Origin of the sequence: Paraburkholderia nemoris (assembly GCF_905221015.1) — a bacterium.
GTDB lineage: Bacteria > Pseudomonadota > Gammaproteobacteria > Burkholderiales > Burkholderiaceae > Paraburkholderia > Paraburkholderia nemoris.
Genome location: NZ_CAJNBO010000032.1, coordinates 1 through 103,670, shown reverse-complemented (window position 1 = coordinate 103,670; position 103,670 = coordinate 1). Strand labels below are relative to the sequence as shown.

General features: G+C 61.5%; 99 protein-coding genes. 66 read left to right on the top strand and 33 right to left on the bottom strand.

All coding sequences use genetic code 11. The annotated features are described in order from the left end of the window. Positions 1 to 111 precede the first annotated feature (111 nt). From KHO33_RS35055 to KHO33_RS35035, 5 genes are all read right to left on the bottom strand, one after another. Positions 112 to 1,452 carry an MFS transporter gene (locus tag KHO33_RS35055; RefSeq protein ID WP_200566851.1) on the bottom strand — a complete coding sequence of 447 codons (1,341 nt, stop codon included), beginning with the start codon at positions 1,450 to 1,452 and terminating at the stop codon, positions 112 to 114. A 52-nt stretch (positions 1,453 to 1,504) separates the two neighbouring features. After that, entirely contained in the window at positions 1,505 to 2,068 is a 564-nt protein-coding gene (locus KHO33_RS35050; protein ID WP_200566852.1) for an isochorismatase family protein, read from the bottom strand. A gap of 16 nt (positions 2,069 to 2,084) precedes the next feature. Next, positions 2,085 to 2,552 (bottom strand): MarR family winged helix-turn-helix transcriptional regulator, encoded by a 468-nt coding sequence (locus tag KHO33_RS35045; RefSeq protein WP_054039136.1) that lies wholly within the window; start codon positions 2,550 to 2,552, stop codon positions 2,085 to 2,087. A 144-nt stretch (positions 2,553 to 2,696) separates the two neighbouring features. Next, a complete protein-coding gene (locus KHO33_RS35040; protein ID WP_200566853.1) occupies positions 2,697 to 3,842 on the bottom strand; it encodes a porin in 1,146 nt (381 codons plus the stop codon). 601 nt (positions 3,843 to 4,443) lie between these two features. Further along, positions 4,444 to 5,358 (bottom strand): LysR substrate-binding domain-containing protein, encoded by a 915-nt coding sequence (locus KHO33_RS35035; protein WP_054039140.1) that lies wholly within the window; start codon positions 5,356 to 5,358, stop codon positions 4,444 to 4,446. A 121-nt stretch (positions 5,359 to 5,479) separates the two neighbouring features. On the opposite strand from KHO33_RS35035, the gene KHO33_RS35030 reads away from it, so the two are divergent. From KHO33_RS35030 to KHO33_RS35010, 5 genes are all read left to right on the top strand, one after another. After that, a complete protein-coding gene (locus KHO33_RS35030) occupies positions 5,480 to 6,364 on the top strand; it encodes a HalD/BesD family halogenase (protein ID WP_054039143.1) in 885 nt (294 codons plus the stop codon). A 40-nt stretch (positions 6,365 to 6,404) separates the two neighbouring features. Further along, complete coding sequence (locus KHO33_RS35025; protein WP_200566854.1) at positions 6,405 to 7,631, top strand: M24 family metallopeptidase; 1,227 nt, start codon at positions 6,405 to 6,407, stop codon at positions 7,629 to 7,631. A 94-nt stretch (positions 7,632 to 7,725) separates the two neighbouring features. Continuing rightward, the gene (locus KHO33_RS35020; protein ID WP_200566855.1) at positions 7,726 to 8,763 is read left to right on the top strand and encodes an ABC transporter substrate-binding protein; all 1,038 of its coding nucleotides are present in this window, start codon (positions 7,726 to 7,728) and stop codon (positions 8,761 to 8,763) included. 91 nt (positions 8,764 to 8,854) lie between these two features. Continuing rightward, positions 8,855 to 9,823, top strand: coding sequence for an ABC transporter permease (locus KHO33_RS35015; protein ID WP_200566856.1), 969 nt, complete (start codon positions 8,855 to 8,857; stop codon positions 9,821 to 9,823). A gap of 34 nt (positions 9,824 to 9,857) precedes the next feature. After that, positions 9,858 to 10,691: a quaternary amine ABC transporter ATP-binding protein gene (locus KHO33_RS35010; RefSeq protein ID WP_200566857.1), complete on the top strand. Its 834-nt coding sequence runs from the start codon at positions 9,858 to 9,860 to the stop codon at positions 10,689 to 10,691. 50 nt (positions 10,692 to 10,741) lie between these two features. Here the strand turns inward: KHO33_RS35010 and KHO33_RS35005 are convergent, their stop codons facing one another. Both KHO33_RS35005 and KHO33_RS35000 read right to left on the bottom strand, forming a co-directional pair. After that, positions 10,742 to 12,343 carry a tetratricopeptide repeat protein gene (locus tag KHO33_RS35005; RefSeq protein ID WP_200566858.1) on the bottom strand — a complete coding sequence of 534 codons (1,602 nt, stop codon included), beginning with the start codon at positions 12,341 to 12,343 and terminating at the stop codon, positions 10,742 to 10,744. 88 nt (positions 12,344 to 12,431) lie between these two features. Beyond that, a complete protein-coding gene (locus KHO33_RS35000) occupies positions 12,432 to 13,136 on the bottom strand; it encodes an ArsR/SmtB family transcription factor (protein ID WP_200566859.1) in 705 nt (234 codons plus the stop codon). A 148-nt stretch (positions 13,137 to 13,284) separates the two neighbouring features. On the opposite strand from KHO33_RS35000, the gene KHO33_RS34995 reads away from it, so the two are divergent. Then, entirely contained in the window at positions 13,285 to 14,664 is a 1,380-nt protein-coding gene (locus KHO33_RS34995) for an MFS transporter (protein WP_234480729.1), read from the top strand. Positions 14,665 to 14,704: 40 nt separating this feature from the next. Here KHO33_RS34995 and KHO33_RS34990 read toward each other — a convergent pair whose 3' ends face one another. Continuing rightward, entirely contained in the window at positions 14,705 to 14,965 is a 261-nt protein-coding gene (locus KHO33_RS34990; RefSeq protein ID WP_200566860.1) for a 3-phosphoglycerate dehydrogenase, read from the bottom strand. A gap of 275 nt (positions 14,966 to 15,240) precedes the next feature. Between KHO33_RS34990 and KHO33_RS34985 the strand changes: the two genes are divergently transcribed. Beyond that, the gene (locus KHO33_RS34985; RefSeq protein WP_200566861.1) at positions 15,241 to 16,152 is read left to right on the top strand and encodes an NAD(P)-dependent oxidoreductase; all 912 of its coding nucleotides are present in this window, start codon (positions 15,241 to 15,243) and stop codon (positions 16,150 to 16,152) included. 73 nt (positions 16,153 to 16,225) lie between these two features. Here KHO33_RS34985 and KHO33_RS34980 read toward each other — a convergent pair whose 3' ends face one another. Genes KHO33_RS34980 through KHO33_RS34970 form a run of 3 tightly spaced genes read right to left on the bottom strand, consistent with a single transcriptional unit; the run spans position 16,226 to position 19,400 of the window. After that, positions 16,226 to 17,275, bottom strand: coding sequence for an alpha/beta fold hydrolase (locus tag KHO33_RS34980; protein WP_200566862.1), 1,050 nt, complete (start codon positions 17,273 to 17,275; stop codon positions 16,226 to 16,228). Positions 17,276 to 17,316: 41 nt separating this feature from the next. Continuing rightward, positions 17,317 to 18,060: an SDR family oxidoreductase gene (locus tag KHO33_RS34975; protein WP_200566863.1), complete on the bottom strand. Its 744-nt coding sequence runs from the start codon at positions 18,058 to 18,060 to the stop codon at positions 17,317 to 17,319. A gap of 50 nt (positions 18,061 to 18,110) precedes the next feature. Next, entirely contained in the window at positions 18,111 to 19,400 is a 1,290-nt protein-coding gene (locus tag KHO33_RS34970; protein WP_200566864.1) for an epoxide hydrolase family protein, read from the bottom strand. Between the two features lie 222 nt (positions 19,401 to 19,622). On the opposite strand from KHO33_RS34970, the gene KHO33_RS34965 reads away from it, so the two are divergent. From KHO33_RS34965 to KHO33_RS34945, 5 genes are all read left to right on the top strand, one after another. Continuing rightward, the gene (locus tag KHO33_RS34965) at positions 19,623 to 20,573 is read left to right on the top strand and encodes a GlxA family transcriptional regulator (RefSeq protein WP_054039265.1); all 951 of its coding nucleotides are present in this window, start codon (positions 19,623 to 19,625) and stop codon (positions 20,571 to 20,573) included. 48 nt (positions 20,574 to 20,621) lie between these two features. Then, positions 20,622 to 22,373: an IlvD/Edd family dehydratase gene (locus KHO33_RS34960; RefSeq protein ID WP_200566866.1), complete on the top strand. Its 1,752-nt coding sequence runs from the start codon at positions 20,622 to 20,624 to the stop codon at positions 22,371 to 22,373. A 136-nt stretch (positions 22,374 to 22,509) separates the two neighbouring features. After that, positions 22,510 to 22,971, top strand: coding sequence for a VOC family protein (locus KHO33_RS34955; protein ID WP_200566867.1), 462 nt, complete (start codon positions 22,510 to 22,512; stop codon positions 22,969 to 22,971). A 3-nt stretch (positions 22,972 to 22,974) separates the two neighbouring features. Continuing rightward, positions 22,975 to 23,313, top strand: coding sequence for an ArsR/SmtB family transcription factor (locus KHO33_RS34950; RefSeq protein WP_054039157.1), 339 nt, complete (start codon positions 22,975 to 22,977; stop codon positions 23,311 to 23,313). After that, positions 23,310 to 23,816 (top strand): SRPBCC domain-containing protein, encoded by a 507-nt coding sequence (locus KHO33_RS34945; protein ID WP_054039159.1) that lies wholly within the window; start codon positions 23,310 to 23,312, stop codon positions 23,814 to 23,816. Before KHO33_RS34950 ends, KHO33_RS34945 begins: the two co-directional genes overlap by 4 nt. A gap of 28 nt (positions 23,817 to 23,844) precedes the next feature. Here the strand turns inward: KHO33_RS34945 and KHO33_RS34940 are convergent, their stop codons facing one another. Together KHO33_RS34940 and KHO33_RS34935 are read right to left on the bottom strand one after the other, a co-directional pair. Beyond that, the gene (locus KHO33_RS34940; RefSeq protein ID WP_200566868.1) at positions 23,845 to 24,456 is read right to left on the bottom strand and encodes a LysE family translocator; all 612 of its coding nucleotides are present in this window, start codon (positions 24,454 to 24,456) and stop codon (positions 23,845 to 23,847) included. Between the two features lie 64 nt (positions 24,457 to 24,520). Further along, entirely contained in the window at positions 24,521 to 25,168 is a 648-nt protein-coding gene (locus tag KHO33_RS34935; RefSeq protein WP_200566869.1) for a VTT domain-containing protein, read from the bottom strand. Between the two features lie 135 nt (positions 25,169 to 25,303). Here KHO33_RS34935 and KHO33_RS34930 point away from each other — a divergent pair, with 135 nt between their 5' ends. Next, the gene (locus tag KHO33_RS34930; protein ID WP_054039166.1) at positions 25,304 to 25,831 is read left to right on the top strand and encodes a GNAT family N-acetyltransferase; all 528 of its coding nucleotides are present in this window, start codon (positions 25,304 to 25,306) and stop codon (positions 25,829 to 25,831) included. Positions 25,832 to 25,851: 20 nt separating this feature from the next. On the opposite strand, the gene KHO33_RS34925 is transcribed toward KHO33_RS34930, so the two are convergent. Together KHO33_RS34925 and KHO33_RS34920 are read right to left on the bottom strand one after the other, a co-directional pair. After that, positions 25,852 to 26,913 (bottom strand): alkene reductase, encoded by a 1,062-nt coding sequence (locus KHO33_RS34925; protein WP_054039167.1) that lies wholly within the window; start codon positions 26,911 to 26,913, stop codon positions 25,852 to 25,854. Between the two features lie 94 nt (positions 26,914 to 27,007). Further along, the gene (locus KHO33_RS34920; RefSeq protein WP_093632833.1) at positions 27,008 to 27,310 is read right to left on the bottom strand and encodes an ArsR/SmtB family transcription factor; all 303 of its coding nucleotides are present in this window, start codon (positions 27,308 to 27,310) and stop codon (positions 27,008 to 27,010) included. Positions 27,311 to 27,834: 524 nt separating this feature from the next. Here KHO33_RS34920 and katG point away from each other — a divergent pair. The 4 genes from katG (at position 27,835) to KHO33_RS34900 (ending at position 34,482) form a co-directional block, all read left to right on the top strand. After that, the gene (gene katG, locus KHO33_RS34915) at positions 27,835 to 30,084 is read left to right on the top strand and encodes a catalase/peroxidase HPI (protein WP_200566870.1); all 2,250 of its coding nucleotides are present in this window, start codon (positions 27,835 to 27,837) and stop codon (positions 30,082 to 30,084) included. 432 nt (positions 30,085 to 30,516) lie between these two features. After that, the gene (locus KHO33_RS34910) at positions 30,517 to 31,488 is read left to right on the top strand and encodes an amidohydrolase family protein (RefSeq protein WP_200566871.1); all 972 of its coding nucleotides are present in this window, start codon (positions 30,517 to 30,519) and stop codon (positions 31,486 to 31,488) included. Beyond that, a complete protein-coding gene (locus KHO33_RS34905) occupies positions 31,448 to 32,989 on the top strand; it encodes a benzaldehyde dehydrogenase (protein ID WP_328822820.1) in 1,542 nt (513 codons plus the stop codon). Before KHO33_RS34910 ends, KHO33_RS34905 begins: the two co-directional genes overlap by 41 nt. 119 nt (positions 32,990 to 33,108) lie before the next feature. Next, positions 33,109 to 34,482, top strand: a complete 1,374-nt coding sequence (locus KHO33_RS34900) for an MFS transporter (RefSeq protein WP_236074754.1) — start codon at positions 33,109 to 33,111, stop codon at positions 34,480 to 34,482. A 149-nt stretch (positions 34,483 to 34,631) separates the two neighbouring features. On the opposite strand, the gene KHO33_RS34895 is transcribed toward KHO33_RS34900, so the two are convergent. After that, entirely contained in the window at positions 34,632 to 35,399 is a 768-nt protein-coding gene (locus KHO33_RS34895) for a Crp/Fnr family transcriptional regulator (protein WP_211629253.1), read from the bottom strand. A 300-nt stretch (positions 35,400 to 35,699) separates the two neighbouring features. On the opposite strand from KHO33_RS34895, the gene KHO33_RS34890 reads away from it, so the two are divergent. Together KHO33_RS34890 and KHO33_RS34885 are read left to right on the top strand one after the other, a co-directional pair. Further along, positions 35,700 to 37,346: an FAD-dependent oxidoreductase gene (locus tag KHO33_RS34890; RefSeq protein ID WP_200566874.1), complete on the top strand. Its 1,647-nt coding sequence runs from the start codon at positions 35,700 to 35,702 to the stop codon at positions 37,344 to 37,346. Beyond that, positions 37,343 to 37,672 (top strand): 4Fe-4S dicluster domain-containing protein, encoded by a 330-nt coding sequence (locus KHO33_RS34885; RefSeq protein WP_200566875.1) that lies wholly within the window; start codon positions 37,343 to 37,345, stop codon positions 37,670 to 37,672. Before KHO33_RS34890 ends, KHO33_RS34885 begins: the two co-directional genes overlap by 4 nt. Before the next feature lie 70 nt (positions 37,673 to 37,742). On the opposite strand, the gene KHO33_RS34880 is transcribed toward KHO33_RS34885, so the two are convergent. The 3 genes from KHO33_RS34880 to KHO33_RS34870 form a co-directional block, all read right to left on the bottom strand. Next, positions 37,743 to 38,588, bottom strand: a complete 846-nt coding sequence (locus KHO33_RS34880; RefSeq protein ID WP_054039181.1) for an SDR family NAD(P)-dependent oxidoreductase — start codon at positions 38,586 to 38,588, stop codon at positions 37,743 to 37,745. Between the two features lie 58 nt (positions 38,589 to 38,646). After that, positions 38,647 to 39,204 (bottom strand): TetR/AcrR family transcriptional regulator, encoded by a 558-nt coding sequence (locus tag KHO33_RS34875; protein WP_234480731.1) that lies wholly within the window; start codon positions 39,202 to 39,204, stop codon positions 38,647 to 38,649. Positions 39,205 to 39,330: 126 nt separating this feature from the next. Further along, on the bottom strand, positions 39,331 to 39,789 hold the full coding sequence (locus tag KHO33_RS34870) for a MarR family winged helix-turn-helix transcriptional regulator (protein WP_200566877.1): 459 nt from the start codon (positions 39,787 to 39,789) through the stop codon (positions 39,331 to 39,333). A gap of 294 nt (positions 39,790 to 40,083) precedes the next feature. On the opposite strand from KHO33_RS34870, the gene KHO33_RS34865 reads away from it, so the two are divergent. The 3 genes from KHO33_RS34865 (at position 40,084) to KHO33_RS34855 (ending at position 43,630) form a co-directional block, all read left to right on the top strand. After that, the gene (locus tag KHO33_RS34865; protein WP_200566878.1) at positions 40,084 to 41,733 is read left to right on the top strand and encodes an FAD-dependent monooxygenase; all 1,650 of its coding nucleotides are present in this window, start codon (positions 40,084 to 40,086) and stop codon (positions 41,731 to 41,733) included. Positions 41,734 to 41,850: 117 nt separating this feature from the next. After that, positions 41,851 to 43,002: a porin gene (locus KHO33_RS34860; protein WP_054039187.1), complete on the top strand. Its 1,152-nt coding sequence runs from the start codon at positions 41,851 to 41,853 to the stop codon at positions 43,000 to 43,002. A 43-nt stretch (positions 43,003 to 43,045) separates the two neighbouring features. Further along, complete coding sequence (locus KHO33_RS34855; RefSeq protein WP_200566879.1) at positions 43,046 to 43,630, top strand: YceI family protein; 585 nt, start codon at positions 43,046 to 43,048, stop codon at positions 43,628 to 43,630. Between the two features lie 105 nt (positions 43,631 to 43,735). On the opposite strand, the gene KHO33_RS34850 is transcribed toward KHO33_RS34855, so the two are convergent. Further along, positions 43,736 to 44,299: a lipid-binding SYLF domain-containing protein gene (locus tag KHO33_RS34850; protein WP_054039190.1), complete on the bottom strand. Its 564-nt coding sequence runs from the start codon at positions 44,297 to 44,299 to the stop codon at positions 43,736 to 43,738. Between the two features lie 241 nt (positions 44,300 to 44,540). Between KHO33_RS34850 and KHO33_RS34845 the strand changes: the two genes are divergently transcribed. Then, complete coding sequence (locus KHO33_RS34845; RefSeq protein WP_054039193.1) at positions 44,541 to 45,302, top strand: bestrophin-like domain; 762 nt, start codon at positions 44,541 to 44,543, stop codon at positions 45,300 to 45,302. Positions 45,303 to 45,408: 106 nt separating this feature from the next. Here the strand turns inward: KHO33_RS34845 and KHO33_RS34840 are convergent, their stop codons facing one another. Then, entirely contained in the window at positions 45,409 to 46,272 is an 864-nt protein-coding gene (locus KHO33_RS34840; protein ID WP_234480732.1) for a transporter, read from the bottom strand. A gap of 318 nt (positions 46,273 to 46,590) precedes the next feature. Here KHO33_RS34840 and KHO33_RS34835 point away from each other — a divergent pair, with 318 nt between their 5' ends. From KHO33_RS34835 to KHO33_RS34780, 12 genes are all read left to right on the top strand, one after another. Next, positions 46,591 to 46,875 (top strand): hypothetical protein, encoded by a 285-nt coding sequence (locus tag KHO33_RS34835; RefSeq protein WP_054039195.1) that lies wholly within the window; start codon positions 46,591 to 46,593, stop codon positions 46,873 to 46,875. A 689-nt stretch (positions 46,876 to 47,564) separates the two neighbouring features. Further along, positions 47,565 to 48,773 carry a PAS domain-containing sensor histidine kinase gene (locus tag KHO33_RS34830; RefSeq protein ID WP_200566880.1) on the top strand — a complete coding sequence of 403 codons (1,209 nt, stop codon included), beginning with the start codon at positions 47,565 to 47,567 and terminating at the stop codon, positions 48,771 to 48,773. Between the two features lie 5 nt (positions 48,774 to 48,778). Then, complete coding sequence (locus KHO33_RS34825) at positions 48,779 to 49,414, top strand: response regulator transcription factor (protein ID WP_200566881.1); 636 nt, start codon at positions 48,779 to 48,781, stop codon at positions 49,412 to 49,414. 242 nt (positions 49,415 to 49,656) lie between these two features. After that, positions 49,657 to 50,043, top strand: coding sequence for a response regulator transcription factor (locus tag KHO33_RS34820; protein ID WP_054039200.1), 387 nt, complete (start codon positions 49,657 to 49,659; stop codon positions 50,041 to 50,043). A gap of 203 nt (positions 50,044 to 50,246) precedes the next feature. Further along, positions 50,247 to 50,720 (top strand): YMGG-like glycine zipper-containing protein, encoded by a 474-nt coding sequence (locus tag KHO33_RS34815; RefSeq protein ID WP_200566882.1) that lies wholly within the window; start codon positions 50,247 to 50,249, stop codon positions 50,718 to 50,720. A 27-nt stretch (positions 50,721 to 50,747) separates the two neighbouring features. After that, positions 50,748 to 51,956, top strand: coding sequence for an efflux RND transporter periplasmic adaptor subunit (locus tag KHO33_RS34810; RefSeq protein ID WP_200566883.1), 1,209 nt, complete (start codon positions 50,748 to 50,750; stop codon positions 51,954 to 51,956). Positions 51,957 to 51,969: 13 nt separating this feature from the next. Then, positions 51,970 to 55,206 carry an efflux RND transporter permease subunit gene (locus KHO33_RS34805; RefSeq protein WP_200566884.1) on the top strand — a complete coding sequence of 1,079 codons (3,237 nt, stop codon included), beginning with the start codon at positions 51,970 to 51,972 and terminating at the stop codon, positions 55,204 to 55,206. Between the two features lies 1 nt (position 55,207). Further along, a complete protein-coding gene (locus KHO33_RS34800) occupies positions 55,208 to 56,770 on the top strand; it encodes an efflux transporter outer membrane subunit (protein WP_200566885.1) in 1,563 nt (520 codons plus the stop codon). Then, positions 56,767 to 58,065 (top strand): paraquat-inducible protein A, encoded by a 1,299-nt coding sequence (locus KHO33_RS34795; protein ID WP_200566886.1) that lies wholly within the window; start codon positions 56,767 to 56,769, stop codon positions 58,063 to 58,065. The genes KHO33_RS34800 and KHO33_RS34795 overlap by 4 nt, the downstream gene beginning before the upstream one ends. Next, complete coding sequence (locus KHO33_RS34790; RefSeq protein WP_054039206.1) at positions 58,058 to 59,674, top strand: PqiB family protein; 1,617 nt, start codon at positions 58,058 to 58,060, stop codon at positions 59,672 to 59,674. Before KHO33_RS34795 ends, KHO33_RS34790 begins: the two co-directional genes overlap by 8 nt. Further along, positions 59,671 to 60,258, top strand: a complete 588-nt coding sequence (locus KHO33_RS34785) for a PqiC family protein (protein WP_200566887.1) — start codon at positions 59,671 to 59,673, stop codon at positions 60,256 to 60,258. Before KHO33_RS34790 ends, KHO33_RS34785 begins: the two co-directional genes overlap by 4 nt. A gap of 138 nt (positions 60,259 to 60,396) precedes the next feature. Continuing rightward, complete coding sequence (locus KHO33_RS34780) at positions 60,397 to 60,681, top strand: c-type cytochrome (RefSeq protein ID WP_200566918.1); 285 nt, start codon at positions 60,397 to 60,399, stop codon at positions 60,679 to 60,681. A 189-nt stretch (positions 60,682 to 60,870) separates the two neighbouring features. On the opposite strand, the gene KHO33_RS34775 is transcribed toward KHO33_RS34780, so the two are convergent. Beyond that, positions 60,871 to 62,877, bottom strand: a complete 2,007-nt coding sequence (locus KHO33_RS34775) for a bifunctional DedA family/phosphatase PAP2 family protein (protein ID WP_200566888.1) — start codon at positions 62,875 to 62,877, stop codon at positions 60,871 to 60,873. A gap of 163 nt (positions 62,878 to 63,040) precedes the next feature. Beyond that, a complete protein-coding gene (locus KHO33_RS34770; protein WP_054039210.1) occupies positions 63,041 to 63,748 on the bottom strand; it encodes a glycine zipper 2TM domain-containing protein in 708 nt (235 codons plus the stop codon). A gap of 346 nt (positions 63,749 to 64,094) precedes the next feature. Here KHO33_RS34770 and KHO33_RS34765 point away from each other — a divergent pair, with 346 nt between their 5' ends. Beyond that, positions 64,095 to 64,433: a hypothetical protein gene (locus KHO33_RS34765; RefSeq protein ID WP_200566889.1), complete on the top strand. Its 339-nt coding sequence runs from the start codon at positions 64,095 to 64,097 to the stop codon at positions 64,431 to 64,433. Between the two features lie 3 nt (positions 64,434 to 64,436). On the opposite strand, the gene KHO33_RS34760 is transcribed toward KHO33_RS34765, so the two are convergent. Then, on the bottom strand, positions 64,437 to 65,078 hold the full coding sequence (locus KHO33_RS34760; RefSeq protein ID WP_054039212.1) for a GntR family transcriptional regulator: 642 nt from the start codon (positions 65,076 to 65,078) through the stop codon (positions 64,437 to 64,439). A 107-nt stretch (positions 65,079 to 65,185) separates the two neighbouring features. Between KHO33_RS34760 and KHO33_RS34755 the strand changes: the two genes are divergently transcribed. The 10 genes from KHO33_RS34755 (at position 65,186) to dhaK (ending at position 74,265) form a co-directional block, all read left to right on the top strand. Next, positions 65,186 to 65,662, top strand: a complete 477-nt coding sequence (locus KHO33_RS34755) for an OsmC family protein (protein WP_054039214.1) — start codon at positions 65,186 to 65,188, stop codon at positions 65,660 to 65,662. Between the two features lie 193 nt (positions 65,663 to 65,855). Further along, positions 65,856 to 66,875, top strand: a complete 1,020-nt coding sequence (locus KHO33_RS34750; protein WP_200566890.1) for a LacI family DNA-binding transcriptional regulator — start codon at positions 65,856 to 65,858, stop codon at positions 66,873 to 66,875. A gap of 114 nt (positions 66,876 to 66,989) precedes the next feature. Continuing rightward, a complete protein-coding gene (locus KHO33_RS34745) occupies positions 66,990 to 68,321 on the top strand; it encodes an ABC transporter substrate-binding protein (RefSeq protein ID WP_200566891.1) in 1,332 nt (443 codons plus the stop codon). A 66-nt stretch (positions 68,322 to 68,387) separates the two neighbouring features. Beyond that, positions 68,388 to 69,344, top strand: a complete 957-nt coding sequence (locus KHO33_RS34740; protein ID WP_054039218.1) for a carbohydrate ABC transporter permease — start codon at positions 68,388 to 68,390, stop codon at positions 69,342 to 69,344. Then, entirely contained in the window at positions 69,341 to 70,294 is a 954-nt protein-coding gene (locus KHO33_RS34735; RefSeq protein ID WP_054039220.1) for a carbohydrate ABC transporter permease, read from the top strand. The genes KHO33_RS34740 and KHO33_RS34735 overlap by 4 nt, the downstream gene beginning before the upstream one ends. Beyond that, positions 70,291 to 70,485, top strand: a complete 195-nt coding sequence (locus KHO33_RS34730) for a hypothetical protein (RefSeq protein ID WP_200566892.1) — start codon at positions 70,291 to 70,293, stop codon at positions 70,483 to 70,485. The genes KHO33_RS34735 and KHO33_RS34730 overlap by 4 nt, the downstream gene beginning before the upstream one ends. 4 nt (positions 70,486 to 70,489) lie before the next feature. Then, on the top strand, positions 70,490 to 71,593 hold the full coding sequence (locus tag KHO33_RS34725; RefSeq protein ID WP_200566893.1) for an ABC transporter ATP-binding protein: 1,104 nt from the start codon (positions 70,490 to 70,492) through the stop codon (positions 71,591 to 71,593). Beyond that, complete coding sequence (locus KHO33_RS34720) at positions 71,586 to 72,632, top strand: ABC transporter ATP-binding protein (RefSeq protein ID WP_200566894.1); 1,047 nt, start codon at positions 71,586 to 71,588, stop codon at positions 72,630 to 72,632. Before KHO33_RS34725 ends, KHO33_RS34720 begins: the two co-directional genes overlap by 8 nt. Continuing rightward, on the top strand, positions 72,629 to 73,261 hold the full coding sequence (dhaL, locus tag KHO33_RS34715) for a dihydroxyacetone kinase subunit DhaL (protein ID WP_054039228.1): 633 nt from the start codon (positions 72,629 to 72,631) through the stop codon (positions 73,259 to 73,261). The genes KHO33_RS34720 and dhaL overlap by 4 nt, the downstream gene beginning before the upstream one ends. 14 nt (positions 73,262 to 73,275) lie before the next feature. Continuing rightward, complete coding sequence (dhaK, locus tag KHO33_RS34710) at positions 73,276 to 74,265, top strand: dihydroxyacetone kinase subunit DhaK (protein WP_200566895.1); 990 nt, start codon at positions 73,276 to 73,278, stop codon at positions 74,263 to 74,265. A gap of 65 nt (positions 74,266 to 74,330) precedes the next feature. On the opposite strand, the gene KHO33_RS34705 is transcribed toward dhaK, so the two are convergent. Both KHO33_RS34705 and KHO33_RS34700 read right to left on the bottom strand, forming a co-directional pair. Continuing rightward, positions 74,331 to 76,007, bottom strand: a complete 1,677-nt coding sequence (locus KHO33_RS34705; RefSeq protein WP_200566896.1) for an NRAMP family divalent metal transporter — start codon at positions 76,005 to 76,007, stop codon at positions 74,331 to 74,333. A gap of 132 nt (positions 76,008 to 76,139) precedes the next feature. Further along, complete coding sequence (locus KHO33_RS34700) at positions 76,140 to 76,283, bottom strand: hypothetical protein (protein WP_200566897.1); 144 nt, start codon at positions 76,281 to 76,283, stop codon at positions 76,140 to 76,142. Between the two features lie 380 nt (positions 76,284 to 76,663). On the opposite strand from KHO33_RS34700, the gene KHO33_RS34695 reads away from it, so the two are divergent. Both KHO33_RS34695 and KHO33_RS34690 read left to right on the top strand, forming a co-directional pair. Next, on the top strand, positions 76,664 to 76,858 hold the full coding sequence (locus tag KHO33_RS34695) for a hypothetical protein (RefSeq protein ID WP_200566898.1): 195 nt from the start codon (positions 76,664 to 76,666) through the stop codon (positions 76,856 to 76,858). 643 nt (positions 76,859 to 77,501) lie between these two features. Continuing rightward, complete coding sequence (locus KHO33_RS34690) at positions 77,502 to 78,920, top strand: carbohydrate porin (protein WP_234480736.1); 1,419 nt, start codon at positions 77,502 to 77,504, stop codon at positions 78,918 to 78,920. A gap of 237 nt (positions 78,921 to 79,157) precedes the next feature. Here KHO33_RS34690 and KHO33_RS34685 read toward each other — a convergent pair whose 3' ends face one another. Beyond that, positions 79,158 to 79,391: a hypothetical protein gene (locus KHO33_RS34685; protein WP_054039234.1), complete on the bottom strand. Its 234-nt coding sequence runs from the start codon at positions 79,389 to 79,391 to the stop codon at positions 79,158 to 79,160. A gap of 65 nt (positions 79,392 to 79,456) precedes the next feature. Beyond that, on the bottom strand, positions 79,457 to 79,924 hold the full coding sequence (locus tag KHO33_RS34680; RefSeq protein ID WP_054039235.1) for an Lrp/AsnC family transcriptional regulator: 468 nt from the start codon (positions 79,922 to 79,924) through the stop codon (positions 79,457 to 79,459). Positions 79,925 to 80,078: 154 nt separating this feature from the next. On the opposite strand from KHO33_RS34680, the gene KHO33_RS34675 reads away from it, so the two are divergent. Then, positions 80,079 to 80,708 (top strand): LysE family translocator, encoded by a 630-nt coding sequence (locus tag KHO33_RS34675; protein WP_200566899.1) that lies wholly within the window; start codon positions 80,079 to 80,081, stop codon positions 80,706 to 80,708. Positions 80,709 to 80,902: 194 nt separating this feature from the next. Then, positions 80,903 to 81,223 carry a YnfA family protein gene (locus KHO33_RS34670; protein WP_200566900.1) on the top strand — a complete coding sequence of 107 codons (321 nt, stop codon included), beginning with the start codon at positions 80,903 to 80,905 and terminating at the stop codon, positions 81,221 to 81,223. Between the two features lie 108 nt (positions 81,224 to 81,331). Here KHO33_RS34670 and KHO33_RS34665 read toward each other — a convergent pair whose 3' ends face one another. Next, complete coding sequence (locus KHO33_RS34665) at positions 81,332 to 81,841, bottom strand: DUF1993 domain-containing protein (RefSeq protein ID WP_054039276.1); 510 nt, start codon at positions 81,839 to 81,841, stop codon at positions 81,332 to 81,334. 306 nt (positions 81,842 to 82,147) lie between these two features. On the opposite strand from KHO33_RS34665, the gene KHO33_RS34660 reads away from it, so the two are divergent. The 6 genes from KHO33_RS34660 (at position 82,148) to KHO33_RS34635 (ending at position 87,666) form a co-directional block, all read left to right on the top strand. After that, complete coding sequence (locus tag KHO33_RS34660) at positions 82,148 to 83,704, top strand: S53 family peptidase (RefSeq protein WP_200566901.1); 1,557 nt, start codon at positions 82,148 to 82,150, stop codon at positions 83,702 to 83,704. A 234-nt stretch (positions 83,705 to 83,938) separates the two neighbouring features. After that, positions 83,939 to 85,603: a S10 family peptidase gene (locus KHO33_RS34655; RefSeq protein WP_200566902.1), complete on the top strand. Its 1,665-nt coding sequence runs from the start codon at positions 83,939 to 83,941 to the stop codon at positions 85,601 to 85,603. A 253-nt stretch (positions 85,604 to 85,856) separates the two neighbouring features. Next, the gene (locus KHO33_RS34650) at positions 85,857 to 86,510 is read left to right on the top strand and encodes a hypothetical protein (protein WP_200566903.1); all 654 of its coding nucleotides are present in this window, start codon (positions 85,857 to 85,859) and stop codon (positions 86,508 to 86,510) included. Between the two features lie 97 nt (positions 86,511 to 86,607). Beyond that, on the top strand, positions 86,608 to 86,958 hold the full coding sequence (locus KHO33_RS34645; protein WP_054039244.1) for a hypothetical protein: 351 nt from the start codon (positions 86,608 to 86,610) through the stop codon (positions 86,956 to 86,958). 289 nt (positions 86,959 to 87,247) lie between these two features. Beyond that, positions 87,248 to 87,394, top strand: coding sequence for a hypothetical protein (locus tag KHO33_RS34640; protein ID WP_172737774.1), 147 nt, complete (start codon positions 87,248 to 87,250; stop codon positions 87,392 to 87,394). 5 nt (positions 87,395 to 87,399) lie between these two features. Further along, the gene (locus KHO33_RS34635) at positions 87,400 to 87,666 is read left to right on the top strand and encodes an RNA-binding protein (RefSeq protein WP_054039246.1); all 267 of its coding nucleotides are present in this window, start codon (positions 87,400 to 87,402) and stop codon (positions 87,664 to 87,666) included. Between the two features lie 121 nt (positions 87,667 to 87,787). On the opposite strand, the gene nadE is transcribed toward KHO33_RS34635, so the two are convergent. Beyond that, positions 87,788 to 88,648 (bottom strand): ammonia-dependent NAD(+) synthetase, encoded by an 861-nt coding sequence (gene nadE, locus KHO33_RS34630; protein ID WP_200566904.1) that lies wholly within the window; start codon positions 88,646 to 88,648, stop codon positions 87,788 to 87,790. A gap of 416 nt (positions 88,649 to 89,064) precedes the next feature. On the opposite strand from nadE, the gene KHO33_RS34625 reads away from it, so the two are divergent. Further along, the gene (locus tag KHO33_RS34625) at positions 89,065 to 90,090 is read left to right on the top strand and encodes a L,D-transpeptidase (protein ID WP_234480733.1); all 1,026 of its coding nucleotides are present in this window, start codon (positions 89,065 to 89,067) and stop codon (positions 90,088 to 90,090) included. A gap of 139 nt (positions 90,091 to 90,229) precedes the next feature. Here KHO33_RS34625 and KHO33_RS34620 read toward each other — a convergent pair whose 3' ends face one another. Together KHO33_RS34620 and KHO33_RS34615 are read right to left on the bottom strand one after the other, a co-directional pair. After that, on the bottom strand, positions 90,230 to 91,102 hold the full coding sequence (locus KHO33_RS34620; protein WP_200566906.1) for a DMT family transporter: 873 nt from the start codon (positions 91,100 to 91,102) through the stop codon (positions 90,230 to 90,232). A gap of 73 nt (positions 91,103 to 91,175) precedes the next feature. Continuing rightward, a complete protein-coding gene (locus KHO33_RS34615; RefSeq protein WP_200566907.1) occupies positions 91,176 to 92,735 on the bottom strand; it encodes an ABC1 kinase family protein in 1,560 nt (519 codons plus the stop codon). A 175-nt stretch (positions 92,736 to 92,910) separates the two neighbouring features. Between KHO33_RS34615 and KHO33_RS34610 the strand changes: the two genes are divergently transcribed. Next, entirely contained in the window at positions 92,911 to 93,666 is a 756-nt protein-coding gene (locus KHO33_RS34610) for a DeoR/GlpR family DNA-binding transcription regulator (RefSeq protein WP_093632798.1), read from the top strand. A 111-nt stretch (positions 93,667 to 93,777) separates the two neighbouring features. On the opposite strand, the gene KHO33_RS34605 is transcribed toward KHO33_RS34610, so the two are convergent. Further along, the gene (locus tag KHO33_RS34605; protein ID WP_200566920.1) at positions 93,778 to 94,887 is read right to left on the bottom strand and encodes a 2-aminoethylphosphonate--pyruvate transaminase; all 1,110 of its coding nucleotides are present in this window, start codon (positions 94,885 to 94,887) and stop codon (positions 93,778 to 93,780) included. Between the two features lie 375 nt (positions 94,888 to 95,262). On the opposite strand from KHO33_RS34605, the gene phnS reads away from it, so the two are divergent. The 8 genes from phnS to KHO33_RS34565 all read left to right on the top strand — a co-directional run bounded on the left by phnS (position 95,263) and on the right by KHO33_RS34565 (position 103,471). Then, positions 95,263 to 96,354, top strand: a complete 1,092-nt coding sequence (gene phnS, locus KHO33_RS34600) for a 2-aminoethylphosphonate ABC transporter substrate-binding protein (protein WP_093632797.1) — start codon at positions 95,263 to 95,265, stop codon at positions 96,352 to 96,354. An 86-nt stretch (positions 96,355 to 96,440) separates the two neighbouring features. Continuing rightward, the gene (phnT, locus tag KHO33_RS34595; protein WP_054039278.1) at positions 96,441 to 97,541 is read left to right on the top strand and encodes a 2-aminoethylphosphonate ABC transport system ATP-binding subunit PhnT; all 1,101 of its coding nucleotides are present in this window, start codon (positions 96,441 to 96,443) and stop codon (positions 97,539 to 97,541) included. Beyond that, positions 97,519 to 98,463, top strand: a complete 945-nt coding sequence (locus KHO33_RS34590) for a 2-aminoethylphosphonate ABC transporter permease subunit (RefSeq protein WP_200566908.1) — start codon at positions 97,519 to 97,521, stop codon at positions 98,461 to 98,463. Before phnT ends, KHO33_RS34590 begins: the two co-directional genes overlap by 23 nt. Continuing rightward, entirely contained in the window at positions 98,453 to 99,316 is an 864-nt protein-coding gene (gene phnV / locus KHO33_RS34585; RefSeq protein ID WP_200566909.1) for a 2-aminoethylphosphonate ABC transport system, membrane component PhnV, read from the top strand. The genes KHO33_RS34590 and phnV overlap by 11 nt, the downstream gene beginning before the upstream one ends. A 93-nt stretch (positions 99,317 to 99,409) precedes the next feature. Beyond that, positions 99,410 to 100,144 carry a phosphonate utilization associated transcriptional regulator gene (locus KHO33_RS34580; RefSeq protein WP_054039280.1) on the top strand — a complete coding sequence of 245 codons (735 nt, stop codon included), beginning with the start codon at positions 99,410 to 99,412 and terminating at the stop codon, positions 100,142 to 100,144. Between the two features lie 57 nt (positions 100,145 to 100,201). Continuing rightward, positions 100,202 to 101,458 (top strand): phosphonoacetate hydrolase, encoded by a 1,257-nt coding sequence (phnA, locus tag KHO33_RS34575; RefSeq protein WP_200566910.1) that lies wholly within the window; start codon positions 100,202 to 100,204, stop codon positions 101,456 to 101,458. Then, complete coding sequence (gene phnY / locus KHO33_RS34570; RefSeq protein ID WP_200566911.1) at positions 101,455 to 102,906, top strand: phosphonoacetaldehyde dehydrogenase; 1,452 nt, start codon at positions 101,455 to 101,457, stop codon at positions 102,904 to 102,906. The genes phnA and phnY overlap by 4 nt, the downstream gene beginning before the upstream one ends. Before the next feature lie 4 nt (positions 102,907 to 102,910). After that, positions 102,911 to 103,471, top strand: a complete 561-nt coding sequence (locus KHO33_RS34565; RefSeq protein ID WP_200566912.1) for a phosphonate degradation HD-domain oxygenase — start codon at positions 102,911 to 102,913, stop codon at positions 103,469 to 103,471. The last annotated feature ends 199 nt before the right edge of the window (positions 103,472 to 103,670 follow it).

The window sequence follows — 103,670 nt, the reverse complement described above, 5'->3', positions numbered from 1 at the left end:
GTGAACGTGTCGGTGCCGCGCATGATCTCCTTGGGGGGCGGGTGAGCTTCTTACATCAACGCTTTGGCTATCGGCTGCGATGACTTCAGTGCGAGGTATTTCCGCGGCCTGCTAAGCCCCAGCGGATGTATCCTCTTCCGCTTCATGCAACACGGCATTCTGTACCGCCGTAACAGGACTGACATAAGCCGGCGCCTGGCGCGGATCATCGATGCTGTAACGCAAACGCCCCGCCTCGACATACACGCGCAACTGACGATACTTCACCAGATACATCAAGCCGACGACCGCCGCGGCGAAGCCCGATGCAGCGCCGACGCCGAGTGCCCAACGCGGGCCGAAGCGATCCGCGACCCAACCCACCACCGGCGCACCGAGCGGCGTGCCGCCTAGCGCGATGGCCAGCAGGATCGCGATCACCCGGCCACGCATGGCCGGCTCAGTGGAGATTTGCACGAGGCTGTTCGTCGACGTGTTGAACGTCTGCGTCGCCACGCCAACCACGACGAGTGCCAGGCCGAACAATACGTAGTTCGGCATGAGCGAGGCGATTGTGCAGCCCACGCCGAAGACCGCCGCTGCGCCGAGCAGAAGAGCCATGCGAGGCTTCGCTCTGCGTGCGGAGAGCAGCGCACCGGTTACCGAACCGATTGCCATGGTCGAGCTCAGCACCCCATATTGACTCGCACCCGCATGAAAGGCGGTGACCGACATGGTCGAGATGAAGATCGGGAAGTTCAGCCCGAACGTACCGATCAGAAACATCATCAACAGCGCGGCTTTCAGATCGGGACGGCTCCACACATACTTGAAACCTTCCACGAAACTGCCGCGCGTGCGTGTTGCACGTGGTTTCACATTCAGTTCGCTGATGCGAAGCATGCGCAGCGAACCGAGCACGGCGACGAAGGAGAGCCCGTTGATCAGAAACACCCAGCCCGTGCCTACTGAGGCGATCAATAGCCCTGCGACGGCAGGCCCGATCATGCGCGCCGCGTTGAACGAGGTGGAGTTCAGCGCGACCGCGTTTGACAGATCGGCTTCTCCCACCAGATCGGAGACAAAGGTTTGACGTGCCGGTGAATCGAACGCGGTGACGCAGCCGAGCAAGCCCGCGAACACATAGACCTGCCATAACTGCACGAGGCCGGTCACAGTGAGAATCCCGAGGCATAACGCCAACGTGCCCATCGCCCCCTGGGTGGCGAACAGCAGCTTGCGGCGATCGAAATGATCGGCCGCATAGCCGGTTAGGGGCAGCAGGAGCATTTGCGGCCCGAACTGCAGCGACATCACAATGCCCACGGAGGTGGCATTGTGATGCGTGAGCTCAGTGAGCACGAGCCAGTCTTGCGCCGTGCGCTGCATCCATGTCCCGACGTTGGAGACGATCGCACCGCTGGCCCAGACCCGGTAGTTGAACGTACGCAGCGAACGGAATGTGCCGCTCACCGGGACATCCCCGTGTGGACGATTCGCGCCGCGCAGCGGTTCAGACTCATGATCATGCGCGCGATGTCTCGAGCAGATCGAGGACGTCCTGCGTCGTGCCGGTTTCGCCGAGGCGCGGGAAGATTCGCGTGATGCTGTTGGTGTGAGCGTCCGGGTTCATGTCCGTCATTGCGTCCACCGCGAACGTCACGTTGAAGCCGAGTTCCTGTGCGAAGCGCGCGGTTGACTCGACGCCGATGCTGGTTGCTACGCCAACCAATACCACCTGCGTGACGCCTTGTTTGCGCAGATACGCTTCAAGGTCGGTGTTCGTGAACGCGCCCCAGGTGCGCTTGGTCACCAGATGATCCGACGGCTGCTGATTCAGTTCGGGAACGAGGTCCGCAAAGCCGGCGGGGAAGTCACCGGCAGGACGCGACTGTTCCGCGCGGCAGGGCGCGCCGCCCGCCACGTTGACGAGCACCACCGGCAGACCATGGCGGCGAAATGCATCGATCAGACCAACGGAGCGCTTCACGACCTCTGCGGTGGGATGGGCGGTGGGCAGCGCGACGATGCCTTGCTGCAAATCGATGACGACCAATGCGGTCTTTGCGTCGAGCGTAGTGAGGGCCATGATGTTTTCCTGGAAGTTACGAGTCGATGAGGCGTTTGAGCAAGTCGACGCCAATCGCGAGTTGTTTCTGTTCGGCGGCGGAGAAGCGGGTCTGGATCGTACGGAATAGCCAGTCTTCGCGTGCCGCGCGGCTTGCCTTGATTTTCTTGCGGAAGGCGGGTGTGAGGGAGAGAACGGTTTGCCGCCCGTCGTTCGGGTCTGGGGCGCCACTCACGAGCCCGGCCGCTTTCAGAACTGAAAGCGTCTCGCCCATGGATTGCGGCCGCATACCCTGGATGCGCGCGAGCGTGGTGACAGTTGCCGGACCTTCGCGTTCCAGCAGACTGAGAACCTGCACCTGCGAGGGCGTGAAATCGCCCACATGTGCTTCTTCGCGCAACCGGCGGCGCAATTTGCCGACAAGTACGCGCAAATCTTCCGCCGTTGCGTGCAACGCGTCGGGATCGGAGAGGGGCCGTGTGGGCTGAGTGTCGTTGCTGGACATACCGGCAGATGTGAAGGTTACCTACGAAGGTTACCTTCGTATCTGCCGGGAGTCAAGTTGACTGAATTGACAGCGGAATGCAAGGAAAGCCACGCATTCCGTGTTGGGCTTGAGTAATCGAGTTGGCGCGCGGCGACGCGCCTTTTAGAACTTGTGGCGAAGTGCTACGCGTGCCACGACCTGATTCTGCGTTGACGAGGGAGACTGCGTGCCTGGGACGAATGCGTCGTCGAGAATCGAGTTGGTCGAACTGCCGGCGACCTTCTGATATTCGCCTTGAACGTAGACGTCCGTGCGTTTGGACAGGTTGTAGTCCGCCATCAGTCCGACGGAGTGGATTTTGGGTTTCACGCTGCCTGTCGAGGCGTCGTATGTCTCCATCGTGTAGACATACTGCGCGCCGACAAAGAACGCCGGTGTGATCTGGTATTTGCCGTTCACTTCGAAGTTCTGGTATTTGAGCGTGTTCAGCAGGACGCCGGTGGCGGCGAGCGGGATGCCGATATAGCCGTTACCTGTGGGGTCCTTGTAGTTCGAGTTGGTATACGCGAAGCCGACGGTTGCTGAGCCGAACGTGTAATTGATCCCGCCGCCGAACACGCGCATGCGACCGGCGATGAAGCTTGCATCGTTGGCGGTAATTGCCCCGTTCGAACCCACGCCGGGATTATTCGCCTGCAAATAGGCTGCCGCGACCAGCAGCCCGCCATTTGCGTATTGAGCGCCGAAGCTGTACTGACGATTGTTAGCGAAATTCGTATCGTTGCTGAAGCTATACGTGCCACCGAACTGGAACCCTGAGAAATCCGGGCTGGCGTACTTGATGGTGTTATCGACGCGGAACGAGTTATCGGTATTGTCGTTGTCGTAGGGGTGCGCAAACAGATAGCCGGCCCAATTGCCGTTGGCGGTGGTTTGCGCGAGATAGTCGACGACCGAATCGTATTGACGGCCAAGCGTAACGGAGCCGAAGCGATCGCTGCTCAGCCCCACATAGGCTTGCCGCCCGAACATGCGCCCACCTTGATTGAGCCGCCCTGAATTCAGATCGAAGCCATTTTCGAGTTGAAAGATTGCTTTGAGACCACCCCCGAGATCTTCCGAGCCTTTCAGGCCCCAGCGACTGCCTTGAGCGTAACCGCTGGCGAGTTCCACGACGCTACCGTGCCCGACGTTATTCGTGTAGTCGATACCTTCGTCGATGACTCCATACAGCGTCACGCTGCTTTGCGCGAAGGCGGGGGAGGCGACGACGCCGACCAGGGCGACAGCGAGGACTTTCTTTTTCATAAGATCTCCGGAATGGTTTGGCAAGTGGCCGACGCATGATTTTCCGGACAATACTTTTTGCAAAGCGAGGAATTCTGATGGCACCAATCGGAAACCCCGATGGAGCAACCGGGGGGAGGCGAAAACCGAACCGAAAACCCTTTGCGATCCGAATTAATCAGTTGAAGAGCGCGCGAACAACACGCGAGGGAAGCCAGAGCAAGACGAGGTAGGCACGACCGAACGAGACGCAGGACGCAGGACGCAGGACGAAGCGAGAAGGGTGACAAACCAAACGTTGTTAAGAACAACGCTTCGGCGCGCGCAGCGCCGCCGGAAGAATGACACCCTTGTCACGAGAGCATGTAGTGGCACGAACACAGATTCCAGTCGCACCACTACCGTGAGCGCGCTGCGGGACCCGCTTAGCAGGGGCATCTAGCCGCTTTCTTTTGCCTACTTTTCTTTGCGGCGGCAAAGAAAAGTAGGTGCCGCCCCGCACAGGGGCAACACTAATAGACCACTACCAATTCAAGGAAAGGCACGAAAGCCAGAACAAGGAAAGGCCAAAGCCCCAAGAACACTGACAACAAGCGCCGCGAAGGCAAAAAACCAGCAAAACCTAAGCAGCAACCCCCACAACAACGTTGCGCCTCTCCTCCACCATCTCCTCAATCAACCCGGCAAGCACATCCACAGCAGGATCCCGATTAACAGAAGCCCGATGCAACTCAAGGTCAGCCGGAGGCAAAACCGGCAACCCATCCTGAACCCCCAAAACCCGCCAATTCTCCGGCAAAGTACACCGATCAATAATAGTCACAGCAGCCCCATGATTAACAGCAACCTTAATCCCAGTAGGACTCTGACTCGTATAAACAACCTGATACTGCCGCTCAAGCGCGGCAAGCGCTTCAAGCCCCCGTTGCCGATAACAACAAGTCTCAGGAAACAGCGCCAACGGCACAGGAACCCCAGGCTCAAGAACAAAATCCCGATGCGCCGCCCACACCACTTCCTCACGCCCGAGATGCCGCCCACTGGTCTGAGACCCATGCCGCACCACTAGCGCCAGATCCAACTCCCCAGCCTGCAACCGTTCCAGCAATTCCAACGACATCCGGCAATGAATATGCGGCCGCGCGCCTGGCCTCAGCGCATAAAACTTCTTGAGCAACTCAGGCAGCCATAACTCCGCATAGTCTTCAGGCAGCCCAAACCGGATCACACCATCACTATTACTCCGGTTCAGCGCAGCAATCGCCTCGTTCTGCACCTGAATAATCCGCCGGGCGTGAATCAAAAAATTCTCGCCATCGCGCGACAAAGCCAACCGCCGGCTGTTCCGCAGAAACATGTGCGTTTCCAACCGGTCCTCCAGCGTGCGTATCCGCAGACTGATGGTCGACTGTGTGCGGTGCAGCAATTTAGCCGCCGCGGTAAACCCGCCGCTATCGACCACGGCAACGAACGCCCGCACCAGTTCGGGGTCCAGAGAACTCAGTTTCGACCAATCGGGTCCGCTGATGGAAGCCATCGGAATTACTCGCTTTCCAAAGAAATTTGGCGATCAAAACATGGGGGCGTCAGTGAGGTGATTGTTGTCGAAAACAATTCGCGTCACAAATCAGTCTGAACCCCTAATCTGGAGTCCCGCCGTGTCAGTCCTTCCTCTTGCCGATGCCGAATGTAACGATTTGAGCGACATCGTCGATACCGGGCGCTATCCGTTGCACGATCCGGACCACCCTCGCATGCGCGAGCTGATCGCAAGCTGCCGCGCCCACCTGGCGGGCAATGGCAGCGCGGTGCTGCACGGTTTTCTGCGGCCCGAGGCGCTCGCCCAGGCGCGGGCCGAGGGTGTGGCGCTGGCGGCCAAGACCTATTTTTCGACTCGTAAGGTCAACGCCTACTTCACGGCGGACGACCCGTCGCTGCCCGCCGACGATCCGCGCCGCGTCTTCATGGACCGCACCAGCGGCTTCGTCACCCGCGATGTGATTCCCGCCGACGCGATCGTGCATCGCATCTATGTGGCCCAGGCGATGAAGCGTTTCGTTGCGGCCTGCCTCGGCGAAGCGCGTGTCTGGGAATACGCGGACCCTTATGCCGGACTGGTTCAGAACGTCATGCCGCCCGGTACCGAACAGCCGTGGCATTACGACACCAACGAATTCATCGTCTCGATGATGACGCAACAGCCGGAAGCGGGCGGCGATTTCGAGTATTGCCCGAATATCCGTTCGCCCCAGGGCGAGAACTATGGCGACGTGGGCAGCGTGGTGCGCGGCGAGACCCGCGCACCGATCAACGTGATCACGTTGCAACCCGGCGATCTGCAGCTGTTCAAAGGACGCTTTTCACTGCACCGCGTCACCAAAGTGCAGGGCGGTATCGACCGGCATACGGCGATCTTCGCGTACTCGCAGAAGCCCGGTGTGATCGGCAGGCTCGAACGCACGCGTCAACTGTATGGACGGGTGTCCGAAATGCATCTGGAAGCCGAGCAGCGGCTCGTGCGCGCTGACAACCTCGTCGATTGAAGCTGTTTTTCTAAAACCATCCCACGTCCCCTTCGAAAACATGACGATTATTCGCCCGACTCACCGCCCGGAAGATTGCGAACCGACCGCGGAGGAAATCGCGCAGATCCAGCGTGACCGGCTTGCCGCCGTGCGCCGCGAACTGAAAAAACGCGATCTGACCGCCGCGATCCTGTTCGACCCCACGCATATGCGCTATGCGACCGGCTCGCGCAACATGCAGGTCTATTCGATGCGCAATCCCGCGCGCTATCTGTTCGTACCGGCCGAAGGCAAGGTCGTGCTGTTCGAATACGCCGGCTGTGATTTTCTTGCGGACGGACTCGATACCGTCGACGAAGTGCGGCCGGCTACCGCGATTTCCTATTACTTCTGCGACGACATGCTGGGCCGCGTTACCGAACGCTGGGCCGACGAAATCGACGAACTGGTCAAGCAGAGCGGCGGCGGTAAACGCATCGCCATCGAAAGCGCGACGTCGGCGGCGGCTTTCGCGTTGCAAGCACGCGGCTATCAGATCAGCGACGCACAGGAACCACTCGAACGGGCCCGCTCGATCAAAGTGCCTAACGAGATCAAGATGATCCGTTCATCGTTGCGCGCCGCCGAGGAGGGCGTCCGTAAGCTGGAGGCCGCGCTCGTGCCCGGCATCAGCGAAAACGAACTCTGGTCGCATCTGCACAAGCACATCATCGAAACGGACGGCGACTACGTGGAAACACGTTTGATCAGCTCGGGTCCGCGCACCAATCCGTGGTTCCAGGAAAGCAGCCCGCGCAAGATCCAGACAGGCGAGCTCGTTGGCCTCGATACGGATGTAGTGGGGCGCTTCGGCTATTACGCGGACTTCTCGCGCACGTTCTTGTGCGGCGACGCTCCCGCCACGACAGCACAGAAAACGCTCTACACACTCGCTTACGAACAGGTGCATTCGAACATGGAGAACGTGCGCGCCGGCACGACCTTCCAGGAGTTCATCGCGAAGGCCTGGAAGATTCCCGGGCCCTACCAGGCGCGCCGCTATTTCGCGCTTGCGCATGGCGTCGGCATGACCGGCGAGTATCCGTACATCGTCCATCGAGAGGACAACGACGCCAAGGGCTATGACGGCGTGATCGAGCCCGGCATGACGCTGTGCATCGAAAGCTATATCGGCCATGAAGATGGCGGCGAAGGCGTCAAGCTGGAAGAGCAGGTGTATGTGCGCGACGACGGCCGTGTGGAACTGCTGTCCGACTATCCGTTCGAGAAGCGCCTGCTCGCTTGAGCGCATGGCGTGTCCTCACCGGCATGTGAGACAGAGGCCAAGGCCCTCGCGCATGCCGGCCCAATGCAATTCAACGCTCCAAGGGTGATCGACAATGCAATTCAGACAACTTCGGACGGTGCTGTGCGCCGCCGCCATGGCTTTGACCGGCGTCACCGCGCATGCTGCGGATAGCTGGTGCGCGCAGGGCAAGACGGTGCATTTCGCCGGCATTACGTGGGAAAGCGGCTCTTTCGCGACCGAAGTGCTGCGGCAGATTCTGGAGAAGGGCTACGGCTGCAAGACCGATGTCGTACCCGGCAGCACGGCCGCCACCGAAACCGCGCTCGCGCACAACGACGTGCAGGTGTGGGCCGAACAGTGGACCGGGCGCAGCGAGATCACCGCGAAGGCCGTGGCCTCGGGCAGTGTCAAGCTGGTGGGCGACACCTTGCCTGGCGGCACGAAGGAAGGTTGGTTCGTGCCGGAATACGTGGTGAAGGGCGATCCCAAACGCGGTATCAAGCCGCTCGCAGCAGGTCTTGTTTCAGTGACCGACCTGCCTAAGTACAAAAGCGTATTCGCCGACGACGAGGAACCGGACAAGGGCCGCTTTCTCAACTGTCCGACGGGTTGGGATTGCGAACGGGTCAACACGCGCTTGCTGAAAGTGCTGAATCTCGATGCGAGCTACACCAATTTCCACCCGGGCACCGGCGCCGCGCTCGATGCCGCTATCGCTTCCGCGTACCAGCGTGGCGCGCCGATTGTGTTTTATTACTGGGGCCCGGCCGCGTTGATGGCGAAGTATAAGTTCGTCGAATTGAAGATGCCTGCCTATAACGACGCGTGCTGGAAGACCTTGCGCGACGAAAGCAGCACCTCGCAATGCGCCTCCTCGTACATGGTCTCGCATGTCACGGTGGGCGTATCCACGCCGTTCTACGACGCCGATCCGCAACTCGTGTCGATGCTCGGCAAGGTCAAGTTTCCGATGGACTTCCTCAACAGCACGATCCTCGAAATGAGCACGAAGAAACTCGACGGCTCGGCCATGGCCACGCAATTCCTGCGCGAGCATCCGGAGATGTGGAAGCAATGGGTGCCTGCCGACGTCGCGTCGAAAGTGCAGGCCGGACTTGCTGGTGCCTGACAAGCGGTAACGTCAGGCGGATTTCGACGGCACGAGGTCTTGCGGTTTCGTGCCGGACCGCAGGTGGTGTACGTGTAGTGGAGGAGGGGTCATGCATTCGTTTTTTCTGCATCTTTCGATTGCCGACTGGGTGAACGACGCCGTGCAGTCGTTCGTTACCCGCTACGGCGACAGCTTTCACCAGTTCAGCATTGCGCTCCTGCGCTACGTGCTCGTGCCGCTCGAAGGCGCGTTGCGCGCGTTGCCGCCGTGGCTGATTCTGCTGGCAGTCGGCGCTGTGACGTGGAATGCAACCCGGCGCCTGAGCGTTGCCGGTTTCTTCATGCTGCTGCTCTATGCGATCGGTTGCTTCGGTCTGTGGGAAAAGCTGATGCAGACCCTCGCGTTGATGCTGGTGGCGACCGTGCTGTCGGTCTCGCTAGGTGTGCCGCTCGGCATTCTCACCTCGCGCAGCGCATGGCTGCGGCGCGTGCTGTTACCCACGCTCGACGTCATGCAAACGCTGCCCAGCTTCGTCTATCTGATTCCTGTGCTGATGCTGTTCGGCCTCGGCAAGGTGCCGGCGATCCTCGCCACGATCATCTATGCGCTGCCGCCGCTGATCCGCCTGACCGATCTCGGCATCCGCCATGTGGATGGCGAGGTGGTCGAAGCGGCGCGCGCCTTCGGCACGACGCGCTGGCAGTTGCTGGTGAACGTGCAGATGCCGCTGGCGCGGCCCAGCATCATGGCCGGCATCAACCAGACCACGATGATGGCGCTCTCCATGGTGGTGATCGCCTCGATGATCGGCTCGCGCGGCCTCGGCGAAGATGTGCTCGCCGGGATTCAGACGCTCGACGTGGGCAAGGGGACGCAAGCCGGCATTGCCATCGTGATCCTCGCCATCGTGATCGACCGCATCAGCCAGGGCTATGGGCAGGATCGCCGCGCGCGGCGGGTGCTAGCGCAGCGCAGAAAGGCCCGGGCGGCTTCGCGCATTCCTTATCGTGTGAGCAGCGCGAATACGGATGAAACATCGGCGGCTGAAGGCGGACTCGAAACCCGCACAGCCAAATAACACGGAAAAAGCAGAAAAAAGCGAGGAGAGCGGCATGGCAGCGATTGAAGTCAACCACGTGTACAAGCTTTTCGGACCGCCGGCCAGTCATGCGCGCGTGCTCGACCTGTTGCGAAGCGGCAAGGGCAAAGCCGATGTGCTGGCCCTGACCGGTTGCAATATCGGCTTGAATGACGTCAGCCTGAATATCGGCGCGGGCGAAATCTTCGTGATCATGGGATTGTCCGGGTCAGGAAAGTCGACCCTGGTGCGCCATTTCAACCGGCTGATCGAGCCGACCGCGGGCGAGATCGTGATCGACGGGTCGGACGTTATCAAGCTCGGCGCGCAAGGCCTGCGTGATCTGCGCCGTTATAAGGTCAGCATGGTGTTCCAGAATTTCGGACTGTTGCCGCATCAGACCGTGCTCGACAATACGGCGTATGCATTGCGTGTGCGTGGCGAAAGCAAGTCAGAAGCCAACGAGAAAGCCCGTGTCTGGCTCGGCAAGGTGGGTCTGAGCGGTTACGACGAACACTATCCGGACGAGTTATCCGGCGGCATGCGTCAGCGGGTCGGCTTGGCCCGCGCGCTTGCCGCGGATACGGACGTGCTGCTGATGGATGAAGCATTTTCCGCGCTCGACCCGCTGATTCGCACGGAAATGCAGGACCAGTTGCTGCAATTGCAGGCGACGCTAAAGAAGACCATCGTATTTATCACGCACGATCTCGACGAAGCACTGCGGATCGGCAATCGCATCGCGATTCTGCGCGACGGCAAACTCGTGCAGGAGGGTACACCTAACGAGATTCTGACGCGCCCCGCGGATGACTACGTGAGGCGTTTTGTCGAGCGCCGCTCGGATCGCGGCACAGCCAGCCATTGATATGGTGCTTGCATGCGCGGGGATGTTGAGCCCGAAAGTTGAGCCTCGATTCACGGCGTAATCTCCGGAAAGCCTGGCAAGCCATCTTCGGGCCCGAGTCTGTCGTCGACCGCGAGGCCGCGGCAGTCGGGTGCCGGAGCCGCGGTCGCCGCAACGGTCTCGATTCCAGCTTCACTTCCTGTGTTGACGACCCGCGTTGTTTCGGCTTGTATGGCGACGCTGCAACCTTGCGCCTCGAGCAGCGAGGTCGAGTTACTCGCGCGGCATTCCTTGTGCAAGTTGTCGGCCCAGCTCGCAAAGCCGAGGAGCTTGCTCCGCTCTTTCTGATCCCCGACCAGCTCGGCATACATGGCATAGGCGAGACCTGCGTGTGTCGGATCCATCTTGATGGCGCTCACGTATTCGCGGCGCGCGCCGTTGTCATCGCCGAGCAGCTTGAGCGACTCGGCCAGATTAACGTGCGCTTCCTGGTAGTCCGGTTTCAGATAAACGGCTATGCGGAAATCGTCGCGCGCATTCTGCAGCTTGGACTTCGCTTCAGTGGAATAACGGTCCGGTGCCTGTTTGGCCAGTGCCAGCCAGGCGCGGCCGATCGCATTGAATGCAGCCTCCCGTGACGAATGCAAGGCAATGGATCGTTCGAACGCGCCGATCGCCAGCTTGTGGCAGCCGAGCTCGCTGAGCGCGACGCCCCAGTTATAAAAGCTCCAGGACGACGGGTATTCGGCGGACAGGCGGCTGACCGCGTTGATTTCGCCTTTGTAATCGTGATACGCCTCGTCGATCTTCGAGAGTCCGAGCAGAGCCCATTTGTAGTTCGGCTGTTCGTCGCCGGCGTCGACGATGCTCGAAAATATCCGTTCAGCCTCGGAGAAATTGCAGGCTCCCTTGCCGGCGTAGCAGCGCGTTTGGGCTTCGGCCGACTGGTACGAGGCGTAGATATAGGGACTGTGCTTCTTCAGCACATCGAGGGCGAGATCGGAGAGATTTTTATCCAGATCGGCGATTGCGCCTTCGGGCGTGTTGAAACGATAAACCTGGCCGCGTTCCGCGAGGACCAGATGCAGGACGTAGTGGTCCGGGGTGCCGGTTACGCTGCCCGAGATGGTTGAAACCGGCAGCGGCAGCGCCTCGCGCACGTACTGCAGGATGGTCTTCGCGGAAATGGACGTGCCGGGCACGGAGAAATCCGGCATGTCGGAATCGAGCCTGATTTCTTCTTTGGCGGAGGCGGGTATCACGTCTGCCGCGCGCTCTTCGAGGGCGATCAGATGGCCCGCGACGAATGACTGGAATGCGTCGCCGGAGTAGCCGATTTTGGCGAACGCCTCGGGCACGTAGATATTTTCGATGACCGTCTCGCGTGCGGATACCAACTTCCACAGCACGGCGCCGGCAAGGCATGCGCCGACCAGAAGCAGCAGGTTCAGCGACACCATGCGCAGGTTGGTCGTGAAGCTTGCGAGCTTCGCAAGGCGGTCTTCGTGCGGGGTTCGCGTTTTGCTGGGCGTCGGCCCCGGCTTCTGTCCTGACTTCTGCCCGGAGTTCTGTTCCGGTTCGAGCCTCTGTCCCGGATGCGGCGGATCGGTTGGCTTGACCGCTTTCAGATGCGAGGGGCGATGAGCTCCGCGATGATGTCTCTGTGCGTGCATGTTGCCTCCCCTCGATGAGCCGGCTTCAACAAAACGAAGCTGCGAGGCGAGGATTTAACAATTGGGCGGTCTGCGTGACCTGGCGCTTTTAATCAGGTTCGACTGTTTCGCGCCCGATGCCGAAGTGTGTCGTGAGTCCATCCCACCCGCGCGGCGTGACGGTCACCGATCGCGTGGTGGAGGACTTGCGCACCCAGCCCCATGCAAGAAACGCATCCATCAGCCGGGCGCCCAACGGCCCCGCGACGTGAAACTGCCGCTCGGTCCAATCGAGACATTGGCGGGCCTGTTCCGTTTGGCCGGCCGGATGATCGCCGATATCGATGCCGAGTTGCTGCAGCCACACGCGGCCGGGCGTGGTGAGTGCGTAGCGGCGCTCGCTCGCCTCGACGATGAAGCCCCGTGTGAGCATGCTTTGCGTCACCGCGATGCTGATCTGCCCCGCCAGATGGTCATAGCAGCAGCGCGCGAAACGCAGCGCCTGCGCCGAGCGATTTGGCGTATTGCGCCAGGCCGGGGTGACCGGGCCAACCGACGCGAGACTTTCAAGCACGTGCGAAACGTGCGCGCCGGCGAGCCGGTAGTAGCGATGCCGGCCCTTGCTTTCCACACTCAGCAAGCCGCCGTCGAGCAGCTTGGCGAGGTGCGAACTGGCGGTCTGGGCCGTCACGCCCGCCGCTGCTGCCAGCGCACCGGCCGACATGGTGCTGCCGTCGGCGAGCGTGATCAGCATCACCGAACGAACCGGTTCGGCGATCAGGTGAGCAACGCTCGAAATATTGTGCTGGCCCATTTATGTGCAATGTCCGTCATTGATGCGTGAGCGACGCCTGCTGGCAGGTGAGAAATCGTCCGCCCGAACACTTCGATACAGCCCGAAGCATTCTCTGTGCGGGCCGCCGTATAGTCAACGGCGAAGCAGAAAATAGGGGCTGAAACTCTTGAACGATGAACGTGAATATCAGAAGCGGGTATTGATCGCGACGAGCCTCAGCTACGTCATTGTCATACTGGATACGTCGATCGTAAACGTTGCGCTGGAGCCGGTCGCGGCCAGTCTGGGCTCGGATATTTCCGGCCTGCAATGGGTGGTCAATGCTTACACGCTGACGTTTGCCAGCCTGCTGCTGAGCGGCGGCGCGCTAGGCGACCGGATCGGCGCGAAAACGGTCTATCTCGCCGGACTGCTGGTCTTCGCTTGCGCATCGGCGCTATGCGGACTGGCGCCGGATTTGCAGATTCTGGTGGTCGCGCGGGTACTGCAAGGTGTCGGCGCGGCGCTATTGGTGCCGTGTTCGTTGACCCTGATCAATCATGCTTTTCCGGTTGCCCGGCAGCGCGCCAACGCGATCGGCGTGTGGGCCGGATGCGGCGGTATCGCGATGGCGGCAGGGCCGCTCGCCGGTGGTCTGCTGATTCATCTGCTCGGCTGGCGCAGCATTTTTCTGGTGAACGTGCCGATTGCGCTAATCGGCGCGTGGCTGACTACGCGTGTCGATTCGGTGCGGCCGGCCAGCTCGGACAGGCCGATGGATGTCGCCGGGCAACTGCTCGCCATCGTTGCGCTCGGCGCGTCGGTAGCCGTGCTGATCGAGGGGGCGAAGCTCGGATGGCAGGCGGGTGAGATACGTGTGGGCGCAGCCATTGCGCTTGCCGCCTGGCTTGCATTCGTGCTGGTCGAGGCCAGGCGCAAACAACCGATGCTGCCGTTGGGCTTCTTTCGTAGTCCCGTGTTTTCTGCCTCGGCATTCGTTTCGCTGATCTCCGGCCTGATTTTCTATGGCTTGTTTTTTCTGTTGAGTTTGTACTTCCAGTCTGCTCGCGGATGGTCGCCGCTGCGGACCGGCCTCGCATTCCTGCCGTTGACCGTGATGGTGACCATCGGCAGCTTCGTGTCCGGCGCGTTGAACCGGACGTATGGCGCGCACCGGCTCGTTTGTGCTGGCTTCCTGCTGTATGCACTGGGTTTCGCCGGGCTCGTCGCGCTCGCGGACGACGCGCCGTACTGGCGTATTGCGCTTTGCTTTCCCGCAGTCGGTTTTGCGGCAGGGGTGATTTCGCCGGCGGCGACCGCCGCGTTGATGTCGGCGGTGGACAAGGCGCGTGCCGGCGTCGGCGCGGGTGTGCTCAACGCGAGCCGGCAGACGGGGTCCGCTTTTGGCGTCGCGATCTTCGGCGCGCTGATGAGTGCGATCCAGCCGCTCGACGTGGGGATTCGCGTGGCGGTCTATCTGGCGATCGGACTGGCGCTGCTCGCCGCGCTGGTGTGGAGTGTCGCGTTGGCCGTGGTGACGCGCTATGCGGGCAGCGACGTCTGGTAGGCGGGGCGGACCATACAAAGGACGCTGTTCGCGACGCTCGTTAACCGGATGCCGGCGCCGCCGCCCATGGCATGCCGCGGCTCGCGCACAAATAGGCGGCGCCGGCCGCGCTGAGCGCCACTTCGGCCACGCCGCCGGGTAAATGGGTGCGCGTGAGATAGCCGCGCGCGAAGGCATCCTCCCAGATCGGCAACCGCGGGCAGGAGGTGCGCCAGACTTCGATCGCTTCGCTGTAGGGCCGGGCGCTTGGTCCAATCCATTCCAGCAGGTCGAGAATCAGGGGTTCGATGGGATCGTGCATGTCGGCTCCGTCTCCTTGCTGTGCCCTCATCCTGAGCGTCGTGCTACAAACAGTAAAATGAAAATATTTGCGGCATTGCTGCATTTTTCTTATGAAAATCGCCAGCCTCGGTGTACGGGCGTGATGGCGGCAATTTAGATAGACTGAGCGACGTCGCTCGGCTCGATCGATTCTGTTCCGGGAGAGCGTCGCGGCGGCAACGCCGCCGCCTCATTGTCGTGCGTGCATACCTGCACCCGATCCACCGAACCGTGGCCACGAGCGACGGATAAGACATGGAGACACCCATGAATGTAGGATTCATCGGCCTTGGCGTGATGGGGCAGCCGATGGCGCTCAACCTCGCGCGCGCCGGCACCCCGCTAGTTGTGTGGAACCGCACACCGGACCGTTGCGCTGCGTTGCGCGACGCAGGCGCGCAGATAGCGGACAGCGCCGCCGACGTTTTCCAGCAGGCCCGCATCGTCATCCTGATGATGGCGACCGATACGGCGCTCGACGCGGTGCTCGGCCGCCATACCGCGGATTTCGCAACGAACGTCGCACAGCACATCATCGTGCACATGGGCACGACATCGGCCGACTATTCGCGCGGCCTCGAAGCCGACATCCGCGCGGCAGGCGGGCGGTACGTCGAGGCGCCCGTCTCGGGCTCACGCAAGCCGGCCGAAGCGGGGCAACTGGTGGCGATGCTGGCGGGCGAGGCGGCGGCCGTCGAAGAAGTGCGTCCGCTCCTCAAGCCGATGTGCCACGAAACGGTGATCTGCGGTGCAGTGCCAACGGGGCTGCTGATGAAGCTGTCGGTCAACACGTTCCTGATTCCGATGGTGACCGCGCTTGCCGAGGCGGCGCATCTTGCGCGACGCTATGGGCTCGACATGAAGCAATTTCAGGCCGTGCTCGACGCCGGCCCGATGGCGAGCAATGTATCGCGCGTGAAGGTCGACAAGCTCGTGAACGAGGATTTCACGGTGCAGGCCTCGATTGTCGACGTGCTGAAGAACAACCGGCTCGCGGCCGAAGCGGCGCGCGATGCGAATCTCGCGTCGCCGCTGCTGGATGTCTGCTTTGATCTGTACACCGAGACCGTTGAGTTGGGTCACGGTCAAGCCGACATGGCAGCCGTCGTGCACGCGATCGAAGCGCGCACCGAGGCGAGGGGGAGCGCAAAGGGCGCGCCTCAATAGGACCCAATCGGAGCCTGCCACGGGCGTCAAATACGTCGAGCGGCCTGGCGCTTGGCGATGCCGTCCACCACGTTCAATAGCTGGCAACCTCGATCACCGCGTCCGCAAAGCCCTTGGGGGCTTCCTGCGGCAAATTGTGACCGATTCCACCTGTGATGGTGCGGTGCGCATATCTGCTGACAAACTTCTTCGCATAAGCGGCGGGCTCCGGATGAGGCGCGCCGTTCGCGTCGCCTTCAAGGGTAATCGTCGGCACGGTGATGATTGGCGCGGCCGCAAGACGCCTTTCCAGATCGGCGTATTGCGGCTCCCCATCTGAGAGACTCAATCGCCACCGGTAGTTGTCGATCACGATCGCAACGTGGTCCGGGTTCTGGAAGGCATTTGCGGATCGCCCGAACGTCGCGTCGTCGAAGCGCCACTTCGGCGACGCAAGTTGCCAGATAAGCTTCGCGAAGCCTTCCCGATTGGCTTCGTAGCCCTGCCTACCTCGCTCCGTGGCGAAGTAGAACTGGTACCACCAAGCGAGTTCCGCCTTCGGCGGCAAGGGCGCCTTGTTGCCCGCCTGGCTGCCGATCAGATAGCCGCTGACTGAGACCAATGCCTTGCAGCGCTCCGGCCACAGCGCTGCGACGACATTGGCCGTACGCGCGCCCCAGTCGAATCCACCGATGATTGCCTGCTGAATCTTCAGCGCATCCATCAGCGCGATGACGTCGACGGCGAGCACCGACTGCTGGCCATTGCGGACCGTTTCGCTGGCAAGAAACCGCGTCGTCCCATAGCCGCGCAGGTACGGGACGATCACCCTATAGCCCACTGACGCGAGCCGCTGCGCGACATCGGTGAAGCTGTGGATGTCATAAGGCCAACCGTGGAGCAGGATCACGACTGGCCCGTTGCCAGGGCCGACTTCCGCATAGCCGACGTTCAGGACGCCGGCATCGATCTGCTTGATCCCGGCAAACGATGCCGTCGACGCTGCGGCGTTTGCACGTGGATTTGCGTCTCCATTTGCGGACTGCGGGTGCGCCAACCCGCTCAAGGACAGCTCTATGGCGCCGACGCTGACGGCAGCCGTCCTAAGAAAGCGTCGGCGACGGCTGTTGATCTCGTTCGACACCAGTACTCTCCTGTCAATGATCGGGGTTCTCGAACAGAGAATCAGCTTTTGAACTTGTCGTTGAACTGCGTGACGAACGCCGATTCATTCGGACCGACGTTGTTGCGCATCGGTCGCGCTACCTCGACGAGTGCCTCGATTGCATCGGTGCTGAGTTCGCGCATGGTCTGCTCGATATACGGGGCAAGCGGCATGGCTCGTGGTTCGTTCCTGCTGTTCAGCAAGTCGGTCTGAACCCAGGGTGGCGCGATTTCAACCACGCTCACGGACGTCTCTTTGAGCACATAACGTAGCGATTGCGTGTAGGAATGAATGGCCGCCTTGGTCGACGAATAGACACCGGCCATTGCCATCGGCACGAAACCCAGAACTGACGAGACATTGACGATCGTCGCATCGTCCTGCTGTTTCAGGTGTTCGACAAGCGCGCCCGTCATCCGTATCGGACCCATCAGATTGGTGCTCAGCGTCGACGTCAGCAGCGTTTCGTCAACCGGCGCGCCGAGATCGTCGACCTGCATCACACCTGCATTGTTGATCAGCACGTTCAGCGACGGCCATCCGGCGACGAGCTCCTCGGCAACCGAAATGATGTTCTCCGGGTCGGTGATGTCGAGCTCGATTGCCTGCATGCCGGGGTTGGCCGCGATCGTCTCGTCGAGATTCGCGCGGCGCCGTCCGGAAATGATGACCTGATTGCCGAGCCGATGGAATGCTTCGGCGAGACCGCGGCCAATGCCGGAGCCGCCGCCGGTAATGAAAATGGTGTTGCCAGTTGTCTTCATCGATTGCTCTTGAGATAAATGGTTTTCATGCGTGAATTGATTCGCGTCATTCAACGCAAGGACTTGAAAGACGCCCTGAGTTCTTCCGAGAAAAGTTGCGGCTGTTCCCAGGCCGCGAAGTGGCCGCCCTTGTTCACTTCATTGAAGTAGATGAGCTTGTGGTAGCTGCGTTCGGTCCAGCTACGAGGCGCCTGATAGATCTCGCCGGGGAAGACCGTCACCGCCGCAGGGATTGAGATATCGACGGCGTTGAAGTTGTTGGCATTGTTTTCCCAGTAGAGCTGCGCCGCGGACGTAGACGTGTTGGTCAGCCAGTACAGCGTGATGTCATCGAGCATCTCGTCCTTGGTCAGCGAGCGTTCGGGATCGCCGCCGCTGTAGGTCCAGTCCGCAAATTTGTCGTACATCCATGCTGCCTGGCCAACTGGAGAATCCGCGAGCGCGTAGCCCACCGTCTGTGGACGCGTGACCATCATCGCGGCGTAACCGCCGCCGCGTGTATAGAGGTTATCAAGCGACTTGTATGCGGCTTTCTCCTTGTCGGAGAGACCGGCTGGCGGCGGGTCGCCCGCCTTCAGCGATTTCGCGACGTCCGGCGGTACTGTTGCCGGCATGTTGACGTGAATGCCGAGCAGTCCGGGTGGTTTCTGGGCCGCCATTTTGTCGGCGATCACGGAACCCCAGTCGCCGCCCTGCGCGACGTAGTGCTGGTAGCCGAGGCGGCGCATTAGTTCCTCCCAGGCGCGGGCGATATGGTCAGGCGTCCACCCAGTGCCCTTGGGCTTGCCTGAGAACCCGTATCCGGGCATCGAAGGCAGGACCAGGTCGAAGGAATCTTCCGCGCGCCCGCCATAGGCGACTGGATCGGTGAGAGGCCCGATGACTTTCAGTTCCTCGAACACCGAGCCGGGCCAGCCATGGGTCATGATCATCGGCAGCGCGTTCGGATTGCGTGAGCGCACCCAGATGAAGTGAATATCGACTCCATCGATGGTGGTGACGTATTGCGGCAGCGCATTGAGCTTCGTCTCGGCCTTGCGCCAGTCGTAGCCCGTGCGCCAGTAGTTCACGAGGTCTTTCAGCTTCGCTAGTTGCGCGCCTTGAGACCGGTCGTCAACTGTCTCCTTGTCCGGCCAGCGCGTCGCCGCGATGCGTTTGCGCAGATCGGCGAGTTGGGCATCGGAAAAATGGGCGTGGAAAGGGCGGATCGCCGTATCGCCGGTCGATGCCGGTACGGGCAATTCGTCAGCAGCAAAGACAGGTGGTGCAAAAGCGGCCGCAGTAAGAAAGCTGAGGCTAAACGCGCGCGCCCTCAACGAGCCGAACGCCAGTCGACGCATGGATGAAATCGAAACCATATATACGTATGCCTAATTAAATGGAAGATATAAATCTGATCAAATGGAAGGCCAGCGAGATCGTGTCGCAACCGGCGCGGTGTGCGCACAGCGCGTCCGCGTAACGCGATCCGTGCTCCTCACCGATATTTATACGGTCAATTGTTGATGGCTCAAAGGACGTATAAACTACGTTTTCAGGACGTGCACGTTCAGGAGGCAGCCGTGCCGACAGTTGCGTTTGTGGTGTTCGACGGCTTCTATTCCATGGCGCTCGTTGCGGAATCCGTATTCGAGTTCGCAAACGTGGCGGCCGGTGAACCGTTCTATCAGACACTCAACGTTTCCGAAGCAGGTGGTCTCGTGCGCGCTTCAAGCGGTCTGACGGTCTTGACCGAGGCGATCGACGATCGCGTATTCGACACGGTCATCTTCGCCGGAAGCAACCCCATCACCGTCGTACCGCCGCCAGGTGTGCTCGCGTACGTGCGTCGCAGCGCCGAGACCGCGCGGCGCACCGCCTCGATGTGCACGGGCGCATTCGTGCTCGCGGAGGCTGGCTTGCTCGATGGCCGCCGCGCAACTACGCACTGGCACTATGCGCACGATTTACGCACCCGCTTTCCCTCTGTTACGGTGGACGAAGATCGGATTTTCATTGCGGACGGGCCGATCTGGACCTCGGCCGGCATGACGGCGGGCATCGATCTCGCACTCGCGTTGGTGGAGAAGGACCTTGGCCCCAAGGTCGCGCGGTCGGTCGCGCGAAAGCTTGTTGTCTATCATTGGCGTAGCGGCGGACAGTCGCAGCACTCAGCGCTGCTCGAACTCGAGCCAAAGTCCGATCGCATTCAATCCGCGCTGACGTATGCGAAAAAGAATCTCAACGAGCCTCTTTCGGTCGAGCAATTGGCGGATGTCGCGCGTTTGAGTCCGCGTCAATTTAGCCGCGCGTTTCGTGCGGAGACAGGACAGACTCCTGCAAAGGCCGTCGAGCGACTGCGCATTGAAACCGCGCGCTTGATGCTCGAGGAAAGCCGGCACACGATCGATCAGGTTGCCAGCGCGACCGGGTTCTCCGATCCAAGGCGGATGCGGGAAGTGTTCCTGCGCGTATTCGGGCAACCGCCGCAAGCATTTCGTCGCAACGCACGCACGGCGACGGGCGCGCCGTAAGACCGTCTCCTCCCTACGTTCACCTGTCACCTTATGCCGGGTTTCTCAATGTCCAAGACCGAACCAGAAGACTCGCTCGACGCACCGGCGACCGGGATCCGCAAAGGTCTCACCAACTATGGTGACAGCGACTTCTCCCTGTTTTTGCGCAAAGCATTTATCAAAGGGGCGGGCTATACCGATGAGGCACTGGATCGACCGGTAGTCGGCATCTGCAACACCGGCAGCGCTTACAACCCGTGCCACGGCAACGCGCCGCAATTGATCGAGGCGGTCAAGCGCGGCGTGATGCTGGCCGGCGGCTTGCCGATGGATTTCCCGACCATTTCCATCCATGAGAGTTTTTCGCAGCCGACCAGCATGTACCTGCGCAACCTGATGTCGATGGATACCGAGGAGATGATCCGTGCCCAGCCGATGGACGCGGTCGTGCTGATCGGCGGCTGCGACAAGACTGTGCCGGCGCAGTTGATGGGCGCGGCATCGGCGAATATTCCCGCCATCCAGTTGATCACGGGCTCCATGCTGACCGGCTCGCACCGAGGCGAGCGCGTGGGTGCGTGCACCGATTGCCGCCGCTACTGGGGCAAATTCCGCGCCGACGAGATCGATAGCGCGGAAATTGCCGCCGTGAACAACCAACTGGTGGCCAGCGTCGGCACCTGTTCGGTGATGGGCACGGCCAGCACCATGGCTTGTGTAGCCGAAGCACTGGGGATGACCGTGCCGGGCGGCGCATCGCCGCCGGCGGTGACGGCCGATCGTATCCGCATCGCGGAGGAGACCGGCGCCCAGGCCGTGCGCATGGCACGCAGCGGCCTGACGATCGACAAGATCCTGACCGCTGATGCATTCGAGAACGCCATCCGCGTGTTACTGGCGATCGGTGGCTCGACCAATGGCATCGTGCACCTGACCGCGATTGCGGGACGCATGGGGCTGGATGTCGATCTGAAGGCGCTGGATCGCATGGGTCGCGAGACGCCGGTGTTGCTCGACCTGAAACCGTCCGGCCAGCACTACATGGAAGACTTCCATCACGCCGGCGGCATGGCTACGTTGTTGCGCGAACTCAAGCCGCTGCTGAAACTCGATGCGCTGACCGTCACCGGGCGGACCTTGGGCGAGGAGATCGAACTGGCCGGTCCCGGCTTCGAACAGGACGTGGTGCGCACCATCGCCGATCCGATCTATCCGCAAGGCGGCATTGCCGTCTTGCACGGCAACCTCGCACCTGGCGGCGCGATCATCAAGCAATCCGCTGCCGATGCCAGACTCATGCAGCACGAAGGGCGTGCTGTGGTGTTCGAGAACGGTCAGGACATGGCCGAGCGCATCGACTCGGACGACCTCGACGTCACGGCCGACGATATTCTGGTGCTGAAAAACATCGGTCCGAAAGGCGCGCCGGGAATGCCTGAGGCCGGTTATATTCCGATTCCGAAAAAGCTGGCGCGTGCCGGCGTCAAGGACATGGTGCGCATTTCCGACGGGCGCATGAGTGGCACGGCCTTCGGCACCATCGTGTTGCACGTGACGCCTGAGGCGGCCGTGGGTGGCCCGTTAGCCTATGTTCAAAACGGCGATCGTATCCGGCTCAGCGTCGTTGCCCGTGAAATCACGTTGCTCGTGTCGGACTCCGAACTGGCGCGCCGCACGGCCGCTGCACCCGTCGACGTTCCGACAGCCGAACGCGGGTATCGGAAACTGTTCCTCGATACGGTGCTGCAGGCCGACAAGGGCGTCGATTTCGATTTCTTGCGCGCGGCGAGGATTCACGACACGACGCCGAAGGGCTAGGGCGGCTGCGTGCCGCGCCGCGATCCAGATTTCGCTTGGGGAGGAACCACTAATACGAATACGCCGTCCTTGCCTTTTCGATTTGTTTAACTATAATGTTAAATATCAACCGAAAGGTTTACAAAAGGAGACAATCATGAGCGAACCGTTTCATCGTCCTTCGCTGGGTGCGTCGGTGTACTACAAGGACCCGTTTGCCGCGCTCGACTGGCTCGAGAAAGCGTTTGGCTTCGAGCGTCAACTGGTGGTCACGGATAGCGACGGCCAGTTGAGCCACTCGGAAATGCGTTTCGGCGACAGCTACGTGATGATCTGTCGCGAATGGTCGGAAGACGCGGCGAGTCCGGCTTCGATCGGTGGCAAGAATACGCAATCAGTGCACGTGCAACTGCGCGAGGGGATCGATGAACATTGCGTCCGCGCGCGTGCCGCGGGTGCTGTCATTACCCGCGAACCGGCGGATCAGTTCTATGGCGACCGCGTCTATGCGGCGCGCGATCCGGAAGGGCACGTCTGGAGCTTTGGCCAGACGGTTCGCGAGGTGTCGCGCGAGGAAGCAGAGCGTGTGAGCGGCCTGAAAATCGAAGGGTGGGTATAAGCGATGGGACTGCCTGCCAGCGTCTCGCTCGACCGCACTCTGGCCGCACTGGCCGATCCGAACCGGCGTCAGGTGGTCGATCTGCTCAGCCAGCAACCGATGCGCGCGGGTGAACTCGCGCAAGCCACCGGTCTGTCGCCGCAGGCGATGAGCCGGCATTTGCGTGTGCTGCGCTCGAGCGAACTGATCGAGGAATCGCACGACGGCGTCGACGCGCGCGTGCGTCTCTACGTGCTGAGGTCGGCGCCGATGAGCGAGTTGAAGGCATGGCTCGAACAGACCGAAGCGTTGTGGTCCGAGCAACTGCTGTCCTTCAAGGCGCATCTGGAGCAGCAGGAATGAGTTCGCGCGTGCAGGTGTCGCTGCGGGTTGCGGCAACGCCGCGTCGCGCATTCGACGTGTTCACGCGTGAGATCGGCAGATGGTGGCGGCCGAACGGGCTATTTCAGTTCACGCCGCAAGGCGCGGGCGTGCTGTCGTTTGAGCAGGCTGCGGCGCCTCACACGTCCGGAGCGTACGTCCGCCTGATCGAAACGCAGCCGGACGGCAGCGTGTTCGAGATTGGCCGCGTGACGGTCTGGGAGCCGGGCGAGCGTTTGGCATTCGGCTGGCGCCAGGCCAGTTTCACTGACGCGCAGCACACGCAGGTCGAAGTGCGTTTCGAAGCGGTGGGCGACGAAACACGCGTGACGGTAGAGCATCGCGGCTGGGATACGGTGCCGCAGGAGCATGTCGCGCGCCATCATTTCCCCGAGCGCGTGTTTCTGTTGCGGCACGGCGAATGGTGGCAGGTATTGCTGGCTTCGCTACGGACTGAAGTGCAATCGGCTGCGCCGCCGGGCTGAATGGCGGCGCGTGCGTCGTACGTTTTCGTCAACGCGTGGCGATCGCAGCGGCAACACCGGCCATGACCGTAGCGCTGGCGCGGTTGGTGAACTTCACCGCGCGGCGCGTGTTCAGCAGCTTGCGCGCTCGTGAGGCGAGCAGCGCCCAGCCGAAGTCGACGGCCATCAGTACGATCAGCATGGTGAGCGTGAGTTCGAACCACGCGACGGTGCCGATACGCGACAGATCGATGATGGTCGGCAGCAACGCGAGGTAGAACATCATGATCTTCGGATTGCCGAGCGTCACCAGCAGGCCGGCGACGAACATGCGCCACGGCGACTGGCCGCTCGGCAGGTCGCTGCCTTGCACGTCGGCCGGTGCGCGCCACATCTTCCAGGCAAGGAACAGCAGATAGGCGACGCCGGCAAATTTCAGCGCGATAAACACCATGCCGAAGCTGCGTGCGATCACGGCAAGACCGGCTACCGCGCAGGTGAGCCACAATGCTTCGCCGAGCCACATCGCGGCGAGAAACGGCAAGACGTCGCGAAAGCCGTTGGTCAGCACGCGCGCGACCAGCGCGGCAATGCTAGGGCCGGGCGTGCCGGCGGCGATGATCAGCGCCAGCGCGAAGACGAGCAAAGCAGATAGCGACATCACGGTTCTCCACGAAATTCAGTGCGCGCGCAACCATCGGCTTAGTGAGCGCGCAACCTCCGGTTTAGTGCGCACGCAACCGCCGGTTGACGAAACGCCACACGGCGCTTACTAGAAGCGATCCGACACCGAGCGAGACGCCCAGCAGCACGATCGAACTCATATGATCGCGCACCAGCGGCACGTTGCCGAACAGATAACCGGCCGCCACCAGCGACACGATCCACAGCGCTGCGCCGGCTGCAACGAACGACACGAAACGTGCAAACGTCATGCGCGAAACACCGGCTACAAACGGTGCGAACGTGCGCACGACGGCAATGAACGGCGACAGCAGAAAGGTCAGGCCGCCGCGTGCTTCGTAAAACGCGTGCGCTTTGCGCAATGCGTTCTTGTCGAGCCAGCGGTAGTCGGCGGTATAGACTTTTTCGCCGATGGCGCGGCCGATCGCATAGTCGACGATGCTGCCGGCCAGGGTGGCGGCGAACAGCACGGGGATCACGAGCCAGACGTTCAGCGCGCCGGTGGCGGCGAGACCGCCACAGATGAAGATCAGCGGATCGCCAGGCAAAAAGAATAGCGGCAGGAAACCGATTTCGACGAACACGACGAGAAACAGCATCGCGTAGACGGCGGTGCCGTATTGCACGATCAAACCGCTCAGATGCTGGTCGAAGTGCAGGGCGACCTGCAGCACATGCATGAGATCCATCGTGGTTCGAAAGGGATTTGGGTGTTCGGGATTTTAGTCCCGTCGCGGCGCGGGCACTTGTTTATTTCTCGGTGCTAATGTCAATATCGGGGCGTGCCGTTCAGAATCGCGCCCGAAAAAATTTAAGAAACCCCTATGCAACACGCTTCCAGTCTCACGTTCCGCCTTGCCGCACCGCACGATGCGGACACTATCCGTACGATCGAATTCGAGGCCGGGCAGCGCTTTGTCAGCGTTGGCATGACTGGTATCGCCGATGCTCCGCCGATGGAGTTGGAACTCGTCCGTGGCAAGATCGACGCGCAGCAGATCATCGTCGCCGTGGATACTGATGAGACGTGTGTGGGATTTGTGATGTTCGAGCCGCAGCCCGCGCGCTTCTATGTTCAGGAGCTGGACGTGCTGAGTTCGCATGCCGGGCAACGCATCGGCGCGGCGCTGATCGAGCAGGTCGCGCAACTCGCGCGTGCGCAGCAGATAACGCAACTTATATTGTCGACGTTTCGCGAGGTACCGTGGAACGCGCCGTACTATCGGCGGCTCGGCTTTCGCGATATCGAGGAGGCCGATCTGGATGCGGCACTGATCGCGCGGCGCGATGCGCACATCGCGCGCGGACTCGACGAATCAAAACGCGTGTTCATGCGGCGTGACCTTGCGTAACGCCGCATGAACCGAACGTCTTATTCCACTGTTTCCAGCGTCGGATAGTCGACGTAGCCTGTTTCGCCACGTGCATAGTAGGTTGCCGGATTGGGCTTGTTCAGCGGCGCATTCGTCTCGAAGCGGCGCACCAGATCAGGATTCGCGATGAACAGTTGACCCCAGGCCACCGCGTCCGCTTCACCCGCGTCGAGCACGTGCTGGGCGGTTTCCTTGGTGAACTTTTCGTTCGCGATGTACGGGCCGCCGAATGCCTTCTTCAGTTGCGGGCCGAGGCGGTCGTCGCCGAGTGCTTCGCGAGCGGCGATGAACGCGATCTTGCGCTTGCCGAGTTCGCGTGCCACGTAACCGAATGTCGCTGCCGGATCCGAATCGCCCATGTTGTGCGAGTCGCGGCGCGGTGCGAGGTGCACGCCGACACGGTTCGCACCCCAGACGTCGATACAGGCGTCAGTGATGTCGAGCAGCAGGCGGGCGCGGTTTTCGACCGGGCCGCCGTAGGCGTCGGTACGCTTGTTGGTGCTGTCTTGCAGGAACTGGTCGAGCAGATAGCCGTTCGCGCCGTGCACTTCCACACCGTCGAAACCTGCTGCCTTCGCGTTTTCGGCGCCCTTGCGGAACGCTTCGACCACGCCCGCGATTTCGTCGAGTTCGAGTGCGCGCGGCGTCACGTACGGACGCTCCGGACGCACCAGGCTCACGTGGCCTTGCGCCGGGATGGCGCTCGGCGCGACCGGCAGTTCGCCATTGAGGAACAGCGGGTCCGAAATACGGCCGACGTGCCACAGTTGCAGGAAAATCTTGCCGCCGGCTGCGTGCACGGCGTTCGTGACGATCTTCCAGCCTTCCACCTGCTCCTGCGACCAGATACCCGGGGTGTCGGCGTAACCGACACCTTGCGGCGTGACGGACGTGGCTTCGCTGATGATCAGGCCTGCCGTGGCGCGTTCGGCATAGTACTTCGCCATCAGCGCGTTCGGTACGCGGATTTCTTCAGCGCGTTGGCGCGTGAGCGGCGCCATGATGATGCGGTTCGACAACGTGATGTCGCCAATCTGGAGCGGGTCAAAAAGAGTCGGCATATGAGTTCACCTTAGGTGGCGGGCGCGTGGCCCCGGCCTTAAAAAAACTGCATGATGAAATAAGCGAAAAAACGCGGCGATGCGGATGAAGCGCTCAGAGCTGGCTGTTCATGTGCTCGAGAAAGGCTTGAATGACTGCCTCGTTGCGTTTGAAAAACACCCATTGACCGACCCGCTTCGACGTAACGAGACCGGCGCGCTGCAACGCGGCAAGGTGCGCCGACACGGTGGACTGCGACAGGCCGCAGTGCGCGTCGATCTTGCCCGCGCACACGCCGTGATCGAGCGGGAGCTCCTGGTCGGAGAAATGCGCATATGGCTCGCGCAGCCAGCCGAGAATCTCCCGCCGTACAGGGTTGGCAAGCGCTTTGTGAATCGCGTCGATATCGAGCGTCATGTGGGTCGGTTCAGGGCGTCAACTTCAGATCATCAACAACAGGCAGGCGTGGCACATGCTAGCGGCCATGCATCTGCATCGCTACAAGACGAATCATATATCGTAATTTGACGATATGCTTGAAGCCACTACTCGCTATGGGGTCGATAGATGTGGGCGCACAAATAAGCCTGCACTTCCCACGGCGCGGGACGGTGCACATGACGGCAAATATGAAAGGCATCTGTCACGTTATAGTTACGATCTATCAATAGCATTGCGAAAATCGCATTCTGTTGATGGCCGCTCTCACATATATTTTTATGTGCAGTAGGCCTGCCGACGCGGACCAATCCTAGTCCAATACACGCCACGACGTCCGTTATCGGACGAGGCTATGCGCGACGGGTGAAAGTGCCAATACATCAAAAAGAGTCCATCATGTGATTCCCCGACCGCCCGCTGGCGCTGGTTCGGCGATGCACCGTAGAAGCCAGACGCCGTGGAAGAACTGGTAGTGGGTATATTCCCCAAGGAGATAGTGCATGTCTAACGATGCAAAGTGCCCGTTCAATCATGCTGCCGGAGGTGGCACGACCAACCGTGACTGGTGGCCAAAGCAGCTGCGGGTGGATCTGCTTAGCCAACACTCCAGCAAGTCGGACCCGCTGGACAGCGGCTTCAACTATGCCGAGGCGTTCAAGAGCCTCGATCTCGCCGCGGTGAAGAAGGATCTTGCGGCACTGATGACCGACTCGCAGGAATGGTGGCCGGCGGACTTCGGCCACTATGGTCCGTTCTTCATCCGCATGGCCTGGCACAGTGCCGGCACGTACCGCATCGGCGACGGCCGCGGTGGCGCCGGGCGAGGCCAGCAGCGTTTCGCGCCGCTCAACAGCTGGCCGGACAACGTCAGCCTCGATAAAGCTCGCCGCCTGCTGTGGCCGATCAAGCAGAAGTACGGCCAGAAAATTTCCTGGGCCGATCTGCTGATCCTGACCGGCAACGTCGCGCTCGAAACCATGGGCTTCAAGACCTTCGGCTTCGGCGGCGGTCGCGCCGACACCTGGGAGCCGGACCTGGACGTCTACTGGGGCAACGAAAAGACCTGGCTGGGCGGCGATGTCCGCTATGGCAAGGGCGCCGCCGGCAATGAGGACGAAGGCGTGATCGTGGCCGATCCGGCACTGCACGGCAGCGAAGTCAGCCGCGACGACAACGGACGCAACCTGGAAAACCCGCTGGGCGCCGTGCAGATGGGCCTGATCTATGTGAACCCGGAAGGTCCGGACGGCAATCCTGACCCGTTGGCCGCGGCCCATGACATCCGCGAAACGTTCGCGCGGATGGCCATGAACGACGAGGAAACGGTCGCGCTGATCGCCGGTGGCCACAGCTTCGGCAAGACGCACGGCGCCGGTCCTGCTGACAATGTGGGTCCGGTACCCGAGGCCGCCGACCTCGAGAATCAGGGGCTGGGCTGGAAGAGCAGCTTCGGCACCGGCAAAGGCGCCGACGCGATCTCCAGCGGACTGGAAGTCACCTGGACCACCACGCCGACGAAGTGGGGCAACGGCTTCTTCGAGAACCTGTTCAAGTACGAATGGGAACTGACCAAGAGCCCCGCCGGCGCCAACCAGTGGGTCGCCAAGGATGCCGGCGAAACGATTCCGCACGCTTTCGATGCCTCGAAGAAGCAGCGGCCGACGATGCTCACCACCGACCTCTCGCTGCGCTTCGACCCCGTCTACGAGAAGATTTCGCGGCGCTTCCTCGCGAACCCCGACCAACTCGCCGATGCCTTCGCTCGTGCATGGTTCAAGCTCACTCACCGCGACATGGGACCGCGCGTCCGCTATCTTGGACCGGAAGTGCCCGCTGAAGAACTGATCTGGCAAGACCCCATTCCGGCGGTCGACCACGCACTGGTCAACGATCAGGACGTCGCCTCGCTCAAGCAGAAGATTCTGGCGTCAGGGCTGTCCGTTTCGCAGCTGGTGTCGACGGCCTGGGCGTCGGCATCCACCTTCCGCGGCTCGGACAAGCGCGGTGGCGCCAATGGCGCACGCATTCGCCTCGCTCCGCAAAAGGACTGGGCGGTCAACCAGCCCGAGCAACTGGCGAAGGTACTCAAGGTCCTCGAAGGGATCCAGAGCGAGTTCAATGGCGCACAGTCCGGCAAGAAGGTGTCGCTTGCCGACCTGATCGTGCTGGCCGGTAGCGCAGGCATCGAGCAGGCCGCAAAAAGCGCAGGCCATCAGGTGACAGTACCGTTTGCGCCGGGACGCGCGGATGCGTCGCAGGATCAGACCGATGTGGAATCCGTTGGCGCCCTTGAACCCGTTGCCGATGGTTTCCGAAACTATCTGAAGGGCAAGTACAGTGTCCCGGCTGAGGCGTTGCTGATCGACAAGGCGCAATTGTTGACGCTAACCGCACCGGAGATGACGGCGCTCATCGGCGGCTTGCGCGCCCTGAAGGTCCAGAGCGGGCAGGATTCGCATGGTGTCTTCACCAAGCGGCCAGAAACGCTGACCAACGACTTTTTCGTCAACCTGCTCGACATGGGTACGGAATGGAAGCCGGTCTCCCGGGACGTGTTCGAGGGGCGTGACCGCAAGACCGGTGAGGTGAAGTGGACCGGTAGCCGTGTCGATCTGGTGTTCGGTTCGCATGCCCAGTTGCGGGCGCTTTCCGAAGTCTATGCAAGCGAGGACGGGCAGGCGAAATTCGTTCGCGACTTTGTCGCCGCGTGGGTCAAGGTGATGAACCTCGACCGCTTCGACCTCGCCTGAGCGGGTGTGAGGGTTCCGTCAGGCTTGCAACCCTGACGGCACTTTGTGTCAGCTTGCGAAGGTAACTCTGCATGTCGCGGTGCGACTCCGGTTATATCGGAGTCGCACCGTTTTTTTTCCGCGTTCGATCCATACCGTGCAGCCTGAGTGACTCGAACATTCGCGTCATTGCCTCAGCCTGCATGATTGTATTTCCCTCCCTTAGGCTTCGCAGCGGTCCATGTTGTCCTGCGGCTCGACCGTTGGATTGCTTGCGGGTGTCAGTCAGTCGATTCAGGGTTTACGCGGTGCACATATATTTGAAAAATCAAGTACACTCGGTCCCAACATGTTTGAAAAATCAAATAAATTAGCCTCTGGGACAAACCCATGTGATGCACCTCATCTCTCCTTTGCAGATGAGGTTGCGATGCCTTGAATTGGAGCAGATCAATGAGAAACAAGATTGCACTTGAGGAACACTTTGCGATAGACCTCACTATCGAGCAGTCGAAAATTTATGCGCCTGCGCCCGTTTGGGACATGCTGAAGTCCAATCTGATGGACATCGAGCAGCAGCGACTCGAGCGGATGGAACAGGGCGGAACCGAGTATTCAATCTTGTCGCTCAACTCGCCGGGCATTCAGGGTATCCCGGACATCAAGCAGGCGATCGATGTCGCGCGCCGGGCTAACGATGTCCTCGCAGAACATGTTGGCCGCCATCCAACCCGTTTGGGTGGATTTGCCGCGTTGCCTATGCAGGACCCCGAAGCGGCGGCACGTGAACTCGAGCGAAGCGTGAAGGATCTCGGATTCCATGGCTTCATGGTGAATGGCTTTTCCCAGGTGGGCGATGCGGAAAATGTCGTGTACTACGATGCCCCGCAGTACACCGACTTCTGGACAAATGCGGCGGCGCTCGGCAAGCCTTTCTATATGCATCCTCGCGATCCGTTGCCGTCCCGTGAGCCGATCTACGATGGCTTTCCGTGGCTGACCGCCGCGACCTGGGCGTTCGCGGTTGAGACGAGCACTCACGCACTGCGACTGATGACGTCAGGTCTTTTCGACCGCAATCCTGAGTTGCAGATGATTCTTGGCCATCTCGGCGAGGGGATTCCGTTCAACATCTGGCGTGTCGACCACATCCTTCAAAAGGCGCCACGAGGATTGCCCTGCAAGCGCAGCGTGGGCGAATACCTCAGGGAGAATGTCTACGTCACGACGAGCGGAAATTTCAGAACCCAGACGCTGCTGTCCACGATGCTGGAAATGGGCAGCGACCGGATCATGTATTCGGTCGACTATCCGTTCGAAACACATGACGAGGCGTCCCAGTGGTTCGACACATGCTCGATCAGCGAAACGGATCGCGTGAAGATTGGACGGGAAAACGCACAGCGTTTGTTCGGTCTTGAATGATGCGAGGAACAGGAGAAATCGAATGTCCGCGACTCAATTGACTCAATTGGCACCAGCAGATGTGTGGCGTAACAAAATCTATAGCGGCGGATGGAAGACCGGAGGCGCGGGTACGATCCCGTTGACCGAGAAGGCGACCGGCGCGGAAATGGGCTCGATTGGTTGTGCATCGGCTGCCGATGTGTCCGCCGCTGCCGCGATCGCGACCGACGCGCAACGCGCCTGGGCCGCGACACCCGGGCCTCAGCGAGGGGACGTGTTGCGCGAGGTCGCCCGTTTGCTGGAGGTGCACAAAGAGGAGATCGCCGTTCAGATTGTCCGCGAGACCGGGTCGATCCGGCCTAAGGGGCAACTGGAGGTGAAGCTGGCGATACGCGAGATTCTCGAAGCTGCAGCGTTGGGCAGCCAGCCAACCGGAATGATCACGACCAGCGACGTGAAGGAGCGGCATAGCCTAGCGCGCAGAATTCCCATGGGCGTGGTCGGTGTTATTACACCGTGGAATTCGCCGTTCATTCTGGCGGCGCGCGCCATCGCTCCGGCGCTGGCCACCGGCAACGCAGTGCTGCTCAAGCCCGACCCTCAATCGCCGGTTAGCGGCGGCGTTCTGTATGCGCGGCTATTCGAGGCGGCGGGGCTGCCCGAGGGGCTGTTCCATGTCCTTCCCGGTGCGGCGGAAACCGGTGACGCGCTGGTTCGGGATCCGCTTGTCAACATGATCAGCTTCACGGGATCCACGCGGGTAGGGCAAGCGATCGGCGCCGTAGCAGGCGGCTTGCTCAAGCGAGCGAGCCTCGAACTCGGCGGCAAGAATCCCTACATCGTGCTTGACGACGTCGATGTCGAAGCTGCGGCGAGCGCTGGAGCGTGGGGCTCGTTTTTGCATCAGGGGCAAGTCTGCATGTCCGCGGGCCGGCATCTCGTTCATGAACGTATTGCTGACACCTACATTGAAAGCCTCGTCAGACGCGCCAAAGCGCTATCGGTTGGCGATCCTTTCAAGGGCAATGTCCATCTCGGTCCTATCATCAATGAACGGCAGGCTGAAAACGTCGATCGCATTGTTGCTGAGTCTGTGAGCAAGGGCGCGAAGCTTCTCGCCGGTGGGACTCGCGACGGGTTGTTTTTTAACCCGACCGTTTTGGTAGACGTCGCGCCTGGGATGCCCGCGTTCGAGGAAGAGATTTTCGGTCCCGTCGCCGCGGTGACCGTGTTCAAGAACGATGACGAGGCGGTAGCGCTCGCCAATCAGAACCGCTATGGCCTTGTCGCGGCAGTGGCTTCTTCCGATTTGCGTCGCGCACAGCGGGTTGCGGACCGACTGCACGCCGGCATCGTCCACATCAATGATCAGACGGTCATGCACGAGGTGTTTGGTCCGATGGGCGGTCTGGGTTTGTCAGGCAACGGGCATAACTACAGCACGCTGACCAACATCGACCAGTTCACGGAATGGCAGTGGGTGACGAGCCGCGACGAGCTTCCAGCTTATCCGTTCTAGAAAGCTGTTGTACCGGGCTCGCCGAATACGGGCACGGATCTGTGCTGCCCGACAACGCCGGGAAGACAGCAGTGACCCATTGGCGCACGATTTCATGTGCAAACGGAGCGAGGTGAAGCGTGACCCCCGATACTGCACAGCGAGTGGAAGCGGCGGCTGCTTCCGTCGTCGATATTGGCGCGTTGATCGATAGCCAGCCACTGAGCACCTTCCAGAAATGGATCATGGTGATGATCGGCTGCTCAGTGGTGATGGACGGGTTCGACGTGCAGACCATGGGTTTTGTCACGCCTGCGATTGTCCGTGCGTGGGGCATTAGCCCGGCCGAGCTCGGCCCGATTTTCGGTGCCGGCTTGCTGGGGATGCTCGCGGGCTCTATCGTTCTCGGCGCCATGGCCGATCGTGCGGGGCGTCGGCCGGTGCTCATCGGCGCGACCGTTTTCTATGGGTTATGCATGCTCGGTACCACCCTGGTTCAGAGTGTGCCGGAATTTCTTGTCCTTCGTTTCCTGACCGGTTTCGGTATCGGCGGCGTGATGGGTAACGCTATCGCACTGGTCAGCGAATACAGCCCGCAGAAATATCGGGCATCGCTGATGACCTGGGTCTCGTGTGGCTTCACGGGCGGGGCCATTGCTGGAGGACTTCTCTGCGCAGCCTTGCTTCCGTCGATGGGCTGGAGATCGGTCTTCTTCGTTGGGGGCGTATTGCCCCTGCTCATTGCCATCCCGATGGCCAGGTATCTGCCCGAGTCACTCCAACTGCTGGTGGTCAAACAGCGCAGCCTGGAAAAGGTGGTTCAGTGGCTTGCACGAATCGCGCCGAACGTCCAGCTTACGCCGGGGACACGCTTTGCCGTTCGCGGGCAGCCGCAAGCGAAGGCCTCCGTTGGCGAGCTCTTTCGCCACGGCCGCGGCACGATGACGTTGTTGCTATGGGGGATCAACTTCGCGAATCTGCTTGATCTCTTTTTCCTGTCGAATTGGCTTCCGATGCTTTCCTTGCGAGTTGGTCATGGAGTGGCGACGGCTGTGCTTATCGGCACCTCGTTGCAGATTGGCGGTACGGCGGGTGCGCTGCTGCTGGGTCCATTGATGGACCGTTTCGGCTTCTATCGTGTGCTGGCGCTCAGCTTTCTGGTGGCGACATTTTCGGTGGCGTTTGTCGGTCTTCCCGATCTATCAACGGGGTTGCGCTATGCCGTCGTGCTGATAAGCGGAATCTGCATCGTCGGCGGACAGCCGGCGGTCAATGCGTTGACCGCGACGCTCTATCCCACCTCGTTGCGGGCCACCGGGGTTGGCTGGAGTCTGGGAATCGGCCGGGCGGGTTCAATTATCGGTCCTGTACTGGCCGGACAACTGATCAGGCTGCAATGGTCGAATACCGCGTTGTTTGTCGCGGCCGCAGTGCCCGCGATGGCATCGTGTCTGATGCTTGTTCTTCTTAGCCGTGCTTCGGCGAAAAATCGGATCGATTGCGTTGAGTGCTAATGTGCTGCGACAGATTTAGATAAAAGAAAAACAGCAAAGCACTGTCGTGTCAACGACAGATTGCCCAATCAGCCTACCTGGATAATGACCCCGTCGTCGTTCGAATATGACCGCGAAAGATCGTACCGACAGCGATCTGGTGCGGTTGCTCAAACGCGGCGGTGCGGCTCGAACGGTTCAATCGATTGGGCGGGTGGCTGCCTGACGATGGATTCGAGTTCGGCGGTATCGACCAGGGTGATCCGGCCGTATCGGATGCGCACGAGTTGCCGGTCTATGAACCAGCGCAGTTCCTTGTTGACGTGCTGGCGCGAGGCCATGAGCAGTGCAGCCAGATCCTCCTGCGACAGACGGATGCCGAGCGTCACGCCATCATTATCGGTGTGGCCGTAGCGTTTGCCGAGCGCGAGTAAATGGCCAGCGAGGCGCGCGCGAAACGACATCAAACCAACATTGCCGAGGCAGTCGTGAAGGTGCCGCGCACGTGTGGCAAGTAGCCGGAGCAGGCTTGCGGTGAGGGTCGGTTCGCGTTCGAGTGCGGCGTTCAACGCATCGGCGGGAATATGAAAAAGCCGGGTGAGTCCACGTGCCCGCTGGTTGTGAATGGAGCGCTGATCGGTCATCACGGCGGTGAGGTTGGCCAGCTCGCCTGGCGGGATGAATGTCTCGACGGCCCGGATGCCCTGGGTGCTTGGCCATCCCCATTCGAGCATGCCGGAAAGAATGATGTGGATATCGGTGCAGGGATCGTTGGCGAGATAAATCAGCTCGCCATCTGCATACGTGCGCAGATAGCCAGCTTCGACGAGGGCGTCGAGAACGACCTCCGGCCACGCGCGCAGGGCCTCATGGTTACGGAACGCAGTCCATATGATCTCCCGCTGCCTGCGTGACAGATCACGTCCGCTCGACTGCAATGGCAGATTTGCCGCTGCTTTGGCGGAGATATCTTCAGCGCGGTCGACAGGGGAAAGGTTTTGGGGTGGCGCTTGCATGCGGCGGTCCGTTCGGGGTGTTGAGGCGAGTATCGATAAACGCGAGCTGTGCGAATGGAATGTCTCGGGAGATTAACGATAAACGATAAACGCGTATCACGACATGGGTGCAGGGCCGCAGGATAGCTTTAGGGACGTTTTTCTTGTGAGCCGCCGGCCGTCAGCCGGCGGGACGTTGGAACGCGAGCCATCTGGATCTCGCCCAAATGGGAGAAGACTTACATGAGTCAACCGATTGTGAGCGGCGGCGCGCTGGACGATGCAACCGCAGCTACGCGTCATGATGTTGATGTGCTGGTCATCGGTGGCGGTCCGGCCGGCACCTGGGCCGCGATTAGCGCTGCAGCGAGGGGGGCGAAGGTCGTGCTCGCGGACAAGGGCTTCTGCGGGACATCGGGTGCGACGGCGCCGTCAGGCACGGCGATCTGGTATGTGTCGCCGCAGAGCGATACGCGAGAGCTGGCGAAACAGAGCCGTTTTGATCTGGGAGGCCAGCTTGCGGAACACGACTGGATGGATCGTGTCCTTGAGCAAACCTGGGTGAACGTCCACCAGCTTGCGGAATGGGGCTATCCGTTTCCCGTCGACGAAAACGGCGAGGAGCAGCGCACCTCGCTGCAGGGGCCGGATTATATGCGGCTGATGCGCAAGCGTGTGAAGGAGAGCGGGGCAAGCATCCTCGATCACAGCCCAGCCCTCGAACTACTCGTGGATGGGGGCGGCGCGGTTGCCGGCGCGCGCGGCGTGCAGCGCCAGAGCGGGGACACGTGGGTCGTGCGCGCGAAGGCCGTGGTGATTGCAACGGGCGGCTGCGCGTTTCAGAGCCGTGCGCTCGGCTGCAATGTGCTGACGGGCGACGGCCACCTGATGGCCGCCGAGGTGGGCGCGGAGATGTCCGGCATGGAGTTCTCGAATGCTTATGGGCTTGGTCCGGCATTCGCTTCGGTTACCAAATCGCTCTTCTACAAGTGGGCGACGTTCTACGACGAGCAGGGCGTGAAGCTCGAAGGAGCAGGCTCGGCATTCGGGCGCAGCATCATCGCGCGCGAGCTGCAGACGCGCCGCGTGTTCGCATGTCTCGATCGCGCCGACGAACAGGTTCGCGTGTGGATGCGCACGGCGCAACCAAACTTCTTCGTGCCTTTCGATCGGCTGGGCATCGATCCCTTCACCCAGCACTTCCCGGTAACGCTCAGGTTGGAGGGAACGGTTCGCGGAACCGGTGGCCTGCATGTCACGGGCCGCGATTGTTCGACGTCGGTGGAAGGTCTCTATGCATCAGGCGACGCCGCGACACGCGAGATGATTTGCGGCGGGTTCACCGGAGGCGGCAGCCATAACGCAGCATGGGCGATGTCGTCGGGTTTCTGGGCGGGTGCCGGTGCGGCCGACCACGCACTCGCGAAGTGTCGCGCCGGGACCGGCAGACTCTATTGCGCGGGCGATGTCGGTTTGCGCGACACGTCGCACAACTTACCCTTTGACAGCGCGAACGTCGTGAAGGCCGTGCAAGACGAGGTGTTTCCGTATGAGCGTAACTGGACGCGCAGCGGGGACCTGCTGGACGATTCGCTGGGCCGCCTCGACGCACTGTGGACGAGCTTGCGGACCAGCGCGCCGGCACGAGGTGCGCACGAGGCCGTGCGTGCGCGAGAGGCGGCGGCGATGGTCGCGACCGCGCGCTGGATGTATCGCAGCGCGCAGGTACGTACCGAGACCCGCGGCATGCATCGACGCGCGGAATATAAGTCGATCGATGCCGGGCAGCGTCACAGATTGATCAGCGGAGGTCTCGACGACGTATGGGTCCGCAGGAAGGAGGTAGATACAGGATTGGTGCCGGCCGAACATCAAGGAGCCCATGCATGATCGAAATTTTGAGCGAATCGCGCTGCACGGGATGCAATATCTGCGTGCGCGTGTGTCCCACCAATGTGTTCGAGGCGGTGGAAGGGGGCATTCCGCGGATCGCTAGGCAGAGCGACTGTCAGACCTGCTTCATGTGCGAGCTGTACTGTCCGGTGGATGCTCTGTTCGTCGCGCCGCAGGCCGATGCTGCCGTCGCGATAGACGAAGCACGTCTTCCGCACGGTGCGCGCCTCGGCAGCTACCGAGAGGCACTCGGTTGGGGGCCTGGGCGCAGATCTACCGCCGCGCTTGACGCAAGCTACGCACTACTGACGCCTATCAATTGATGAAAGACGGCAGCAATGCCATAGCTTCGACGAGAGGCCGTACCCCTCGTCAAAGGGGCAGCGGCATCGCTTATCCGGGCACGAAGCCGGTCTTGCCCTCGAACATCACCGACTCCGCGATGTCCTTTTGCGCCTGCAGCGCGGCCAGGCTCCCGGTGTAGCCGGCTTCCAGCACCGAATAGGCATCTCCGCCGAGGACAGTACGCAGCGGCGGCTCCGGCATCTGGCTGACCGTATAGATGGCGTCGGCCATTTTCACGGGGTCGCCCGAAGCGTATGCGTCGCCGTTTTCCGCGATCCAGCGGCGCAGCTTGCCAACCGCGCTGTCCTTGTATTCATCGAGTTCCGTGGTCCAGCGGATATTGGCCACGAAGTCGGTCCTCATGGAGCCCGGTTCGATGATGATGGTCTTGATACCGAACTCAGCGATTTCCTGACTTACCGCTTCGGCAAACCCTTCCAGACCGAACTTCGCGGCGTGGTACAGCGCGCCTCCCGGGAAGGCCGCACGTCCGCCGACGCTCGTGACATGGATGAACGTGCCGCGTTTCCTGGCGCGCAACGCGCCAAGGAAGGCGCGCGTGACGTGGATAGGCGCCAGCAGATTCAGCGCAATCTGCTGCTCGATATCGGCCTCGCTCATTTCCTCCATCGCGCCGATCACGGCGCCGCCTGCGTTGTTGACCACCACGTCGACATCGGGATGGCGCGCTGCGGCGGCCCGGACCTGTTCGTGATCGGCGAGGTCGACCGACTCCAGTTGGAGCAGGTCCGGATGGGCCTGCTTCAGCGCTTGCATCGCTTCGACACGCCGCACGGCTGCAATCACAGGATGCCCCTGGGCCAGTACTTTTTCCGTGAGGGCGAGTCCGAGACCGCCGGACGCGCCGGTAATGAACCACTTCTGATTTGCCATGATGCCGCTCTCCTTACAAATAATGAGCGCGTACTCGCTCAATAAAAACCGAAAATTTTTAAACTGTGATTGCCCGCCAGGCGACATGAAAGCCGAGTTGCAGGTGACGTTCAGCGCTCTCGGGGTGCTTGTCGACGTACTCGATCGTCGTGTCGGCGATGTGCTCGATTATGGACGAAAGAAATGCGATCGAGGCGTCCACCAGCACGCCATCGCGCACGGCGTCTTCCATCATCTGGGATATCGCCAGAAACGGCCCCGTGCCCTGCGCCCGTGTGTCGTCGAGTATGTGGCCGGAAGCCGAAAGGCGCGAGAGGGCGGAGCGCCCAGCCGCATTGGCCAGTCCCCAATTCACATAACGCTCGAAGACGTACTGCATGCGCTGGCGATAGCCCGCCTCGTGTGGATAGTCCGGCATTACGGATCTGGCCAGATCCTGCTTCAGGTGCAGGTAGAGTTCCTGGAACAGCGCATCCTTGTTCTCGAAGTAGGTGAACAGGGTGCCTTCGGCCACGCCGGCGCGCTTGGCGATGCCCGCCGTGGTGGCCAGCACGCCCTGTTCAGCAACGGTCTGCGTTGCTGACAGCAGCAGGGCGCTGCGCTTTTCCGGACTCAAAGGACGTGCCATCGTATGTCTGAAGAAAAAATAGAGTGATTACGCGCTCAATTATAACTGCTTTTTGGGATGAGTACCGATCGGAAGACGGGGCGGGGAATGACACTCCCGCGCGAACGAGTCGAGTCAAACAAGGTCATCAAGCGCGCCGGCGTTTTCGTACACCTTGAGCAGCATGGTGCGCAGCACCTGAACGTCGTTCGCAGTGAAACCGCTCAGTATCACCGACTCATGTTGCTTCGCGACCGGGACGATGCGCAGCGCCAGTTCGTCGCCCTTGCTTGTCAGGGCAATCCTGATTGATCGACCATCCGTCGTGCTCTTCTCGCGCTTGACCAAGTCCTGACTCTCAAGGCGATCAATGATCCTGGACAGCGCAGAAATATCCGATGTCGCATGCACCGACAATTCAGACAAGGTCTGGTGCGGAACATACAACAGCGAGGCACAGACCCGCCACTCGCTAAGGTTCAGGCCGAACGGTTTCAGTGCCTTCGCGAATGCGTTTCCCATCCGGCCTCCGGCACGTGTCAACAGGAACGGAATCGCCTGTTCGAGTTCTTGTGGTCGTTTCGGTGTCTTCATGGTCATCGTGGGTTGCGGGTTTACATGGGTACGTATATTTGAAAAATCAACTATACTCCACTTCAAATATAATTGAAAAATCAAATAAATGTTAGCCGGCGGAATTCGGATAACCCACATCTTTCTGAGTGAGCGACGTGTCATACGCTGAACTTGGGCAGACGTGAGGGAGGCATCGGATCGATCGAGTGTGGCTGGGCATGAAAGATTCAGAGTTGGTCTTTCAATCACTTCATTGGCATTGCTAATAAAAATAACAATTGCAGTGACGATCTATACGAACGGAGATCGGATTTGGACACTCAAGTCATCATTGTCGGAGCTGGCCCGGTAGGACTGACACTTGCGATCGACCTTGGCAAGCGCGGCATAGCGTGTGTGCTCGTCGAGCAAAAGGCAGAGCCGCAGTTCCTGCCGAAAATGGAACGTTGCAACGCGCGGACCATGGAGATCTTCCGGCGGCTTGGTCTCGCGGATCGCATCCGGGCTGCCGGCATGCCCGAGGACGTCCCCATGGACATCCAGATCATCCGTTCCATGGTGGAGCCTCCGATTCTGCGCTTGCCCTATCCGTCGGTGGCGCAGGCTCGCGCGCTCACGCACGAGAACCACGAAGGCACCCTTCCGCTCGAACCGTATCAACTCATCTCGCAGTACACGCTGGAGCCGCTTCTTCTTGAGGTGGTCGAGCAATTGCCGGCGGTCACGGTGATGCGGAGTACGACGTTTCTGGAATTTACCGAGCAGGGCGATGGCGTTCTGGTGGCGGTCAATGCCGCCGATGGTGTGAGAAGAACCTTGACGGCCGCCTACCTCGTAGGCTGCGACGGTGGCGCGAGCCCTGTACGGAAGCAACTGGGCATCCGTCTGGAGGGCGAGGGCGACATTGCGCGACTGAGACAGGGCCTGTTCTACTGCGAGCAACTCTACGAGCGGCTTCCGATAGGCAACGGGCCGAGCCGGGGCCGGCACTATCTGCTGGCGGGCGGGTCTCCCACGTTCATGATCATGCAGGACTCCACACGACATTGGACAGTCCATTCCGTCGTCGAGAGCGATGACGAGATGCGACGGATGTTCGAGCGGATCATCGGCGTTGCCTTGCCCTACGAGATGCTGTATTGCGCGGAATGGCGGCAGAATCTGCTGCTGGCCGAGCGCTATGGAAAGGGACGGGTGTTTCTCGCAGGCGATGCGGTGCATCTCGTGATTCCGACGGGCGGTCTCGGCATGAACACCGGCGTTGGCGACGCCACGGATCTTGCCTGGAAGTTGGCCGCTACGCTGCAAGGGTGGGGCGGCCCGGGCTTGCTGGCCTCCTACGAAGCTGAACGGCGCCAGATTGGCGAGCGGGTCGTCGGCGCGTCGCGCTACGCGTCGCTTGGATATCGCGCCTGGCTGGCGGCGGTGCGCCCGGAGATCGGAGACGATACGCCCGCAGGGTCGGCTGCTCGTGCCCACCTGGCCGTTGTGGCGAACGTGGAGCAGCGCAAGTCGAACGAGATGATCGGCGCGGAACTGGGCTATCGCTATGTGGATTCGCCCATTATCGACAATGTACCGGGAGGGCCGCAGCACGATCTGCGTGCCTATCTTCCCACGACGTGGCCGGGCGCGCGGCTTCCCCATATGTGGCTCACCGACGCAAGCGCCATCCAGGACCGGCTATGGCCGGAGCGCTACACGCTGATCGACGTTACGGGTGGGCATGATGCGGGCCCGCTTCTCGCAGCGTTCGAAGCGATCGGCGCGCCGCTCGACGTGCTCGTGCTCGCGGATTCGGCGCTTCGCACCGTCTATCAGCGCGACCTCATCCTCGTGCGTCCCGACATGCATGTCGCGTGGCGCGGCAACCGGCTTCCTCAGGCCGTCGATGATCTCGCCGCGAAGGTGACAGGACATAGCAACGCAAACCGCGCACTGGGCTCGATCAGCAGTGGCTGACCGAGCCGGCCGAATCTAAGCAAATCAATATTCAGTCGGCACGACGCAGCAGACTCGACGCGTGACGGCGCAGGGGTGCCGTCGTCTTGAGATTTCAACAACATTGGAGACGAAAAAATGAGCGCACGGTTGAATCGGGTCAGAGGTGGCCATTCATGGCACCGGCTGTTTTGGTGGACGCTTCCGTCGCTTGCGGCATGTGTGTCGGGCGTATCGCATGCGCAGAGCTCGGTCACCCTATATGGGATCATCGATACCGGCGTTGAATACGTGACGAACGTCGGTGCTAAAAAATCCAGCTCAGTGCACGTGCCGTCTCTTACAGCCTCGCTACCATCGCTGTGGGGCCTCCGTGGCAAAGAGGATCTAGGTGGTGGTCTGAGTGCGATTTTTGTATTGGAGTCGGGGTTTGCTCCCGCACAGGGCACGCTGAATCAAGGGGGACGTCTGTTTGGCAGGCAGGCCTATGTCGGGCTTGCGGGGCGGTGGGGGACCTTGACCCTCGGGCGGCAATATTCGCAAATCTTTTGGGCGGTATTAACGGGCGACACGCTGGCGCCGAATATCTTTGCCGCCGCCGATCTGGACCCCTACTTGACCCAGCCGCGCGTTGACAATTCGATCGCCTATACCTTCACGTCGTCGGGACTGACGGTGAGCGCGATGTATTCACTGGGACGTGACGTGGCCGATAGTGCGCCGGCCGGAGGGTGCGCCGGCCAATCGCCGACTGACTGGCGGGCCTGCAAATCAATGTCCGCGATGGTGAAATATGACGCCGGGAAATGGGGTGCGGCAGCGGCCATCGATCGCAACTACGGTGGGGGCGGCACTGGCTCGCCCTTGCCACTTAGCTCGCAAACCGATACACGCGCCGTCATCGACGGCTACGTGAAATTTGGCAATTCGACTTTCGGTGCAGGATTCCAACACCGGATCAATCACGGCGTGCAGACGCCGAAAGTCTTCGACGCGACCAGCAACTATTGGTGGGTCGGCGGTTCCTACTTGCCCGTTCCATATATTTCGCTTGACGCACAGTTCGGCCATATCACCGTGAACAGCAATGACGCGGGGGGCTCCGTGATCGCCGCGCGCGCGATGTACTTCCTGTCCAAGGGCACTGCGGTGTACGTCACGGCAGGGCACGTGTTTAACCAGCGTAACGCAGCGTTCTCGATTGATGGCGGTGTGGTTCCGCCCGCTTCGACGCCATTGCCCGGCGTGGGTCAAACCGGCGCGATGGTGGGGATTCGACATCTGTTCTAAAGAATAGGCAACAAAACCGCTCAGGACACCCAGGAGGATCACAATGAAGAAACAGATTTTGGCCGTAGCGATCGCCGCTCTGGCAGCCGGCACATCGTTCGGCGCAAAGGCAGCGGAGACCACGTATCAACTGGATCCCACGCACACGTACCCCAGCTTTGAAGCCGATCACTTCGGCGGCGTCTCGATCTGGCGCGGCAAGTTCAACAGGAGCAGCGGTAAGGTCACGATCGATCGCGAAGCCAGGACCGGCACGCTGGAAGCGACTATCGATATGACGTCGGTGGATATCGGCAACGATACGCTGGATACGGCATTGAAGAGTTCGAAATTCTTCGATGCCACTCAATTCCCAACTGCTGTTTATAAGGGTACGTCGATGACGTTCAAGGGCAATGTGCCGGTCGAGGTGATCGGAGCGTTGACCCTCCACGGCGTGACGAAGCCGTTGAATCTGAAGATCGAGTCGTTCAAGTGTTTCCAGAACCCGTTGCTCAAACGCGAAGTGTGCGGCACGGAATCGACCGCGAGTTTCGACCGGTCGGACTTCGGCGTTGACATGGGCAAGACGTACGGCTTCAGGATGCAAACGGTGCTGCACATCCAGGCTGAAGGGATCAGGCAATAAGGCAGCTTCGCCCCGTCATATGGGGCGAGTTTCATCGCGCCGCGACACGAGACAAGGCTCCTCACGCACAACGTTCAGCTTGCGCGAGAGGAGCCGCACGCCGGGTCACGGCGTGTATTTGGTGATCTTTTGCCCTTGCACGCCGAGACCTGCCATCAATCCTTGCTGACCGTAGATAAAGGCATACACGTCGGATTTCAGGGTCGTGGTGGTCATCGATTTGCCCATTCCCGCGTCTACGACAACTACGCTCGGGCCGACGCCGACCGACCATCCGTCGCTCGTGTTGAGATAGTTGATGGCTGAATCGCTCATCAGGAACATGGCTTCAGAAAAGGTTTGTCCGCCCGCTTGCAATCCCCAGGAGACCGCTCTCGCGGTGTAGTAGCCCATTACCGTTCCATCGGGGGCGAACATCACACCCTTGCCGCCTTGCGCGCCGGCAATGAACCCCACCTTCAGAATATCGGGGAATACCAGAACCGCTTTGGCCATTTGCTGAAGTTGTTGTGTCCGTGGCGCATCGCTGACCAGTAGTTGTAGTGCGGCGCGTGCCTTCGCTTCGAGCTCAGGATCGGTTCCCGGCGTCGACGCTGTCTGCTGTGTCGAACATGAAACCGCTACCAGCAGAAGCGGCACTGCGAGGATAAGCCGAAGGTACTTGAACATGTTCGTGCTCCATTCAGGGAAATGACGTCACCGTGCGAACGCGGTTGGCGCGTCGGATTGTTCGCGGCCTGGAAAGGCGGTGATGGTGCGGCCCATGCCGGTTGCGGGACGCTTCGACTGAAACAAATAGTGGTGTTGCGGACAAGTAAAGACAATTGGACCTTGGTCCAATTGCACACTGCACGATGGCGAGCAAGATATCGAATCGCCACGTGCGCAACCAGAGACGGAGGACTGCAGGGTGAACCACCTCGTCGATGCGGCAATCGTATTCGCGTGCGTTTTCGGCAGTGCGCTGCTTGGTTCGTATCTGCGCCGCGTACTGCCACAGAACCACCTCAGCGATGAATCCACCAGCGTGGTCAAACTGGCGACCGGTCTTGTCGCAACCATGGCCGCATTGGTGCTGGGCCTGCTGATTTCGTCAGCAAAAGGTTCTTTCGACACCATGAATACGGAGCTTTTGCATAGCGCTGCCGCTATCGTTCGTCTTGATCGCGTGCTGGCTCACTATGGTCCGGAGACGCAGGAGATTCGCAGCGCGCTTAAACGCACAACCGAGGCTTCGGTCGCGGCGATGTCTTCCGGCGATCCCGCTCAACTGGCCAGATTGAGCAGCCCCGAAGCCGTTGCTCGCGGAGAAGCATTCCAGCGTCAAGTGGAGGAGCTTTCGCCGCACACCGACACGCAGCGTCAATTGCAGGCGCGGGCGTTGCAAATCGTCGACGACGTATTAGCTACGCGTTGGCTCGCGCTTCTTCAGCAAACGGGTTCGATTCCGATCCCATTGCTGGTGGTTCTGGTGTCGTGGCTGGCGATCCTCTTTGGCACGTTCGGCCTGTTTGCGCCTCGCAACGGCACGACGATGACGGCGCTCGTGATGTGTGCACTGTCGACTTCCGGTGCAATCTTCCTGATTATGGAAATGAACACGCCGCTCGGAGGAATAGTAAAAATATCCTTCGCGCCGATGCGCGCGGCGCTCGATATTCTCGGGCATTAAGCATTAGACACTAGGCATAAAACACTAGGTAAAAGGCATTAGGTAGTGTAAATCAGGAACTAGGTTTCTAGCGAATCCGCCAGACAACTGAATTGCCAGACAGGGCTCAATTGAACCAGTGATATTGAAGCGCGATCGAGATTGTCTGGAAGTTGCCGCCCACACGTGTTACCAGGCCGCGCGACCACGCGAGTTTGGCGGACCATTTCGCTGCCAGCGGGACGGACAACGTGACGCCGTATCGTGCGCTGAGTTGGTAATCCTGATCAGCGACACCGTTGACGTGGGTGCGTCCACCCGTAAAGTAAGTGACATCCGCGGCAAGCCATAGTCCGGGGCGCCAGGTGTACCCGCCGTGCCATTGGAAAGCCGGCATGGGATCCTGGCTGCGCCGATGGCCGCCGAAAAAAGCGTCGTTGTCGGTGAAAAGCCATACGCCTGCCGCAGCATCCATGAACCAGTTGCCGAATGGCTGGGAGAGCCCGATCTCGGGTTTGAACGCCCAGCGGTTAGCGCCGATATTGATGAGGCGGGCGGGTACGTACTGACCCGTCGGTGCGACTACGCTCAGGCTGATGCCAAGGATCGTGCTGGGTGCGCGTCGCACGAATTCTTCCGGAGAGAGCGCCGGGTCGCCGAGCAGGTTCGCCGCGATCCTGAAGTGCACGTCGCCGGGACCCGAGCGGTATTGCTGCTGAAACACACCCTTCACGTCACCGCTCACATTCGCGTTCGCATAGGGCACCGACACCGCGGTACTCACGATATGTCCCGCTACTCCGAAACTGTGGGAATAGCCGAGCGAAAAGATGTTGATATGTGCCTGCACATTGGTGATTGGCAACGATGGATCGAACGATACGTCGCCGCTCGATCGCGCATAGTCGAATACCGCGAAATTGGTCCCCACCGGCACGGCAGAATAGGCGCGCGGCTCCATCTCCTGTGCGTAAATTGACGGTGCGGACATCGAGCACAGCAGAGCGGGGCCGAGCCACGCGAACCGGAAGCACCGTAATTGCGGGACTGTGCGATTCGAATCGTTCGATGCATGCGGCATTGTGGTCAAATCCACTTCTCTTGTTGCCTGATGTGCCGGACGACACGTCGCAAGTCCGCGCGTCAGCGCTGAGCCAATGCTCCCGTGGCGGAGTCGCCTCCATGAGGCGGCTGAAATGCTGCTGCCTGCAATAGGACCAAGGTCCAATAGGCATGCGAGCGGATGAGGCTAATCTGGAAGTTGCGGTGGACGTAGCCGTGCCTGTGCCTGCTGCCTCAGGAGACGACGATGAAAGTGTTGTTCGTGTTGATAGCCTTTGCGCTGTCATCCAATGTATTCGCGGAGTGCACCACTAATGCGCGAGGTATGACCGAATGCAACAACGGACAGGCGGCCGGCGGCTATAACCCGAACACCGGCAACGCATGGAAGGCGCAAAAGAATCAGAACGGTGTCACGACAACAACGACGAGCAAAGGCGGAGAAGCCAAGACCAAAAACGGTAAGGGCGTATATAAGAGTCCGAGCGGACAGACCTGCTATCGCACAGCCAATGGTCACGGGTGCAATTGATGGGGTGTGAAACTGTGCTAACCATTGATGAAGCATCAAGGAAAGGTCGAATTTGATCACCTTCGTCAGCGGACCGTAATATGTGCAAAAGAAATACCTCAATTGCGTTTACATGTTTAACAGCCCGTACTACGATTAATTTTACCGGTTGAAAGCGCCCCGCAGATGTAACTCATACCGGTGCACTCGTTTCGCATGCATCCACAGACAGCGCAGTCTTCGTCAACTTATTAACTGTCTAAAGAGACGATGAACCTGCTGTTCAAGAGGCACAGTCTCGCGTCGATGTTCAGCAAGACTTTTGGCAGCCAATCTCGCGGTGCCGAATCTTGAGAGGCCGTTCGGACATGAGCATCGTCATGCCTGCTGTCGTCATTTTGCAAACCGCGATCATTCTCGGGTTGCTGGTGCTCGGATTGCGGCATCGCGCATCTGCGGCGTTCGGCAGTGTTAATCCGCCAATCAACGGAGCGAATTCTAGCGACCGCGGGATACCTGGTGAGCATGCGGCGCATTCAGCGCATCTCGAACTGGCGGTTAAAGCATCTCTACATGATTCCTTAAATCATCCCCGTCAATCAGAAAGTCTCCGTCCCGAGCAATTTCTCAACTCTCCCGCAGTTTCCGGTGCGCCGGACAACGGCTTACCGGCGTCGCGTGCGAGACGGCGCTTTACGGATCGGTTCCGCATGATGGCCTCCGCGAGAACCGCGCGCAGGAAGACTTATGACGACGTCGCGCGAGCGGCGCTCGTGCACGATTCACACGCTGATGTTGACGAACAGGTGAGCGGCGAGCGCTATTTTCGTGAAGTACTGGCGTTGTTGCCGCTAGCCACGCTGATGCTCGACGAGCGCGGCGTGATGGCAATGGTCAATCCGCAAGCGGATCGGCTCTTCGGTTATGACTGTGATGAGTTGCTAGGCAAGCCGGTGGAAATGCTGGTTCACGCGCTGCGTTTCGACAGCCACGCATCGCGCTGGGCGGACCCCATGGTCACGCAGCAATCGTGCAGCTTCCTGCCGCTGGACGACCTATGCGCACGCCGTAAGGACGGCAGCGAGTTTCGTGCCGACGTCGACCTGAGTGCATTTCGTTTCGACGGTGAAAACGTCACGCTCGCATTCATCATCGACAAGACGGACCGGTATGAGTTACGCCGCCAGCGTCAGGATCTTGCGCATCTGACACGCGTATCGACGATGGGGCAACTCGCTTCTTCGCTAGCGCATGAGTTGAATCAGCCGCTTACCGCGATACTCAGCAACGTGCAGGCTGCGCAGCGTTTCATGACGGCGGATCCGATCGATCTGGCCGAGTTGCGCGATATTCTGAACGATATTGTCCAGGACGATTACCGGGCCAGCGAGGTGATCCGGCGCATTCGCGCGGTTGTCAAGAAGGGCGATCTCGAGATGATTCCGCTCGACCTCGCCGGCGTGATGCGCGATGTGGTGGCGCTGGTGCATAGCGATGCGATCGTGCGGGGTACACGCGTGACGCTCGATATCGACTCGACGTTGCCGCCCGTGCGCGGCGATCGGGTTCAATTGCAGCAGGTCATGCTGAATTTGTTGCTGAATGCGTTCGACGCGATGAATGAGGTTCCACCTGTGGAGCGGATGGTGTGCGTCACACTCAAACCGGCCGACGACGGCATGGTGTTGATCGCTGTTCGCGATCGGGGCCATGGATTGACCGCCGATAAGCTGGACAAGATCTTTAAGCCGTTTTTTACATCAAAACCCCAAGGGCTCGGTTTGGGATTGTCGATCAGCCGTTCCATCATCGACATGCACCGCGGGCGACTATGGGCCGAAAATAACAACGATCGAGGCGCGACATTCTACGTGGCGTTGCCGGTTGGCGATGTCACGCCGGAGGATAAGTCGCGATAAAGGCCATGACTGAATCCGATTCGCTTGTCTTCGTCGTCGACGACGACGATTCCGTGCGCCGTGCGTTGACGCGTCTGATCCACTCTGCGGGCTACCGTGTCGAAGCATACGGCAATGCCCGCGCGTTTCTCGAACGCTTGCGCGAGGTCGATTCTCCAGCCTGCCTGATTCTCGACGTGCAATTGCCTGACGTGGATGGGCTGGCATTGCAGCGCGAACTCAAAGCGGTGTTACCGATCATCTTCGTCACCGGTCATGGCGATATCGCCATGACCGTGGGTGCGATGAAAGCGGGGGCCACTGATTTTCTGGCAAAACCAGTGAACGATTGCGATCTGCTCCGCGCGATCGAAGCCGCTTTCGAACGCGTCGCGCAAACTCGCGCGGCGCGCTGCGAGCTGGATGCGATCCGTGTCCGGCTGGACAAGCTCACACCGCGTGAAAAGGAAGTCATGGCGCTCGTGGTCACGGGCCGCCTGAACAAGCAGGTGGCAGGCGAGCTTGGCACGGTCGAGAAGACCATCAAGGCGCATCGCGCGCGCGTAATGGCGAAGATGGAAGTCACTTCACTGGCCCAGCTTGTGCGTGTCGCGGACAAAGTTGGTCTCAGTGGTGCGAGCGAAACTCACGTTTCGCGCTGAAGTCATTGCAGTCCGTCAGCAGTAGTGTGGCCCGATTCGAGGCCTGGTCAGGTGCGTGCGTCGCCGAAGGGCTACTCGCCGGTCCATGCGCGGTTCGCAAGCGGCTTGCACCCGGTCCGCACCTGATCCGTGTTCGATCGACACGGGACCAAGGTCCAATATCCGCGAACCTTTACGCCTCGTAGGCTTTCGTCTGGGGGACTGCGCTGACTCGCGTATTCCCGGACACCGGACTACTCGCCATGGGAAAACTCAAACCATTCGTTGTCGTCGTCGATGACGATGAATCGGTGAGCCGGGCGATCAAGCGATTGCTTCGCTCCATCGGGATCGCCGCCGAAACATTTGCCAGCGGCGACGCGTTCCTCGACGTTCTCGCCTCGATGCCTTCGTATCGACCCGACTGCGTCATCCTCGACGTGCAGATGCCCGGGATCAATGGACTCGAAGTTCAGCGCCGCCTGTCCGGCAATGGCATGCCGGTCATCTTCATTACCGCACACGACGAGATCGGCGTACGCGAGCACGCGCTCGCGGCCGGTGCGGTTGCGTGGCTGCGCAAGCCTTTTAACGACGAACTATTCGTGAAGACGGTGCGCGCCGCGCTCGACGGTGTACCGCCTGTCTAACGAGCAATTGCATGGACCTGTAACGCGAATTCGTGCGCTATGGGACCAAAGGCCAATTGCTATCGAACGGCGCGAAATCCAATAATTGACTCGACTGATCAGGGGCGAAGGTGGTGCCCCGGGTCGGGATCGGGCGCACGGATAGTCGCAAACACGGCGCTCGCTGACGGATCACCTCCAGAGAAATTGAACGGAATCTGACCATGCTACCGATCGTGCGAGGGCTGATGGGTGTGTTTGTGCTGACGCTGGCGTATTCGGCGGCCGCGCAGCAGCCCATCATTTATCCGGCGAAAGGCCAAAGCGCGAGCCGGCAGCAATCCGATACCGCGGAGTGCCAACTATGGGCGAAGCAGACGACCGGTGTCGACCCGGTCGCGATCGCTCAACAATCCGCTCAACCTGGCGCGGCACCGAAGCAAGGTGGAGCGGTCAAGGGCGCAGCGGGCGGCGCCGCCGTGGGCGCGGCAGTGGGCGCCATCGCGGGCAATGCCGGGAAGGGCGCGGCGATCGGTGCGGTCACCGGAACTGCCGCCGGCGGCGTGCGCCAGCGCCGCGCCAATCAGGCCGAGGCTGCGCAGCAGCAAGCGGGTCAACAACAGACTGCGCAGCAAATGGCGACGTTCAACCGGGCAGTGGCTGCTTGCATGACCGGCCGCGGCTACACGGTTCAGTAGACATCGATCGGGACGGGGGAGACAGCCATGAGCAGAAACCGTCTAGGTCTTGCGATTGCCGGGCTCGCCGCGCTTGCGCTGTGCACCGCCTGTCACAAAGCCGCTACGCTGCCCGCTGCCGGAGCGACCGAGGTCACCGTGATGCAGGTGGCGCAGAGCGACACCCCCGTCGATTTCGAATACACCGCGCAAACGCAGAGTTCTCGCGAAGTGGAGATTCGCGCGCGGGTGGACGGCTTTCTCGACAAGCGGCTCTATACCGAAGGGCAATTGGTTCATGCCGGACAAACCCTCTTCCAGATGGACGCAAAGCCTTTTGACGCGGCATTGCAAACCGCCCGAGGGCAGCTCGCTCAGCAGCAGGCGCGTCTAACCGTCACGAAGGCGAATCTCGCCCGGGTGATTCCACTCGCCGCACAAAATGCGTTAAGCCAGAAGGATCTCGACGACGCAACCGGCAACGAAAAGCAGGCGGAAGCCGCGGTGATCGCGGCACAAGGACAGGTCCAAACCGCCCAGTTGAATCTCAGCTATACGACCATCAAATCGCCGCTCACGGGTTTGTCCAGCTTCGCGAGGCAACAGGACGGCAGCTTTGTCACCGCGTCTGCTTCGGGCCTGCTGACCTATGTCTATCAACTCGATCCGATGTGGGTCAACTTCAGCGTTTCAGAAAATGAGTTGTTGAAGTTCCGCGAAGAGATCACGGCAGGCCGTTTGCGGTTTCCGGCCAACGACGACTTCGAAGTCACGGTGATCATGGCGGATGGCACCGAGTTTCCTAACCACGGCCATATCAGTTTCGCGAATCCCGCCTTCAGCACCGAGACCGGTACGTTCCTCGTACGGGCGTCGTTTGCGAACGAGAAAGGCCAGTTGCGTCCCGGCCAGTTCGTCCGGGCACGTGTGTCCGGCGCTTCCCGGCCGAAGGCGATTCTCGTGCCGCAACGTGCGGTTTTGCAGGGAGCGAAAAGCCACTTCGTGTGGGTGGTCGACAACGACTCCAAGGCGCATCAACGTGTCGTGGAAGTGGGCGAATGGCATGGCGACGACTGGTTCATCACCGAGGGGCTGCAACCGGGTGAGCGGGTGGTGGTAGACGGCGCGATACGCGTGGCCGCCGACGTGCCGCTGAAAATCGTCGCAGCGCCGGCCGCGCATGCGGCGGCCAACGTGCCGGGGGGCGGGGAGAGCAGTTCGACGGGACACCCGTCCGACACGACCGCCTCGCAGTGAGGGGACAGGCGACATGAACATCTCCCGTTACTGCATCGACCGCCCGATTTTTGCGTCGGTGATTTCGATTGTCATCACGCTCGGCGGCGCGGTGGCGATGTTCAACCTGCCGATCGCGCAGTATCCGGACGTCACCCCGCCGCAGATCACGATTTCCGCCAATTATCCCGGCGCGAACGCCGACGTGGTGGCCAACAACGTGGCCGCTCCGATCGAGCAGCAGGTGAACGGCGCGGACAACATGATCTACATGAACTCGTCGAGTTCATCCACCGGCAATCTGACTGTCAACGCGTACTTCCAGATCGGCACCAATCCGGAACTGGCTCAGGTCGACGTACAGAACCGCGTGAACCTCGCGCTGCCGCAACTGCCCTCTTCGGTGCAGTCACAGGGCATTCAGGTGCAGAAGAAATCGTCGGCGTTCATGATGGTGATCGCCATCTATTCGCCGGGCGAGCGTTACGACGCGACCTATATCGCCAACTACGCGAATATTTATGTGCTTGATGCGCTCAAGCGCATCCCCGGTGCGAATCAATCGTCTATCTTCGGTACGCCGGACTACGCGATGCGAATCTGGCTCAAACCCGACCGCATGGCACAACTCGGTATTACGGCCGGCGATGTGCAGAGGGCGGTCGCCAATCAGAACCAGCAATTCGCCGTGGGCCGCCTCGGCCAATCGCCAACCGGCGCGCCGGTCGAGCAGTCGTTCGCCGTCACCACCACAGGCCGGCTGAGCGAGCCGGCGGAGTTCGACAACATCATCATCCGGGCGGCCAGCGGCGACGCTGCCATCGTGCGCCTCAAGGACGTCGGCCGCGCCGCGCTGGGCCAGAAGGATTACTCGATCCGCAGCCGCTACCAGGGCAAGGCGGCTACCGTCATCGCGGTGTATCAACAGCCGGGCGCGAACGCGCTAGACGTGTCCAAACAGGTGCGTGCCACACTCGAAGAAATGAAAAAGACCTTCCCACAGGGTCTCGAATACGACATTGCGATGGACACGACCGAGTTCACGCGTGCGTCGATCTCCGATGTCGTCCATACGTTTTTCGAGGCGCTCGTACTGGTCGTGATCGTGGTGTACGTGTTCCTGCAGAGCCTTAGGGCCACACTGATCCCGGTTCTGGCGGTGCCGGTTTCGATCATGGGCACCTTCATGGGCATGCTCGCGCTCGGCTTCTCGATCAATATGCTGACGCTATTCGGCATGGTGCTGGCCATCGGCATCGTGGTGGACGACGCGATTGTCGTGATCGAGAACGTCGAGCGGAATATGAACGTCCACAAGCTGAGTCCGAAGGACGCCGCGAGGCGCGCGATGGACGAAGTGGCCGGCCCGGTTGTCGCGATCGTGCTCGTGCTGTGTGCGGTGTTTGTGCCGGTGGCTTTTCTCGGCGGCATTACGGGACAGTTGTACAAGCAGTTCGCCATCACCATCGCGATCTCTGTCATTTTCTCCGGCGTGGTCGCACTGACGCTGTCACCGGCGCTGGCCGCGTTGCTGCTGAAGCCCGGCCACCATGAGAAGAAAGGGTTCTTCAAGTGGTTTGACCGGAACTTCGAGAAGATGACGAACAGCTACACGTCCATGGTCAAACTGGTGATCAAACGCTTCGTGGTCGCGCTGCTGCTGTTTGTCGGCATGGTCGCGCTGGCGGTAGTCATGATGCGCACCATCCCGACCTCGTTTCTGCCGCCTGAGGATCAAGGCTATCTGCTCGGCGCGGTCATCATGCCGGACGCGGCGAGCCTGGATCGAACCGGCGAGGTGTCGCAGCGAGTTACCGATTACTTCATGAAGCAGCCTGCGGTAAGCAGTGTGACGACCGTGGACGGTTTCAGTTTGCTCGACAGTCAGAACAAGAATAATGCCAGCACGTTCTTCATCGGCTTCAAGAGTTTCGATGAGCGCTACAAGTTCGCCAATATCAAAACCCAGAATGCGAAGGCGGTGTTGATCGACGCCTATAAGAACCTTTCCACTGTCAAGGAAGGGATCATCCTGCCGGTCAATCCACCATCGATTCCGGGGCTTGGCACGACGGGCGGCACCGAGATGTGGATTCAGAGCAAGGGCGATGCGACCACCTCGCAGTTGGCCGGCGTGGTGGACGACTTCGTCGCGAAGGCGAAAAGCCGGCCAGAACTGGCACGTGTCACGTCCACGTTCAATGCGTCGTCGCAACAGTTGCTCGTGGATGTGGATCGCGACAAGTCGGAAACGCTCGGCGTGCCGATCGAAGAAGTGTATAGCACGATGCAGACGATGTTCGGCTCGCTCTACGTCTCGCAGTTCAACCGCTCGAGCCGGTTGTGGCAGGTCATCCTGCAGGCCGAACCGCAGTACCGTCTCACGCCGCAGGATCTGAGCCAGCTTTACGTACGCAGCAAAACCAACAACATGGTGCCGTTGAAGGCGGTGGTGAACTCGAAGTACGTCACCGGCCCCGATCTGATCACGCGCTTCAACAATTTTCCGGCGGTCAAGATCACGGCGAATGGCGCGCCTGGTTACAGCTCCGGGCAAGTCATCAACGCGCTGGAGGAAGTGGCCGAGCAGGTGATGCCGTCCGGTTACGGTGTCGGCTGGAGCGGCGAAGCTTACGAGGCGCGGCAATCGGGCGGCACCTCGGGGCTCGTGTTCGTGTTTGGTCTCGTGATGGTGTTCCTGATTCTCGCCGCGCAATACGAGAAGTGGAGCCTGCCGTTCGGCGTGCTGCTGGCGGTGCCGTTCGCGTTGTTCGGGGCGTTGCTCGCGATTCTTTTGCGCGGCCTCGAAAACGACGTGTATTTCCAGATCGGCTTGACCATGCTGGTGGCGCTCGCCGCCAAGAACGCGATTCTGATCTTCGAGTTCGCGGTGCTCAATCGCGAAGCGGGCGAGTCGGTATACGACGCGGCGGTCACGGCGGCAACCGAACGCTTGCGGCCGATCGTGATGACCTCGCTCGCATTCATTCTCGGTTGCGTGCCGCTTGCCATCGCGCTCGGTGCATCGGCCAACAGCCGGCATTCGATCGGCACCGGTGTGATCGGCGGCATGCTCGGCGCGACGGTGATCGCGGTGTTCTTCATTCCGATGTTCTTCTACGTGCTCGAAACCATGTCGGAAAAGAGCGGCGGCAAGAAGACACCGGGAGCGAGCGGCGGGTCGACTTCGGTAGATGGCGCGACACCGATTGCGCCGGCGGGTTCCGGCGGTCCTACTGTCACGCCGTCCGCACGACGCGAGGCCGACTGACATGAGAGGCTCTCCGTTCCGGCTGCGTCTTGCGCCCGCGTTGCTGCTCGTAACAGGATTGAGCGGTTGCCTGTTCGGTCCTGACTACGTGCGTCCGAACGTGGCGACGCCCGCGAACTTCCGTTTCGAAGCCGGTGAAACCACGGAGGTCGCCAATACGCCATGGTGGGAGCAGTTTCAGGACCCCGTTCTGAACGATCTGATTCTTGCCGCGCTCGCGGACAACAAGGATGTGAAGATTGCGGCAGCCCGCGTCGATCAGTTCCTCGGTCAGTTCGTGACAACACGCTCGGCGCTGTTTCCGCAGATCAACGCCGGTTTCGACGCATCGCGTCAGCGTGCTTCGCAGGCCGGGCCGACTCCGCTGCCTGCGGGCTTCGGTCCCGTCTACAACACATTTTCGGCGCCGTTGTCGGTGGCGTGGGAACTGGATCTTTTCGGGCGGGTACGTCGAGAGACCGAATCGGCGCGGGCGAGCCTGCTCGCGAGCGAGGAGGGTCGTCGCGCGACGATTCTCTCGCTGGTTGCTTCGGTGGCCACCGCATACATCAATCTGCGCGACCTTGATCAGCAACTGGCGATCGCCAAGGCGACCACCGACAGCCGCGCCGGATCGGTCAGGGTATTCCAGGCGCGTTTCTCGGGCGGCGATGTCTCGCAGATGGAACTCTCGCAGAGTCAGTCCGAATACGAAGCATCGCTCGCGACGATTCCGCAACTGGAAGCACAGATCGCGCAGCAGGAAGATGCCTTGTCGGTGCTGCTCGGGCGCAACCCCGGCCCGATCCTGCGGGGCCGTGAGCTGACCGAACTGGTGTTGCCCGTCGTACCTGCCGGTCTGCCGTCCGATCTGCTCGAGCGTCGTCCCGATCTGCTGCAGGCCGAGCAAAACCTCGTCGCTGCGAATGCCTTGATCGGCGCGGCGCGCGCGCTGTATTTTCCGCAAATCTCACTGACAGGTCTGTTCGGCTCGACGAGCGGACAGTTCTCGAAACTGTTCACCGGACCTGCGCGCGTCTGGTCGTACGCTGGTTCGTTGACAGTGCCGATCTTTACGGCGGGCAGCATCAGCGGTCAGGTCAGCCAGGCGGAGGCGCAGCAGCAACAGGCGCTGATCCAGTATCAGCAGGCTATCCAGACCGCGTTCCAGGAAGTCGACGACGCGCTCATCGCGCTTCAGAAGTCGCGCGAGCAACTGGTCGTGCAGGCACGCCAGGTGGACGCGTTGCGCACGTACGCGCGGCTCGCGCGGCTGCGTTTCGAAGGCGGCTATACGAGCTATATCGAGGTGCTGGATGCCGAGCGCAGTTTGTTCAACGCGCAGCTTGGCTACACGCAGACCAATGGCCTGGTGTTCAACTCGCTGATCGGTCTCTACAAGGCGATGGGCGGCGGCTGGGTTGTGCAGGCCGAGGCGATGACCGGGCGGGTGATGGGGCAGAAGGCGGTGGCACAGGTGGCCGGTCAGGCTGGCGATCAGGCAGCGAGTCAGTCAACGATTCCATCAATGACTCCACCGGTGACACCCACAACCGCAGCGCCCGGCGCGGAGCAGCCTAAATGACCACCGCCACGACAAACGAGGCAAACGAGGCCGGGCCGATTCCTCTCGTTGCCTGCCACGAATGCGATCTGCTGCAGCGCGAATCCGCGGTGCCACCCGACGGCACACTGCGCTGCTGCCGCTGCCAGGCGGAACTCTATCGCGCGCATCCCGACAGCACCGACCGGGCACTGGCCTTCACGCTGACCTGCGTCGTGTTGTTCCTCATCAGCAATCTGTATCCGATTGTCGGACTCGCGGTGAACGGCGATCTCGTCGAGACGACGTTGCTCGGTGCGGTTCGCGTGCTCTACAAAGACGGCATGTGGCCAATCGCGGGTCTCGTGCTGGCTACCACTTTCCTGATGCCGTTGATGCAGATGACTGCGATGGCTTATCTGCTGGTGCCGTTGCAGCTAAACCGCCGCCCGTATCACGCCGATTTTGTGTTTCGCCTGATGCATCTCGCGCAGCCGTGGGGCATGACCGAGGTCCTGATTCTCGGCATGCTGGTGGCGCTCGTGAAGCTCGCGCACATTGCGAGCGTCGTGCCAGGTGTCGCGCTCTGGTCGTTCGGCGCGCTCATGCTGCTGCTGGCTGCGGCCGCCTCCGCGTTCGATCCGCACGCACTCTGGCGGCGCATGGGCAGCTTCGACGATGCCGCCTCGAAGACAGAGGCGGCCGCCGCCGCGTCAGCCCATACCGCGCTGCGTTGCGGCTTCTTGAGCTGCCATAGCTGCGGCCTGCTGGTGAAGTCGACGGCCCATGTGCACGGTGCAGCGTGCCCGCGCTGCGGCGCCCATCTGCATGCACGCAAACCCGACAGCATCGCGCGGACGTGGGCCTTCCTGATTGCCGCCATCGTGATGTATATCCCGGCGAATGCGCTACCCGTGATGAATACCAGTTCGCTGTTCGGCTCGGAGAAGGACACCATCATGAGCGGCGTGGTGTATCTCTGGACCTCAGGCTCATGGCCGCTCGCCGTGGTGGTGTTCATCGCCAGCGTGGCGGTGCCGATGCTGAAGATCCTGGCGCTGATCTACCTCGTGATCTCCACGCAGCGGCACTCGGTCATGCTGCTGCAGCAACGAACCCGCATCTATCGGCTGGTGGAGCTGGTGGGCCGCTGGTCGATGCTCGATATCTACGTCATCACCATTCTTGTCGCGCTCGTGCAGTTCAACGCGCTGGCCACGATTCAGGCGGGACCCGCCGCGGTCGCGTTCGGCTCGGTGGTCGTGCTGACGATGTTCGCGGCAATGTCGTTCGACCCGCGCCTGATCTGGGACGCGACGGAGGATCATCATGTCTAGACCTCCCGGGCCGCCGGAGCTTCCCGAAGCGGTGGCGACGCGCCGCTCGCGCTGGCGCATGCAAGTGGTGTGGCTGGTGCCGCTGGTGGCGGTGCTGATCGGCGGCTGGCTCGCGGTCAAGGCCATCCTTGAACAGGGGCCGACCGTCACCATCAGTTTCGAAACTGGTGAGGGGCTCGAGGCGGGCAAGACCAAACTCAAGTTCAAGAACGTGGATATCGGCGTGGTCAAGAGCGTCACGTTGTCGGGCGATCACCGCAACGTGGTCGCCACCGCCGAGCTCACGAAAGACGCCACAGGTCTGCTGGTGGACGACACGCGCTTCTGGGTGGTGCGTCCGCGGATTTCAGGCGGCACCGTGTCGGGTATCGGCACCCTGATTTCCGGTTCGTTCATCGGCATGGACGTGGGCAGCTCGCCCAAGGCCCGGCGCGACTACGTCGGGCTCGAGTCGCCGCCCGTGTTCGCGAGCGGCGTGCCGGGGCGTGAGTTCGTTCTGAAGGGCGACGACATGGGGTCGCTCGATATCGGCTCGCCGATCTATTTCAGACGCTTGCAGGTCGGCCAGGTCACCTCGTACAAGCTCGACGCGAACGGGAAGGGCGTGACGATGCATGTCTTCGTCAACGCGCCATACGACAAGTATGTGCAGAGCGACACGCGCTTCTGGCAGGCGAGCGGTGTCGACGTCTCGCTCGATGCGACCGGTGTGAAGATCAATACGCAATCGCTGGTGGCCATTCTGATCGGCGGCCTCGCCTTCCAGACGCCCGACAACTCGGTCGACGGGCCGGAGGTGGAAGCCAGCACCGAGTTCACGCTGTTCTCTGACAAGACCGAGGCGATGAAACGTCACGACAACATCGTCGATAACTACGTGCTCAATTTCAAGGAGTCGGTACGCGGCTTGACGGTTGGCGCGCCGGTCGATTTTCTCGGCATCGTGGTGGGAGAGGTGTCGGGAATTCACACACGGTTCGATCCGGTGACCAAGCAGTTCAGCATTCCCGTCGATATCAAGCTGTTTCCCGAGCGCTTTACGTCGCGCTTCGCGTCAGGGCCGGCCGGCGGCAGGCTGGCCAACGATGCCGATCGACAGCAACTTGCGCAAACGCTCGTGGATCATGGCCTGCGAGCCCAGCTGCGCACGGGCAATCTGCTGACCGGCCAGCTCTATGTCGCGCTCGACTTCTTCCCCAATGCACCCAAGGCGAAGGTGGACTGGAGCTCGAACCCGCCGGCGTGGCCGACTGTGGCGGGCGGCCTGCAATCGCTTCAGGACTCGGTGACGACGCTCATCGCCAAGCTGAACAAGATCCCGTTCGAAGCGATCGGCAACGATGCGCATCAGACCTTGCGCGATGCGGATGCATTGCTCAAGCGGCTGGATACCGAAGTCGCGCCGCAAGCGGCTCAAACGCTGGCCGCAGCGAAGACCGCGCTCGACTCGGCGAACAACGCACTGCAGCCTGATTCGGCGCTGGCGCAGAACACCGGCGATGCAATGAAGGAACTGGCGCGTACGGCGGCGGCTTTCCGCGCGCTGGCGGACTATCTCGAGCGCCATCCAGAGGCACTGATCCGCGGCAAGCTGGAGGACAAGAAATGATGCGCCCATCCTTAGTCGTAGCAGTGGCGTTGGCGCTCGCCGCGTTGTACGGTTGCGCCGGGTCGCCCAAGTCGGACTTCTACACGCTGAGCCCGGCGGCCGCGCAGACAGACATGCCGCCTGCAGCGCCGATTGCTGTCCTGATCACGGTGGTGACCGTGCCCGATCTCGTCGACCGGCCGCAGATCGTGGTGCGTTCCGGTGACAACAAGGTGGATATCGACGAATTCGCCCGCTGGGCCGATCCTTTGAAAAGCCAGATCCCGCGCGTGATACGTGCCGACCTGGGGCAGTTGCTGAACAGCCCGCTTGTCTCCACCTATGCGGTGGGGGGCGATCCGGCGTCGGCTTACCGGGTTCAACTCGACATCCAGCGCTTCGATGCGGCGCTCGGCGAAGCGGTGACGGTTGACGTGTTGTGGTCGGTCGCGCCGCCGGGGAAGAAACCGGTGCTAAGCGGCCGAAGCACGGTCCACGAGCCTTGCACAAGTGGCGGCTTCGATGGCTTGGTCGCCGCCTACAGCAGGGCGCTCGGAACGGTGAGCCGCGATATTGCCAGCGCGATCCGCCCGGCGTCGCCTTGAAGGGCGGCCAGCGATGACGTCGCGCGGTGGCCGGCATGGGTGAACCGGGCCCTTGGCGGCGCGTCGCGACATGGGAGAGGCATCGTGAAACGAGTGGATAATCTGTGTTGCAGCGGGGCGTTTGTCGCCCTGGCGCTGATGGTTGGCGCCGATGCACGTGCTCAATCCGCAGTGGCGGGGCTGATCGAACAACAACATTGCATGTTCTGTCATACCACCGAAGGGGCCGATCTGGCGCCGTCATTCCCCAGGATCGCACAACGCTATCGCACGTCGCCAGCGGCAAGTGCCATGCTGGAAAAGAAGCTGCTGGCAGGCGGAAAACCTCACTGGGGCGATATCACCATGCCGGAGGCCGATCCGGTTCCACCGCTTTCAAGCGACGATGCTCACACGCTCATTCAGTGGGTGTTGCATCAATAGAAGGGACTGCCTGCGTCGACCGGTATGCGCGAGTCGAATAGCGCGGGTTATCCACAGAAAATGTTCATATCCTTGTGGACAAGTCCTGGCCAAAGCCGCCAAGTGATTGAGCGCAGAGCGATTTCCTGATCGGTACGGCGAACCCGCACATCCAGGCAGACCCCAGGCAGACCCTCGGCAACACGCCGCTCATTCCACCGGCGAGGCCAGCAGCGACACCGGCACGCCGTGACAACTCACCCTGGCCACGAGCGCCGCGCCGAGGTCGGCGTTTGCTTTTGTGTGCGCCTCGAACGACGACTCTTCCTTGTCGACGCGCAGAATGTTAATCGGCCACGATGCCCTGGAGAGCCGTTCGTGCGCGAAGGACCCGACCCACAGCGGCGTGGCGGACACGCCGTTCTCCACGGCATAGCCGCTCGGCCAGAAACGCAGGACGTCGCGTTCGTCGCGCGTGTCTCCGGGACGCATGAAGACCAGCGATGAAGGCACGCCGTTGTTCAGCTTCGGCAATACCGGCAGCGAGGTCGCCGCGACGTTCGGCGAAGCAAGCGAGAGCAGGCTGCGCGCGGACAGGTCGGTGCCCTCGATCCATCCCTGGGCGCGCAGTTGCCCCTTGATCGAATCGAGGTTCGACACCCATTGCAGCGTGAGCGGTTCCTTGTGGTCGCCGCCCATATCCGAGCGATAGCATGGCAGTCTCTTCGACAGCGACACGGTCCACTGCGCTTGCGTGACCAGCACGGGCTGCGGGCGCGGCATGTGGTCCGGCGCCGCGGTCGGGGGATTGATGCTCAGTTGCACGCCCACGCTCGCGAGCATGACCACCAGAACCACGACCGGCATGAACCCGCGTGAGGGCGGCACCGTCGGATACCGCAATATCGCCGTCAGCGAGACGATGGCTACCCACATGTACGCGAGGGCGGCACCGCCGATCGCGTCGGAGACCCAGTACCTGCCGAAGTAAAGTCCTGCGAGCGCGACCACGATCACGACAACCGTACTCGCGGTCGCCACGAGCAAACCTTCCAGCATGCCGACTCTTCTCACGAGCAGGAACGCGAGGAAGCCGTAGACGATTACCGTCGCGGCGACGTGATTGCTCGGAAACACGTACGCGTCGGACAGAAGTTCATTGGGCGGCGCGCGATGCATGGCGAACTGGAGGGCGAAGATCAGCAATTGGGAGAACACGACCGCGGCGAGCCAGTAGCCGATAGCGCGCCAGCGCCGCTCGAGCAGCATCCACACCACCACCGTCACGACCACCGCCGTCAGCGTGAAGACGCTGCCGAGTGTCGCCGCGGCTGCAAGGACAGTGTCGCTCCATGGCGTGCGCACCGATTGCAGGAAGTGATAGACGGACAGATCGACGCTCACCAGCGGATCGCCGCTGACGACGTCTTCGAGCACGCCGAAGAAGAGCGCCCCCGCCGCGAGCACAACCAGCGAAGTCAATACGATGCTGCTGGCGTCCGGCTGTTCGGGGTCGAGCAGCCGCCGCGCGAATCGGCCGAACGGGCCTGGGTGGCGGCACGCCCAGCTTCCCAGATAGCGTCCCGCCGCGCTTGACCACGCACTCGCGTGCGAGACCAGGAACTCCATCGCGCGAAAGCTCAGCCAGACGATGCCCACCAGCAAAGCGATGATGACAACGAGGCGGAACGACACCGCGCCGGCCAGCAGCACCGAGGCACCGAAGACCACGCCCGGCAGGATATGCGCGGGGGCCCATAGCAGCGCCGACAGTACATTCATGCCGTAGAAGCGCAGCGGCGTCATACCCAGCATGCCCGCCACCACCGGCACGATCGCTCGCAATGGTCCGACGAAGCGGGCGAACACAACGCCCTTGGCGCCGTGTTTCTGAAAGAAGCGGTGGCCGGCGTCGAGTATCTGCGGGTGGGTGCGGAACGGCCAGAACTGGACGATCCTGTCCTTGTAGCGGCTGCCGATCCAGAAGCTCATGCCGTCCCCGGCGATGGCGCCGGCGATCGCCCACAGGAACACCCAGCCGAGGCTCAGTGAACCCGTGCCGGCTAGCGCGCCGGCCAGGAACATCGCAGTGCTGCCCGGGATGAAGGTGCCGATGACGGCGATGGCCTCGAGGAAGGCCGCAAGAAAGACGACCGTGAGCATCCACGCCGGATGACCGGCAAGCAGGTGCAAAAGGTGGATGTAGGCATGCTCCATCGTGCGCGATCAGCCGTTCTGGCGTAACGGTTGATCATAACGCGCACGGCGCTGCCGCACATTTTTGCCAACCGGCATCGGGCGACACGCCGGCGGACAATCTCATGAAGCCGTCAGCAAATCGCCCGATGCGTTCGCACCGCGTTCGCACCGCGTTCGCACGTTACGAAGCCGTCAACGAATCGCCGGATACGTGGACCCGCTCGCCGATCTGGACGTCCGGCTGCGTCTGGTAGCTGAAGTTGCGATAGCTGCCGTCCTGCATGCGCACCTGGACCTGATAGGTGGTCTGCTTGCGCACGGCGTGCTCGATCCCATTGCCGGCAAGACCCCCGCCGACAGCGCCAGCGATGGTGGTGAGAATCTTGCCGCGTCCGCCGCCGATCTGATTGCCGACGAGGCCGCCGGCCACCGCGCCACCTAGCGCGCCGAGCCCGGTGGTCGGCTCAGGCGCCTGCACCGTGTTGATGGCGACGACTTCGCCCGCATAAGGGTCGGCGACCGGCCTTGCCGGTGCGGGCTCATAAGGTGCCTGGTAGCCCTGATTGTTTGCGTACCTCGGTGTCGGCGCGACGGGCGTGCTGTGCGTGCGATGCACTGGCGGCCGAGCCGGTGCGGCTTGCGGGACCGTTTGCTGAACTGTTTGCTGAACCGGAGCCGCCTGGGGCACGGCGACCGGTGCGCTGGCAACCTGCGCCGCGACCGTGGTGGCCGGCTGTGCGGGCTCGGTAACGGCGTGCGAGGTAGGCAGAAGGCCAGTCATCGCCGCGATGCCGGTGGCGCTCGCGAGGATGACGGCTACCGCCGCGCCGGCGACCAGGGGGTGAATGCGGTTGCGCTGCGGATTACTGGAAGTGAGGTTCGTGTTCATTGCGGGCTCCGCGGGTAGATGCCTGCAATAACGCCGCAGCAGCGCGGCCGGTGGACGTCGGACGCACGCTGCTTTGTAAGCATTTGTACAACTTGCCGACGAAGATGGGCACGCTCAGATTTCGTCGGTAAATTCGTCGAGGAAGCGCTGCAGACGGTCGTGGCGAATTTTCGCCAGACGCGCGCCGGTTGCTGTCTGGAAACGGGTGCTTTCAGCGATGAACAAAAGTGGTTGACGGGCAGTCTTACTATTTGACCGGCTTCCGTTGCAAGCGTCATTGGCTCGACATCGTTACGATGGGCGGGAAGCATGGGTCGGGCAATTCGACGGCATGACGGAGTGGGTTATGAAAATCGTGACAAAGACCCTGTTGGCTGCGGCGTTGATGATGGGTTTGACGGGCGTGGCTTGCGCTCAATCGGCAAACCTTAGCGCCAATGGCATGGTCGGTTTGCAAGCAGGTGGGATGAATGGCACGGGGCAGGGAACGGGTTTGGGAGCGGGCGCGGCCGGGCTAAGCCCAACGCCAGGCGGGGGCACCGTGGGCCATGCCCCGATGATCGGAGGCACCGGCGGCACTGGATCGGGCCCGGCGCTCAACAACATGCGGGCGAACGGCACGAGCCTGAATATGAGCCCGGATCCTCGCGCACCGAACGTAACGGGAAAAGCGTTCGGACAGTAGTAGTCACTCAGCGCGAACCAGTTGCAGAACGATGCGCTTCGCCGACGCGAGATGTTCCACCGTCATCGATCGCGCGAGGCGTGCGTTGCCAGCCTCGCATGCTTCGAGAATCTTGAGATGCTCGTCCTGGAACGCCGGTGTGTCGGCGAGTAGCGTGCTTTGCAACCGCTCGTAGCGCTCAACCTGAGTGCGCAACTCGCGGATCGCTTTCAATTGCCGGCCGTTTGCACACGGCCGGTATAGCAGTTCATGAAACTCGCGATTCAGTTCACCCTGTCTTTGCGCGGTATCGGCATCGCCCAGAAGCCGATGAACGAGTTCGGCGCGCGATAACGTCTCACTGTCCATGCGTTTGACCGCGTGGAAAATGGCGTCGCCTTCGAGCAAGATGCGCAGGCCGTAAATCTCGTCCAGGTCCGACTCGGCCAAGGTGCGCACGACTGCGCCGCGATTGCGCATGAGTTCGACCAGTCCTTCGCCCTCGAGCTTTTGTATGGCCTCCCTCATCGGCACCCGGCTCACGCCGAAACGATCGGCGAGTTCGCGCTCGACCAGCCGTGCGCCATCCTCCAGTTCGCCGGTCGCGATCAGTTCGCGTAGTGAGACGGCAATGGCATCGGCCGTCGAATCCAGTTTGTGGTCCATGCGTCGGGTTCCTGTCGTTTGGGATAATGGTATACCAAAACGGGTGCGAGCATTTAGAATGCACCTGTTGCGAAATCAAATCCGGATAAACAGCGAAGGAGATCGGCATGGCGTACGGCGAGCACAAATACGCGGTATCGGTGCAATGGACAGGCAACCGCGGCAGCGGCACCTCGGGGTACCGTGAATACGGTCGGGACCACATCATCGCTGCGGGAAACAAGCCGGACATTCCCGGATCATCCGACGCAGCGTTTCTAGGCGACGCGAACCGGTGGAGCCCGGAAGATCTGCTGGTCGCCTCAGCATCCGCCTGTCACAAGCTCTGGTATCTGCATCTTTGTTCGGATGCGGGCATCGTTGTTTTGAGCTATCGCGACAACGCGCAAGGCACGATGCTCGATAGTCCGGAAGAGGGCCGCTTTTCACAGATCGTTCTACGGCCGCATGTCGTCATTCAGGCAGGTGGCGACCTCGAACTGGCCGCGCGTTTGCATCACGCGGCGCATGAGAAATGCTATATCGCGAACTCGGTCAACTTTCCGATTCTGTGCGAACCGGCTATCGAGACGGATGGGAAATGACGCTTGTGCGGCGCAAGTGATTCAGCATAGCGAGCGTTCGGCATCGCATTGCCAATTGCGTCACCCCTTCATGTGCGCCGCACCATGTCATCAAAAATGATGGATTTAACGAAGTAAAAAAACTTGCATTTCGCGCAGAAAAAGCTACCTTCATAAAACAAAACGACTTCTGGCTCGGCACCGGAGGAGACACATGCCGGCTACACGTATGATGATTGCGCGTCGTGCGGGCGTTAGCGTGGCCACGGTCGATCGTGTGTTGCGCGACGATCAGGCCGTGCGTCCGGAAACTGCCGAGCGCGTTCACCTTGCGCTGGCCACGCTGCGCGACGAACGCGCGAGTCGCGGCCGCCCGGCAAAGGCCGGTTCGTTTCGCGTCGCCTTTGTGCTTCCCCAGATCAACTCGCGCTTTCTCGATCATGTCGAGCGCGGTATTGCGCTTTCCGCCAGCTTCTTTCGCGAACACCGCATCATCCCTTCGTTCTATCGCTGCGATTTTTCCAGTCAGCGCGACACGGCCACATTCGCCGAACAGGTGGCCGGCTACGACGCGCTCGTGCTCGTGCCGCTCGACTATCCATGGGTAGAACGTCTGATCGAAGATATGAGCGCGGCGAACGTGCCTGTCGTCACGGTGTTCTCCGATCTGCCCTCGAGCCGCCGCGCCGCGTATGTCGGCGTCGACAACCGGATTGCCGGTCGTACGGCCGGTCTGTTGATGGGGAGATTCCTCGGTTCCCGCATTGGCACGGTGGCGGTGCTTTCCGCCTCGTCACGCCTGCATGATCAACTGGAGCGGCGCACTGGCTTTTCGCAGGTTCTGGAAGAGGACTTTCGCAATCTGCGCTGGATCGCCGAGCCCGATTTCGCCGAAGACGACGACGGTGCGGGTCTCGCCGCGCAGGGTTTGCTGGCACGCCATCCGGATCTGGTCGGCATCTATGCAACGGGCGGCGGCATCTCCGGGGTCGCCGCGGCATTGCAGGAATCCGGCGACAAGACCCGTCTGGTTGTGATCGGCCATGAATGCACCGCGGAGACCCGCAGCCAGCTCACCGAACGCGCGATCGATGTGATTCTCGATCAGGACGTGCGAGGCATCGTGCACTGGGCCGGCCTTGCCGCGATAAATTTTCTTAACGACGTGCGTGGCGCGCTCGCCATCCCAACGCCGGAAACCCGAATTTATCTTCGTGAGAATGCGCATGCCTGAAGCTCGCGACACGCGGATTGCCGTCTGAATCCGCTGGAGCCGAAACACGGTGCCCGGCGCATGGGCGCTGTTCCATATCAGGTTGGAGACCCGAGAAAGACAAGGAGAAGACACATGTTACGTCTTACGTCAGCAAGGGTAGTGGCGGCGGCCATCGTATCGCTGGGATTCGGTATGGCGACGGGCGCGCAAGCACAGGACAAGCAGTTGACATTATGTTGGGCGGCATGGGATCCAGCCAACGCACTCGTCGAACTGTCGAAAGATTTCACGAGCAAGACCGGCATCAAGATGAAGTTCGAGTTCGTGCCGTGGACCAGTTACGCCGACCGCTTCATCAACGAACTTAATTCGCATGGCAAACTATGTGATCTGATCATCGGCGATAGCCAGTGGATTGGCGGCGCGGCGGTTAATGGGCACTACGTCAAGCTCAACGATTTCTTCGTGAAGAACAAGATATCGATGAACGATTTCGTGCCGGCGACCGTGGTCGGTTATTCGGAGTGGCCGAAGAATACGCCGAACTACTGGGCATTGCCGGCCATGGCCGACGCGGTCGGCTGGACATATCGCAAGGACTGGTTCGCGCGCCCGGAGTTGCGCGCGGAGTTCAAGCAAAAATATAAACGCGAACTCGAACCGCCCACCACGCTGGATGAGCTCAAGCAAACCGCCGAGTTCTTCCAGGGCCGCAAGATCGACGGCAAGACCGTATACGGCGCGTATATCTTCACGGAGCGCGGTTCCGAAGGCATTACGATGGGCGTGACCAACGCGCTCTATAACTTCGGCTTCGAATACGAAGACCCGAAGAAGCCTTATCACCTGGACGGCTTCGTCAATTCACCGGGCGCGGTCAAGGGGCTGGAGTTCTACAAGGCGCTCTACAAGTGTTGCACGGCGCCGGGAATGACCAACGCGTACATGCAGGAAGGACTCGACGCGTTCAAGTCAGGCCAGGTGGCGATGCAGATGAACTGGTTTGCGTTTTTCCCGGGACTCTATAAAGACCCGAACGTCGGCGGCGACAAGATCGGGTTCTTCGTCAATCCGCGTGAGTTGAAGCAGTTCACCCAACTGGGCGGGCAGGGCATCTCGGTCGTTTCGTACTCGGATCATAAAGACGACGCGCTCGAGTACATCAAATGGTTCGCGCAGCCGGATGTCCAGAAGAAATGGTGGCAACTGGGTGGTTATTCGGCGGCGAAGTCGGTGGTCGATGCCCCGGACTTCCCAAAGAGCGCCCCGTTTGCACCGGCCTTCCTGAAGTCGATGGCGATCGTGAAGGACTTCTGGGCGGAGCCCGCTTATGCCGAACTGCTGCTCGACATGCAAAAGCGTGTGCATGATTACGTGGTGGCCGACAAGGGCACGGCCAAGGAAGCGCTGGATCTCCTGGTCAAAGACTGGAACAAGGTCTTCAAGGCCGAAGGCAAGAACTAGCGCGTTTCCCGACTGGACCGGCGCCGCCTGCACGGATTGCCGCCGGTCCGCTTAAAGGAGTCAGGCATGTTGGCAAACAAGCCTTTTCCGTCGGCTGGGCTCGAGTCAGGCGCACGGGCGCGCGTGAGCACGCGCCTTGCCGGGCTATCGGACAGAACCATTGCGTGGCTGTTCATTCTTCCGACGATCCTGCTGCTGCTCGCCATCAACATCTTCCCTTTGATCTGGGCGTTGCGTCTCTCGTTCACGAATTTCAAGTCGAATATGCCGAGCGTGCCGGCGCACTTTGTCGGCATCGACAACTACGTCGATATTCTCACCGACGAAGACATCTGGTACGCCATGCAGGTCACGGCGCGTTTCGTGTTCTGGTCGGTCGGACTGGAGGTGCTGCTCGGCTTCGGCCTCGCGTTGCTGATCAACCGGCAGTTCCGCGGGCATAGTTTCTGGACCACGCTGATCCTGCTGCCAATGATGCTTTCGCCCGCCGTGGTGGGCAATTTCTGGACCTTTCTGCTGCAACCGCAAACGGGTCTTTTCAACGATATCGTCAGCTTCTTCACCGGCATTGCGCCCGGGTCGTTCCAGATGATCGGCGACGTCTCGCTTGCACCGTGGACCATCGTGATGGTCGATGCGTGGATGTGGACACCTTATGTGATGCTCATCTGCCTCGCGGGTCTGCGTTCGATTCCCGACTACATCTACGAAGCGGCGGAAGTGGATCGCGCCACGCCGTGGCGGCAATTCTGGTCGATCACGCTGCCGATGACCTTGCCGTTCCTGATGCTGGCGGTGCTGTTTCGCGGCATCGAGAACTTCAAGATGTTCGACATGGTGAACCTGCTGACTTCCGGCGGACCGGGTTCGGTAACCGAAACCGTGTCGATCACGCTAAAGCGCGCCGCATTCGAGAAGTGGCAGACCGGCTATTCGTCGGCGCTGGCCATCATTCTCTTCGTGACGGTGTTCGGTGCGGCGAACATCTATGTGAAGGCACTCAACCGGGTGAAACAACGATGAGACCGACTGCCAGTCAATATTCGGTGGTGGCGTCGTCGCCGCGCGGCAAGCGCTTCGCCGCCGCGGCCGTCATCACGTATGCACTGCTCGCCACCTTGCCGATGGCCTGGATCTTCCTGACGAGCTTCAAGACCCAGGAAGACGCGATTGCCTATCCGCCAGTCGTGCTGTTCCAGCCGTCCATGGAAGGCTACGTGAACCTGTTTACGATCCGTTCGCGGCAGACGCCGGAATTCATCGCCAGCCTGCCGCCTGCGCAAACCTGGTACGAGCGCGACGTGCGCAAGCGCGGCATGGTGATCGCCGGACCGTCGAAGGTTTTGCCGCGCTTCGTCAATTCCCTCGTGATCGGATTCGGTTCGACTTTCCTCGCGGTGTTTCTCGGCACGCTCGCGGCGTATGCCTTTTCGCGTTTCAAAGTCCCCCTCGCCGACGACCTGCTGTTTTTCATCCTGTCGACTCGCATGATGCCGCCGATAGCGGTCGCGATTCCGATCTACCTGATGTATCGCGCGTTGGGCTTGAGCGATAGCTATGTCGGCATGATCGTGCTTTATACGGCAGTGAACGTCTCGCTGGCGGTGTGGCTGCTGAAGGGTTTCATGGACGAGATTCCACGCGAATACGAAGAGGCGGCGCTGGTGGATGGCTACACACGTCTGCAGGCCTTCGTCAAAGTCGTGCTGCCGCAGGCAATCACCGGCATTGCGGCAACCGCGATTTTCTGTCTGATCTTCGCGTGGAACGAGTATGCGTTCGCGTCTTTGCTGACAAGCGGCGATGCGCAGACCATGCCGCCGTTCATTCCGTTCATCATCGGCGAAGGCGGGCAGGATTGGCCCGCTGTTGCGGCGGCGACCACGCTATTCGTATTGCCGATTCTCTTCTTTACTGTCGTGCTGCGCAAACATCTATTGCGCGGTATCACATTTGGAGCGGTGCGCAAATGAAACGTGATTTCGTTCTCACGCAGAGGCGCTGGCTGCGCCGCGGCTATAGCGAAGCGGCCTCCACCGTGCTGATCGGCGCCGGCATGGCGATGCTGGTTCAGCCGTTTTCGCTGGCGCTGTTCACGTGGTCGTTTCCGGTCATTCTGGTGGGCGCACTCGCGTTCCTCGTGACGAGCCATTTCCCGGAATAGCGCCATGTCGACCATCGTGCTTGCCAACCTCCATAAACGCTTCGACGATTTCGTCGCGGTGCGCGACACCAGTCTCACGATCGATGCGGGACGCTTTGTCGTACTGCTCGGTCCGTCGGGCTGCGGCAAGACCACCACGCTGCGGATGATCGCCGGGCTCGAGTTGCCGACCTCAGGGCAGATTCTGATCGACGGCGAAGACGTGACGGCGCTGCGTGCACGTCAGCGCGATATCGCGTTCGTGTTTCAGATGTTCGCGCTGTATCCGCATATGACGGTGCGCAACAACATTGCCTTTCCGCTGAAGAACGAGCATGTGTCGCGCAAGGAAATCGCGACGCGGGTCGATGCAGTCGCACACATGCTGCGCATCGAGGACATTCTCGATCGCAAAACGGGCGGCTTGTCGGGCGGTGACCGGCAGCGCGTTGCACTCGGCCGCGCGATTGTGCGGCAGCCGAAGGCTTTTCTGATGGACGAGCCTCTTGGGACGCTCGATGCCGACTTCCGCGAGCTCATGTGTCTTGAGCTGCGCAAGCTGCATAACGCGCTTGCGGCAACGACGGTTTATGTGACGCACGACCAGAGCGAGGCCATGGCGATGGCCGACGACATTGTCGTGATGAACAAGGGCGAAGTGCTGCAAGCCGGGCCGCCACATGAGATTTATCATTTTCCGGCCACGGTGTTCGTCGGCAACTTTATCGGCAGTCCGCCAATGAATTTCCTGCCGGTCGATCGCGGTGTCGATGCGGGTAGCGAAGCGGTACAACTTCACGGCGCCGCAGTGCCGGTGCCACGTTGTGAGGCGGCGGCCGAGCGAGTTCTGCTTGGCATTCGCCCGGAGCATGTGATGCTCGACGAGCACGGCCCCCTGCGCGGCAAGGTCATCGCCGATGAATATCTTGGCTCGCATCAGGTGCTGGTAGTTGAGACCGCGTTGGGCATCGTGCGAGTGCGGGCGGGCAAGGACGATGGTTTGCCTGCCGGATCGCCGGTCGGTTTGTCGTTTCGCAAGGAGCGCACGCTGCTGTACGACGCGCAAACCGGCCGCCTGCTGCCGCGCGCGGCTCAAACGATTCCCGCATACGGAGAGGCTCATGGCTGAAATCCAGTTGCGCAATGTATCGAAACGGTTTGGCGACATCCGCGCTGTCGACGATCTTTCGATCGACGTCGGTGATGGCGAGTTCATCGTGTTGCTTGGGCCGAGCGGTGCGGGCAAGACGACGACGCTGCGTCTGATTGCCGGGCTGGAACGACCGGATGCCGGCGATGTACTGATCGATGGCGCCATTGCTACGGGCGTGCATCCATCGGATCGCGACGTCGCGTTTATCTTCCAGCAATACTCGCTCTATCCGCATCTGACTGTGTTCGGCAATCTGGCTTTTCCGCTGCGCTCGCCAAGAAGACGCAGCAGCGAGGCCGAGGTGCGCGCGCGAGTCCACGCGGTGGCCGAGATGCTGCATATGGAATCGAAGCTCGACAATATGGCGACACACCTGTCCGGCGGCGAAATGCAGCGCGTGGCGATAGGGCGCGCGCTCGTGCGGCAACCCAAGGCATTTTTAATGGACGAACCGCTGTCGTCGCTCGATGCAAAGCTGCGCGAAGAGTTGCGTATCGAACTCAAGCGCCTGCATCGCACGATCGGCGCAACGATTGTGTACGTTACGCACGATCAGGTCGAAGCGACGACGCTCGCGGATCGTATCGGCATTCTCGAACATGGGCGTCTGGTACAGCTCGGCACGCCGCGCGAGGTCTACGGCAATCCGGTTTCGCTCGGTGCGGCGCAGCGGCTGGGCTCTCCGCCGATCAACCTGCTGCCGCTGGCGCTGTTCGATTCGGCGCACATACCGGCGGGTACGGCGACAGTGGCAATCCGTCCCGAGGACGTGGTGCTGCATGACGGTGACACGCGGGATCAGCGCGATGTTTCAGGCGCACAGGACGCCTTGCATCTGAAGGTGCTCGAATATTCGCCGCTGCGGCACCTGCTGATCCTCGATCGCGCGGGAACCGCCGTCGTGGCAACGACAGTGGCGGAGCGCAATTTCACGCCTGGGCAATCGGTCGGCGTTTCGCTGCCGGCGCGCAGCCTTTTATATTTTCGTGCCGACGGCAGGAGGATAGCGACATGAACGGCAAAACGGTCATGGCGTGCATCGACGCCGCATATGCGTCGCTGAAGGAACATACCGACGAGATCGCTTTGCTTGACCAGCAGATCGGCGATGGCGATCACATCTTCAATCTGCTGCGAGGCATGGAGGCCCTGCTGGCTGTGAGGTCGGACATCGAAGGCGCAGCATTCGGCCCCGCGCTGGAAATCGCGGCATCCAAGGTTCTTTCGACGGTGGGCGGATCGTCGGGGCCATTGTTCTATTCGCTGCTGAGCGGCATGTCCAAAGCTTCCGAACGGCATGCACCGGATACAGCGGGCTTTGCGCACGTTTTTGCCGCGGGGGTCGAAGCGGTCGGTCAACGCGGCAAGACCGGTGTGGGCAGCAAAACGATGATGGACGTCCTGATCCCGGTCGCGAAGCGTTTCGACGAACTGGCCGCACAGGGTGCGACCGCGGAAGAGGTGCGCGATGCGTTGCCGCGGGTCGCGGAGGAAAACATGCTCGCTACCCGCGATATGCTGGCGACCAAAGGGCGGGCGTCGTTTCTCGGCGAACGGTCGCGTGGACACATCGATCCAGGAGCGCGTTCGAGTCAGATCATGATTGCGTCGGTATGCGCGCGCCTGGCGCTTCATAACGAGTGAAGGAGCGAGAGACCGTGAAAAAATTCATCAATCATGTGGACGATTTTCTCACCGAGAGTCTGGCGGGGTTCGCCGCTGCGCACAGCGACCTGGTCGTGCTGAACACTGAGCCGGTGTTCGTGCGCCGTAAGGTGTTGAAGCCCGGCAAGGTTGCGCTGATTTCGGGTGGTGGCTCGGGCCACGAGCCTCTGCACTCTGGCTTCGTCGGTTATGGGATGCTCGATGCGGCCTGTCCGGGGCAGATTTTCACGTCGCCGACACCCGACCAGATGATGGCCGCGGCAAAGGCTGTCGATACCGGCGCAGGCGTGCTGTTCATCGTGAAGAACTACTCCGGCGACCTGATGAACTTTGAAATGGCGTCGGAAATGTCCGAGCTGCCGAATGCAATGGTGCTGATCAACGACGACGTGGCCGTGGAGAATTCGAGTTACACGACAGGGCGGCGCGGCGTGGCCGGCGCGGTGATCGTCGAGAAACTGGTTGGCAGTATGGCGGAGAGCGGCGCGGATCTCGAGCAATGCAAGGCCTTCGGCGACCGCATCAACAAGCGCACCGCGTCGATGGGCGTGGCGTTCACCAGTTGCACGGTGCCGGCGGCCGGTACGCTGACGTTCAAAATCGGCGACGACGAGATCGAAGTAGGCGTCGGCATTCATGGTGAGCCTGGGCGTCGGCGCGCGAAGTTCGTACCCGCTGACGCGATTGCGGGCGAGTTGCTGACGGCGATTACTGAAGATCTGAAGCCGGCGGCCGATTCTGAACTACTTGTGCTCGTCAATGGGCTCGGTGGTACGCCGCTTGGAGAACTGTATCTGCTCTTCAATTCCACGCGCACGTGGCTCGAGCAGCGCGGGTTGAATATCGGCCGGGTGCAGGTAGGCGCACTGACGACTTCGCTGGAGATGGCCGGTGCATCGATCACACTGTGCGTGCTCGACGATGAGATGAAGCGCCATTGGGACAGCGCAGTGCATACGCCGGGATTACGTTGGGGCGTGTAACGCAGAAGGTCTGCCGTTTGCCCGCCGCTCATCGGAGCAACCGTGAGCGGGCGGGCAGCATCGATTTAATGCAGCAATGTCATCTGCACGACCTTCACGACAACGAGTGCGACCGCCACGATCAGGTAGCCGCGCAGCACGCCCATCCAGATGCGTTTGGATAGATTCAGTTGCGGCGCCGGCAGTTCTTCGAGAGGCGGCATGCGCCACGTATTGCGGGCTTCTTTTGAAAACTGCTGCTCGCTACCGGAAGCCTGGGCGACCGCGGAAGCCGTTGTATCCGTCGATGCGAGCCGCAGCCTGCGAACCGTCACGGTTGCAACGTAGCCGACTACGGCCAGTAGCGTGCCGCCGGCCAGTACTTCAATAATCGCTTCGCCGGTAATGTCCGGATACAACACGGATGCAGTGAGGATGATGGAGAGCATGACGAGCACCCAGACAACCGCGCCTGTAAAGAAGTTGAGTTTCTTCGAGTTCACCCACGGGCCAAGAACAGCGCGGTCGTTGCACAACAGCAGCAGGAACACCGTGGCACTCGGAAGCAGCACGCCAGCGAGCGTCTGCACGGCTTCAGTCAGAAGGCCGAGCGGGCTGCCGGGAATTAACACGAGCGCAGCGGCGGCCGCGACAATACCGAAGTAGACGAGGTAGAAGCCCTTCGCGTCGGTCACGCCACGATGCAGCGAGTGGCGGATCTTGAACACGTCGCCAATTGCGTAGGCGGTGGACAGCGACACGGCTGCCGCGCCGATGATGCAGGCGTCGAGCAACGCGATCGCGAAGAGAACCGCGGGCGTGCGGCCGGCATATTTTTCGAGGCCGGCGATCACGCCACCCGCATCCGTGAAATTGCCGAACTCCGGTTTGCCTGCATACATTGCGGCGCAGAACGAGATCATGGCCACCGCGCCGATCATCACGAAGACGATGCCGATCCACAGGTCGGCTTTCTCATACTTCATGAAGCGCGGCGTGATGCGTTTGTCCACGATATAGCTCTGCTGGAAAAACAGCTGCCAGGGCGCGACCGTGGTGCCGACAATGCCGATCACGAGCAACATCACATCGCTCAGTTTCGAATTGGCAGGCCAGCTCGGGATGAAGAAATCGTGCGCCATCTGCGCAACCGGCGGATGAATCGACACCAGTACCGGCACCAGCAGCAGGCTCAGCAGACAGAGTGCGACCGCGAAGCGCTCAAAGCGCCTGAAGTTGCCCGTGCTGACCGCGGCCATCGTCACTGCCGCGGCGATGCAGACCCCGGTTACTTTCGAAATGCCGAAGAAATCCAGTACGAATGTGATGCCGATGAACTCGGTCACGATGGTGAGTGCGTTCAGGATGAACAGGTCGACGACGCTGAATGCTCCCCAGAACTTGCCGAAGCGCTCGAAGATCAGCCGGGCATGGCCGACGCCGGTCACGGCGCCGAGACGCAGCACCATCTCCTGATTGACGAAGAGAACGGGCACGAGCAGCAGCATGGTCCACAGCAAGGTGGTGCCGTAATTCTGTCCCGCTTGCGTGTAGGTGCCGAAGGCGCCGGCGTCGTTGTCACCGACCATCACGATCAGGCCGGGGCCGAGGATCGCGAGCAGCGTTCGGATGCGGGCCCACCAGGTGTTGCGAGGGGCGGTGTCATGGTGCGCAATGGTGCCGAGCGCGCCTTTGATGTCGCCTAGATGGGCTTCGTCGAGAACGGCGCTGCGTGGTGGTGAGACGTTAATTGGAGTGGACATTTTTAACCGCCTTGGCAGTGTGATTTTGAATGCAGTGGCGCGCCTTCGGAATCCGCAGTACGCATGTCGTCGAATGGGCTCGAGCGGCGGCGCATGCGGATCGCGAAGACGTACGGGTACTGACCGTGTCTATTACGAAGCTGGGTTCGAGAAGAGCGCTTTGACCCGGTGCCAGGATACGGCGAGCCAGTGCGGCTTGATGCTGTGAAGCACGAGTGCAGCGTCGCTGTGGATATGCGTTTGCTGCAGGGTCGGTACGAGGACGGCGATGTACATGATATTTCTCCGGTGCGTATGGCTTGACGCGGGTTGCGGAAAGCCTGCAGACACGGAGCGCGGCCGGCATTATGCGCGCGGCGGCGAACGTCTACCTGCTTTCCTCAGGCAAAACAAAAATTGCGTGGCAATTGAGCGGCATAAGGGATAACTGTCACTGTCGGGCATGGCGGCTCCTTATCGGTTTTGTTTATCGACGTCGCTTATCTGCGTTCGTTAGGCACGTGCTTGTCCACGCGTTCGGCCGCGCCGGAATTCGAACGGATCGAACCGGCGTGAGCGAACGCAGCCGCGAGCGGATGCTCGCGACGCGATGCCATACGGTTGCGGGACGTGCCTAAGCAGGGCGCGGCCGAATGGCGCTAGTTAAGGTGCACGGGGTGAGTGACTACGGCGCGCACCGTCTGCCTGCTGGCAAGACGGCGGCTGAGAAAAGAGAGCGCGGGCGTCGGGCCGGTCAGGCAGTGAAACTGTTCGAAGATCGACTACTGCTGGTGTCCAAGGCAATGGCCCCGTTTGTGATGACGGGCGAATTTTATGCACTCCCGCAAGCAGAAGTCAACATGCTTCGTTAAGCGAAGCAAATATTCTTTTTTTATGCGTGCGGCAACGCACTTCGTCATCGCGGGTGAGGCTGAGTCTTTCAGAAGTGACAGGAAGGACAGGAGAATGAAGGGCCGCGGATGCAGCGGTCCATCACGTAACTGCGAGGTAACTGCGAGGTAACTGCGAGGCAACGGCGCGCCAACGGTGGGGCAGGAAACGGGCTCGCCAGCAAATTCGGAGTGCGATCTCTTTTGTGTGATTTTTACTTGCGATTTTATAAGTGTGCCGAATACAATCCGCCCGTCTCAGCAAAAGGAGTCCTCCGTGGACACATGCTCTAGTAGTGGAAGTCCGATGCCGGTCTACGCCGGCGCAGTATCCGCGAGTTAGCAGCAGGATCACTCCTTCGCCGCTAACTCGCTCCGTTCGGGTTAGCGCGCTTCTTCAGTGACCGGTATCAACCGGTATGCCAGTCGCACGCTCCCTCTGTTTGATCGCTATCGCGTTGTTTGCGAGACGCGGTCACGTCTTCGTACATCGCCCGGTTTTGCCGGGCCCGATGCGAGTGAGCTTATGTTCGTCAAATCGTTCTCGTATGGTTCTTTGCTGCGCCGCATGCGCGGCGCTCAGACTTGTCTCGCGCAGAAAATCCCTGAAAAAACCGGCTGGTGGATGTCGGGTGGCCACCTTGGTTTGACGTTTCTGTTGTCGTTCGGCGTGGCGCCGTCCGTGCTGGCACAGACGCCTGTGGTAGATCCGGCGCCCGCCTCGGATCAGACACCTGCCGCGCCCACCGGGCTCTGGGAACGTTCGAATCTGCTGGGCGACATGGGCGGGCTGCGTCCCTGGCTCGGCAACTACGGCTTGACCTTCAACCTGCAGGAAACCAGCGAGTATCTGAACAACCTGTCGGGCGGCGTCAAACGAGGCGGCGCTTACGATGGACTGACCCAGTTCGGTATCGTCGTCGACACGGAAAAAGCGCTGGGGCTGCCGGGTGGCACGTTCAATGTCTCGGCATTGCAGATTTACGGCAGCAATCTGAGCCAACGGAATCTGCAGACCCTGCAAAGCGCGAGCGGCATCGAGGCCGACGACACGACGAGACTATGGGAACTCTGGTATCAGCAATCTCTGATCGGCGGAAAAGTGGACGTGAAGGTCGGGCAGCAGAGTCTCGACCAGGAGTTCATGGTGAGCCAGTTCGCGACGCCGTTCGTCAACGCGACCTTCGGCTGGCCTGTGTTGCCGTCGGTCGATATGCCGGCGGGCGGTCCTGCTTATCCACTGTCGTCGCTCGGCGTGCGATTGCGCGCCAGGCCTTCGGACGCATGGACCGTGATGGCCGGTGTCTTCGATGGCAATCCGGCGGGCAGCGACACGGGCGATCCACAGCAACAGAACCGCCACGGCACGAATTTCAATCTGCGTGGCGGCGCGTTGTTCATCGGTGAGGTGCAGTACGCCATCAACCAGCCTGCGGCGAATCCATCGGGTACGCTGGCAGCCGGTCTGCCTGGCACCTACAAGCTGGGCTTCTGGTACAACACGCAAAATTTTGCAGACCAGCGTTTCGACGGTACCGGTTTGTCGCTGGCAAATCCGGCGAGCAGTGGCGTGCCGGCGAGTCACCGGGGCGATTACAGCCTCTACGCGGTGGCCGATCAGACGGTCTGGCAACGGGGCGAGGGCGGTCCGCAGTCGGTGGGCGTTTTCGCGAGAGTCATGGGCGCGCCGGGTGATCGGAATCTGGTGGATCTCGGCGTGAATGCCGGTGTGACGCTCAAAGCGCCGTTCAAAGGGCGCGACAACGATGTGGCCGGATTGGCCGTCGGCTACGCGAAGATCGGCTCGCGTGCTCAAGGGCTTGCGAGTGATACCGCCGCGCTGGCGGCACCGGGCTATCCGTCACGCAGTGCCGAGACTGTCGTCGAGGCGACTTACCAGTATCAGATCGCCCCGTGGTGGCAGTTGCAGGCGGACTTCCAATATGTGTTCCGGCCGGCAGGCGGTATTCCGGATCCGGGCAATCCGTCCCAACGCGTCGGTAACGAAGCGATCGTCGGGTTGCGGACCAATATCATTTTCTGAATGGGCGGGGTGGGTGTTTCGACGCGCTTCTGGACACAGCAGCGCGTTGAAGCCCGCAGAATCGGGCAGGGGATTCAGCGGTGCGGGAGTTTCAGTTCCAGGACGTTGATACGCAACTAACGGTCAAGCCCGACCGGCCACTCCGAATAACGCGGCGCCCGCCTCGGTGGAAACTGAAGACGGCCGCCGCTCGCGTCCTACGCAGCAGCTATGCAGTGAAGAGACCGGCTATGCCACTCAACGATTGCCGTCAAGCAGATCGCCAAGCAATTCGTCGAAGGCGGCCTGGGCGTCTTCGAGTTCCTGCAACGCGGCGTCGAATGTTTGCAGCGCGAACTGCGAAGGCTGGCCGCTGCCGGCCGGCGGGAATTGCGACTGCAGCGACGCGAAAGCCGCCTTTACCCGCGTGGTTGCAGTCAAGACGCGCTCCATCGCGGCTGATTCTTCGGCTCTCGCCTGTTCGTGATCCATGAAAACTCCGTGCTCGTCTGGTCGGCTCGCGCCGCATCAAATGCGTGACTATGCCACGTCCGCGTTCAGGACAGCGGCAGGCCGCCGTTAGCCTTGATTTCCCGTAGTGACAACGCCGACTCCACCGAGGTCACGCCCGGCAGGCTGCGCATCTCGTCGCGCATGAACGTGCCGTAGTCGTCGAGATCGCGCGCGACCACCTGCAGAATATAGTCGGCGCTGCCCGACACGTTGTGGCACGCCAGAATTCGCGGGATTGCCTGCACCTCGCGCTCGAAACGGGTGGCCACCGCGCGGTCGTGCACGGCAAAACGCACATAGACGAACGCGACGACGCCGAGGCCGAGAGCGGAGCGCGAAAGCATCGCGCGGTATTGGTCGATATAGCCGTCGTTTTCGAGGCGCTTGAGGCGGCGGGCGCAAGGCGTCTCGCTCAGGCCGACCATGTCGGCCAGCCGTGCGTTCGACATGCGGCCGTCGTTCTGCAGCGCGGCGAGGATCGCGCGGTCTGTTTTATCGAGGTCGGTTGTCATGGTTTTGGGGTGTCGACAGTGCGTTGGCGGAAAACATGACTCGGGAGTGGAATATTAGCGTATTCCTTCAAAGATGAGGCCGGGGCTCCTGCATTTCGCCAGCAAACCCTCCACGGACGACGGCAAGATAGAGCCCTTAAAACAAGAGGTTTCTATGATTTCCGCACACCTTCTGGTCGTTTATATCGCTGCGTTGTTTGTGGTTTATGCCGTGCCTGGGCCCGACATGGCGCTCGTTCTGCAGACCAGCATCGGACGCGGCGTGCGCAGTGGTTTCGCCGCGGCTGGCGGCCTTGGGGTGGCGCGGGCCACGCACGTCACGTTGTCGGCATGCGGGGTGGCGGCGCTGCTACGCAGTGCGCCCTGGCTGTACGACGTGGTGCGTTACGGCGGTGCGGTTTATCTCGCGTGGGTTGGCATCCAGATTTTCCGTTCACCCGTATTCGCATTGCCTGAAGGCGACGCGATGGGCGCCGAGTCGCGGCCGTTGCGGACCGCTTTCGTCAAGGGTTTGCTGACCAACCTGTTAAACCCGAAAGCACTGCTGTTCTGCTCGGTGCTATTGCCGCAGTTCGTGCGTCCTGCGGCTGGACCGGTTGCGCTTCAGATGGTCGAACTGGGTCTGGTGCTGCTCGCCATTGGCGCATGTTTCGACATCGTGTACGCGATTGGCGCGGCGCGCATTGCCGGATGGATGCGGGCTCATCCCCTCGCTCAGACACTGCAGCGTTGGACTTTCTCAGCGGCGCTGATCGGCTTTGCGTTGCGGCTTTCGCTGGACTGACTGATGTCCGGGCTTCCGGACTTGCGGATGTCGGCACAGGGTGATGCGGTGCCGATGACAGGTAGTGAATAGAGCGGCGAGGCGCGACGGTCGACGCATGCATCATGCCCGCGCGCGAAGTGATTGTGTTAATAAAGCCAATACACAGCCGCGCACCGTCCCGCGGCAACACAACCGCTCGCTTCTATCTGTCGATGAAAACCTTTCTGCTTTACGCCGTGACCGCCGTTGCTGAGATCGTTGGGTGCTATTTGCCCTGGCGTTGGCTGAAGGAGGGGGGCTCCATCTGGCTGCTGGTGCCCGGCGCGCTCAGCCTTGCCCTGTTCGCCTGGCTGCTGACGCTGCACGGCACCGCCGCAGGCCGCGTGTATGCGGCTTACGGCGGTGTGTACGTGGCGGTGGCGATCGTGTGGCTATGGGGCGTCGACAAAGTGCGCCCCACGCTGTGGGATGCGGCCGGTGTGGCATTCACTTTGGCCGGCATGGCGATCATCGCGTTCCAGCCGCGCGTGTGATGCCACACATGTACTGCTCGTGCGCGGGTTCGCACGCGGCCGGTGTCTAGCTCACGTGCTGCTCATGCCGCAATCACAAGACGCTCACGCCACAGCGCGCACACCTTCTTACTTGGCGCCGCCCAGATAGTCGAGCTTGCCAAGTTCGACGCCGTTGTGACGCAGAATGTCGTACGCCGTCGTGACGTGAAAATAAAAGTTCGGCAACACGAAACCGAGCAGATATGACAGCCCCGTGAACTCGATCGGGCCAACGCGCATTTTCAGCGTGATCGGACGTTCTTCCGATCCATCGATCTGTTGCGGCTTGAATTCCTTCAGATAATCAATCGTCTTTTGAAGGCGGGCATCGAGTTCTTCGAAGGTCTGTTCGACGTCGTCGTACTTCGGCGCTTCGACGCCGGCCAGACGCGCGGCGCAGCCCTTCGCTGTGTCGCTCACGATATAGACCTGGCGCAATAGCGGCAGCATGTCCGGCGCGAGCCGGGCGTTGATGAGCACGGACGGGTCGATCTGTTTCTCTGCAGCGTGCGCCTCGGCCTTGCCGAGGATGACTTGCAGGTTGGTCATGCCGCGCACCAGCACGGGCAATGATGCTTGATACATCGAAATTGACATTGGGTTCCTCTGATTCTTCGATCGTGCGCGCGAGTGGCGCGCGAGGCGCTGCGACGGCTGGATTGCCGCTTCAGCATGATAGCGCGGGTGCTGCACGATGCGCATTGATCGAACGCGACGTTAGCCATTCGGACAACTGCCGCGCATGCCGGAACTGTGTTCGAATGCATGGGTCGGACGATTTGGCGAAGTCCTTGAAACAGCAATCCGCTGCTGGCCACGCGGCGGAGAGTTCGTGGAGGCGCGTGCCGTGCCTGGGGTCCACCTTGCGGCCCGCGCCGTCACGCTAACAGGAGAATCGACACCATGGTCAATAGACAACCGTTGCCAGGAAGCGAGCGCACGGCGGAACAAGGTTCGACAGTCGTTGGGCAATGCGATCCGGCAGAACGGATCGAGGTTTTCGTGATGTTGCGCCGTCCACACCAGGCGCAGTTCGATGCACTGATGAGCAAGATTGAAGCGGGCGACCCGAGCGTCAAACCTCTATCGCGGGAGGCCTTTGCAAAAGATTACAGCGCCACTCCGGACGACATCGCGAAGGTCAAAGCTTTTGCCACTGCACACGGCCTGACGGTGGTGCGGGAAGATCCGGCAGCGCGCCAGGTGGTGCTGAGCGGCACAATCGCGCAGTTCCAGACCGCCTTCGGCGTCAAGCTGGAACATTACCAGCACCACACTGCGGGCCAGTTCCGCGGCCGAACCGGCACGATCAGTGTGCCGGACGATTTGCACGGCATCGTGCAAGCCGTGCTCGGCCTCGATAACCGGCCTCAGGCGCGGCCGCACTTTCGCATCCGGCCGCCGTTCCAGCCGGCCAAAGCGCATCAGGCGTCCTTTACGCCGCTGCAACTCGCGTCGTTGTATCAGTTTCCGCAAGGCGACGGCAGCGGCGAATGCGTCGGCATCATCGAACTCGGCGGTGGGTACAACGCGTCCGACCTCAAGAGTTACTTTGCGAGCTTGGGCGTCGCTTCACCCAAGGTGAAATCTGTCGGTGTCGATCAGGGTAGCAATCAGCCGAGCGGCGACCCGAACGGGCCCGACGGCGAAGTCACGCTCGACATCGAAATCGTCGGTGCGATTGTGCCTGGCGCGACGATCGCGGTCTATTTCACGCAGAACAGCGATGCGGGTTTCATCGACGCGGTAAGCCGCGCGGTGCATGACACGACCAACAAACCTTCGGTCGTCTCGATCAGTTGGGGCGGCCCGGAGTCGAACTGGACCAGCCAGTCGCAGCAGGCGTTCAACAGCGTGCTGCAAACGGCGGCAGCACTCGGTGTGACGGTCTGCGCGGCGTCGGGCGATAGCGGCTCGAGCGACGGTTCCAGCGGCGATCAGGTCGACTTTCCGGCGTCGAGCCCTTACGTGCTGGCATGCGGTGGCACGAGCCTGACCGCATCGGGCACATCGATTTCGCACGAGGTGGTGTGGAACGACGGCGCGCAGGGCGGGGCAGGCGGTGGTGGCGTGAGCCGGACTTTTTCTGTGCCGGTGTGGCAGCAGGGTCTGTCGGCCACTTCGTCGAGCGGCGCGAAGACGGCGCTCAGCGGGCGCGGCGTGCCGGACGTGGCCGGCGATGCGTCGCCCATCACCGGCTATAGCGTATTGATCGACGGCACGCAGACGGTGGTCGGCGGCACCAGCGCGGTTGCACCGCTATGGGCCGCGTTGATCGCGCGGATCAACGCGGCGAAGGGGCAACCGGCCGGCTTCATCAACCCGAAGTTGTACAAGGCGCCGGGCGCGTTCAACGACATCACCCAGGGCAACAATGGCAGCTTCGCCGCGTCGCCAGGCTGGGATGCGTGCACGGGACTCGGCAGTCCCCATGGTCAGAAGGTGGCGGCGGCACTATAGTCTGATGAGTCGCGGTTCAGTCCGGAAGGCGCATCGCTGATTGCCGGCCCCGGCGCTCACCGGCTGTCCGCGCTTGGTCCCGAGTGCGTTGCGTTCAGGCCGCAGGCGGTATGGTGCTTGCCCTCAGGCGACGCAGGCACCGCAGGACACAAAGGTGACATCAAGAGACATCGATACACATCAAGAGAGACACACCAAGACACACCAAGACTTTAACGAATCCATGGAGCGATCATGACGAACACCGAGTCAGCTTCCGTTAGTCCGCAGTCGTCACACAACACGCATGCTTCGTCCGCAACGGCCGCCGCCGGTGCGTCGCACAAAGGTGGAGATCAGCCGTTCTTCGATCCGGTCGCTTATGGCAACGGACCGGACGATTCCGTCACCGATACCACTGAAACAGCCGCGGTCACGCACCATTCGACCACGATCGGCGGCCAGAAGATCAACTACACGGCGACGGCGGGTCACCTCGTCATTGTTGACCCAAGCAGTTCGCAGCCTGAAGCCAAGATGTTCTACGTGGCCTTCACGCAGGACAACCAGAAGGAGGAAACCCGCCCGGTAACGTTCTTCTACAACGGCGGCCCGGGCTCGTCTTCGGTGTTCGTGCTGCTGGGCTCGTTCGCGCCGCGCCGCATCAAGACGTCGATGCCGGGCTTTACGCCGCCCGCGCCGTATTCGATGGAAGACAACCCGGACAGCCTGCTCGACAAGAGCGACCTCGTCTTCATCAATCCGGTCGGCACGGGCTACTCGGCGGCCATCGCGCCGAAGACGAACCGCGCCTTTTGGGGTGTCGACCAGGACGCCGACTCGATCAAGCAGTTCATCAAGCGCTTTCTCACCAAGAACAATCGCTGGAATTCGCCGAAGTACCTGTTCGGCGAGTCTTACGGCACGGCGCGCAGTTGCGTGCTGGCGTACCGGCTGCACGAAGACGGCGTCGATCTGAACGGCATTACGCTGCAATCGTCCATTCTCGACTACACGCAATCGGGCAACCCGGTCGGCGCGTTGCCCACCACCGCGGCGGACGCGTGGTATCACAAGAAGCTCGGCATTGCACCGCGGCCGACCGACCTCGGCACGTTTGCCGAAGAGGTGGCGCAATTCGCGCGCACCGACTACCTGGCGGCGCTGCGCAAGTTTCCGACGACGGATTCCGCAACGGTCGAAAAACTCAGCGAATACACCGGTATCGACAAAACCACCTTGCTTGCCTGGAGCCTCGATATCGCCTCGTACGACAGCCGCGGCAATTCGCTGTTCCTGACCACGCTGCTGAAATCGCAGGGTCTCGCGCTTGGCGAGTACGACGGCCGCGTGACGGCAATCAACACTGGCATCGCCGGCAAGATCGACCCGAATTCCGGCGGCAACGATCCGACCATGACGGCGGTGACCGGCGTCTATACGACGATGTGGAACGTGTATCTGAACGAGCAGTTGAAATACACGTCGAATTCGGCTTTCACGGACCTCAACGATCAGGCATTCCAGTATTGGGACTTCAGCCATATCGATCCGACCGGCGCGCAGAAGGGGCTCGACGCGAAGGGCAACATCATTCTGTACACCGCCGGCGACCTTGCCGCCGTGATGGCGCTCAATCCTGATCTGAAGGTGCTATCGGCAAACGGTTTCTTCGACTACGTCACGCCGTTCTATCAGACCGTGCTCGATCTGCAGCAAATGCCGCTTGTCAGCCAGCAGGTCCGGCAGAATCTGTCGGCGCGTTTTTATCCGTCGGGGCATATGGTCTATCTCGACGGTGGTTCGCGTACCGCGCTCAAGGCGGATCTCGCCAAGATGTACGACACGACGGTGTCCAACACCCAGGCGCTCTTCCGTATCCGCGCCTTGCAGGCTCGGGTGGTGCAAAAGGCGCAGTAGCTTGCGGTTGCGCGGTGCCTGAGCCGTGCCTGGGCGCGGCCCAGGTAACTGCATTGCCTTGGTGCGGTGTGTCGGCACGGTCCTGCCACGTGTATTCGTGCACGCCAGGACCGCGCCGGCGTTCACCTGCGAGCACAGCGGGGTGCATCTTCGCCAAGCTGCGTAGGTATGCGTTGTTCGCGTAGGGATATTGAATGTGTTTTAATTAGTCTGCGAATTGAACTATTGCGCGCCGCTGCCGGCGCGCCGACGAATGAACGCAGGCATTGCAGACAGGCGCCGCATCATCTATTACAGCGACGCAACCAGCAGGACACATCAGGAGGCTCCGTCGACGCTCGCGCGCCGGTGCAGTGCCGCGCGTCCCGGCCGCAAGGTGCGTCTTGCGTTCCTGCTCGGCTTCACCGTGCTACTTGCTTTGCGAATCGGTGAAGTCCGGGCTCAGGATTCATCGATGCTAGACGAGCGCGTCACGCAGGAGTCCGTCGGCGAAACGATTTGCCGACCCGGCTATGCGGACACGGTTGCACCCCCGTTCGACGAATTGATGGCCCGCAAGGACCGCATGCTTGCCGCACGCGGCATCGATGCCGACAACGGTCCCTCTTTCGCGCTGGACAGGCGCGTGCCCATCGTGCTCGGCGGCTCGCCGAACGCACCCGCCAATCTCGATCTTCTGCCGTGGGCAGGCCACCAGGGCGAGCGTCGCAAGGCGCGCGCCGCGGTCATGCTCAAACGCTGCGTTTGCGAAGGGAAGCTGAGCCTCGCGGAGGCGCAAGCCGCGATTGTCGGTAACTGGTCGGTGGTGTATTCGGGCTTCAGCCAGACGTCTTGCGACGTGAGCCGTCTCGATGTCGCAACCGGCGACAGCAACGGACGAGGCGACGGTCGCGAAAGCGCGCCATGAGGCTGCCTGTCTTTGCCTGCGTTGTCCCCGCGGTTGATTCGCGTCCATTCAGCGCCGCTCGCAGCGCGCTGTCCCAACATATTCCCGGAGAACCACCATGACCCATTCACGCCTTACCGCCTTGGCGCTCGCATTCGGCTGTCTGTTCGGCAGCGCTACGGCGCTTGCCGCCGAGTCCGTGCACTGCGGCAGTGCCGACTCGCTGCAGATTCGCGGCGACGTGCCCGCAGCAATCAGTTTCGACGTGTACCGGCAACTGCGGCCGCTGAACGCGCAGCGCGTCGCACTGTTTCAGGCGGCCGGCGAGGTGAAACGCCTGCCGGACGGTTTGACGGTATGTGAAGTTGCCGACGACGGCGTCGACGATCCATCCGCGGTACTGGTTCACGTGCCGCAAGGCAAGAATGCATGGTGGGTGAGCGCGGCAAACGTGCAAGCGGCGGACTGATCCCGACGATCAGCCCGCCCTTTGCCCACGTCCCCCCGTAGGATGCCGGTGGCGATAAATGTCGCTGTCCGGTGCGGCCCGGTTTTTGCGCAGCGTCCGCGTCTGGCGCGTGTGCCGGGCCTGCACCGCTGAATGAACATGTGTTTTGCTATTTTTACGGCCGCTTATTCAGGTACAGTGCATTAACGGAAGTTTTTGTAGGTCCGTTTTTACGACATTGTGTCGCATCGCTTTTGTTGTCGATTGTGGCTATCCTGAAAACAGGACGAAATTCGAAGGGGAGATTTAAATGATTGCCTTCTATCTGACATTGGCTGCTGTGGGTGCGGCCGGCGCCGCCTTGATCCGCGAACTCGCGGCTGCTCAGGCGAAACAGCGTGCAGCGCTGCGCCCGGTGCGGGTACAGGCCGCGGATCGCAGCGCGCGCCGAGGGTAGGCGGCATGAACCTGATCGTGCGCAATATCGCGGAATCGTGCAGCGAGCAGGAAGTGCGTGAGTTCCTCAAGCGTGAGCTTGGGCATTACGCGAAAAACGTCGAGGTGGTCGATGCCGGGAAGCCCAGCGCCTACGCCACGGTCGAGTTAAACGCGGAAGTGCCATATGTGGGCGAGGTGATCGCGCGGCAGATTCACGGCAAGCAGTTAGGTGGCTTGACGCTCGAAGCCAGCGCCGATCTGTTCAGTGACGACACACCGCCTGCTCACTGAGTCAGTCGCAACCGCATTTGCCGATTGCTTCGAATGTGTCGAGCGGTGAGAACGCGCTGCGTCAGGCGCAAATTCCTCGCGTGCGTCCTCCCCGCACATTCCGGTTGTTACTCCCCTTTTTTCATTTCTCGCCTGTCTTCACCGGCCAATCGAACGGCGTGTAGGGCAGCGCCCGCTTGTGCCGCGTGACGTCGTAGAAGCGCAGGACCGTTGCGCGCGCGGCGTCGCTCACTGGTTTGCCTTCCAGAAAGTCGTCGATATCGTCGTAAGGGATGCCGTACGCGTCTTCGTCAGGTCGTTGTGGACGCAACATTTCCAGGTCCGCGGTCGGCACCTTGTGCGCCAGCGATTCGGGTGCGCCCAAGGCTTTGGACAGTGCCCGCACACGACGTTTATTCAGGCCAGTGAGCGGCAGCACGTCGGCGCCGCCGTCGCCGAACTTCGTGAAAAATCCCATCACCGATTCGGCCGCGTGATCCGTGCCGATCACCACGCCCGCCCGCGCGCTGGCTACCGCGTATTGCGCGATCATTCGCTGACGCGCCTTGATATTGCCGTGGACGAAATCCTGCTGGGAGTCGTCGTTAAATCGCACGCCGCTGTTATCCAGCGCGGCGAGCATTGCATCGGCGGCAGGTTTGATGTCGACGGTGAGATTTTCGTCCGCGCGAATGAAGCTCAAGGCCTGCTGCGCGTCGGCTTCATCTTTTTGCACGCCGTAAGGCAAACGGATCGCGACGAAACGCGCGTCGTAATGTTCGGCGCGTAGCCGCTCGACCGCGAGTTGTGCAAGCCGGCCAGCGGTAGTCGAATCGACGCCGCCGCTGATACCGAGCACGTAAGTTTTCAGGCCGTTGCTGCGTAGATAGTTCGCCAGAAAGGCGACCCGGCGCTCGATTTCCTGTGCGGCGTCGAACTCGGCGGCGATGTGCATTTCCGCTGCGATGCTTGCCTGGCGTGCGGCTGGGTCCTGTTGCGTCATGTTCCTCTTTCCTCCATGTGCGGTAACGCGAGTGTCAATCATGAACGCTCGCGTTGATTGCATGAGCGACCGGTTCACGTACGAGTCGATTTTGCGAGCATGTCGTGATGAATCGGTTTCACGGTTTTATCGTGGATATTGGCTTTCAATTCACTTTGCGCTGCTTTTAAAACCGAGGCGCGGAGCGTTGAATATGGGTTGTTAATGCGGTGATTTGGGTGAATTGGCCGAGTCTTCATCGACAGATGCCAATGCGCTTAGTAACATCCTCGTTCCGAGCGCCGCATGAGCCGGCGAGCAGTCAATAATAATCAGGTTTGCTCAAATACGCGATGAACTACCCCAATTGGCCTGGCCAGCCTGCACCGGACCGCAGTACTTCCGCATCGGTAGATCGTCGAAGCGAAGTGGTGTGTATGTCGGATTTACGCTTCGTGCCGCGTTTCGTGCGCGCCGTTGGTTCAGTGCGATGTCTGGCGCGCGTGTTCACGGCTGTCTTTTGTGCGGTGTCATATGGCGTCGCTGTGGCGGCGTCGGGCACGGCGGCTTCTCCATCGGTCTCGGCTTCGGGCGCCACGCTTGCACGGCCATCGGCGTCCGTAGTGGCGAACCACGCGGCGCGCGCGGTCGACGCGTCGGCCGTTGCCGCGCCCGATGCGGCCGGCGTGGTCGACCCACGTCGCGCGTTCATGCTGCGTGACGTGTTCGCGCAAGACGTCACGCGCCGGCTGAAAGTGCCGGCCGCGGAGCAGCGCGCCTATGCCGATCGCCTGCAAACGGCGCTCGGCGAGCACCTGCTCGGCAGCCTGTCGGGCGAGTATGTCGTGCTGGTCGATCGCAACGCCAACGTGCAGGCGCTGTTTATCTATTTCCGGGCAGCGCCGTCCGACGGTTGGCAGATGATCGGCGCTTCGCCGGTCTCGACGGGCCGGCCTGGCGAGTACGACCACTTCATCACGCCGCTCGGCGTGTTCGAACATACGCCGTCCAACATGGACTTTCGCTCAGAAGGCACGCTGAACGAGAACCACATCCGCGGCTATGGCAAGCGCGACATGCGGATCTTCGACCTAGGCTGGGCGCAGGGCGAGCGCGGTTGGGGCAAGGGCGGCATGTCGCAGATGCGTTTCCAGATGCACGCCACCGATCCTGACCGGCTTGAGCCGCTGCTCGGTATTCGCCATTCGAAGGGCTGCGTGCGGATTCCCGCGTCGCTCAACTCGTTTATCGACCACTACGGCATTCTCGACGCTGAATATGTCGCGCTCGTCGAGTCGGGCAAATCGCTGTGGGTATTGAAAAGCGATCGCCAGGTGACGCCGTGGGCGGGGCGCTACATCGTCGTGGTGGATTCGGCGCGCAAGAGCCGCCCGGCCTGGGCGCCGGCCCCGGGCAGCAAGGTGCGCGCGAAAGTGCCGGCCGGCGCCGATACAGCGGATTAAGCGGTGGGTTGAGTGGCAGGTTCGGGTGCTGAGCCGATATCGGACTTGACCACCTTGGCGCGGCCAAACAAGCCGCCCGGAGGACGCGCGACGAACGCGCATTGACCGACGCAGGCCGCTTGGCGTCGATCGAAAAAGCTCACGACCGCGCCAGCACCACGCCCACCAACGCCAACGCAAAGCCAGCGATCTGCACCGGCAGGAGCGTTTCGCCAAAGCCGACATACCCTTCGAGCGCGGCGAGCGGCGGCGCGAGAAACATCAGCGCGGTGGCGCGCGCCGCATCGCCGCGCCTGACCATCCACACCAGTAAGGTGACGCTGATTCCGGAGAGCATCACGATGCCCCACGCCAGCGCCCCCCACAAAGTGGCCGATGCAATCCAGCGATGCTCGCCGAGCACTAGCGCAAGCATCGCCGCAACGGCCGCCGCGCCGAAGTTCTGCACCGCACTTGCGCTGCGGATATCGGCCTTCGCCAGCGAAGTCTTCTGAAACAGCGTGCCTGCAGTGATCGCGCCAATCGCGAGGATCGAAATAAGCACGACCAGCCATGGCGGCGCGTCGCCATGCGAGGCAGACGGCGCGGCCGCGGCGAGTTTCGGTTCGAGAACCAGCACGACGCCGGCGAGGCCGAGCGCCATCCCGGTCCAGCCACGCCGCGAAAGCCGCTCGCCGAATAGCGGGGCCGCGACTGCTGCAGTCGCGAGCGGCTGCAATGCGCCGAGCAAGGCCATCACACCGGCGCTCAACCCCTGTGCGACGGCCCAGTAGCCCGCGCCGAGGTAGACGCCTTGCAGCAGTGCGCCCGCTATCAGGTGCTTGCCGAGATCGCGGCCGGTTGGCCAGGCGGCGCGTGCAGCGAGCGCGGCAAGCGCGAATATCAGCGCGGTGCCGCCGAAGCGCGCGAGCAGGAACAGATTGGGATCGGCATACGGTGTGATCGCCCGGGCGACCACGAAGCCGGTCGACCACAACACGACGAATACAGCGGCGATAGAGGAGGCGAGCATCGGCAAAAGGTCGCTTCAAAAGCCGCCATCTTGCCTGGATACAAGACGCGCGTCTTGTTCGAAGCTGCAATCATCACCACATCAGCAATACCGTCCCCGCGCCGAGTACTCCGCCGCACACCGCGCACGCCCACAGCAGCACACGCGTGCGCCGATATTCACGGCTGATGTCCACCATCAGCTGCGCATTCTGCTGCGGCGTGCGGGCGCGATCGTGCTCATGCTGCAGATAGCGCACGGCCAGTTGCGGCACGCGCGGCAGCATATGCGCCAGATGGGGCAACTCGCGCGAGATGCGCTTGATCCAGCCGCGGTGATCCATGTCGCGCCGCGCTATACCCGCCAGCACGCCGCGTGTGACATTCCACGTATCGACGCCTGGATGCAGCGCACGCGCCAGCATTTCCGCCTGCTGGAACGAGCGCTGGGCGGTGGCGAGCCGCCCGGACACGGCGCCGTCGAACGGATGCACCGCGTGCAGCAGATGATGAAATAGCGAACCCGCCGAGCGGTCCTCCGGCGCGGCTGCAAAGTGCGCTTCGGCGCGCGTGCGCAATTCGGCTTCGAGCATTTCCTTGCGCGTGTCGTCGGACACATGGCCGGCGTCGCGATGCAGTTCGGCAAGCCGGCCGTAGTCCTGGTCGAAGAGCGCAGTCGCGCCGTGCACGAAGAATTCGCGCTCGCCGGTCGATAGACTCGACATGATCGAAAACTCCGCCAGCACGAGGCGCCCCAGCGTGTCCGGTTCGATGCTCACGCGCACCTTGCGCGCATCGAGCGTCGCGTGAAAGAAGCCGTGCTCGAATGCCTGTTCAGTTACCACCTCGACGATATGCGCGGCCAGCGGCGCCAGCTTGACGTGATGCAAATGCAGGCCGGGCAGGTCGCTTGCGGGCAAGGTGCTGACGCGCTGCATCGTCAGTGTCTGGTTGGTGCACAGGTCCCAGATCACGTCCGGCACGACGATGCGCCGGTCGCCGTCGAAATGATGGCCGGTCTGGCTCAGATTGGCGGCTTCGGCGCGCAGATCGAAACGGCGCTGGATGTCGTCGGTGAAGGTCTGCGCCAACGTCCGCAGTTGCAGGCGGCGGGCCGAGCCGGAAAATTTCTCCAGCCAGCGCGCGACCCAGCGCAGAAGCGCGAGCTCGTCGCCGATCTGTTGCAACTGATCGGCGTGCACCAGCTTGATGGCCACTTCGCTATGGCCGTTGACCGGCACGATGAGCCGCGCGAAGTGCGTCTGTTCGGCAAAGCCGCCGCGCACCGGCACCAGATCGACGGCGCTGAAGATCGTGGCGAGCGGCCGGCCGAATGCGCGTGCCAAAGCCTGTTCGGATTCCCGCGGCGGCAGCGCGGCTTCGAGATGATCGATTGCGTCGATGGCGTCGTGCAGGGTGCCGCTCGCGAGTTCGGGCCGTTCGACCAGGGTCTGTGCGAAGCGGCTCGCGAGCGGCCCGAGCGCGGGCAGGACGCCGTGCAGGCTCGCGCCGTTGCGCCCGGCCGCGTGCACACGGCCGATCAGGTCGATCATCCAGTGCAGTTTGTGGTCGGATGGGGCGGCAAGCCAGATCAGGCGTGCGCCATAACGCAACGCGTGGAACAGCAGCAGTAAACGGCGAAACAGTGGCGGCATCGGCAGTTCGGTTGACGGACTACGCGGCTTCGACAGGCGTCGGCGCGCGGCCAGGGCGTTCAGATTAGCAGGTAAGCGCCATAAGAGGAGCGTCCCCGCGCCACGCGTAATACAATACCGCGGCCTTCTCCAATCGTGGCGAAACCCAAGCGTGCCGGTTCCCGGCCTCCAATAGATGCTCGCAGAACAACGTCACCAATACATCCTGGCGCAAGTCGCTAAAACCGGCGCGCTCTCGGTCGCTGAACTGGTGCGCGAACTGAATGTGTCGCGCGAGACCATCCGCCGCGATCTGAATGCGCTGGCCGGGCGCGGTCTGCTCGTCACGACCCACGGCGGCGCGCTCTCCAGCGACCGGCGCGAGCCCGACCTCGATACGCGCGAAGCCGCCAACGCCGGCGCCAAGCGGGCCATCGGCGAACGCGCGGCAGAGTTCGTGCCGGACGGCGCTTCGCTGATCATCGATTCGGGCAGCACCACCCAGGCAGTGGCCCGGGCGCTGCTCGACCGCCATCGGCTGTCGGTCTATACGAACGACTGGCGTATCGCGCTGCTGCTTGGCCGCCGCAACGATAACCGTGTGACGCTGCTCGGCGGCGAGCTGTCGGATATCGAAGACGCCACCTTCGGCCTCGACACTGTGCATCAGCTGACGCAGTACCACGCGGATTTCGCCTTCATCGGCGCGGGCGGCATTTCGCCGGACGGCTACCTGACCGACTACAGCCGCATGGCCGCCGAAGTGCGCAGCCGTATGATCGCCGCCGCCGACATGGTGGTGGTTGTCGCCGACCACTCGAAGTTCGGGCGCGTGACCCCGGTGCGCATCAACGGGATCGAATCGGCGCGTTATCTGGTCACCGAGCTGGCGCCGGAGAAGGCGCTCGGCAAGGCGATCACGGCGCATGGGCCGGAAATCCTGATCGCCTGAGCGGCTGCGCCCATGGAGCACACGGGCGGCAGGTGGCCAGAGCGGAGAAGCGCACGAGCGAGCGCCCCGCATACCTGCGCGCCGCGGCTGCTCCGCGGCATCCACGCCACGTCACTTCACGCGAATCCCAAGCCATTTCAGCGTCCGGTCGATCGCGGCCACTGCTTTACGTAGCTCGTCCGCATCGATCGCGCCGATGCAGCCCACGCGGAATGTGTCCACTTGCGTCAGCTTGCCCGGATACAGCACGTAACCCGCCTCGCGCACCGCGGCATAAAAGTTTGCAAAATTCCACGCGGGGTCGCGCGGCGCGTAGAACGTGACGATCACCGGCGCCTGCACGTCGGGTTTCAGAAACGGTTCGAAGCCGAGCGCTTTCATGCCGCTTACCAACGCCGCGCAGTTCTGCGTATAGCGTGCGCCGCGCGCCGCTTGTCCCCCTTCGGCGATGAACTGATCCAGCGCCTGACGCAAAGCCGCGACCACATGAGTCGGCGGCGTGAAGCGCCACTGGGTCGTCTTCTCCATATAAACGTATTGATCGTACAGATCCAGCGCGAGCGACGGCGAGCGTCCTTCGCTCCGCTCCAGCACGCTGCGCTGCACAATCACGAATCCCATGCCCGGCACGCCTTCCAGGCATTTGCCGCTCGCCGAGATCAGCGCGTCGATGCCGCCGCGCCGCAAATCGATCGGCAGCGCGCCGAACGAGCTCATCGCGTCGACGATCAGGCTTTTGCCGTGCCGCTGACACACCGCGGCGATATCGTCGAGCGGATTGAGCAGACCGGCGCTCGTTTCCAGATGGACTTGCGCGACGTGAGTGATGCGCGAATCAAGATTGAAGGCGTCTTCAATCGCGGCGGGGCTGACGGGTTCGTCCTCATTCAGCGGCAGCTCGACATAAGCGATCCCCATACGCTGCAATATTCGGATCAGACGGGCACAATACGCGCCGTTGTTCGGAACCAGCACGCAGCCTTGACGCGGCACCAGCGTGCCGAGCGCCGCTTCGACCGCGAACGTGCCACTGCCTTGCAGCGGTACGCAAACATAGTCATTTTCGCCATGTACGATTTTGACGAGGTCGGCGCACACGCTATGGGTCATACGGTTGAACGCGGCGTCCCACGAGCCCCAGTCGCGCAGCATCGCCTCGCGGGTTTGCGGCGAAGTGCTCAACGGGCCCGGGGTCAGCAGGATTGGATCGTTTCCAGGAATCACAGCGCCTCCGTCATCAGATGAATGTCCGTCGCCCGGGCAGGGTGACGAAAAGATTGATTTGGATATTATTGGCGAATTGTGTCAATTGTTGGAATTCGCCAGAATCGTCATGGCGTTGTCATGGAAACCTGTGATCCTTGCCGTGCCCGTTCAGGCATGGCCGGCAGCGCGAGTCTCGTAGGTGAGCTGTAAGTCAGGCTGGAGAAGAAGCAGCAAAGTTGTCGGCAATCTGCAATCCCCGCAAATTCGGGCGAAACTGCACTGCAACTGGCTGCGGGCAACACGCAAGCGGCGCGGCGCTACCGCCGTTCAATCACAACAGGTATCGGGATATCCCGACCGTCTGGTTTTTTGCCTTTCGGAGAGAGCGACATGACAAAGACGAATTCCCTTCACGCCACGGCTGGCCTCGCACGCAAACTGTTGCCGGCGCTGATCGCCGCGGCAGCATTCGGCGGCGCGGCGATGCAGGCCCATGCGGCTGACGCCGTGGTGCTGTACACCGCCGACGGCCTCGAAAACCTCTATAAGGATGTGCTGCCGGCCTTCGAAAAGAAGGAAGGTGTGAAGGTCAACATCGTCACGGCAGGTAGCGGCGAAGTGGTGAACCGCGCCACCATCGAGAAGGATCAGCCGAAGGCCGACGTGATCGTCACGTTGCCGCCGTTCATCCAGCAAGCCGACCAGGCCGGCCTGCTGCAGGCTTATCAGAGCGCCAACTACAAGAACGTGCCAGCGATTGCCAAGGCGCCGAACGGTTCGTGGGCGACTTTCGTGAACAACTACTTCTCGTTCGCGATCAACCCGGACGTGACCAAGAACCAACCGAAGACCTTCGCCGACCTGCTGCACCCGGACTACACCGGCAAGGTCGCCTACTCGAACCCGGCTACGGCTGGCGACGGTATGGCCGTGATCATCCTGACCACGTCGCTGATGGGCGAAGACAAGGCGTTCGACTATCTGAAGAAGCTCGAAGAGAGCGCCAAGTTCCACACCAAGGGCACGGGCTACCTCGACGTGCTGCTCTCGCGTAACGAAATCGCCTTCGCCAACGGCGACTTGCAGATGGATCTGGACGATGCAGCGAACGGCGGCCTGTCGCTCAAGCCGATCTTCCTCGCAGCCAAAGCCGGCGATAAGCCGACCACGTTCCAGCTGCCGTACGCGATCGGCCTGATCAAGAACGGTCCGAACCAGGCTGAAGGCAAGAAGCTGATCGACTACCTGATGTCGACCGATGTGCAATCCAAGGTGCCGGACATCTTCGGTATCCCGGGCCGCACGGACGTACCGCTCGCCGGCAAGAACGGCGAAGCAGTCAAGAAGGCGATCGCCGGCGTGACGCTGATCCCGGTGGACTGGACGCAAGTGATGGCGAAGAAGGCGGACTGGACGGCACGTTGGAAGAGCGATGTGATCGGTTCGTCGGGCAAGCAGCTCGAAGTCGTCAAGCCGAAGTAAGCCGCAGTTCGCAATTGAGTCAGGCGGCGCTTCCCGCATCCGTGCGGGCGCCGTATCAGCATTAATCCAGTTGGAGGATGAACCCGGTGAATACGGCCAGTCTTGCTCACCCAGGCGCGCTCGGCGCCTCACCGGACGCGCTCGACGGCGCGCGTTCGAACACGCCGGGCGGCGTACAGATCGACCATCTGACGGTGCGCTTCGGCACGCGCACCGTGCTCGACGATCTGTCGCTGACCATTCAGCGCGGCGAGTTGCTCACCGTGCTCGGCCGCAGTGGTTGCGGCAAGACCACGCTGTTGCGCTTCATCGCCGGGTTCATCGAAGCGGACGGACTGTCGGGCACCTTGACCGTTGCCGGTCACGACCTGACGCACGTGCCGCCGCATAAGCGCAATCTCGGCTTGCTGTTCCAGAGCTATGCGCTATTCCCGCATCTATCGGTATTCGACAACGTGGCTTTCGGCTTGCGTGCGCGCCGCACGCAGTCGAAGGATGTCGCGCGACGTGTCGCTGATGCCTTGAAGCTCGTGCAACTGGGCGACGCCGGGCATCACATGCCCGCGCAATTGTCGGGTGGTATGCAGCAGCGCGTGGCGCTCGCGCGTGCGCTCGTGATCGAGCCCGATGTGTTGTTGCTCGACGAACCGCTTTCCGCACTCGACGCCAATCTGCGCGCCTCGGTGCGTTCCGAGCTGAAGGCGCTGCACGAGCGCCTGCCGAATCTGACGATCGTCTGCGTGACGCACGATCAGGACGACGCGCTGGTGCTGTCCGACCGTACGCTGCTGATGCGCGAAGGCCGCATCGCGCAACTCGGCACGCCGCAGCAGTTGTACGACACGCCGAACGACGGTTTCGTCGCGCGCTATCTGGGCGCGGCCAATCTGTTGCCGCCGCAGGTGGCATTCGGCATGGACGACGTGCGCTACAACGAGCGCGAGCGGGTGGCCTGTCTGCGTCCGGAAGCGTTGCGTATCGTGCCACTTGGCGAAGGCCAGTTGCATGGCGCGATTACGTCGGTCGAATGGTACGGCGCGGTGCTGTCGGTGTCGGTCGCTCTGGACGCGATGCCTAACGAGCCCGTGCTCGTCACCATGCAGCGTGGCCACGGCATGATGCCGGAGAAGGGCGCGCGTGTTTCCCTGCGTTATGAGGCTGACGATGTCGTCCTTATCAACCCCTGATACCCCCAATTCGATCAGCGAAGCCGCTGGCGATGCCCGCCGCAGCGCGAGCGCGGCCTCGCACACGGCGGCGGTGAAGCGACGCGAACGCGCGGCGCAATGGCACCTGCTGTTCCTTGCGGTGGTCGTGCTGGGTCCGCTGGTGATCTATCCGCTCGTGCGTCTGGTACTGCTGAGTTTCACCGGTCCGCATGGTTTGAGTCTGCAGGCCTACTCGGCGTTTTTCGGCAATCCGGAAACGCGCGGCGTAGTCGGCACCACGCTGTGGATTCTGTGTGTGAGCGCCGGGCTTGCGTCCTTGCTCGGTATCGGTCTCGCGTCGCTATTGTTCTTCAAGCCGTTTCCCGGTGCGCGCATGGTCACGCGTTTTCTTGAACTGTTCGTCGCGTTCCCCTCGTTTCTGGTCGCGTTCACGCTGATCTTTCTGTACGGCTCGCAAGGCTCGGTCAGCATCGCCTTGCAGCAGCTGTTTCATCTCGAGGCGCCGCCGCTCAATTTCCTGTTCGGCGTGGGCGGCGTGATTCTCGCGGAAGTGGTCTTCTACGCGCCGTTCGTCGTGCGTCCTACGCTGGCGTCCTTCGCCACGCTCGACATGCGTCTGATCGAAGCCGCCCGCAGTCTCGGCGCGAGCGGCTGGATGGTCGCGTTCAAGGTGATCCTGCCGCTCGCGTGGCCGGGCATCGCCGCGGGCACGATCCTGTGTTTTCTGCTGACGTTGAACGAGTTCGGCATTCTGCTCGTGCTCGGCAGCGCGCATCTGATTACGCTGCCGGTCGCGATCTACAGCTCGGCGACCGTCGACCTGGATCTGCCGACCGCCGCCGCCGGCGCGGTTGTGATGCTGATCATGTCGTTGTCGCTGTACGCGTTGTACCGCCAGGTGAACCGTCGCAAGGTGAAAGGAGCGGGTCATGGCCGTTGAACTCGACCCAACCGTTTTGCCGGTCATGCACAAGAAGGCGCGATCGGTGCGCCGCAGTCTGCCGGTGCGCATACTCGGCAGTCTGTTTCTCGGCTTTGCCGCGTTACTGTGCTTCTGGCTGTTCGTGTTGCCGGTGCTGGTGGTCGCGCTGTCGAGCGTCGCCGGGCACTGGTCGGGCACGATCCTGCCGGACAGCCTCAGCACGCGCTGGTTCGAGCGGCTAGGTTCCAGCGACTTCGACGCGCTGACGACGAGCCTCGGAATCGGCATGGGCGTCGCCGTGCTCGGCACGATTCTCGGGCTTTGGCTGGCACTGGCGCTCGAAGGCCGTGACCGCCGTGGTCTCGGCGCATTCGTCGACACCATTGCGATGATGCCCAACGGCGTGCCGAGCGTGGTGCTCGGGTTGGCCGTGCTGATCGCGTACCACAAGCGTCCGCTCGATCTGTCGAGCTCGGCGGCCATCGTCGTGTTCGTGCAGCTCGCGCTGGTGCTGCCGTTCTGCTGCCGCTGCGCGGCCGCCGCGTTGCGCCCGGAATTGACCATTCTGCGCGAAGCGGCGGCGAGCCTCGGAGCCCCGCCGTCGATGGTGCTGCGTCGCGTCGTGCTGCCGCAACTGGTGCCGGCGATCCGCGCAAGTCTCGCACTTGGCTTCGCGCTCTCGCTCGGCGAACTCGGCGCCACGCTCACCGTATACCCGCCAGGCTTTGCGACGGTGCCGATCGTGGTGGTCGGGCAGGTGGAGCGCGGGTATTACCTGCCGGCCTCCGCGTTGTCGCTGATTCTGCTGATGGTCTCGCTTGCTGCGCTGCTGCTGATCGCGGCGCGTGTCCCGCGCCGTCGGGTGGACTGACGGGCATCTTCTGATTGTTGTGTTTGCGTGCGCATGCCTGGCGGCGGGCGCGCAAACACGCAAACACATATCGATGTGGCGAAATTTGTCAAAATGACCGAATATATGCAAACTGCTTCTGTCGATCCGATTGAGGTTGTGCGCAGGCATTCGCTGACGACGCTGGTCCGCGACGAAATCGAACGGCACATCATCGAAGGGGCGATCGCGCCCGGCGACAAACTCAACGAAGCCGACTGGGCCGCGCGTCTGCAAGTGTCGCGCGGGCCGGTGCGCGAGGCGTTTCGCGCGCTGGAGCAAGCGGGTCTCGTGCGCACCGAGAAAAACCGCGGCGTGTTCGTGCGGACAGTATCGCTGGCGGAAGCGGACGAGATTTATGCGGTGCGCGCGGTGCTTGAGGAAGCGGCGTGCCGCCTGCTGGCTTCCCGTATCGATGCGCAGAAGCTTGCGGTGTTGCGCGAGTGGCTCGACGCGATGCGTGCCGCGCTCGATGCACAGGATCACGATGCCTACGCGCGCGCCAACGTGGCGTTTCACGACGCGATCGTGGCGGCGTCGGGCAATGTGAAGTTGTATGAGACCTATCGAAGGCTGGTGAGCGAATTGAGTCTGTTTCGCCGCGCCGCGCTGGTGGTGCATGCCGATGCGATGGAACGCTCGCTCGCCGAACATCGCGCGATTCTGACGGCGCTGGCCTCGCGCGACGCCGAACATGCCGCGGCGTTGATGCATGCGCATGTGAACGGCGGCCTGCAGCGCGCGCGTGAGGCGTGCGAACCCGCAGGGCAGTTGGGCGCGGTGCGGATGTCGGCGGCGTCGAACGATTGAGACTGGCTGCAACGGATTGACTGGAGCACACGTGCTCTCAACGGATGGAAGGTAACAATGGCAAACGCAAGCGAACGTACGATCGAAGTCAACGGCCGCAGTTACCGGCTGCCATCGCAACCCACGGTCGTAGTGTGCGTCGACGGCTGCGAATACGATTATCTCGAAGCTGCGGTCGCGGCCGGCGTCGCGCCTTTCATCGGCAAGATGCTTAAGGGCGGCACGGCCTTCAAGGGCGACTGTGTGATTCCGTCGTTCACCAACCCGAATAATCTTTCGATCGTGTGCGGTGTGCCGCCCTCGGTGCACGGCATTTGCGGCAACTACTTCTGGGACCCGGACGCGAACGGCGGTGAAGGCGCGGAAGTGATGATGAACGATCCGGCCTATCTGCGCGCGGGGACTTTGCTGGCTGCCGCGGCGGAAGCGGGCGCGGCCGTCGCTGTGGTCACCGCGAAAGACAAGCTGCGCCGGCTGCTCGGCTGGCAATTGAAGGGCATCTGCTTCTCGGCGGAAAAAGCCGACAAGGTGACGCACGAAGAAAACGGCATCGATGAAGTACTCGATCTGGTCGGCTTGCCGGTGCCCGATGTGTATAGCGCAGGTTTGTCCGAGTTCGTGTTCGCCGCCGGCGTGCGGCTGGCTGAAACCCGCAAGCTCGACCTGATGTATCTGTCGACCACCGATTACATCCAGCACAAATGGGCGCCGGGTACCGAAGGCGCGAACGCGTTTTACGCAATGATGGACGGCTACCTCGCCAGGCTCGATGCGCTCGGCTGGGTGATCGGCCTCACCGCCGACCACGGCATGAACGCCAAGCACGATCCGAAGACCGGCGAGCCGAATGTGATCTATCTGCAGGACGTGCTGGACGATTGGCTTGGCGTTCGCCGCGCCCGTGTCATCTTGCCGATTACCGATCCCTATGTCGTGCATCACGGCGCGCTCGGTTCGTTCGCGACGATTTACCTGCCGTACGATGTGAGCGTTACGCAGGTGATCGAACGGATCGGCGGATTGCAGGGCATTGAAGTCGTGCTCGACAATCGCGCCGCGTGCGAGCGCTTCGAGCTGCCGAACGACCGCGTCGGCGATATCGTCGTGGTGAGTACCCGGCATGTGGTGCTCGGCACGCGTCGCGATGAGCACGATCTGTCCGGACTGACCGTGCCGTTGCGCTCGCACGGCGGGATCTCCGAGCAGGAAGTGCCGTTGCTGTTCAATCGCCGCGTCGAGGGTTTGCCTTCCGGGAAACGGTTGCGCAACTTCGATATCTTCGACGTCGCTTTGAATCACGTGTCACCATCATGAACGCCGCGCTGCGGGACCATCCGGCATTTCGGGCGGAAGCGTTGCGGCTTAAAAGCGAGCACGCGATGCGCTCGCGCACGCTCGACGTGTTCGATCCTTATTCAGGGACTCGGGTGGGCACGGTCCCGTTGGCGAGCATCGAAGATGTACGCGCCGCGTTCGAATACGCCGCCGCCTATCAGGCGAAGCTCACACGCTACGAGCGCTCGCAGATCCTCGAACGCGCCGCAGCGTTGCTGCGGGAGCGGACTGAAGAAGCTTCTGACCTGATTTCGCTCGAGTCGGGTTTGTCGAAGCAGGATTCGCGCTATGAGATCGGCCGCGTCGCCGATGTGTTCAAGTTCGCCTCGATCGAAGCCTTGCGCGACGACGGGCAGAGTTTTTCCTGCGATTTGACACCGCATGGCAAGAAGCGGCGGGTGTTTTCGCAGCGTGAGCCGCTGGCGGGTGTGATCGTCGCGATTACGCCGTTCAACCATCCGATGAACCAGGTCGCGCACAAGATTGCGCCGGCTATTGCAACCAATAATCGCGTGGTGCTGAAGCCGTCCGAGAAGGTGCCGTTGTCGGCGTTTTATCTGGCGGACATTCTTTATGAAGCGGGTTTGCCGACGCCGATGCTGCAGGTGCTGACCGGCGATCCGCGCGAAATCGCCGATGAACTGATTACGCATCCTTTGGCCGATCTTGTCACTTTCACCGGTGGCGTGGCGATCGGAAAATACATTGCGGCGAAGGCGGCTTACCGGCGCGTTGTGCTGGAACTGGGCGGCAACGATCCGCTGATCGTGCTCGAAGACGCCGACCTCGATCGTGCGGCAACGTTGGCCGTGCAGGGTTCGTATAAGAACTCCGGGCAGCGGTGTACTGCAGTCAAGCGGATCCTGGTGCAGAAGAGCATCGCGGCGGATTTCACCGATCTGGTCGTCGAGAAGACGCGCGCGTGGACCTATGGCGATCCGTTCGACGCGGCCAATCAGATGGGCACTGTGATCGACGTCGCCGCGGCGCAACTATTCGAGGCGCGTGTGAACGAGGCTGTGGCGAGTGGCGCGCGCTTGCGCATCGGAAACCAGCGTGACGGCGCGCTTTATTCGCCGACGGTGCTGGATGGCGTCGACCCGTCAATGACATTGGTACGCGAGGAAACGTTCGGCCCGGTGTCGCCGATCATCACTTTCGATACGCTCGACGACGCCATTCGTATTAGTAACGGGACGGCGTTCGGGTTGTCGTCCGGTGTGTGCACGAACCGGCAGGACGCGATCACGCGCTTCATCAATGAATTGCGCGTGGGAACAGTCAACGTGTGGGAAGTGCCAGGGTACCGGATCGAACTGACGCCGTTCGGCGGCATCAAGGATTCTGGGCTTGGCTATAAGGAAGGTGTTCAGGAAGCGATGAAGAGCTTCACCAATCTGAAGACCTTTTCATTACCGTGGGAGTAAGAACGTGGCATTGAGTCTGAACGATATCCGTTCGTTATATGAGCAATACGGCAAGCTCGCCTATAGCGGTGAGCCGGTGACGCAGCTTGAACATGCGCTGCAAAGCGGCGCACTGGCGGAAGAGGCGGGTGCCGACGATGAACTCGTCGCCGCCGCGTTTCTGCATGACCTCGGCCATCTGCTGAATCTGCAAGGGGAAACGCCGACGGAGCGGGGCATCGACGATCTGCATCAGTATTTCGCGCTGCCGTTCTTGCGGCCGGTGTTGTCGGACGCGGTGCTGGAGCCGATCCGGTTGCACGTCGACGCCAAGCGCTGCCTCTGCGCAATCGACGATGCGTACTTCGGCCAGCTTTCCGCTGATTCGGTGCGGAGCCTGGAACTGCAAGGCGGCATCTTCAGTAAGGAAGAGGCTGAGGTGTTCCTGCAGAAGCCCTATGCGGAAGACGCCTTGCGTCTGCGCAAATGGGACGACCGCGCAAAAGAAGGGAACCGCACGACGCCGGGGCTCGATCATTATTTGAGCGTTGTCGAGCGCGCGATGCAGAAGCACGTGGCTGCCTGAACGAGGTGGTTTTCGGCTGAGCTTCGGGTGAGCTTGTTGTGCCACTCGTTTTCAATTCTCGCGCCATTTCTGGCGCAGTCCATGCGTATCAAAATAACGCTTGCAAGGGGCCGTGCGGCTCGCTAGAATCTCGCTCTTTCGTGCTTCGGACACCGGGGCACGGGAAGCGGGAGAGCCAGCAGTGGCAAGGCTTTGCGCG

Bases quoted from the DNA above. Each gene is read 5' to 3' on its own strand.
- KHO33_RS35050 (WP_200566852.1), bottom strand. From the start codon at position 2,068: ATGGCCCTCACTACGCTCGACGCAAAGACCGCATTGGTCGTCATCGAT.
- KHO33_RS35045 (WP_054039136.1), bottom strand. From the start codon at position 2,552: ATGTCCAGCAACGACACTCAGCCCACACGGCCCCTCTCCGATCCCGAC.
- KHO33_RS35040 (WP_200566853.1), bottom strand. From the start codon at position 3,842: ATGAAAAAGAAAGTCCTCGCTGTCGCCCTGGTCGGCGTCGTCGCCTCC.
- KHO33_RS35035 (WP_054039140.1), bottom strand. From the start codon at position 5,358: ATGGCTTCCATCAGCGGACCCGATTGGTCGAAACTGAGTTCTCTGGAC.
- KHO33_RS35025 (WP_200566854.1), top strand. From the start codon at position 6,405: ATGACGATTATTCGCCCGACTCACCGCCCGGAAGATTGCGAACCGACC.
- KHO33_RS35020 (WP_200566855.1), top strand. From the start codon at position 7,726: ATGCAATTCAGACAACTTCGGACGGTGCTGTGCGCCGCCGCCATGGCT.
- KHO33_RS35015 (WP_200566856.1), top strand. From the start codon at position 8,855: ATGCATTCGTTTTTTCTGCATCTTTCGATTGCCGACTGGGTGAACGAC.
- KHO33_RS35010 (WP_200566857.1), top strand. From the start codon at position 9,858: ATGGCAGCGATTGAAGTCAACCACGTGTACAAGCTTTTCGGACCGCCG.
- KHO33_RS35005 (WP_200566858.1), bottom strand. From the start codon at position 12,343: ATGCACGCACAGAGACATCATCGCGGAGCTCATCGCCCCTCGCATCTG.
- KHO33_RS35000 (WP_200566859.1), bottom strand. From the start codon at position 13,136: ATGGGCCAGCACAATATTTCGAGCGTTGCTCACCTGATCGCCGAACCG.
- KHO33_RS34990 (WP_200566860.1), bottom strand. From the start codon at position 14,965: ATGCACGATCCCATCGAACCCCTGATTCTCGACCTGCTGGAATGGATT.
- KHO33_RS34985 (WP_200566861.1), top strand. From the start codon at position 15,241: ATGGAGACACCCATGAATGTAGGATTCATCGGCCTTGGCGTGATGGGG.
- KHO33_RS34975 (WP_200566863.1), bottom strand. From the start codon at position 18,060: ATGAAGACAACTGGCAACACCATTTTCATTACCGGCGGCGGCTCCGGC.
- KHO33_RS34970 (WP_200566864.1), bottom strand. From the start codon at position 19,400: ATGCGTCGACTGGCGTTCGGCTCGTTGAGGGCGCGCGCGTTTAGCCTC.
- KHO33_RS34960 (WP_200566866.1), top strand. From the start codon at position 20,622: ATGTCCAAGACCGAACCAGAAGACTCGCTCGACGCACCGGCGACCGGG.
- KHO33_RS34955 (WP_200566867.1), top strand. From the start codon at position 22,510: ATGAGCGAACCGTTTCATCGTCCTTCGCTGGGTGCGTCGGTGTACTAC.
- KHO33_RS34950 (WP_054039157.1), top strand. From the start codon at position 22,975: ATGGGACTGCCTGCCAGCGTCTCGCTCGACCGCACTCTGGCCGCACTG.
- KHO33_RS34945 (WP_054039159.1), top strand. From the start codon at position 23,310: ATGAGTTCGCGCGTGCAGGTGTCGCTGCGGGTTGCGGCAACGCCGCGT.
- KHO33_RS34940 (WP_200566868.1), bottom strand. From the start codon at position 24,456: ATGTCGCTATCTGCTTTGCTCGTCTTCGCGCTGGCGCTGATCATCGCC.
- KHO33_RS34935 (WP_200566869.1), bottom strand. From the start codon at position 25,168: ATGGATCTCATGCATGTGCTGCAGGTCGCCCTGCACTTCGACCAGCAT.
- KHO33_RS34930 (WP_054039166.1), top strand. From the start codon at position 25,304: ATGCAACACGCTTCCAGTCTCACGTTCCGCCTTGCCGCACCGCACGAT.
- KHO33_RS34925 (WP_054039167.1), bottom strand. From the start codon at position 26,913: ATGCCGACTCTTTTTGACCCGCTCCAGATTGGCGACATCACGTTGTCG.
- KHO33_RS34920 (WP_093632833.1), bottom strand. From the start codon at position 27,310: ATGACGCTCGATATCGACGCGATTCACAAAGCGCTTGCCAACCCTGTA.
- katG (WP_200566870.1), top strand. From the start codon at position 27,835: ATGTCTAACGATGCAAAGTGCCCGTTCAATCATGCTGCCGGAGGTGGC.
- KHO33_RS34910 (WP_200566871.1), top strand. From the start codon at position 30,517: ATGAGAAACAAGATTGCACTTGAGGAACACTTTGCGATAGACCTCACT.
- KHO33_RS34890 (WP_200566874.1), top strand. From the start codon at position 35,700: ATGAGTCAACCGATTGTGAGCGGCGGCGCGCTGGACGATGCAACCGCA.
- KHO33_RS34885 (WP_200566875.1), top strand. From the start codon at position 37,343: ATGATCGAAATTTTGAGCGAATCGCGCTGCACGGGATGCAATATCTGC.
- KHO33_RS34880 (WP_054039181.1), bottom strand. From the start codon at position 38,588: ATGGCAAATCAGAAGTGGTTCATTACCGGCGCGTCCGGCGGTCTCGGA.
- KHO33_RS34870 (WP_200566877.1), bottom strand. From the start codon at position 39,789: ATGAAGACACCGAAACGACCACAAGAACTCGAACAGGCGATTCCGTTC.
- KHO33_RS34860 (WP_054039187.1), top strand. From the start codon at position 41,851: ATGAGCGCACGGTTGAATCGGGTCAGAGGTGGCCATTCATGGCACCGG.
- KHO33_RS34855 (WP_200566879.1), top strand. From the start codon at position 43,046: ATGAAGAAACAGATTTTGGCCGTAGCGATCGCCGCTCTGGCAGCCGGC.
- KHO33_RS34850 (WP_054039190.1), bottom strand. From the start codon at position 44,299: ATGTTCAAGTACCTTCGGCTTATCCTCGCAGTGCCGCTTCTGCTGGTA.
- KHO33_RS34840 (WP_234480732.1), bottom strand. From the start codon at position 46,272: ATGTCCGCACCGTCAATTTACGCACAGGAGATGGAGCCGCGCGCCTAT.
- KHO33_RS34835 (WP_054039195.1), top strand. From the start codon at position 46,591: ATGAAAGTGTTGTTCGTGTTGATAGCCTTTGCGCTGTCATCCAATGTA.
- KHO33_RS34830 (WP_200566880.1), top strand. From the start codon at position 47,565: ATGATGGCCTCCGCGAGAACCGCGCGCAGGAAGACTTATGACGACGTC.
- KHO33_RS34825 (WP_200566881.1), top strand. From the start codon at position 48,779: ATGACTGAATCCGATTCGCTTGTCTTCGTCGTCGACGACGACGATTCC.
- KHO33_RS34820 (WP_054039200.1), top strand. From the start codon at position 49,657: ATGGGAAAACTCAAACCATTCGTTGTCGTCGTCGATGACGATGAATCG.
- KHO33_RS34815 (WP_200566882.1), top strand. From the start codon at position 50,247: ATGCTACCGATCGTGCGAGGGCTGATGGGTGTGTTTGTGCTGACGCTG.
- KHO33_RS34810 (WP_200566883.1), top strand. From the start codon at position 50,748: ATGAGCAGAAACCGTCTAGGTCTTGCGATTGCCGGGCTCGCCGCGCTT.
- KHO33_RS34805 (WP_200566884.1), top strand. From the start codon at position 51,970: ATGAACATCTCCCGTTACTGCATCGACCGCCCGATTTTTGCGTCGGTG.
- KHO33_RS34800 (WP_200566885.1), top strand. From the start codon at position 55,208: ATGAGAGGCTCTCCGTTCCGGCTGCGTCTTGCGCCCGCGTTGCTGCTC.
- KHO33_RS34795 (WP_200566886.1), top strand. From the start codon at position 56,767: ATGACCACCGCCACGACAAACGAGGCAAACGAGGCCGGGCCGATTCCT.
- KHO33_RS34790 (WP_054039206.1), top strand. From the start codon at position 58,058: ATGTCTAGACCTCCCGGGCCGCCGGAGCTTCCCGAAGCGGTGGCGACG.
- KHO33_RS34785 (WP_200566887.1), top strand. From the start codon at position 59,671: ATGATGCGCCCATCCTTAGTCGTAGCAGTGGCGTTGGCGCTCGCCGCG.
- KHO33_RS34780 (WP_200566918.1), top strand. From the start codon at position 60,397: ATGGTTGGCGCCGATGCACGTGCTCAATCCGCAGTGGCGGGGCTGATC.
- KHO33_RS34775 (WP_200566888.1), bottom strand. From the start codon at position 62,877: ATGGAGCATGCCTACATCCACCTTTTGCACCTGCTTGCCGGTCATCCG.
- KHO33_RS34770 (WP_054039210.1), bottom strand. From the start codon at position 63,748: ATGAACACGAACCTCACTTCCAGTAATCCGCAGCGCAACCGCATTCAC.
- KHO33_RS34765 (WP_200566889.1), top strand. From the start codon at position 64,095: ATGAAAATCGTGACAAAGACCCTGTTGGCTGCGGCGTTGATGATGGGT.
- KHO33_RS34760 (WP_054039212.1), bottom strand. From the start codon at position 65,078: ATGGACCACAAACTGGATTCGACGGCCGATGCCATTGCCGTCTCACTA.
- KHO33_RS34755 (WP_054039214.1), top strand. From the start codon at position 65,186: ATGGCGTACGGCGAGCACAAATACGCGGTATCGGTGCAATGGACAGGC.
- KHO33_RS34750 (WP_200566890.1), top strand. From the start codon at position 65,856: ATGCCGGCTACACGTATGATGATTGCGCGTCGTGCGGGCGTTAGCGTG.
- KHO33_RS34745 (WP_200566891.1), top strand. From the start codon at position 66,990: ATGTTACGTCTTACGTCAGCAAGGGTAGTGGCGGCGGCCATCGTATCG.
- KHO33_RS34740 (WP_054039218.1), top strand. From the start codon at position 68,388: ATGTTGGCAAACAAGCCTTTTCCGTCGGCTGGGCTCGAGTCAGGCGCA.
- KHO33_RS34735 (WP_054039220.1), top strand. From the start codon at position 69,341: ATGAGACCGACTGCCAGTCAATATTCGGTGGTGGCGTCGTCGCCGCGC.
- KHO33_RS34730 (WP_200566892.1), top strand. From the start codon at position 70,291: ATGAAACGTGATTTCGTTCTCACGCAGAGGCGCTGGCTGCGCCGCGGC.
- KHO33_RS34725 (WP_200566893.1), top strand. From the start codon at position 70,490: ATGTCGACCATCGTGCTTGCCAACCTCCATAAACGCTTCGACGATTTC.
- KHO33_RS34720 (WP_200566894.1), top strand. From the start codon at position 71,586: ATGGCTGAAATCCAGTTGCGCAATGTATCGAAACGGTTTGGCGACATC.
- dhaL (WP_054039228.1), top strand. From the start codon at position 72,629: ATGAACGGCAAAACGGTCATGGCGTGCATCGACGCCGCATATGCGTCG.
- KHO33_RS34705 (WP_200566896.1), bottom strand. From the start codon at position 76,007: ATGTCCACTCCAATTAACGTCTCACCACCACGCAGCGCCGTTCTCGAC.
- KHO33_RS34700 (WP_200566897.1), bottom strand. From the start codon at position 76,283: ATGTACATCGCCGTCCTCGTACCGACCCTGCAGCAAACGCATATCCAC.
- KHO33_RS34690 (WP_234480736.1), top strand. From the start codon at position 77,502: ATGTCGGGTGGCCACCTTGGTTTGACGTTTCTGTTGTCGTTCGGCGTG.
- KHO33_RS34685 (WP_054039234.1), bottom strand. From the start codon at position 79,391: ATGGATCACGAACAGGCGAGAGCCGAAGAATCAGCCGCGATGGAGCGC.
- KHO33_RS34680 (WP_054039235.1), bottom strand. From the start codon at position 79,924: ATGACAACCGACCTCGATAAAACAGACCGCGCGATCCTCGCCGCGCTG.
- KHO33_RS34675 (WP_200566899.1), top strand. From the start codon at position 80,079: ATGATTTCCGCACACCTTCTGGTCGTTTATATCGCTGCGTTGTTTGTG.
- KHO33_RS34670 (WP_200566900.1), top strand. From the start codon at position 80,903: ATGAAAACCTTTCTGCTTTACGCCGTGACCGCCGTTGCTGAGATCGTT.
- KHO33_RS34665 (WP_054039276.1), bottom strand. From the start codon at position 81,841: ATGTCAATTTCGATGTATCAAGCATCATTGCCCGTGCTGGTGCGCGGC.
- KHO33_RS34660 (WP_200566901.1), top strand. From the start codon at position 82,148: ATGGTCAATAGACAACCGTTGCCAGGAAGCGAGCGCACGGCGGAACAA.
- KHO33_RS34655 (WP_200566902.1), top strand. From the start codon at position 83,939: ATGACGAACACCGAGTCAGCTTCCGTTAGTCCGCAGTCGTCACACAAC.
- KHO33_RS34650 (WP_200566903.1), top strand. From the start codon at position 85,857: ATGAACGCAGGCATTGCAGACAGGCGCCGCATCATCTATTACAGCGAC.
- KHO33_RS34645 (WP_054039244.1), top strand. From the start codon at position 86,608: ATGACCCATTCACGCCTTACCGCCTTGGCGCTCGCATTCGGCTGTCTG.
- KHO33_RS34640 (WP_172737774.1), top strand. From the start codon at position 87,248: ATGATTGCCTTCTATCTGACATTGGCTGCTGTGGGTGCGGCCGGCGCC.
- KHO33_RS34635 (WP_054039246.1), top strand. From the start codon at position 87,400: ATGAACCTGATCGTGCGCAATATCGCGGAATCGTGCAGCGAGCAGGAA.
- nadE (WP_200566904.1), bottom strand. From the start codon at position 88,648: ATGACGCAACAGGACCCAGCCGCACGCCAGGCAAGCATCGCAGCGGAA.
- KHO33_RS34625 (WP_234480733.1), top strand. From the start codon at position 89,065: ATGTCGGATTTACGCTTCGTGCCGCGTTTCGTGCGCGCCGTTGGTTCA.
- KHO33_RS34620 (WP_200566906.1), bottom strand. From the start codon at position 91,102: ATGCTCGCCTCCTCTATCGCCGCTGTATTCGTCGTGTTGTGGTCGACC.
- KHO33_RS34615 (WP_200566907.1), bottom strand. From the start codon at position 92,735: ATGCCGCCACTGTTTCGCCGTTTACTGCTGCTGTTCCACGCGTTGCGT.
- KHO33_RS34610 (WP_093632798.1), top strand. From the start codon at position 92,911: ATGCTCGCAGAACAACGTCACCAATACATCCTGGCGCAAGTCGCTAAA.
- phnS (WP_093632797.1), top strand. From the start codon at position 95,263: ATGACAAAGACGAATTCCCTTCACGCCACGGCTGGCCTCGCACGCAAA.
- KHO33_RS34590 (WP_200566908.1), top strand. From the start codon at position 97,519: ATGTCGTCCTTATCAACCCCTGATACCCCCAATTCGATCAGCGAAGCC.
- phnV (WP_200566909.1), top strand. From the start codon at position 98,453: ATGGCCGTTGAACTCGACCCAACCGTTTTGCCGGTCATGCACAAGAAG.
- KHO33_RS34580 (WP_054039280.1), top strand. From the start codon at position 99,410: ATGACCGAATATATGCAAACTGCTTCTGTCGATCCGATTGAGGTTGTG.
- phnA (WP_200566910.1), top strand. From the start codon at position 100,202: ATGGCAAACGCAAGCGAACGTACGATCGAAGTCAACGGCCGCAGTTAC.
- phnY (WP_200566911.1), top strand. From the start codon at position 101,455: ATGAACGCCGCGCTGCGGGACCATCCGGCATTTCGGGCGGAAGCGTTG.